The sequence below is a fragment of the Streptomyces sp. NPDC060184 genome, from assembly GCF_042728795.1.
Classification (GTDB): Bacteria; Actinomycetota; Actinomycetes; order Streptomycetales; family Streptomycetaceae; genus Streptomyces.
Genome location: NZ_JBHWYX010000008.1, coordinates 1 through 115,343, shown reverse-complemented (window position 1 = coordinate 115,343; position 115,343 = coordinate 1). Strand labels below are relative to the sequence as shown.

The 115,343-nt window shown below is 73.1% G+C and carries 74 protein-coding genes and 2 pseudogenes (1 of these 76 running past the window's edge); 36 read left to right on the top strand and 40 right to left on the bottom strand.

Annotation, left to right across the window (positions count from 1 at the left end):
- The 12 genes from ACFWEE_RS07925 to ACFWEE_RS07870 form a co-directional block, all read left to right on the top strand.
- Nucleotides 1-9,318: the final stretch of a hypothetical protein gene (locus ACFWEE_RS07925; protein ID WP_386887386.1), read on the top strand. The gene continues 24,390 nt to the left of window position 1, outside the view; the window shows 9,318 of its 33,708 coding nt (coding positions 24,391-33,708); its start codon lies beyond the left edge, outside the window; the stop codon is at nt 9,316-9,318.
- Nucleotides 9,319-9,455: 137 nt separating this feature from the next.
- A complete protein-coding gene (locus ACFWEE_RS07920) occupies nt 9,456-10,256 on the top strand; it encodes a hypothetical protein (protein WP_386887383.1) in 801 nt (266 codons plus the stop codon).
- A gap of 447 nt (nt 10,257-10,703) precedes the next feature.
- A complete protein-coding gene (gene eccCa / locus ACFWEE_RS07915) occupies nt 10,704-14,663 on the top strand; it encodes a type VII secretion protein EccCa (RefSeq protein WP_386887382.1) in 3,960 nt (1,319 codons plus the stop codon).
- 55 nt (nt 14,664-14,718) lie between these two features.
- Nucleotides 14,719-16,137, top strand: coding sequence for a type VII secretion integral membrane protein EccD (gene eccD / locus ACFWEE_RS07910; RefSeq protein WP_386887380.1), 1,419 nt, complete (start codon nt 14,719-14,721; stop codon nt 16,135-16,137).
- A gap of 9 nt (nt 16,138-16,146) precedes the next feature.
- The gene (gene eccB, locus ACFWEE_RS07905) at nt 16,147-17,547 is read left to right on the top strand and encodes a type VII secretion protein EccB (RefSeq protein WP_386887379.1); all 1,401 of its coding nucleotides are present in this window, start codon (nt 16,147-16,149) and stop codon (nt 17,545-17,547) included.
- A gap of 1 nt (nt 17,548) precedes the next feature.
- Nucleotides 17,549-20,488: a hypothetical protein gene (locus tag ACFWEE_RS07900; RefSeq protein WP_386887377.1), complete on the top strand. Its 2,940-nt coding sequence runs from the start codon at nt 17,549-17,551 to the stop codon at nt 20,486-20,488.
- Nucleotides 20,489-20,492: 4 nt separating this feature from the next.
- Nucleotides 20,493-23,882 carry a right-handed parallel beta-helix repeat-containing protein gene (locus ACFWEE_RS07895; protein ID WP_386887375.1) on the top strand — a complete coding sequence of 1,130 codons (3,390 nt, stop codon included), beginning with the start codon at nt 20,493-20,495 and terminating at the stop codon, nt 23,880-23,882.
- A 153-nt stretch (nt 23,883-24,035) separates the two neighbouring features.
- Nucleotides 24,036-24,380 carry a hypothetical protein gene (locus ACFWEE_RS07890; RefSeq protein WP_386887374.1) on the top strand — a complete coding sequence of 115 codons (345 nt, stop codon included), beginning with the start codon at nt 24,036-24,038 and terminating at the stop codon, nt 24,378-24,380.
- A gap of 226 nt (nt 24,381-24,606) precedes the next feature.
- Nucleotides 24,607-24,897, top strand: coding sequence for a hypothetical protein (locus ACFWEE_RS07885; protein WP_386887373.1), 291 nt, complete (start codon nt 24,607-24,609; stop codon nt 24,895-24,897).
- A gap of 2 nt (nt 24,898-24,899) precedes the next feature.
- Entirely contained in the window at nt 24,900-25,454 is a 555-nt protein-coding gene (locus tag ACFWEE_RS07880) for a hypothetical protein (RefSeq protein ID WP_386887372.1), read from the top strand.
- Nucleotides 25,455-25,653: 199 nt separating this feature from the next.
- A complete protein-coding gene (locus ACFWEE_RS07875) occupies nt 25,654-28,857 on the top strand; it encodes a hypothetical protein (protein WP_386887370.1) in 3,204 nt (1,067 codons plus the stop codon).
- Nucleotides 28,858-29,229: 372 nt separating this feature from the next.
- The gene (locus tag ACFWEE_RS07870; protein WP_386887368.1) at nt 29,230-30,120 is read left to right on the top strand and encodes an LPXTG cell wall anchor domain-containing protein; all 891 of its coding nucleotides are present in this window, start codon (nt 29,230-29,232) and stop codon (nt 30,118-30,120) included.
- 117 nt (nt 30,121-30,237) lie between these two features.
- On the opposite strand, the pseudogene ACFWEE_RS07865 reads toward ACFWEE_RS07870, so the two are convergent.
- Together ACFWEE_RS07865 and ACFWEE_RS07860 are read right to left on the bottom strand one after the other, a co-directional pair.
- A pseudogene (locus ACFWEE_RS07865) lies at nt 30,238-30,897 on the bottom strand (polysaccharide lyase family 7 protein); the annotation flags it as partial.
- 1,176 nt (nt 30,898-32,073) lie between these two features.
- A pseudogene (locus tag ACFWEE_RS07860) lies at nt 32,074-32,454 on the bottom strand (cysteine/serine endopeptidase inhibitor); the annotation flags it as partial.
- A gap of 536 nt (nt 32,455-32,990) precedes the next feature.
- Between ACFWEE_RS07860 and ACFWEE_RS07855 the strand changes: the two are divergent.
- The 4 genes from ACFWEE_RS07855 to ACFWEE_RS07840 all read left to right on the top strand — a co-directional run bounded on the left by ACFWEE_RS07855 (nt 32,991) and on the right by ACFWEE_RS07840 (nt 36,872).
- The gene (locus ACFWEE_RS07855) at nt 32,991-34,295 is read left to right on the top strand and encodes a Shedu anti-phage system protein SduA domain-containing protein (protein WP_386887367.1); all 1,305 of its coding nucleotides are present in this window, start codon (nt 32,991-32,993) and stop codon (nt 34,293-34,295) included.
- 317 nt (nt 34,296-34,612) lie between these two features.
- A complete protein-coding gene (locus ACFWEE_RS07850; protein WP_386887365.1) occupies nt 34,613-35,044 on the top strand; it encodes an RbsD/FucU domain-containing protein in 432 nt (143 codons plus the stop codon).
- Between the two features lie 438 nt (nt 35,045-35,482).
- Nucleotides 35,483-35,845, top strand: coding sequence for a DUF4232 domain-containing protein (locus ACFWEE_RS07845; RefSeq protein ID WP_386887436.1), 363 nt, complete (start codon nt 35,483-35,485; stop codon nt 35,843-35,845).
- A 361-nt stretch (nt 35,846-36,206) separates the two neighbouring features.
- The gene (locus ACFWEE_RS07840; protein ID WP_386887364.1) at nt 36,207-36,872 is read left to right on the top strand and encodes a M15 family metallopeptidase; all 666 of its coding nucleotides are present in this window, start codon (nt 36,207-36,209) and stop codon (nt 36,870-36,872) included.
- Nucleotides 36,873-37,020: 148 nt separating this feature from the next.
- Here the strand turns inward: ACFWEE_RS07840 and ACFWEE_RS07835 are convergent, their stop codons facing one another.
- Both ACFWEE_RS07835 and ACFWEE_RS07830 read right to left on the bottom strand, forming a co-directional pair.
- Nucleotides 37,021-38,310, bottom strand: a complete 1,290-nt coding sequence (locus tag ACFWEE_RS07835; protein ID WP_386887363.1) for an SLC13 family permease — start codon at nt 38,308-38,310, stop codon at nt 37,021-37,023.
- A gap of 17 nt (nt 38,311-38,327) precedes the next feature.
- Complete coding sequence (locus tag ACFWEE_RS07830; RefSeq protein ID WP_386887361.1) at nt 38,328-39,512, bottom strand: CaiB/BaiF CoA transferase family protein; 1,185 nt, start codon at nt 39,510-39,512, stop codon at nt 38,328-38,330.
- A 131-nt stretch (nt 39,513-39,643) separates the two neighbouring features.
- Here ACFWEE_RS07830 and ACFWEE_RS07825 point away from each other — a divergent pair, with 131 nt between their 5' ends.
- The gene (locus tag ACFWEE_RS07825) at nt 39,644-40,534 is read left to right on the top strand and encodes a LysR family transcriptional regulator (protein WP_386887359.1); all 891 of its coding nucleotides are present in this window, start codon (nt 39,644-39,646) and stop codon (nt 40,532-40,534) included.
- 57 nt (nt 40,535-40,591) lie between these two features.
- Here the strand turns inward: ACFWEE_RS07825 and ACFWEE_RS07820 are convergent, their stop codons facing one another.
- From ACFWEE_RS07820 to ACFWEE_RS07800, 5 genes are all read right to left on the bottom strand, one after another.
- Nucleotides 40,592-42,064, bottom strand: a complete 1,473-nt coding sequence (locus ACFWEE_RS07820; RefSeq protein ID WP_386887358.1) for a glycerophosphodiester phosphodiesterase family protein — start codon at nt 42,062-42,064, stop codon at nt 40,592-40,594.
- 157 nt (nt 42,065-42,221) lie between these two features.
- Entirely contained in the window at nt 42,222-42,983 is a 762-nt protein-coding gene (locus tag ACFWEE_RS07815) for a DUF4232 domain-containing protein (RefSeq protein WP_386887356.1), read from the bottom strand.
- Nucleotides 42,984-43,619: 636 nt separating this feature from the next.
- Nucleotides 43,620-44,582 carry a hypothetical protein gene (locus tag ACFWEE_RS07810; protein ID WP_386887355.1) on the bottom strand — a complete coding sequence of 321 codons (963 nt, stop codon included), beginning with the start codon at nt 44,580-44,582 and terminating at the stop codon, nt 43,620-43,622.
- The gene (locus ACFWEE_RS07805) at nt 44,579-45,592 is read right to left on the bottom strand and encodes an SPFH domain-containing protein (protein ID WP_386887353.1); all 1,014 of its coding nucleotides are present in this window, start codon (nt 45,590-45,592) and stop codon (nt 44,579-44,581) included. Before ACFWEE_RS07805 ends, ACFWEE_RS07810 begins: the two co-directional genes overlap by 4 nt.
- Nucleotides 45,593-45,828: 236 nt before the next feature.
- Complete coding sequence (locus ACFWEE_RS07800) at nt 45,829-46,404, bottom strand: TetR/AcrR family transcriptional regulator (protein WP_386887434.1); 576 nt, start codon at nt 46,402-46,404, stop codon at nt 45,829-45,831.
- Between the two features lie 257 nt (nt 46,405-46,661).
- Between ACFWEE_RS07800 and ACFWEE_RS07795 the strand changes: the two genes are divergently transcribed.
- The gene (locus tag ACFWEE_RS07795) at nt 46,662-47,579 is read left to right on the top strand and encodes a phosphatase PAP2 family protein (RefSeq protein WP_386887432.1); all 918 of its coding nucleotides are present in this window, start codon (nt 46,662-46,664) and stop codon (nt 47,577-47,579) included.
- Nucleotides 47,576-48,751, top strand: a complete 1,176-nt coding sequence (locus tag ACFWEE_RS07790; protein ID WP_386887352.1) for a DMT family transporter — start codon at nt 47,576-47,578, stop codon at nt 48,749-48,751. Before ACFWEE_RS07795 ends, ACFWEE_RS07790 begins: the two co-directional genes overlap by 4 nt.
- Nucleotides 48,752-48,829: 78 nt before the next feature.
- On the opposite strand, the gene ACFWEE_RS07785 is transcribed toward ACFWEE_RS07790, so the two are convergent.
- The 3 genes from ACFWEE_RS07785 to ACFWEE_RS07775 all read right to left on the bottom strand — a co-directional run bounded on the left by ACFWEE_RS07785 (nt 48,830) and on the right by ACFWEE_RS07775 (nt 52,412).
- Nucleotides 48,830-49,573, bottom strand: coding sequence for a LamG-like jellyroll fold domain-containing protein (locus tag ACFWEE_RS07785; RefSeq protein WP_386887351.1), 744 nt, complete (start codon nt 49,571-49,573; stop codon nt 48,830-48,832).
- 184 nt (nt 49,574-49,757) lie between these two features.
- Nucleotides 49,758-50,348 (bottom strand): PadR family transcriptional regulator, encoded by a 591-nt coding sequence (locus tag ACFWEE_RS07780; protein WP_386887349.1) that lies wholly within the window; start codon nt 50,346-50,348, stop codon nt 49,758-49,760.
- Nucleotides 50,349-50,396: 48 nt separating this feature from the next.
- Nucleotides 50,397-52,412, bottom strand: a complete 2,016-nt coding sequence (locus ACFWEE_RS07775; RefSeq protein ID WP_386887347.1) for an FAD-dependent oxidoreductase — start codon at nt 52,410-52,412, stop codon at nt 50,397-50,399.
- Between the two features lie 241 nt (nt 52,413-52,653).
- Here ACFWEE_RS07775 and ACFWEE_RS07770 point away from each other — a divergent pair, with 241 nt between their 5' ends.
- The gene (locus ACFWEE_RS07770; RefSeq protein ID WP_386887345.1) at nt 52,654-53,187 is read left to right on the top strand and encodes a DoxX family membrane protein; all 534 of its coding nucleotides are present in this window, start codon (nt 52,654-52,656) and stop codon (nt 53,185-53,187) included.
- A gap of 74 nt (nt 53,188-53,261) precedes the next feature.
- Complete coding sequence (locus ACFWEE_RS07765) at nt 53,262-54,104, top strand: DUF1206 domain-containing protein (protein ID WP_386887343.1); 843 nt, start codon at nt 53,262-53,264, stop codon at nt 54,102-54,104.
- 141 nt (nt 54,105-54,245) lie between these two features.
- On the opposite strand, the gene ACFWEE_RS07760 is transcribed toward ACFWEE_RS07765, so the two are convergent.
- Together ACFWEE_RS07760 and ACFWEE_RS07755 are read right to left on the bottom strand one after the other, a co-directional pair.
- Nucleotides 54,246-55,625 (bottom strand): cryptochrome/photolyase family protein, encoded by a 1,380-nt coding sequence (locus ACFWEE_RS07760; protein ID WP_386887341.1) that lies wholly within the window; start codon nt 55,623-55,625, stop codon nt 54,246-54,248.
- A 148-nt stretch (nt 55,626-55,773) separates the two neighbouring features.
- A complete protein-coding gene (locus ACFWEE_RS07755; protein ID WP_386887339.1) occupies nt 55,774-57,354 on the bottom strand; it encodes an SDR family oxidoreductase in 1,581 nt (526 codons plus the stop codon).
- Between the two features lie 892 nt (nt 57,355-58,246).
- Here ACFWEE_RS07755 and ACFWEE_RS07750 point away from each other — a divergent pair.
- From ACFWEE_RS07750 to ACFWEE_RS07735, 4 genes are read left to right on the top strand one after another with little or no spacing between them, the layout of a single operon-like run.
- Complete coding sequence (locus ACFWEE_RS07750; RefSeq protein WP_386887430.1) at nt 58,247-59,350, top strand: polyprenyl synthetase family protein; 1,104 nt, start codon at nt 58,247-58,249, stop codon at nt 59,348-59,350.
- Entirely contained in the window at nt 59,347-60,876 is a 1,530-nt protein-coding gene (locus ACFWEE_RS07745) for a phytoene desaturase (protein ID WP_386887337.1), read from the top strand. The genes ACFWEE_RS07750 and ACFWEE_RS07745 overlap by 4 nt, the downstream gene beginning before the upstream one ends.
- Nucleotides 60,873-61,907 carry a phytoene/squalene synthase family protein gene (locus ACFWEE_RS07740; RefSeq protein WP_386887335.1) on the top strand — a complete coding sequence of 345 codons (1,035 nt, stop codon included), beginning with the start codon at nt 60,873-60,875 and terminating at the stop codon, nt 61,905-61,907. The genes ACFWEE_RS07745 and ACFWEE_RS07740 overlap by 4 nt, the downstream gene beginning before the upstream one ends.
- Entirely contained in the window at nt 61,904-62,929 is a 1,026-nt protein-coding gene (locus ACFWEE_RS07735; protein WP_386887333.1) for a DUF5914 domain-containing protein, read from the top strand. The genes ACFWEE_RS07740 and ACFWEE_RS07735 overlap by 4 nt, the downstream gene beginning before the upstream one ends.
- 29 nt (nt 62,930-62,958) lie before the next feature.
- On the opposite strand, the gene fabI is transcribed toward ACFWEE_RS07735, so the two are convergent.
- The 5 genes from fabI to ACFWEE_RS07710 are packed head-to-tail and all read right to left on the bottom strand — an operon-like array spanning nt 62,959 to nt 67,065.
- Nucleotides 62,959-63,783, bottom strand: a complete 825-nt coding sequence (gene fabI / locus ACFWEE_RS07730) for an enoyl-ACP reductase FabI (RefSeq protein ID WP_386887331.1) — start codon at nt 63,781-63,783, stop codon at nt 62,959-62,961.
- On the bottom strand, nt 63,780-64,952 hold the full coding sequence (locus ACFWEE_RS07725; protein WP_386887329.1) for a beta-ketoacyl-[acyl-carrier-protein] synthase family protein: 1,173 nt from the start codon (nt 64,950-64,952) through the stop codon (nt 63,780-63,782). The genes fabI and ACFWEE_RS07725 overlap by 4 nt, the downstream gene beginning before the upstream one ends.
- Complete coding sequence (locus ACFWEE_RS07720) at nt 64,949-65,197, bottom strand: acyl carrier protein (RefSeq protein WP_386887327.1); 249 nt, start codon at nt 65,195-65,197, stop codon at nt 64,949-64,951. The genes ACFWEE_RS07725 and ACFWEE_RS07720 overlap by 4 nt, the downstream gene beginning before the upstream one ends.
- A 53-nt stretch (nt 65,198-65,250) precedes the next feature.
- A complete protein-coding gene (locus ACFWEE_RS07715) occupies nt 65,251-66,363 on the bottom strand; it encodes a 4Fe-4S cluster-binding domain-containing protein (RefSeq protein WP_386887326.1) in 1,113 nt (370 codons plus the stop codon).
- 15 nt (nt 66,364-66,378) lie between these two features.
- The gene (locus tag ACFWEE_RS07710; RefSeq protein WP_386887324.1) at nt 66,379-67,065 is read right to left on the bottom strand and encodes a Phenylacetic acid catabolic protein; all 687 of its coding nucleotides are present in this window, start codon (nt 67,063-67,065) and stop codon (nt 66,379-66,381) included.
- A gap of 414 nt (nt 67,066-67,479) precedes the next feature.
- On the opposite strand from ACFWEE_RS07710, the gene ACFWEE_RS07705 reads away from it, so the two are divergent.
- Nucleotides 67,480-69,144 (top strand): beta-ketoacyl synthase N-terminal-like domain-containing protein, encoded by a 1,665-nt coding sequence (locus ACFWEE_RS07705; protein ID WP_386887322.1) that lies wholly within the window; start codon nt 67,480-67,482, stop codon nt 69,142-69,144.
- Between the two features lie 125 nt (nt 69,145-69,269).
- Here the strand turns inward: ACFWEE_RS07705 and ACFWEE_RS07700 are convergent, their stop codons facing one another.
- From ACFWEE_RS07700 to ACFWEE_RS07660, 9 genes are all read right to left on the bottom strand, one after another.
- Entirely contained in the window at nt 69,270-69,740 is a 471-nt protein-coding gene (locus ACFWEE_RS07700; RefSeq protein WP_386887320.1) for a PaaI family thioesterase, read from the bottom strand.
- Nucleotides 69,733-75,705, bottom strand: a complete 5,973-nt coding sequence (locus ACFWEE_RS07695; protein WP_386887318.1) for an SDR family NAD(P)-dependent oxidoreductase — start codon at nt 75,703-75,705, stop codon at nt 69,733-69,735. Before ACFWEE_RS07695 ends, ACFWEE_RS07700 begins: the two co-directional genes overlap by 8 nt.
- A gap of 102 nt (nt 75,706-75,807) precedes the next feature.
- Nucleotides 75,808-76,503 (bottom strand): 4'-phosphopantetheinyl transferase family protein, encoded by a 696-nt coding sequence (locus tag ACFWEE_RS07690; RefSeq protein ID WP_386887317.1) that lies wholly within the window; start codon nt 76,501-76,503, stop codon nt 75,808-75,810.
- Nucleotides 76,504-76,733: 230 nt separating this feature from the next.
- Nucleotides 76,734-77,819: a branched-chain amino acid aminotransferase gene (locus ACFWEE_RS07685; protein ID WP_386887316.1), complete on the bottom strand. Its 1,086-nt coding sequence runs from the start codon at nt 77,817-77,819 to the stop codon at nt 76,734-76,736.
- 192 nt (nt 77,820-78,011) lie between these two features.
- Nucleotides 78,012-79,553: an FAD-dependent oxidoreductase gene (locus ACFWEE_RS07680; protein ID WP_386887315.1), complete on the bottom strand. Its 1,542-nt coding sequence runs from the start codon at nt 79,551-79,553 to the stop codon at nt 78,012-78,014.
- Nucleotides 79,554-79,585: 32 nt separating this feature from the next.
- Nucleotides 79,586-80,341, bottom strand: coding sequence for a methyltransferase (locus ACFWEE_RS07675; protein ID WP_386887314.1), 756 nt, complete (start codon nt 80,339-80,341; stop codon nt 79,586-79,588).
- Between the two features lie 7 nt (nt 80,342-80,348).
- The gene (locus ACFWEE_RS07670; protein ID WP_386887312.1) at nt 80,349-81,584 is read right to left on the bottom strand and encodes a lycopene cyclase family protein; all 1,236 of its coding nucleotides are present in this window, start codon (nt 81,582-81,584) and stop codon (nt 80,349-80,351) included.
- A 260-nt stretch (nt 81,585-81,844) separates the two neighbouring features.
- Nucleotides 81,845-82,072, bottom strand: coding sequence for a hypothetical protein (locus tag ACFWEE_RS07665; protein WP_386887311.1), 228 nt, complete (start codon nt 82,070-82,072; stop codon nt 81,845-81,847).
- A gap of 101 nt (nt 82,073-82,173) precedes the next feature.
- On the bottom strand, nt 82,174-82,812 hold the full coding sequence (locus ACFWEE_RS07660) for a sigma-70 family RNA polymerase sigma factor (protein WP_386887310.1): 639 nt from the start codon (nt 82,810-82,812) through the stop codon (nt 82,174-82,176).
- Nucleotides 82,813-83,022: 210 nt separating this feature from the next.
- On the opposite strand from ACFWEE_RS07660, the gene ACFWEE_RS07655 reads away from it, so the two are divergent.
- Nucleotides 83,023-84,135, top strand: a complete 1,113-nt coding sequence (locus ACFWEE_RS07655; protein WP_386887309.1) for a B12-binding domain-containing protein — start codon at nt 83,023-83,025, stop codon at nt 84,133-84,135.
- A 136-nt stretch (nt 84,136-84,271) separates the two neighbouring features.
- Entirely contained in the window at nt 84,272-84,718 is a 447-nt protein-coding gene (locus ACFWEE_RS07650) for a nitroreductase family deazaflavin-dependent oxidoreductase (RefSeq protein WP_386887308.1), read from the top strand.
- Nucleotides 84,719-84,841: 123 nt separating this feature from the next.
- Here ACFWEE_RS07650 and ACFWEE_RS07645 read toward each other — a convergent pair whose 3' ends face one another.
- Entirely contained in the window at nt 84,842-85,408 is a 567-nt protein-coding gene (locus tag ACFWEE_RS07645; RefSeq protein WP_386887306.1) for an NAD(P)H-dependent oxidoreductase, read from the bottom strand.
- A 125-nt stretch (nt 85,409-85,533) separates the two neighbouring features.
- Here ACFWEE_RS07645 and ACFWEE_RS07640 point away from each other — a divergent pair, with 125 nt between their 5' ends.
- Nucleotides 85,534-86,175, top strand: a complete 642-nt coding sequence (locus ACFWEE_RS07640) for a TetR/AcrR family transcriptional regulator (protein ID WP_386887304.1) — start codon at nt 85,534-85,536, stop codon at nt 86,173-86,175.
- Between the two features lie 109 nt (nt 86,176-86,284).
- On the opposite strand, the gene ACFWEE_RS07635 is transcribed toward ACFWEE_RS07640, so the two are convergent.
- From ACFWEE_RS07635 to ACFWEE_RS07625, 3 genes are all read right to left on the bottom strand, one after another.
- Nucleotides 86,285-86,716 (bottom strand): ATP-binding protein, encoded by a 432-nt coding sequence (locus tag ACFWEE_RS07635; protein ID WP_386887302.1) that lies wholly within the window; start codon nt 86,714-86,716, stop codon nt 86,285-86,287.
- 64 nt (nt 86,717-86,780) lie between these two features.
- Nucleotides 86,781-87,143 (bottom strand): STAS domain-containing protein, encoded by a 363-nt coding sequence (locus tag ACFWEE_RS07630; RefSeq protein WP_386887300.1) that lies wholly within the window; start codon nt 87,141-87,143, stop codon nt 86,781-86,783.
- A gap of 115 nt (nt 87,144-87,258) precedes the next feature.
- The gene (locus ACFWEE_RS07625; RefSeq protein ID WP_386887299.1) at nt 87,259-87,585 is read right to left on the bottom strand and encodes a PRC-barrel domain containing protein; all 327 of its coding nucleotides are present in this window, start codon (nt 87,583-87,585) and stop codon (nt 87,259-87,261) included.
- Nucleotides 87,586-87,862: 277 nt separating this feature from the next.
- Here ACFWEE_RS07625 and ACFWEE_RS07620 point away from each other — a divergent pair, with 277 nt between their 5' ends.
- From ACFWEE_RS07620 to ACFWEE_RS07610, 3 genes are read left to right on the top strand one after another with little or no spacing between them, the layout of a single operon-like run.
- Nucleotides 87,863-89,503 (top strand): PP2C family protein-serine/threonine phosphatase, encoded by a 1,641-nt coding sequence (locus tag ACFWEE_RS07620; RefSeq protein WP_386887297.1) that lies wholly within the window; start codon nt 87,863-87,865, stop codon nt 89,501-89,503.
- The gene (locus ACFWEE_RS07615) at nt 89,500-90,600 is read left to right on the top strand and encodes a B12-binding domain-containing protein (protein ID WP_386887296.1); all 1,101 of its coding nucleotides are present in this window, start codon (nt 89,500-89,502) and stop codon (nt 90,598-90,600) included. Before ACFWEE_RS07620 ends, ACFWEE_RS07615 begins: the two co-directional genes overlap by 4 nt.
- Nucleotides 90,597-91,064 (top strand): STAS domain-containing protein, encoded by a 468-nt coding sequence (locus ACFWEE_RS07610; RefSeq protein ID WP_386887295.1) that lies wholly within the window; start codon nt 90,597-90,599, stop codon nt 91,062-91,064. Before ACFWEE_RS07615 ends, ACFWEE_RS07610 begins: the two co-directional genes overlap by 4 nt.
- Before the next feature lie 111 nt (nt 91,065-91,175).
- Here ACFWEE_RS07610 and ACFWEE_RS07605 read toward each other — a convergent pair whose 3' ends face one another.
- On the bottom strand, nt 91,176-91,535 hold the full coding sequence (locus ACFWEE_RS07605; RefSeq protein ID WP_386887294.1) for an STAS domain-containing protein: 360 nt from the start codon (nt 91,533-91,535) through the stop codon (nt 91,176-91,178).
- Between the two features lie 120 nt (nt 91,536-91,655).
- Nucleotides 91,656-92,669, bottom strand: a complete 1,014-nt coding sequence (locus tag ACFWEE_RS07600; RefSeq protein ID WP_386887293.1) for a zinc-binding dehydrogenase — start codon at nt 92,667-92,669, stop codon at nt 91,656-91,658.
- A gap of 120 nt (nt 92,670-92,789) precedes the next feature.
- Between ACFWEE_RS07600 and ACFWEE_RS07595 the strand changes: the two genes are divergently transcribed.
- From ACFWEE_RS07595 to ACFWEE_RS07585, 3 genes are all read left to right on the top strand, one after another.
- On the top strand, nt 92,790-93,371 hold the full coding sequence (locus ACFWEE_RS07595; RefSeq protein ID WP_386887292.1) for a TetR/AcrR family transcriptional regulator: 582 nt from the start codon (nt 92,790-92,792) through the stop codon (nt 93,369-93,371).
- Nucleotides 93,372-93,901: 530 nt separating this feature from the next.
- Nucleotides 93,902-101,056: a hypothetical protein gene (locus ACFWEE_RS07590; RefSeq protein ID WP_386887290.1), complete on the top strand. Its 7,155-nt coding sequence runs from the start codon at nt 93,902-93,904 to the stop codon at nt 101,054-101,056.
- Entirely contained in the window at nt 101,056-101,481 is a 426-nt protein-coding gene (locus ACFWEE_RS07585; RefSeq protein WP_386887288.1) for a DUF6086 family protein, read from the top strand. Before ACFWEE_RS07590 ends, ACFWEE_RS07585 begins: the two co-directional genes overlap by 1 nt.
- A 137-nt stretch (nt 101,482-101,618) precedes the next feature.
- On the opposite strand, the gene ACFWEE_RS07580 is transcribed toward ACFWEE_RS07585, so the two are convergent.
- The 3 genes from ACFWEE_RS07580 to ACFWEE_RS07570 all read right to left on the bottom strand — a co-directional run bounded on the left by ACFWEE_RS07580 (nt 101,619) and on the right by ACFWEE_RS07570 (nt 107,473).
- Entirely contained in the window at nt 101,619-102,356 is a 738-nt protein-coding gene (locus ACFWEE_RS07580; protein WP_386887287.1) for a hypothetical protein, read from the bottom strand.
- 213 nt (nt 102,357-102,569) lie between these two features.
- Nucleotides 102,570-104,921 (bottom strand): AbfB domain-containing protein, encoded by a 2,352-nt coding sequence (locus tag ACFWEE_RS07575; protein ID WP_386887285.1) that lies wholly within the window; start codon nt 104,919-104,921, stop codon nt 102,570-102,572.
- A 95-nt stretch (nt 104,922-105,016) separates the two neighbouring features.
- A complete protein-coding gene (locus ACFWEE_RS07570) occupies nt 105,017-107,473 on the bottom strand; it encodes an RICIN domain-containing protein (RefSeq protein ID WP_386887283.1) in 2,457 nt (818 codons plus the stop codon).
- A 296-nt stretch (nt 107,474-107,769) separates the two neighbouring features.
- Between ACFWEE_RS07570 and ACFWEE_RS07565 the strand changes: the two genes are divergently transcribed.
- Nucleotides 107,770-108,777 carry a phosphotransferase gene (locus ACFWEE_RS07565; protein ID WP_386887281.1) on the top strand — a complete coding sequence of 336 codons (1,008 nt, stop codon included), beginning with the start codon at nt 107,770-107,772 and terminating at the stop codon, nt 108,775-108,777.
- Nucleotides 108,778-108,881: 104 nt separating this feature from the next.
- Here the strand turns inward: ACFWEE_RS07565 and ACFWEE_RS07560 are convergent, their stop codons facing one another.
- The 3 genes from ACFWEE_RS07560 to ACFWEE_RS07550 all read right to left on the bottom strand — a co-directional run bounded on the left by ACFWEE_RS07560 (nt 108,882) and on the right by ACFWEE_RS07550 (nt 114,803).
- Complete coding sequence (locus tag ACFWEE_RS07560) at nt 108,882-109,544, bottom strand: hypothetical protein (RefSeq protein ID WP_386887279.1); 663 nt, start codon at nt 109,542-109,544, stop codon at nt 108,882-108,884.
- Nucleotides 109,545-110,196: 652 nt separating this feature from the next.
- Nucleotides 110,197-110,661 (bottom strand): hypothetical protein, encoded by a 465-nt coding sequence (locus ACFWEE_RS07555; protein ID WP_386887277.1) that lies wholly within the window; start codon nt 110,659-110,661, stop codon nt 110,197-110,199.
- Between the two features lie 293 nt (nt 110,662-110,954).
- Nucleotides 110,955-114,803 carry a GH92 family glycosyl hydrolase gene (locus tag ACFWEE_RS07550; RefSeq protein WP_386887276.1) on the bottom strand — a complete coding sequence of 1,283 codons (3,849 nt, stop codon included), beginning with the start codon at nt 114,801-114,803 and terminating at the stop codon, nt 110,955-110,957.
- Nucleotides 114,804-115,343: the final 540 nt, after the last annotated feature.

Genomic DNA, 115,343 nt, shown 5'->3' with positions numbered 1-115,343 from the left:
TACCTGGCGCCCCGCGCCCCCTGGCAGGACGCATCGGCCTCCCGGGATCCGCAGGCCGCCGCGGCCACCGGCCGCCGTCCGCTCCACGTGGCGCAGCCGCACCACGTCGCCAACCACCTCGCCCTGGCCGAGGCGTTGAGCCCCGCCGCGCTGGCCGGGCGGGCGCACCCGCTGACCGGGCCCGGCCACACACTCCTCCTCACCAGCCCCGAACCGGGCCGCCCGGGCGCGGAACAGCACCTCCTGGTCACCGTCCGGGCGAGCCTGGAGCAGGCGGACTTCACCTACGCGCGGACCCGCCGGGGCCAGACCGAGGTCGCCCAGGGCACCTCCTTCGACCTGCTCACCTCCGCCCTGCGGAACTGGAAGGTCGCCGCGGGCCTCGGCATCAAGGTCGGTGGTACGTCGCAGGACTCCGCCGCCACGGAACCGAGCGGTCGCGTCACCCCCGGGGTGAGCTGGAGCGGATCGGTCGACGAGACCGGCGGATTCTCGGCGGCCGGCGCCTTCGGCGGGGGATCGGTGTGGCTCGCGGAATTCGACGGCCCGGTCGTCCTCCGCGTCTCCGCCACCCCGGTACCGGCCGCCGGAGAGACCACCGCCCCTGCGGAGGCCGCTCCGGTGACGGTCCGGGCGACTCTCGTCGTGCCCGAGGACCTGGCACTGGAACGGGACGGATCCGGCCGGCTGCGCCCCACCCTGGACTTCGCATCCCGGACGGACGGCAGCGGGGCGGTGGCGCGGGTGCCGCGCACCGCCGAACCCGCGCCGCCCCGCTCCTGGACACCGGCCGTGGGGGAGCGGCTGCCCCGGGACACCCTGCACCTGGTCCGCACCGACCACCTGTATCCGGAAGCGGCCACCCTCCTCAGGGAGATCGGTGTGCCGGCCCTGGAACCGGCGGACGAGGCCGCCCTGCGCGCCGCGCTGACGGGGCTGGCGCCCCGCGTCCAGGACCTCGGCGCGGCGCCCCGCCCGGTGTGGAGCCGCCCCGTCCCGGCGGGCACCTTCCGGATGGTGGGACGGGTGGAGGTCTCGGTCCGGGCCGCCACCGCCGGGCTGACCGCGATCGGGGAGAGCGCGCACGCCTTCCACTACGACCACTCCCTGGTCACCGCACAGGTCAGGGACGCCGAAACCAGTGACCGCATGGCCTGGGACGCGACCGCGGAGGGCTCCCTCGCCGCAAGCCGGCCGGCCGGCCCCGACCTGCCCGAGTCCGACGACGCCACCCGACTCGGCCTCGGCTACGGGCGCAGCGCCCCGGTCACCGGCGGACGCGCCGTCAGCGGGCGCGACGACCGGACGCACACCACCGTGGACGACCACGTGTGGGCCCAGGCGCCCACCGATTTCGTGGTCACCGTGCGCCGGTGGGAGGAATCGCGGGTGAGTTTCGGCGACTACGGCTCGCGCAGGTACGGCGAGCGCGAGGTCACCGGCCGCCCCGTGCGGGCTCCGGGCCTGGCGCTGCTGCCCTCCCGGGCCGCCCGCGCCCTCGGTCTGGTGGAGCGCCGCGAGGGACCGCCCGGCCGGGCCGCCGATCCCGCCGCTGCCACCGCCCCGGCGCCCGCCAATGTGCTGCGCGGCGACGGATTCGACCACGCCGTCCTGCTCGACACCCCCGATCTCGGCCCGTTCGTCCACCAGGTGATGCCACGCCTGCGCGCGCTGGGGCTGCTCTCCCGGGAGCACGCCGAGGCGGTGGAGACCGAGCTGTGGAAGGTGGCCGGACGGCAGGGCACCGCCGCCCTGCTGGAGACCATGCTCACGGGTCTGCCGATCCTGGTTCCCGAGCGCAACGCGTACAGCACCTCGATGGCGCGGCTCGTCCTCACCGCGGAACTGCTCGACCCCCGCGCGGTCGGCAGGGAGCCGGGTGAACACGTCCTGGAGAGCGTGCACGCCCGCGCGTGGGAGTACAGCCGCTCCGAGAGCACGGAGAGCAGCCGTCAGGGACGGGCCGCGCTCGCCGGAACCTCCGACCAGTACGACCTGCTCGCGTCCGGGGCGGTCGCCGACCGCCTCAGGCCGACCGTCACCCGGTCCGACAGCCTGCGCACCCGCACTTCGGACCAGCGGGACACCGCCGTGGTGACCGTCCTCCACCCGCACGTCACCGCCTTCGACGTGCGGCTCACCGCCGAACTGGAGGTGCACCGCGCGGTCGCCACCGCACCCACACCGCTCGGCGGGCTGACGCCCCTGATCGGACAGGGGGAGCGGCACGTGCTGGGAGCCCGGGTGTTCCCCGGCGCACTGCGGCTGGGCCACCCGGAACAGGTGACCCGGCACGACCCGGCACCGGTGCCCCGCCCCACCGCGGTGCACGAACCCGCGGACGTCGCGTGGCCGCGGCCGGAGCCGCTCCTTTCCGCGGAGGCGCTCGGGGAGGCGTTCGTCGGCACCGTCGCCGACCTGCCCGGCCTGCGGAGAGCGGCCGAGTCGCTGCTCACCGGCCGCGACCTGTGGACCAGCCCCTCGCGCGCCTCCCACTCCTGGCAGGGCGGCCTCTTCCTCGTGCGGTCCAAGATCGCGGCGGTCTTCAGCCCGCCCTACATGAACCAGTGGTTCCTCACCCTGGCTGCGGGAGGCACCCTCGACGAACCGGTGACGCTGCCGAGAACCGCCGGGACGGACCTGCCCGCCCGGCTGGAGATCCGTGCGGACGTCCGCGGGCTGCGGGTGGTGCCGTCGGGCCCGGACGGAGCACTCCCCGACACGGTCGCCAAGGACCCGAGGCGCTCCGTGCTGATCCGGGCCGGCCGCACCGGCACGCCCGCCGTGCGCCTCGGCGGTCCGCTGCGCGCCGACTCCACCGCGTCGGCGGTTCCCGCGCGGACCGACGCCGGGACCATCCGGCTCACCGGCCCGGACAGGCGGACCGGCCGGTCCTACGCGCGGGTGGAGGCCGACTCGGTCGCCTGGCACCTCGTCCTCCGGCCGGCCACGGGTGCCCCCCGCGCGGTGCGGGCGACCGTGACCGACCGGGCGGCCGTCTTCTACCTGCCCACCGGGAGCCTGCCCGAGCCGTCGGCCGGTACGGACGCCACCCCCGAGGCGAGGGCCGGCGACCCCGGTACGGCCCGTGGCGACCGCTTCCGGGACGCTCCGGTGGACTCCCCGGCGACGGACTCCCCGGCGACGGATGCTCCGGCAACGACGAAGGGCAAGGGCAAGGGCAGAGGCGACGCGACCTCCTCCGAACGGACCGACGCCGAGCGTGAACCCCTGTCGGAGGAACTGGCGACGCATCACATGATGAGCGCAGCACAGGAGTTCACCGACGCGTTGCTCGCCCTCGACCGTGCGCGAGAGGCGCTGGCGGTACTGGAGGAGCGGGAAGCGCACACCAGCGCGGGCAGGTCGGACCGGACCGTGCGGGAGATCGAGGCGGCGCGGCGGGCCGTGGCGGCGGCCGGACGGCGGGCCGTGGAGGCCGACCGCGTCATGGGCCTGGTGGAGAGCGTGGAACCGGCCACCTTCCCCACCCCCACCGAGGCGGAACTGCGCTCTCTGCCAAGGGCGTTGGGCGCCGGCCCGCTGGACCGTTTCCGCAGGTGGCTGGCCGAGTCCGCGCCCGCCCGCCAGGACGACACGGCGGGCGCGACGCCCCGTGCCGCCGCGCGGGAACCGGTCCCGGCCCGCCCCGAAGCCACCGGCGCGCACTTTCTGGAGCCCCTCCCGGAGTGGGCCGCCGCACCCGACGACGCGTCCGCGGCGGTGACGGGGAGCCGCCCGGCCGAGAACGAGCGGGCCGAGGACGCGCAGGCCGAGAACGAGCGGGCCGAGGACGCGCAGGCCCCCGACAGGCGGGCGGCGGACGCGCTGGCAGCGGTCGCCGTCGCCGAGGCACCGGCGCTGCCGGCCCCGCCCGCGCGCCTCACCGGGGGGATCCTCGGCGCCGGGGACGTGGTGCACAGCCTCGGTGCGGGGCCGCAGGACTTCACCCTCCGGATGGCGGACGCGCTCGCCGAGCCGCTGGGAACCGAGAACGCCGACCTCGCGCGGGACCAGATCGCCGAGCATCTGCAGACCGAGCACCTCGGGTCCTGGCTGTACGGACTCAGCAACGGCGAGACGCGGAACCTGACCATCGACACCCCCGGATGGCAGGGCCGTATCCCGCTGCGCGCGACACTGCTCAACGCCCGGACGACGGGCACCGTCGCCAAGTTCGAGTTCGAGCCCGGTGTCGAGTCCGGGTCGGGCGCGGCCGTGGCGTACGACGCCAACCGCGGCTGGAACGCCGGTGTCGCGGCGCGCGGTACGTTCCCGTTCGTCCGCCTGGACCTCGGTGCCACGTACGCGCGCGAGAGCGGCCAGGGCATGATCCACCAGGACATGAGCCGGCTGACCGCCCGCGGCAAGACGGTCTCCAAGGCTCTGACGGTCGCGGTGGACGTGCGCTTCGAGCTGGACCTGTCGCATCTGGTCCGGGGCGACGGCACGGCCCCGGACCGACCGCCGGCCGACCGAGCGGTCACGCTCCCGGCCACGCTCTCCACGCCGTACGCGGACTCGCCCTCCGTCCCGCAGGCCGGCGCCGCCCGTTCGGTGCCGTCGTACATGACCCGGATGCGGGCGCCGGGCCCCTTCGACCTGCTCGTGGACTCGTATCCCGTGGACGCGCAGGGCGGTCGCCGCGGCGGCGGGCTGGGCGCGATCCTGCGGCAGGCCCTGCCGCAGGCACCCGGCCACGCGCCCCGCGACGCGGCCATCGAGGTGTTCGGGAGCGCGCGGGAGGCCGACGAGGTGCTGGCCGCCCTCGAACAGCTGGTGCCGTTCACCGCGTTGCACCAGCAGCTGCGGACCCTGATGTGGGCCGGTCCGCTGATCGTCGACCTGCCGGACGGTCTCGGAAGGGTCGAGCTGGAGGCCGAACTGGGCGCCGCGAGGTTCGCCCACCACACGGAGAACGGCACCGAGTTCAACGTCGGCACGAGCACCGGCCAGTCCGTCCTGAACAGTTCCGTGCATGCCCGGTCGGCCAACCTCGCCGGAACCCTGCAGGGCAACCAGCTGGGCGACACCACGTCCTGGATCCTCCCGGGGATGGCGGAGCCGTCCGGGTTCAAGGCCCTCGTGGGCGCCAGCCGTACGGCCGCGAAGGAGGCCAACACACTCCAGGAGCAGTCCTCCACCACCGGCGCCACCGTCAAGGCGAAGGTGCCGAGTTCCGTGTTCGACACCACTGTGGTGCTGACCGCGCGGTTCCGGAACGCCGACGGCCGGACCGCCGAGGGACGCGCGCCGATGGGCGCCAGATTCGTCGTGCGGACGTCGGACACCGAAGCGGCCGTGGACGGCTCCCAGACATGGACCTCCTCGTGGCTGGAGAGCGGAACGGCACCGGACGAGCCCCGGAACTTCGTCCTGCCGACCTACCAGGTCGGTGAGGTCGTGCACCGTCCGGAACTCGAACTCTCCGACGACTCCGTGGTCCTCGCGCTGCTCGCCGGCGGCGGCGTCACCGTCCCGGAGCTGGCCCCGCTCCCGGACGCCTCCTCACCGCAGGCACAGGCGGCGGCGCCGCCGGGGGGAAACCTCGTCCGGGCCCGGTTGCAGGCTCTGGGCTCGGTGGTGGACGAGAGCTGGAGCCGCCACGAGGCGGCGATCCAGAACGCCTTCAGCTCCGAGCGGCTGGCGGCGAACCTCGCGTCGATGAGCCGGGGCGTGCTGCGGGGGCCTTCCTTCGACAGCGGCGCGGCCCACGGCAGGGCGCGCATCGTCTCGTCGGCGCGCGTGCGGAGCCTGGCCTACCTGAAGCTGGTCCCGGGCTCCGAGCTGAACGTGGTCAACGAGACCGGTTCCTCCTCCGCGGTCCGCAGCGGCTTCTCCACCCTCAACCAGGGCCAGGGTGCCGCGGGCGCGTCCTTCGGTTTCACGGCCGGCACGTCGTGGCAGCCGACGGCGGGCTGGGGACGGGGGAAGCGCGAGCGCGAATTCTTCCGTACGGCGCAGTCGGCCAAGGAGCTCGCCAACAGCAAGTTCAAGGAGGAGATGGCGCTCTACGCGGGCGAAGCGGTCTTCCGCTTCGGAGTGATCGGTGGCCAGGGGCGGCAGACGCGCGGCACGGCCACGAACGAGGGCGACGATGTCGTCGTGCCGTTCTTCGTGGCGATCCCGACCCGGCTGACCCGGCCCCACACGGTGGAGCGGGCCGGAGCACAGATCTTCCGCGCGCAGGTCGCCGCGCTCGCCGCGCCCGCCCGGATGGCCGCGCCCGCCCCGCCCGCCGGGGTGGCCGTGGCGGCCTCGGAGGGAGTTCCCGCGCGGGTTCCCGTCCCTGCGACGGAGCCCGCGCGGCAACCCGCGTCCGCGACGGACCCGGGACCCCCGCCGTCCGTGCGTGACCACTCCGTGCTGCCCGAGGACACGCAGATCCTCTCCCTGGGACGGAAGGGACAGAACATCACCACGACGGTGTTCCGCTCGCTCCGCGCCCAGTTGGGGGAGAGGGAGCTTGCCGAGGAGGAGGCGGCGTACGAGGTGCTGCTCAGCCCCGGCTTCCTGCGGCCCCGGCTCGTCTCCCTCTCCTCCGCCTCGGCACGCAATCTGCGCACGCCCGAGCCCGCGGACCCGCTTCCCGTGCATACCGCCACCGGCCGCCACTCACGGGTCGTGTTCACGAGCGTCGGGGCCCGGGATTTCGCCTTCGAGCGGACCGTGAAGTCGTTCGAGGCGGAGACAGGCACGGAGGAGAGCGCCGTCACCGGCCACGCCGAAGACACGATGCGGCGCACCACGCGCGTCCTCGACAGCGTGGTGACCGCGCCGTACACCACGGTCCAGAACACCGTCACCGCCAACCGGGACACCAGCCGCAGTACGGTCACGGACGCGGGCACCACCCTCGGGAGGAAGACCAAGGCCACGGAGTCCTACGGGGTGTTCAACGGCACCGTGCGCCTGCGGGGGCGCGTCGAGTACCGACGCGGTGACACCTGGGTGGCCCCGGCCGGCGTACGGCCGTTCACGGTGGACGTGCCCGTCCGCGCCGCCTTCCCCACCGCCCACCTGGTGAGGCCCACCGGGAGCCCGGCACCGGACACCGGAGGGGGAACCCGGAGGCCGTCGCGGAGCACGCTGTTCAGCCGCCGGCTCCGGGAGAGCGACGTCACCGGCCGGGTCCAGGTGCTGTTGCCCGAAGACGCCTCCGGCGGCCCGCTGGGCGGACTGGAGGCCCACGGCGTCGCGCTCTTCGGCCGCGCGCAGTGGGCCAGGAGCAGTGAGGTGCTGGCGCACAAGGTGCAGGCCACCGACCTGACCGCCGCCGCCCGGGGCGCCTTCGACGGCCAGCCGGTCATCATCACCTTCCCCGGCGGCCACGCGGAAGTGACGCTGATGCTGCGCGGGTCGACGGTGCCGGAACACGACCGCCAGGTCGACACCGTCGAGTTCAACATCGGCAACACGCGCGAGCACAACGAGGACAGCGTCGACGGCGACAACACGCAGTCCCGCGCCACCTCCACCTCCCAGCGCATGAGCGTGACCGGCAGGGCCGAGGCGGTGCCCGGCGTCGCCCCGCTCGGCACCCTCGCCTACCAGCGGACCAGGGGCCAGGAGAACGCGGAGTCCCGGCTGACCAACGTCGGCGCCGGGGGCGGTACCAAGAGCAAGACCAAGGGCTCCGTCTTCCGCGACGAGGTCGACCTCCTCCTCACGGTGCACCGCGACTTCGCCGGCTCCCAGGCCCGGTTCGCCGCGATGAAGCTGTTCGTCGCGGACACCTGGCGGTCCCGCGCCCTGCGGAAGAGGGTCGAGCGCCGGCAGGAACTGCTCGACGCCCTGACGACGGCCGCCACGGAGGAGCAGCAGGCGGTACCCGACCGTACGGAGGACGGCCGCACGACCAATGCCCGTACGGAGGATGCCCGTACGGAACCCGGCCGCACTGCCGCCGACGTGGTCACGGACGCCGCCGGGCCGGTCACGGACACCACCGGTTCGGCCACGTCCCCGTCGGCCGCCGTGCCGAAGCCCCCGGCCCCGTCGGCCGCCGTGCCGAAGCCCGCGCTGACCGACGCCGAGAAGTGGGCGATCCAGCGGGCCGGCCACTTCAAGGCGACGCTTCCGGGCCGGATGACCCACACCTCTCCCACCCGTACGACCGAACTCGTCGAATCCGCAGGGGCTCCCGCATCCGGGCAGGGGACGGAGCAGAACCCCCCGCCCCGGTGGATCAAGGCCCCGGCGCTCCGGGGGACCACGGTCCAGATGCGCTCACTGTCGTCCATCGAGAGTGTCCGTCGCCTGGTCGCCGGCCGGGGCGCGGAGCTCTACGACTCCTGGAACTCGCGCCACGGTGCCTCCTCCCGGACCCACGGCCAGTACGTGGTGGACAGGCTCAGCCGGCCCGCGCTGATGGCCTGGCTCAGCGACCGGCTGACGAACCCGGAGCGCACGGACGCGTTCGTCGTCTCCGTGGGGGGCGTGCCCGGCGGGGGCATCACCGTCCGCGTCGACACCCACTTCAAGGACGCGCTCACCTGCACCGGACTCGACAAGGAGGCGGAGACCGTCACCACGTCGGTCACGGGCAACCGCATCGATCTCTCGGGGAGCGCGTCCTCGGCGCACGCGGGCATGGCCGAGTTCGGTGCCGAGTTCGGATACCGGCCCGCTCTCGCGCGGGTGTCCGCCCGCGCCGGAGGAGGGTTTCGTACGCGCGGCACCGACCGCAGCAGGGAAGTCGGCCGCACCATCCTCAACAGCAAGACCCCGGTGCCCCACGCACTCTACGAGGGCCACGCCCTCCTGCAGTTCACCTTCCTGAGCGGCAACGAACCTCTGGAGAGGAGCAGTTACGGGGCGATCCCCTTCGAGCTGGCCGTGCCGCGCGACGAGCTGAATGCTCTGCCGGCCATCGGGGAGGAGGACGAGACGCTCCTTCAGGAACCGCCGGCTGCCCCGGGCGGGCGAGACGGCCAGGAGCGACCCGGCCGGCCCGAACCGTCCCTGTCCCCGGCGCCCGAACCGTCCCCGGCGCCGGTTCCTGAGCCGGCCCCGCGTCACGCGCCGAATCCCGCTCCTGTTCCTGCTTCCGCTTCCGCTCCTGTTCCTGCTCCTGCTCCTGCTCCTGCTCCTGTTCCTGTTCCTGCTCCTGCGGGGGACCGGGGCCCGACGGCTCCCGGTGACGCGCAGCCCCCGCCGCGCCCGCCCGGAGCCCGGCCCCGCCGCTCGTCCCTCCCGACCAGCGGGACCCGGGATCGCGGCCATCTCCGCCCCCGGCCCTCGCTGAGCGGTCTCCACCGCTTCGGTCAGGGCGACAGGGACAAGGGGGCGGACGGGACCCCGGAAAAGGGGAAGTGATCCCGTCCGCGCGGGCACGGTGCGGATGTACGGCGGTGCGCGCGGAGCCGTTCTCCTACGATCACGCCCGGGTCCCCGGTCACCCACGGCCGGTCGTCCACGGCCGTCCGCGCTCCCCGACCGAGAGAGGCTCGCACGTGGCACAGCAGGAGACGGACACCGGGCGCACCTCCCGGACCTTCCGGAATCCGGCGGGCGAGGAGGAGCGCGCCCGCGGCGTCCACCTCGCCCGGCATCTGCTGACGGGTGCCGTGGGGCTCTGCCTCCTGGTGCTGGTGACACCGTCGCTGTTGCTGGACGACTCCGACCGCCCGGGTCGCCCCGAAGCGGCCCGGACCGCCCCCACCGAGGACCGCGCGCCGATGGACCCCGGCCCTCCGGGCGACACCGGCGCGACACCCCCACCCCCCTCCCGGCCCGGACCGTCCCCCAGCACCCCGCCCGTCTCCGGCCCACCGGACGTCACCCCTCCCGCACCGAGCGCGCCCGAACCCGTCGCGGAGGCGTCCCCGGTGCGCCCGGCGGACGACCGGCCCGCCGCCGAGACCCCCGCCGCAGGATCCGGCCGGAGCGGCGCCCCCACCGCGACGCGGCGTGGGACGGATGGTGTGGTGCGTGGCACCAGCGTCCTGGAACCAGGACAGAACTGGTCCACCCCTCTGGTCGTCCTCGCCTTCCAGGGCGACGGGAACCTGGTGCTCTACGACCGGGTGGGCCGCCCGCTGTGGGCGTCCGGGACCGTGGGACAGGGCGCCAGGACGGTCTTCCAGGCCGACGGAAACCTGGTCGTCTACACGCGGGACATGCGGACCGCCTGGTCCTCGCGGACCGACGGCCACGAAGGCGCCGAACTGGTGCTGGGAGACGACGGCACCCTCCTCGTCCGCCAGGGCGGTACCCGGCTGTGGGCGGCGGACACCACCGCCCGGCATCCGTGACCGCGACCGCCGTACGCACCCCGACCGGAGGCCGTGCGCTCCCGCCCCGACCGCACGCCGCACCAAGCCACCCGAGCCGACCCCGTGGCGCACCGCACCACCCCACCCCACCCGAGCCGACCCCCGTGGCGCACCGCACCGCACCACCCGACCCGGCCGAGGGGCGGCACATCACGCCACCGGGCCGGGAGTTCGGGCAGTACCCGTGCCCGACCAGGCAGGACGCCCTTCGCCCGCTGGCCGCCCCGGTTCCGCCTTCCTATGTTGTCCCTACCTGGGGTCGTGCCCGCCGGACCCGCCGCGCGGACGGCACCCGGCACCGCACCCCACGGCGTCGCCGGACCACCCGGGCGCAACCACCGACCGCACCGGGTCCTCGCCCGCTGATTTGACGCGCATCGTTCAGACACGACACAGACGCCTGCCACCGGGCTGGAGATGGACCAGATGAACACCGTGGTTGTGAAACGCCCACCGCGCGTGTCGGGGCCCGAAGTGCCGGAGGACCGCATCGAACTGGCCGAGCCGCCCGTGCTCGGCGAACCCGCCGCGGCCGACCTCGGATCCGTCATGGTCGTCCTGCCGATGGGTATCGGCTTCGGTGCGATGGCGCTGATGTTCACCGTCGGCGGCTCCACTTCGACGTACATGATGTCCGGGATGATGGGCGTCGGCATGATCTCCATGGGCATGGGGCAGATCGGCCGCGCCGGGCTCGACCGCAAGCGGCGGATGCGCGCCGAACGCCGCGACTACCTGCGCTATCTCGCCCAGCTCCGGGTCCGGGCCCGAGCTGCCGCACGGGACCAACTGGGAGCGGCCGTCCGGGAGAACCCCCCGCCCGACCGGCTGTGGTCCTTCGTGCGCTCACCGCGGGTGTGGGAGCGCCGGGCGGCCCACGACGACTTCGCGAAGGTACGCATCGGGCTCGGCACCCGCCGCGCCGCCCTCGAACTCGTCCCTCCGGAGACCAAGCCGGTCGAGGACCTCGACCCGCTCGCCGCGATCTCGCTGCGCCGGTTCACCGCCGCCTTCCAGACCGTGCGGGGCATGCCGTTCCCGGTCGGCCTGCGCAGCTTCAGCAGTGTGGAGTGGGCCGGTGACGTCGAGGACGCGCTCGACTCGGTGCGCGCCGTGCTGGGGCAGCTCGTCGCCCTCCACTCGCCCGACGAGCTGCGAGTGGCCGTGCTGACCGACGAAGCGGGCCGGGAGGAGTGGGAGTGGGTGAAGTGGCTGCCCCACAACGCCCACCCGCGCGAGCGTGACGAGGCCGGCCCGTTGCGGCTCGTCGCCACCGACCACGCGGAGTTCACCGACCTCCTCGGCCCGGACGTCTTCGACCGGCCCGACCACGACCCGCAGGCCACCCCCAGCGCCGCCGAACCCTTCCTGGTCGTCGTCGCCCACCGCACCGCCATCCCCCCGGGCTCCCGGCTGCTCGGCGCCGGTCTGCGCAACACGGTCCTGCTCGACGTCACCGGCGCCATGCACGGCGGCAGCGGCGTCCTGCGGCTGACCACGGAGAACGGCCGGGTCTCCTTCCCCGTCGCGGACTCCACCGCCGAGGCCGACGCCGACGTGCTGAGCCGTACCGAGGCCGAGAACCTGGCCCGGCTGCTGGCCCCGATGCGTACCAGCGGCACCATCGACCTGACCGACAACCCCTTCGAGTCCGACTTCGGACTCACCACCCTGCTCGGCATCCGCGACCCGCGCACCTACGACGTGGCCGCCCACTGGCGCCGCCGCCTGGACCAGAGCACCCGGCTGCGGGTGCCCATCGGCGTCACCGAGGACGGAGAGGTCGTCGAACTCGACCTCAAGGAGTCCGCCCAGACCGGCATGGGACCGCACGGGCTGCTCATCGGCGCCACCGGCTCCGGCAAGAGCGAACTGCTGCGCACCCTCGTGATCGGGCTCGCCGTCACCCACTCCTCCGAGGTCCTCAACTTCGTGCTGGTGGACTTCAAGGGCGGTGCCACCTTCATGAACATGGAGCGGCTGCCCCACACCTCCGCGGTGATCACCAACCTCGCCGACGAACTGCCGCTGGTCGACCGCATGCAGGACTCCATCGACGGCGAACTCATCCGCCGTCAGGAGCTGTTGCGTGCGAGCGGCCACGCCTCCCTGTACGAGTACGAGAAGGCCCGGCTGGGCGGCGCCCCGCTTGCCCCGCTGCCCTCGCTGCTCGTCATCGTCGACGAGTTTTCCGAACTGCTCGCCGGAAAACCCGAGTTCACCGATCTCTTCGTGACCATCGGTCGGGTCGGCCGCAGTCTCGGCGTCCATCTCCTGCTCGCCTCCCAGCGGCTGGACGAAGGGCGCATCCACCGCGTCGAAGGACACCTCTCGTACCGGATCGCCCTGCGCACCTTCTCCTCCATGGAGTCGCGCAGCGTGATCGGGGTGGCCGGGGCCTACGAGCTGCCGTCCGTACCGGGCAACGGCTTCCTGCGGGTGGACACCACCAACCTGGTGCGGTTCAAGGCCGCCTACGTCTCCGGGCCCTGCCCCCAGAGCCCCACCGGCGAGGACACCGAACGGCCGGACCCGACGGCGGCCGGGGAGATCGTGCCGTTCGGCCTCGACCAGCGGCCCGCCGCCGCGCTGCCGCCCGACGAAGAGGAAGAGGCCGCCGTTCGGCCCCCCTCCGAACCCGACCGGCCGGCCGAGAGCGACGAGACCCTGCTGGACGTCCTCATCGAGCGGCTGGCGGAAGCCGGCCCCTCGGCCCGGCAGGTCTGGCTCCCGCCGCTCGCCGACCCGCCCAGCCTCGACCAACTCCTGCCCGGCATCGTCCCCGACCCCGTCCGCGGCATGACCGCCGCCGAGCCTTCGCTCCTGGGCCGCCTGCGCGTACCGCTCGGCATGGTCGACCGGCCCCACGAGCAGGTACGCGAACTGCTGGTGGCCGACCTCTCGGGCGCCGGCGGGCACGTCGGCGTGGCCGGCGCGCCGCAGACCGGCAAGTCCGCGCTGCTGCGCACCCTGATGATGGCGCTCGCCCTCACCCACACCCCGGAAGAGGTCCAGTTCTACTGCCTGGACTTCGGCGGCGGCGGCCTGGTCTCGATCGCCGGGCTCCCGCACGCCGGCTCCGTCGCCACCCGTCTGGAGCGCGACAAGGTACTGCGCACCGTCGAGGAGATCACCCAGCTCCTGGAGCGCCGCGAGCAGACCTTCACCACCCGCGGCGTGGAATCCATGGCCGCCTACCGGCACCTGCGCCGCACCGGCGAGATCGACGACCCCTACGGCGACGTCTTCCTCGTGGTCGACGGGTGGGGGACGCTGCGCCAGGACTACGACGAACTCGACGACCGCATCACGACGCTCGCGGCGCGCGGCCTGTCGTTCGGCATCCACCTGGTGGTCTCCGCCGTGCGCTGGTCGGAGATCCGGCCCCGGCTGCGCGACCTGCTCGGCACCCGGCTCGAACTGCGGCTCGGCGACCCGATGGAGTCCGAGCTCGGCGCCCGCCAGGCCGCGGGCGTCCCGCAGCACCCCGGTCGCGGGCTCACCAGCTCCGGGCACCACTTCCTGTCGGCCCTGCCCCGCCTGGACAGCTCCTGCGCCACGGACGACCTCACCGCGGCCACCAAGGTCGCCGCCGCGGAGATCGGAACCTTCTGGACCGGCCGCACCGCACCCGGCGTCCGGCTGCTGCCCAGCAGGCTGCCCGTCGGCAGGCTGCCCGCCGCCGAGGGAGACCTGCGGGTCAGCATCGGCTGGGACGAACAGCGCCTGCGGCCGGTGTGGCACGACTTCTCCGCCACCTCCCACCTGATGGTCTTCGGCGACGGCGAGACCGGCAAGACCAACCTGCTGCGCCTGATGGCCCGCGCCATCACCTCACGGTTCCGCCCGGAGGAGGCCCGTATCCTCCTCGGCGACCCCGACCGGGGACTCCTGTCGGCGGTCCCCGAGGAGTACCGCGTCGGTTACGCCGTCGACAGTCAGGGTCTGAAGGAACTCGCCGCCAGCACCGTGGTGTCGATGAGCAAACGGCTGCCCGGCAGCGACGTCACCCCGGAACAACTGGCCCGGCGGGACTGGTGGCAGGGGCCGCGGCTCTTCCTCCTCCTCGACGACTACGACATGTTCGTCAGCAGCTCCCTCGACAGCCCCACCGCACCCCTGGTGCCCCTGCTCGCCCAGGGCGCCAACATCGGGATGCACCTGGTCCTCGCCCGGTCCACCAGCGGCGCGATGCGCGCCATGATGGACCCGCTGCTGCGCAGGCTGTGGGAGCTGGGCAACCCGGCGCTGCTGCTCTCCTACCCGAAGGAGGAGGGCAAGTTCATCGGCGAGGCCAAGCCCCGCACCCTCGTCCCAGGCCGCGCCCAACTGGTCACCCGGCGCGGTGTCCGGCTCGTCCAGACCGGTCTGGTGGACCAGGAGTGACCGGGGCGGCGCCCCCTTCGACCCCCGCAGCCCGGCCGTCCCACACAGGAGCGCCATGAGCACCACCTCCGGCATCATGTCCGACCCCGACTCCACCACCGTCTGCCGGATCACTGTCGACGGACCCGGGCGCAGCGCCGACCTCGGCGTCCCGTTCACCGTCACGGTCGGCGCCCTGCTGCCCGTCCTGGTCGACCGGCTCCGCGCGGACGACGACCCCGACGACGCCGGATACGTGCTGCAACGCCTGGGCGGCGAGCCGCTCGACCCGGCCGCCACGGCCGGGTCGCTCGGTCTGCGCGACGGCGAGACCCTGTCCCTGCGCCGCGCCGACGACGTCCTCCCGCCGATGTTCTTCGACGACCTGGCGGACGGGGTGGCGGCGGTCGTCGGCGCGCGGCCCGACCGCTGGCGGCCCGAGCTGACGCGGCGTCTGTTCGTCGGACTCGGCTGTCTGACCCTGGCGGTGCTCGCCGCGTTCGTGCTCTCCGCGTCCGCGCTCCCCGCCGGCTCGGGCCGGGAGGTCACCGTCGAGTGCGGCGTGATCGCCGTGCTCCTGCTGGCGGGCTGCGCGGTCGTCAGCCGGTCCTCGGCGGCCGACCCCGCGACCGTCCTGGTCACCGGAGTGGCCGGCTGGGTCTTCGCCGCCCTCGCCGGATGCGCGCCCCGGGGAGACGGGCGGGTGCTGTCCTTGCCCGGCCGGCACGAACTGCTGCTCGGCGGGGCCTGCGCCGTCGCCGCGTCACTCGTCCTGTTCTTCGCCGGACGGGTGCCGGTCAAGGTCTTCGGAGCCCTGCTCGTCGCCGCGCTCGGCGCCGAGATCGGCTCCTGCCTCTCGATCAGCCTCGACTGGGACGCCACCACCTCCGCCACGGTGGTCGCGGTCACGATGTTCGTGCTCAGCGCGATCGCCCCGCGCGTCGTCCTCCGCCTGGCCGGACTGCGCGTACCCCAACTGCCGCGCAACGCGGACGAACTGCAGGAGGACGTCGAGCCGCGCTCCCGGCAGGACGTCGAACGACGGGTCGCCGCCGCCGACACCTGTCTCACCCTCTTCACCGTCGGAGCCTCGGTGGTCTACGCGGTGGACCTGGTCCTGCTGACCCGCCGCGACACCTGGTTCGAGTGGCTGCTCGCCCTCGCCCTGGCCGGCGCCGTGGCCCTGCGGTCCCGGGGCGTCACCGAGACCGGGCAGCGGGTGGCGCTCGCGCTGGCAGGCACACTGGGGCTGACCCTGGCCGTGATCCGGCTCCTCGACGACGGCGGCACCGCGGCGCGTGCGAGCCGCGGGGTCATCCTGCTGGCCGCCGCCGCGCTGCTGCTCCTGGCCGCCCGACGGCTGCCCTCCGTACGTCTGTTGCCGATCTGGGGCCACACCGCCGACATCCTGGAGATGGTCACCGCGATCGCCCTGGTGCCCCTGCTGCTGCAGCACCTCCACGTCTACTGGTACTTCCGGTCCCTGGCCGGCTGAGAGGAACCCGTGCAAAGCCGCCGCGACCACGTCCACGCGTACCAGTTCGCCACCGGCCGGCTGGCCGCCGCCCTGGTGACCGGAGAGCCGGCGACCGGCGAGCCACCGGCCCGGCGCAGCGTCGTCGGTACGGTCATCGGGACGGTCCTCGCCCTGCTCGCCTGCGCCGGGTTCGCCGTCTACGGGCTGATCGAACCGGGCGGGAACACCGCCTGGGCCCAGCCGAACGCCATCGTCGTGGAGAAGGAGACCGGCACCCGCTTCCTCTACCTGGACGGCGTCCTGCACCCGGTGGCGAACTACGCCTCCGCGCTGCTCGGCGCGTCCGGCTCCCGGGCCGGAACCGACGTGCGGACCGTCTCCCGCAACTCCCTGGGCGATACGCCGCGCGGGAACGAGGTCGGGATCCCCGGGGCGCCGGACTCCGTACCCTCCGGCCCGGCACTGCTCACGGGCGCCTGGTCCCGGTGCCTGACCCCCGGCCGGTCCGGCGGCGAGGCACTCGACTTCGCCCCCTCCGACGCCACCGCCCCCACCCGCGCCGCGACCGGCCACCGCATCCTGCTGAACGACGGGGACGGCACCGCGTACCTGCTCTGGAACGGCACCCGGTACGCGCTCGGCGGCCGTTCCGCGCTGGTGGCGATGGAGCTCGACGGCCAGGACCCGCTCACCGTCCCGGACTCCTGGCTGCCGGCCCTGCCCTCGGGCCCCGTGCTCGACGCCGCCCCGGTCCCCGACCGCGGCGAGCCGGGCCCCCGCATCGGTGGCCGGGCCACCACGGTCGGCCAGGTCTTCACCACCGGCGCCGACGGCACCGGCCCCGCCCAGTACTACGTCCTGCGCGGCGACGGACTGGCCCCGGTGAACCGCACCGAATACCAGCTGATGGCCACCGGATCGGGGCAGGGCTCGCCCCGCCGGGTGAGCCGCGCCGACGTCGCCGCCGCCCCCGGCTCCCTGGACCGCACGCTGCTGCACCGGCTGCCCGACTTCCTCTCCGGCCCCGTCGCCCGGCCCGGCGAGGAGACCGTCTGCCTGCGCCAACGGGCCGCGGGAGAAACGGTGCACACCACGGTGACCTGGGAGCGGACACTCCCCGCCGGGGCGGGACCGGTCCATGTACCGGTCGGAACAGGGCTGCTGGTGCGGGATCCGGCCGCCTCGGCCCGGACCGCCACGCCCCCGACCTACCTCGTGACCGACCTGGGCCTGAAGTACCCGACGGCGGACACGGCCACCCTGTCCGCCCTCGGGTACGGCACCGGCCAGGCACGCCCCGTCCCCCGAGCCGTACTCGACCTGCTGCCCACCGGTCCCACGCTCTCCCGCGCGGCTGCCCTCGCCGCCGTGACCACGCGCCCGGCGCCCACCGCTTCCCCTTCACCCGCCGCCTCGAAGGGCCCCTGAGATGGCGCTCGGCCTGAAGAACCGGCGGACCGGGGAGGCACCGGAACTGGACAGCCACCGGACCGGCCACGTCCTGCTGGTGCACGCCCGGGGCGCCCTGGACGAGCGGGCACTCGCCTTCGCCGGCGGACTGCCCGAAGACCCCGGACACCACCTCGTGGTCCTGGACCTGCCGGCCGGCTTCACCGACGCCGGCTGGCCCCGCCTCGCCCGCCTCCTCGCCCGGCGCGCCGGCGACTACCGGCTCGTCTTCGGCCGCCGCCCGACCGGCGGTGTGCTGCCCCTCGGGCAGTGGCTGGCCGACCGGCTCGACCGCACGGTGCTGGTCGCCGACGGCGCGGTGACCCCGGCGGCCGGAGGCGTCCTCTACGTCCCCGTCGACAGCGGCTCCGGCTGGGTACGGCTCCGACCGAACCGGCCCGGCCGACCGGAGTCCCGCCGCTTCCCCAAACCCGTCTGGGAGTTCTCCGTCGCCGACCAGCCCTGGCACACCAGCGACCACGCGGTGGCCGACCCGCTGGCGAGCGGAGTGTGGCTGCACCCGGTGGAACCGGAGACCCGGATCCCCGCCCACCGCGCCCGGCTCGAAGCCCGACTGGCGTGCGGGCGCGACCTGCTCACCGTCGTCCTGGGCTGCCCCGGAACACCTGCGCTGGGGCTCGACGACGTCTCCCGCTTCTGGGCGTCGGTGCTGCCCGGCGCCCGCCCCCAGGTGCGGTTCTTCCCGTACGGGCCGCTCGCCGCGCCGGGGGAGGGCCCGCCCGGCCAGGCACTGGCCGACCGCCTCGACTCCCCGGTGGTGCTCTACAACGGCATGCCGGTCGGGCGCGCCCTCTGGGAGACCCCGCAGGTCCACACCGTCGACACGGACGGCACACTCGGCTTCGCCGCCTTCGCGAAGGAACTGCGCTACCTCCCGGCACGGATGACCGGAGGACAGCCGGCCGCACCCGCCGTGCTCAGCCACCGCCCGGTGGTGGACGGCATCCCGCAGATCGCCCCCGGCGTCTACCGCTACGCCCCCGACGCGGTCCTGGAAGTGATACCCGGCGGTCTGTGGATGCGCCCCCCGGAGGAGCCGGCGGAGGCCACCGCCGTCCGCTCGGCCCCCGCCGACCCCCGGCACTTCCACCTCGTCCACGGCACGATGGCACGGGCTGGTACACGCATGCGGGAACTCGCGGAGAACCTGCTCGACCGGATGGACCCGGTGACCCGGGGGCTCGCCCGGCTGATGCCGGCGAACCGGATGGTCCAGGAGAGCAGCCCGCTCCGGCTGCCCACGGCACTCGCCGCCGCCCCACCCCCGGAGACCCGGGCGCAGCCGCTCGCGCCGTCGGCGCCCCCGGTCGTCTCCGAGTCGCCCGTGGCGTCGGATTCCCCGGTCGTCTTCGAGTCGCCGGTGACGTCGGAGTCCTACAGCGCGGCGGAGTTGTACGCGACCGCCGTGCCGACCGCCGTCCCGGGCCCCCGGACACGCGTGACAGGCGTGGTCGTCCCCGCCCCGGCAGCTCCGCCGGAGGGAGCCGCGCCCGCCCCGCCCGTGACCGGGGCCCCGGCCACGGCAGGTCCCGCCGCCCCTGTGCCGGAGACCGCCGCCGCCCCTGCGCCCGGGAGCGCCGCCGCCCCTCCGGCCGGGCTCCTCCCCGCTCCCGTTCCCGCTTCCGTACCGGCGCCGCAGGCAGCGGCGCCCGGCGCGCTGTGGGAGATGACGGCAGCCGCCGCCGAGGAGGCCCCGGCGCCGGAGACGCGTGCCCCGGACGCCTTTCCCCCGGCAGGCACGGCGGCCGAGCCGGCAGTTCGCCCCGCCACCCCGGACCCCTCGGACCCCTCGAACTCCTCGGTCCCTCCGGACGCCGCGCATGCGCCGGACACCCCGGCACCACCGTCCGGCGGTCCGCCTCCGGCCCCGTTCCTGCCGTCGCTGAGGCTGGTCTCCGCGCCCGGCGGCGCACCGGCCCCCGTACCGGCGAGCCCGCCCGGCGCCGCCGCCGAGCGCACCGCCGGACCCCCCGGCCCCCAGCCGCCCCCTCCCGCACCGGAGCCGGAAAGGACACCGCCGTCCCCCGCCCCCGCCGGTCGCGCGGTGGCGGACCCGACCGGCCGGCCGCGTCCGCAACCGGTGCCGGCGCCGGCCGCCTGCGCGCTGCCGCCCGCCAAGGGCATCGCCCGGGAACGCGCGTGGCTGCGCGGAGCCTTCCGGCAGCAGTACGACGACGTCGGCGGCGCGGTCGCCCGGGTCCTGTCCCAGTCGCCCGGCCTGCGGGGCACCGACCGGACCTCTACCGAGGACGTCCTCACCGACCTGGTGGCGGCCCGGCTCTACCTGCGCGGCGACGGAGCCCTGCTCGACGACGCCGTCCGCGGCGCCACCGTGGGGCCGCACGTGCCCCTGGCCCGCTGCGTCACCTCGGGCCTGCGCCGACTGCCCTCCTACCGGGGCGCCACCCTGATGCGCGCCGCCCTGAGCGAGGCCGAGTGGGCCTGGTACGCGGGGCGCCGGCTGGTCACCGAATGGGGCTTCGGCTGGGCCCTGACCTCCGCCGCCCCCGGACTGCCGGGCGACACCGACGTGCTGGTCTGGTCGACGACCGCGCGCCGCACCGCGCTGCTCGACCCGGAACCCGCGGACCGGGTGCTCTTCCTCCCCGGCACCGGTTTCAAAGTCCTGGCCACCCGGGACGGAGAGCGCCGCACCGTACTGCTGCGGGAACTCTCCGCCTCCGAGATCGACGCCGAGGGCAGGGTCGACGTCGGACGGACCCCCCTGGACGAGATCGCCCTGTCCGGACTCGACCTGGCCGGCCGGACCTGGCGGGCCGCCGAACCGGAAGCCGTGCCGGCCCTGCCCGACGCGGTCCGGGGCAGGTTCGGGGTCCCCCCGGGGCTGATCGTCGGCTCCGGTCCCGCCGCCCCGAAACCACTCCCGGAAAGAGGATGACGACATGAGCCGGCAGATCCTGCTGGTCTCCCAGGACGGGACCGCCCCCTACCGCACGATCGGCGCGGCCCTGGCCGCGGCCACCGACGGCGCGCTGATCACCATCGCGGCGGGCACCTATCAGGAAACCCTCGTCGTGAACCGGGTCGTCACCCTCGCCGCCGGAGCCACCGGCGTGCGGATCGACGGAGGCGGCGCCGGTGCCGTGGTGATCGACGCCGAAGCGGCCCGGCTGTCCGGCCTCGTCCTGGAAGGCGGCAGCGAGCAGACCCCGGTCGTGGAGGTGCGCCGCGGCGAGGCCGCACTGGAGGAGTGCACGGTCTCCGGCAACGCGTGGGCGGGGATCCTCGTCTGGCACCGGGGCACCCTCATCGCCCGTTCCTGCCGGGTCACGGGCCCCGCCGGGGCCGGGATCGTGGTCACCTCGACCGGCGCCAACGTCATCGAGGGCACCCTGGTCGGCCGGACGCTCTCGTCCGCGATCGTGGTCGCCGAACGCGGCCGGCTGACGGTCCGTGACTGCCGGATCGACGAGGCCGGAGGCAACGGCGTCTGCGTCAACGGCCAGGCCCACGGCATCGTCGAGGACACCCGTATCACCGGCAGCGGCCAGCCGGCCGCGGTGGCCGAGCAGAACGGCCGCCTCGAACTCACCAGGGTCACCGTCTCCGGCAGCGCCGGTCTCGACGCCTATCTGACGAGCGGCGCCGAAACCACCCTGACCGACTGCTCCTTCACCGGTTCCGGCGGCGAGTCCGTGCTCGTCGCCGGAGGCGCGGCTCCCACCCTGCGCGGCTGCTCCCTGTCCGGCGCCGCCCGCGACGGGCTGCGGATCACCGAGAAGTCGAGCCCGCTCCTCGAAGACTGCGAGATCTCCGGGACGCCGGTCGGCGTGCTGGTGGACGCGGGCGGCAGGCCGGTGCTGCGCGGTCTGACGGTACGCGGAACGGATCGCGGCCTGCTGGCCGTCGACGGGGCCGTCGTCCGGGGCGAGCGGCTGACGGTGGCCGCGGGCTTTGCCGGCGTCCTCGCCAAGGGCGGGGCGGAGATCCACCTGCGCGACGCGGAGGTGTCGACGGAAGGCCGGGGCGCCGCCGTCGAGCTGGCCGAGGGCGCCACCGGCCGCCTCCACGAAGTTCGGGTGCGTGCCGCGGACGGTCCCGGCCTCGCGCTCACCGGGGCGTCGGCCGTCGTCGAGTCCTGCGTGGTGGCGGACTCCGGGATGTCCGTCGGAGCCGACGCGCACCTCGAACTGAAGGACACCGAGGCGGGCGGATCGGACACGGACGGCATCCGGGTGGCCGGCGGAGGCAGCCTCACCGCCGTGGGCTGCCGGATGCACGGGGCCCGCGGGCACGGGGTGCACCTCCAGTCGACCTCCCGCGCCGAGCTGGACCACTGCGTGGTGTTCGACAACGCGGGGGACGGCGTCCGCGTCAACACCGAGGAACCGGTACGCGTCCAGAGCTGCGAGATCCGGGACAACGGGGGGCAGGCGCTGCACCGGATGCGGTCCGACGCGCGGCTCACCGTCGTCGACCTGACCGGTACGGAGGACCTCACCGGCCCCGGGGACGTCCCCGGGGCCGGGGACGCGGACGGGGAACACACCGGGGAGCTCCCCGCGCGGGCACCGGGGGCGCGGGAGCAGGACGGCTCCGGTGCGCGGTCGCGCGCCCGGCACACCGGCACGGGGCCGCTGGCCGAGATGGACGCGCTGGTCGGGCTGGAGAGCGTCAAACAGGAGGTCACCGGGCTCATCAACCTGAACAAGATGACCCGCCGCCGCGAGGAGATGGGCCTGCCCATGCCTCCGATGAGCCGCCACCTGGTGTTCGCCGGGCCGCCCGGCACCGGCAAGACGACCGTCGCCCGGCTGTACGGAGCGGTCCTCGCGGAGCTCGGCATCCTCAGCAAGGGCCATATCGTGGAGGTCTCGCGCGCCGACCTGGTCGCGCAGATCATCGGCGGCACCGCCATCAAGACCACCGAGGTCGTCAACCGGGCGCTCGGCGGCGTGCTGTTCATCGACGAGGCGTACACCCTGACCAACCAGTCCCGGGGCACCGGCCCGGACTTCGGGCAGGAGGCCGTCGAGACCCTGATGAAACTGATGGAGGACCACCGGGACGAGATCGTCGTCATCGTCGCGGGCTACTCCGCGCAGATGGACCAGTTCCTGGCCTCCAACCCGGGCATGGCGTCCCGTTTCTCCCGGACGGTGGAGTTCCCCAACTACACGGTGGACGAACTGGTCACCATCGTCCGCGGGTTGTGCGGCAAGCACTACTACGAGCTGACGGACGACGCGCTGGCGGCGGTGGCCGGCTATTTCGAACGCACCCCGAAGGGACCGACCTTCGGCAACGGCCGGGTCGCCCGCCAGCTCTTCGAGACGATGATCAGCAAGCAGGCGTCGCGTCTGGCCATGTCTCCGCCGGGCAGGGACTCCGAGCTGAGCCGGCTCACCGGGGCGGACGTGGAGACCGTGCCCGAACCGGACCCGCCGGTCCGGGCGGAGGCCCCCGCCGAGTCCGCCGTACAGTCCCCGGCGGACTCGGCGCCGACGAGCACCGCGCCGACGAGCACCGCGCTCGCCAGGATCTCCGCCCTCGTCGGGCTCGACGAGGTGCGCCGGGCGCTGGAGTCCGGTCTCTCCGCGCTGGCCACCGCGCACCGGGCCGGCACGGTGACGGCCGGGGCGGCCAACCTGGTCCTCGCGGGAGTCGAGGGCAGCGGACGCGACGCCGTCGCGGTGCTCTACGCGAAGGCCCTCGCCGAACTCGGCGTCCTCCCCGCCGGTGCCGTGCACCGGGCCCAGCTCTCCGCCATGCCCGCCCGCTGGCCCGGCCAGGCGCAGGCGTACGTCGCGGGGCTCTTCGACGAGGCGGCCGGGGGACTGCTGCTGCTGGAGATCGACCAGCACTACGTCGAGCGGCCGGCCGAGGAGCGGACCGCCCTCGTCACGGCGCTCGCCGCCCGTATCCCGGACCGTCCCGGCACGGCCGTCGCGCTGTCCGCCGATCCGGAACTGCTCGGCGGTCTGCTGGCCGGGCCGGAAGGGCGCCGGCTCGCGGCTTGTTTCGCGGGACGGCTGGATTTCGCGCCGTATACGGCCGAGGAGCTGGCGCGGCTCGCGGTGCGGCGGCTGACGGCTCTCGGCTTCGACGTGGCGGACGAGGTCGGAGGCCTCCTGGCGGAGCGGTTCTCCCGGACTCCGCCCGCGGGCGGGGCGTTCGGTGCCCACCTGAGCGCCGAACAGGTGGCCGACGCCGCCGTGTCCCGGACGATCGGCCCCCCGGACGTCCCCGGTACGCCCGAGAGCCTGCCGCCGTCCTCGGAGACGGACGGGGCGGACGGGGCGGACGGGACGGTCGCGGTGGCTGTGGCGTAACCGGGCGTTCGCCTCCGGGTCACAGGGGCAGGGGGCGTGTCACACCGGGCAGCGCGGGGCGGTTGAGCTGTCACCACCTCAAAGGTGCGGGCAGGATAACCACCACGGAGCGAAAGCTCCATCAATCACACCAAATCGTGCGGAGGTTCCGTAATGGCCACAGGTTCCGGACTTGAGGCTTTCGACAGCGAGGGCATGCAGAAGTCGGGCCAGGTTCACCTGTCGACTCTGGAGAGCCACCGCGCGTCGTCCGACAGGATGCAGGCCCTGACGGCGGAGGCGGAGGCCGGCTGGACGGGAGAGGCCGGCGCCAACTTCGCCAACGCGATGACCGCCTGGCTGGCGAACTACAAGATCGTGGGCAGCGTGCTCGACCAGATGCACGAACGCATCGTGGCGAACCACTCGGCCCTGGCGAGCACGCACGAGGCGACCACCCAGGCCACCGCGCGCGTCGGAGCGACCATGGCGGAGCCCATCGGGCTCACCGGCTTCTGAAGCGTGTCCTGAAAGTCCCACCCGTCCGCCGGCGTCGGGCGCGTACCCCCGCCGCGCCGCCGGGGTCGCCCCGCCCCCTGTGGTACCGGGACGACCCTCCGCCCATGCGATCGCACACACCCGACGCCACCGGGCCCGCCCTCCGGGTGGACGGCGCCGCTTCCGGAACGCGCTTCGGGCACAGGCCGCACCTCACCACGCACTCACTCGAAAGTGGAGGAAAACCATGTCGACTTACATGATCAACTGGGCTGCCGTCAACGAGGTGCTCGACCAGCTGACGACCGTTCAGACGGAGATCGAGACCCTGAACGAGCAGTTCGCCTCGGGCAACACCGCTGCCCTCGCCGGCTGGGACAGCACCGTCAAGGAGCTGTTCGACGCCAACAAGGCCCAGTGGAACCAGGCCACCGCCAACATGGGGGCGCTGGCCCAGCAGGCCCAGAGCGCCGCGGCCTCCTGCCGTGACGACTACGTCTCCGCCGTCCAGTACGGCACCCAGCTCTGGAGCAAGTGACCATGCCGCCCGAACCGGATACGGCGGATCCCCAGGCGTGGGACCCGACGAGCGTGCACAGCCCGGCCACCGTCTCCGGGCCGGTGACCGGCGGTACGCCGGACCCGCCGCACGTACCCAGGAGCGGCGGGAGCTCGGGCCCGGAGGTCGTCGACACCGCGTCCCTGGACCTGTTCGCGAAGAACATCGAGCTCCTCGTACCGATGGTCGTCGCGGCGCGTGACCGCATCCAGGCGATGGCCACGGTGCAGCCGGGCGCCTTCTTCGACGCCTACCAGCTACGGACCGCGACCTCGGGGGCCAACGGTGGCGAGGGCCTGCAGGGGCGCTACTACAAGGTCTTGTACGACCTGGCAGAGGGCCTCGCGGACATCGCCGACGGCGCGAAGCTGATGAGCAAGAAGTACGCCTCCACCGAGGAACTCAACAAGATGAAGACGAAAGAGCTCAACGAGCTCTTCTCCGACGCGTCGTCCGACTTCACGCAGCTGGCGAGCGACAGCGGGCTCACCGTCAACCAGCCCGCCACGACGAAGACCCCGACCACCACCACGTAGATCCGTCGGGCGGGCGGTCACCACCCCTGAACAACAGCGATCCACCGGAAGTCCGGGTCGTGGAACGCACGGCCGTCGGCTCCGCCGGACACCCCGGGGAGCCGGCGGCCGTGCGCGCTCCGCGGACCCGGCGTCCGGCACCCAGCAACCGTCGAAGCGGCGTCCCGGCGGTCGAGGCTTCGGACGAGAGCGCAGGCACATGCCCGACGACTACAACACCTCCGGATTCCAGCAGGACGACAGCGGGATCTACGGCGACACCAAGAACCAGGGCTCCAGGTCCGACTACGACAGCTGGGACTGGAAGCAGATCATGGCCGCCGTCACCGGTGGCTCGAACATGACCCCCGGCGCCGGCGGGGAAGCCCGGGCGTCCTCGGTGTCCAACCCGCAGACCCTGATGACGGCGGCCAACGAGTTCCAGTACGTGCAGGAGGTCATGGAGATGGTCGGCAAGAGCCTTGCCGACCAGGCCAAGGCGCTGGCGGGCGGGAAGGGCGCGCCGTGGCAGGGCGCCGCGGCGGACGCCTTCGCGGACACCATGACGACCTTCTCCAGGGAAGTCCTCGCCAACGCCGCCGCCCTCGGCGGTGGTTCCACCGGCACCCCGGTGGGCCCGAGCCTCGTCCACGGCGCCAACTCCCTCGCTTTCGCCCAGGCCCAGATCCACGCCATCGACACCTGGTACGCCAACGAAGCGATCAAGGTGGGCGTCGTCCCCATGGCGAACGGCCTCATCCCGGTCAGCCAGCGTCCGGACATCGTCGAGATGATGACCAACGACATGCGGTCCGTGCTGAAGTCCCTCGCGAACAACTACTCGACCGTCACGCAGTCCCTGAACAACGTGAAGCCCAAAGCCGTCACACCGGCCACCAGCGACCCGGCGAGCACGGGCGACGGCAAGAACGACGACCAGGACCTCGACCAGTACAAGGGCGGCGGCCAGAACGGCATCAAGTCGCCCGACCTGAACACCGGCACCGGCGGCGGTTCCGGGGGAGGCACCGGAGGAGGCGTCAACTCTCCTGAACTCTCGACCCTCGGCGGCGGTAGCGGCGGCACCGCGAGCCCGTACACGGGCGGCACCGCGAGCCCGTACACGGGCGGCACCGCCTCCCCGGACCCGGCCACCGGTTCGGGCGGCGGGATCACCGCGCCCGACCTGGCGACGCTGGGGACCGGAGACGGTACGGGCACGGGCGGTACGGCGAATCCGTACACCGGAGGCGTGGCCGCCCCGGACCTGGCCACGGGCGGGAGCGGAACCGGTTCGCCCGACCTGGCGACGCCGGGCACCGGGGACGGCACGGGCACCGGGGGCAGCGCGGACCCGTACACGGGCGGCACCGGACTGCCCGAGCCGGGTGCCGGCTCCACCGTCGACCCCTACACCGGAACGTCGAACCCCGGAGCGTTGAACCCCGCCCTGGACGGCGTACTCAATCCGTCGACCGGCACGGCGGGTACCGGCACCCCGGCCGCCTTCCCCCTCGGCGGGCTGGGCGGCATACCCTCGGCGTCCACCGGCACCCCGGGCTCCTCCGGCTCCGGCCAGAACCTGAGCGAGCTGCCGAACGCCTGGACGGGCGGTTCCACGACACCGGACCTGCCCGGAGTCACACCCGCGGGCCTCCCGGACACGGGCACGGGAGCGGCCGGACTGCCGGACGGCCTCGCTCCCTCCGCGATGCCCGTATCCGGCCTCGTCTCCGCGCCCGGCCTGTCGGCCGACGGCGCGGGGGCGTCCGGTATGCCGATGATGCCGATGTCCCCGGGTGCGGCGGCGGGTGCGGCCGGGGCGGGTTCGGGTGCGGAGCGTCCGGACGCGGCGGGTCTGCTGGGCGGCGAGGGCGTGGTGCCGTGGGCGTCGCCGGGCGGGCTGGACGATGTCGCGCCGGTGGCGGGTGCTGCCGCGGGTGGTGCGGAGTTGGGCGGTGTTCCTGCGGCGTTCGAGGGTGTCCCGGCGGCGGGTGTGCCGTTGGCCGGTTCCGAGGCGGCTGGTCTGCCGGGGGACGGGGTGGGGGCGTCCGGTATGCCGATGATGCCGATGTCCCCGGGTGCGGCGGCGGGTGCGGCCGGGGCGGGTTCGGGTGCGGAGCGTCCGGACGCGGCGGGTCTGCTGGGCGGCGAGGGCGTGGTGCCGTGGACGGAGGAAGGTGTTCCGGGGACGGCGGGCGAACTCCCCGCCGCCGGTGCGCCGTCCGGCGGCGCGGGCCTGACCGGGCCCGGTGTCGCCGCGCCCACGGCGGAGGGCCCGTCCACCGCGGCCGAAACCGGCACCCCCCTGATGCCGATGATGCCCGGCGCGCCCATCGCGGGCGCGGGGACGAGGGGCACCACGGAAGGCGAACGGCCGGACAGTGCAGGGCTGTTGGGCGGCCCGGGCGCCTCGTGGCTGCCCCACCCCCCGGAGCACACCGGCGAGGTGGCCTCCGGGGGCGCGGCGACCGGCGGTGCCGTCCTGCACGGGCTGACGGAGCAGGGCACCCCCGCGCCCCCTGCGGCGACGGCCGACGACGTCACCTCGGCCGGAGCGCCCGCCCCGGCCCCGGGGGCTCCCGCGCCTGCGGCCGGCGCGGACGGTGGCCCCGGGGAAGGGGGCGCGGCAGGCGGCACGCCCCTGATCCCCGGGGTTCCCCTGGGCGTCCCGGGGGCGGCGGGCGGACCCGGCGCGCCCTCCGCCGCGCCGGGTCCGGGACGCGGCGGCCAAGGCCGACCGGCCCCCGCCGGAACCGCGGCGGCGGAGGCCGGCGGCGCCGGAGAGGAGTCCGCGGCGCCCGCCCCCCTGCCGGGCGACCTCCTGGCGGTCACCCCCTTGCCGGAGGACCTCCTGAGCACCGCCCCCCTGCCGGGCGACCTCCTGGCACCCGCCCCGCCGCCGGAGGACCGGATCGCCGTCGTCGTACCCGAAGGGGACACCGACGACGTCTCGGCCTGGGACGTGGCCGCCGCAGGCTTCAGCCCGCTGCTGCTCGCGCTCGCGGGCCGGGGAGCGGCGGCGGACAGCGGCGACGACGTCGGCACCTCCCGTTACACCGTCGCCGATCCGGCGGTGTGGGACGCCGGGGGGAGCGCCGCACAGCTGGCCGAGCACACGGTCGCACCCGCCCCGGACGCTCCGGCGACCGGGTACGAGGGTCCGGAACTCACCACGTGGCGGCCCGCCCAGAGGCCCGCCCCCGCCGCGGGGACCGTCCCGTTCGCGGGGGCGGGGGAACCGCCGCGGTCCGGGGACGGCGGCGATCCGGGGGACCGGCCCGCCGAATCCGACAAGGGCCCCGAGGGGTCCGCCGAGGACCCGGAGGAGGAGAACGAGGAGTCGGGCGCCGTCCAACTGCTGCGCCAGGACGCCTCCACCTGGGGGACCCGCCCCCAGGTCATCCCGGACTCCCTCGGCTGACGAGGAGGAGACCCGGGACCCGGGTGGTGTCCGGCGGATCATGGCGGGGTCGCGACGCCCGGCCGGACACCACCCGTGCCCGGCTCCCAGCCCCCGTGGGGCGACCGGACCGTCCCGGGGCCGGCCACCCGGCCAGGGGCCCGGCGGCTCGGAGTCATCGCGGGGGCAGGGTCCCCGGACGGAGGGGCAGAGATCGGGCGGGAACGGTTTCCGGACGGTGCGGCGGATGTGGAATGGCCACGCACGCGGACGACGGCCACGCGGTTCACTGTGCGGGTTCACCTCCCGAGGCGTCACCCTCGGCGCTCGCAGGAACGACCGGCCGGTCCGTGGATGCCGAGTTCCCACTTCTCCGATGTACAGGAGCATCAGGTGCCTTCGCACTTCCTCAGACGTTCCCGCAGCGCAGCCGCCGTTCTCGGCCTGGCAGTCGCCCTGCCCCTGTGCGGCGCCGGGTCCGCACACGCGCACGACGCGCACTCCTGCGACCGTATCGGCGTCGAATACACCTCGGACCGTGGACAGCACTGGTTCAGCAGCGGTGTCATCGCGGGGGACGCCCCTGCGACCCGGGTCGACGTACGCCTCAAGGGCGAGCCGGCGGCGGGATGCCAGTACGTGCTCTCGCTCGCCTCGTACAGCACCGAGGGCCCGAACTGGGCGTCCTCGGGCACCCAGACGTTCCTCGGCCGGGACAGCGTGGTCCTCACCAAGGACCTGGCGCAGACGGTTCTGGACGTCTCCGCCTTCACCCCCGAGTGCTTCGGGCAGATCGACCTCTACAGCGGCGACCGCGCGTACGACGGCACGGACGCGCCGGTGCCGCACTACCCGGACTCGCAGATAGGTTCCCACCTCATCGCGCACTGGAACGGAGGCGCCGCCTGCACCCCCGCACCCCCCGTCACGCCGACCCCGGACGCTCCGACGACGCCGCCCGCGGCCACCCCCACGCCCGGCCCGACGACCCCCGTCGCCGACACCCCGTCGCCGAGCTCGACGCCCACGACCACCACCCCGGCCCCCGCCCCGAGTGAGACCCCCGCCGAGAGCACCCCGACGCCTGCCGCGTCCACGACGCCCCCGGCGGCGGCCACTCCGGACGAGCCCCCCACCGACTCGACGGTCCCCGGCACCCTGGCGAGCACCGGCAGCGACAGCACCACCACCCTCGTCACCACCCTCGCGGCGACCGTCCTCGTGGCCGTGGGCGTGGGTCTGTACGTGTTCACCCGTCGCCGTCGCCAGGGACTCGTCGACTGACTCTCCCGTCGTGAATCCGTTCCGTTCCGCCGACGGCGCGCGCGGAACGGACCGAGGGCCCGACGCCTGGAACCCCTGTGGGTGGCGTCGGGCCCTCGGGCCTTTCGTGGCGGTCGGTCAGCCGTGCGAGACGTCCAGCGCGTAGAACGCGACCTTGGCGCCCTCCGTGCTGCTGCCGGACGCCGACTGGTTGTAGGCCCCCGCCTTGAAGTACTGCCGGTAGGACGTGAAGGAGTCGGCGACGGGGTAGTGGGTGGTGCTTCCGTCGACCGTGAGATCGATGGTGTCGCCGCCCGAGATGCCGATGGTGTAGCTCCACTTCTCGCCGACCGCCACATGCCCCACCGTGTGGGTGGTCTGGCCGCCCGAGGGGGAGTTCTCGGTGCCCAGGACGATGTCGCCGTTGGCGTGGTAGTACAGCTCCAGCAGCGGCTTGGTGGAGGAGCCCCCCTCACCGAGGTGGATCTGCCCCACGCACACGTTGGACGTCACCGACACGACGCGCAGGGTCGCGCTCATCCGGTGAGTGCCTTCGAGCGACCAGTCGGCACTGCCCCCGTCCGCATTCATCTCCCGCAACTCAGACCGGGGCGACTTGGAGTTGGGCGTGGTGACGCCCTTCTCCGGCGACCAGAAGGTCATGGCGCCGTCGTCGGCGGTGAAGAAGTACGCGTCCTGGTAACCGTTCTGGAGCTGCGACGACGAGATGGTGGTCGGAGATCCGGGGGAGCCCACCGGTTCCTGGAGCTGCCAGATCGACAAGTCGATGCCGCCCCCGGTGCCGCCGCGGGCGCCGGCCTCCGGGGCGGCGTTGGTGCCGCCCTCGTCGAGTCGGCTGTCGCTGTCCGGGAGTTGAGCCGTGGCGGACGCGGAGGAGGAGGGCGTCGGCGTGCCGCCGACCGTCCCCCGGCCGGTGACCGCCTGCGCGCCGGGGCTGGTGGTGGTGACGGTTTCGAACGTCTTCAGGAACTGGTGGTCGCTCTGCTCGGTGCCGCTGCACGCATCGGAGAGCGTCCCGGCTTCGGGACAGGCCTGGTCACGGCCCACCGCCCAGAACGCCAGCTGCCCGATGCCCTTCTCCACGGCGAAGGCCGCCAGCCGCTCGGCGTCGTCCGTGGTGAACACCTCACCAGGCGTGTCATTCACCCCGATCATCGGTGTGTTGCCCTCCATCGCCCACAGTTCCTCGGACGACTTCGACGGCCAGATGCCGCCGAGCTGGCCGTGCAGTGCCGTGGCGGCGTCGATGGCGGTCTGCCCCATGTCGTCCACCGCGGACCCGTAGTCCATCGTCATGATGTTGACGAGCGACACCCGCAGTCCCGCGCTCTCGGCGTCCTGCAGCATGGCGACACCGTCCGCCTCCAGGCCCTGCAGCCCCGAAGGCAGCGTGAACTGGACGTCCAGCGGGTGACCCGCGGCCTCGGACTGCTTCTGCAACGCGGCCAGTGCCTGGTTACGGCGGTGGTTCGCGGCGCTGTCGGCCAGCGCGGCGCCTTCGATGTCGAAGTCGAGCCGCGACAGGTCGAGCGCGTCCACGACCGTGCGGTACTGCTCCTGCAGAGCCGTCACGGAGTCGCACGCCTGACCGAGCTCGGTCCCCGACGCCCCGCCGAAGGACGCGATCACGTCCCCGCCCGCACCACGCAGCCTCTGCACGGCCGACAGCCAGCCCGCGTCCGTGACCGGTGTGTTCCCGTTGAAGGTGGCCCGGCAGCCCCCACCGTCCAGCACGAAGGCGAGCGTGGCGTGCCGGAGACCCGCCTGCCGCGCCCTGTCCAGGTCGGAGGGCGATCCCCACGTCTCCACGTACGGGGCCGCGTACCGGGAGGGCCACCCCGCCCCGCCGGACGCCGGCGCGGGGCTCGCTTCCGGTCCGCCGGACGGGGACGGGAGCGCGATGGCCTCACCGCCGTCGGTGACGAACTTCCAGGAGATGCCTTTGACGAGGCCCTTCTCCAGCGGAGCCAGCTTCTCGAACGCGGTCTGGCTGAGGTCGAGATGGCCGGCGTCGCAGGAGGGGCACATGTCCTTGACCGGCACCGTGATCGTCTTGCCGTCGTAGGTCACCTCGACGTCCACGCCGTCGCAGAGCCGGTCCTCGTTGGGATTGGCGGACGTCCACCACGCGTGGGACACGGCGACGAGATCCTCGGTCGCGGCGTCGACCTGACTCCCGCACGCCCCGTACCCGCTGTCGTTGTAGTACGTCATCTGCCCGGAGACGGTCCGAGTACTGAGCGGATCGTCGGCCAGCGCCAACGACACGCTTCCCAAGGCGACCGTCACCAGGGCGACAGCACCGCCCGCGATGATCCGATTCCGGATGGACACGCAATCTCCTGGTCAGTCCGATGGGGTGCGGATCGGCCTTCGGCCGAGCGCGCGGGCCGCCCCGGTACACCCCTGGTCCGGGCAGCACCGGGCCCGAACGGTCCGAGAAGGCTGCCGCGTCGACCGATCATCAAAGACGCGTCCAGGTATGACAGCGGTCCGCCGGGCCGTCTGCCCGGCCAGCCACTCACTCCGCCTCTTCGGCCACTCGCAGGCGGCGCCACCGGAGCCGGTGCGCGGCCGGCCGGGGGCCGTCGCCCCCCATCCGAGGCTGCCCGTCTTGTGAGGCGGCATCAGGCGGCGTGAGGCGGTGGCGTGAGGCGGCATCATGCCGCGAGGCGGCGCGCGCCGCGTGGACACACTGCGCGGTGGCGGACTACGAGGGCGGGGCAGCGAGCACTCCCGCACGATCTGCGGGCTGAAGGCGTGGAAGGCGGCGGACGCGGCTCCGGCGTTGGCCGCCGTTCCCGTGTTGGCCGACGCGCGCTTTCGCAGCTCGGACGGGACTGTCGTACCCCTGGCCCATACTCTCCCGCATGGCAGTCCGAAGTGACATGACGCTGGAATGGCAGCTGCGCGAGGTAGAGAAGGAGACCGGCGACGAGACGGTGCGTTCGTCGCTCACCGCCGTCTTCACCTATCTGCACAGCCTCGGCAGTGGCAGACGGCGGCAGGGCAAGGAGCTCGTGCGTCTCCTTGAGGCGGCCCGGGGATCGGCCGCGGACGCGGGGGAGTGGCAGGTCGTACGGCTCCTGCAGGACTCGCTGGACTACGCGGAGGGCCGGATCCTCAGGAGCGATTTCGAGGAGCGGTACCGCCTTTTCCAGGACGGGGCACGCAAGGAAAGATCCCGTGATTTCGTCGCGAGCTCTCTGCGCGGGATGCACGAATGGCTCGTCGCGGAGTGCGAGGCGTTTCTGAGGGATCACCCCGGTGCCGGTGCGGAGGAAGTGGTGGAGCACTTCCGGGCCCAGGGCCGTGACAGCGTCTTTCTGCGCGCTCCGGAGGACCGGCCCGGCCGTTACGTCATTCCGCGCGGGACGTCCGAGACGGCGCTGTGGCTGGAGCGGCTGCTGCGCAGCGATCGGATCGAGGTGGGGGACCCCGCCGAGGCCGTGCGGAAGATCGTCGGCTCACCCGGGGCCCTCGCCCTGCTCGCGGCCGATCATGAGGGGCAGCTCGTCCTGAGGGCGGCCGAACTGCGGCGCCGGTCGGCGGGGCTCGACGCGTTGCGTGCCGTCGTGGAGGACCCGCAGGCGCGAGAGAACGATCTCCAGCGGGCGCTGGAGGGGCAGCACTGGATTTTCGGTGGACGGTTCGTCGGCGAGGCAGCCCACCGTCGGCTGGTGCCGGGCGACGAGGTGGACATCCCGCTGATACGGGGCGACGGAGCGCTGCACATCGTCGAGCTGAAGCGGGCCATGAGCCTCAGGGGACCCTTGGTCAAGGAGCACCGCAACGCCTGGGTGCCCGCGGCAGCGGTCCATGAGGCCGTCGGACAGGCCATCAACTACCTCACGGGGCTGGACGAACACCGCGACCGCATCCGCGAGGAGTTCGGCATCGAGGTCCGACGGGCCAGTGCGCTGGTCCTGGTCGGACACCCCGGCCTGCACCCCGGCATACCGGAGCCGGAGATCAACGAGGCGCTGCGGACGTTCAACGCGCATCTCGCGCGCGTGGAGGTGCTCACCTACAAGGAACTGCTGGACAACGCGGAACGCTCCCTGGCCGGTGAACTCGTGTCGCGCGGCGGAGCACAGGCCCGGTCCGGGTGGGGGCGCGCGCCGTTCGCCGGGGAGACCGCAGAAGGCTCCCTCCGCGCGGAACGTCTCCCGTAGCTCGCCCCTGGCTTGCTGACTGATCATTGATGGGATGGGTTTCACATCCATGCATGGAAGGTGCGATGACTTGCTGTCTGAAACCGTCGAATCGATGGCATGTTGCGCATGGGTTGGACAAATGATCTCCCATCGTCTTACATACATCCCATCTCTGGCGGTGGTTTCACCCGGCTGCGGATCCCGAGAAACCTCTTCCGCCCGCTCCGGGACAAGCGCGAGGACACACCCATGACGCTCCGAACCGCTTGGCCCGCCGCCAGGCCCGTGTCCGACCCGTGTCGGCGCACGCCTGTCCCTGCTTCGGAGGAATTCTCGTGCTCCTGACCGATCTGCTGCACCCCGGCATGCTGGAAGCCCTGGCCGGAGCCGGACACGGTGCCAGCGTGCTGTTGACCGACGGGCATTACCCCGCGAGCACGGCCGTCGGACCGCGCGCCCGGGTCGTCCACCTCAACGTCGCCCCCGGCCTGCTCGACGTCCCTTCCGTGCTGGACGTCCTGCTCCGTGCCGTCCCCGTCGAATCGGCCCAGGTGATGGTGCCGCCGGAGGGCGAGCCGGAGCCTGTGGCCATCGCCGACTACCGTGCCCGGCTCGGCACGGTGCCGGTGGAGTCGCTCGACCGGTTCGCCTTCTACGACGCGGCCCGCTCCCCGGATCTGGCCCTGGCGATCGTCACCGCCGACACCCGTACGTACGCCAACCTGCTGCTGACCATCGGCGTCCGCGCCGACACGGCCCCTCACTGATCCGGTCCGGCCGTCCAGCTCTTGCGTGGGCGGACCAGGGCCCGCCGGGTCCGGTCCGCTCCAGGACGCAGGCGTCGAACGCGTGGCGCCGGAGGTCACTGTGTCAGTTCTGGGACATGGACCGCGAGGGGAAGCGGGCAGGAATGGCGTCGACCATGGCTCTGACGGGGAACAGCCGCAGGCCAACGAACGACGGGCTGTCCCGTAACCGCCGGCTGCCGAACGGCGACGACGCCGCGCGTCGCGCAAGGCTCCGGGCGACGTAGTCGCCGTCGCGCAGCCGCCACGGGTGCCGGGCCGGCCCCAGGGCAAGGAGCGTGTCCGTATGCGTATCGACCAGAGGATCACCGTCGTACTCGCCGCCACCGTGCTGGCGGGCGCGGCCGGTGCGGTGGCCGTGCTCCCTCGGCCTGCCGGCCGGCCAATCACACGGCGAAGATCACCCGGGCGGACAACACCGCCGGGCACAGCCACTACCGCGTCACACTGACCGCGCCGCGTGGATACGAGCCCTGCGAGCTGGCGGGTTCGCCCACCGGAGCGCGGTTCCTGAACCACGGCGCGGACAGCGGGATCACCGCCGGCCGCTACGGCGACCAGGAGACCGCGGTCACCTTCGGCCCGGGGCACCCGGTGCACTTCGACATCCAGGTTCCGAGCGGCGGCCGGGGCGCGCCCGTCGACGAGGCCGCGTTCACGCTCCAGGCTCCGGGCGGCGAGATCCCCGGCACCTCCTTCGCCGAGGGGACGTTCACGGTGGCCGACGGCACCCTCGTCGGCCCGGTCCAGCAGGGCGCCTGACCCCTTTCCGTACTCCGGTGGCGTTCCGACGGCGTTCCGCCGCGGGGCGCCACCGGCCGTCGGGTGCCGGACCCTCCGCCCCGGGGTGACGTGCGTACGCGCACGGTCGGGCCGACCGGACACCCGCGCCGACCGGCCCCGTCGGCCAGGCGCCGCCAGGGCCGCGGGGCGGCCGGACACCGCCAGGGCCACCAGGGCGCGCGCAATCCAACGGACAATGCCTGCCCCCTCGTTGTGGAAGTTTCCAGGAGCGCGTGGGCGCGGCCTACGTAGCGCGTCGAACGCAATGACGTTCGCGCGGCGTTCCGCCCACGGTCCACGGAGTTGACCGAGGCGGGACACGGCACGAGATGATCACCGTATGAACGAGATCGTCCTCATGTCCGACCCCGCCGTGGCCGCCGTACCCGTCGCGGAGTGCGGGGAACCCCTCGTGGACGTCCGCGTGGACGGCCGGTTGCTGGTCGACACCCGCAAGCAGGATCCGGCGGACGCCTTCGCGCACCTACGGATGGGCGTGCTGGAGCGGCTGGTGGAGGCCCAGGCGCTGCTGCTCCCGCAAGGCCTGCGCCTGCTGTTCGTCGAGGGCTACCGGCCCCCCGCGCTCCAGCGCGCGTACTTCGAGGAGTACGCCGACCAGCTGCGGGCCGCGAACCCCGACTGGACCGCCGGGCGGATCCAAGCGGCGGCCAGCCGGTACGTGTCCCCGCCCGGCATCGCCCCGCACAGCGCCGGCGCCGCCGTCGACCTCACCCTGGCGGACGGCGAGGGCCGCGAGCTGGACCTGGGCACCCGGATGAACGCGGACCCCGAGGAGAGCGACGGCGCCTGCTACACCCACGCCGCCAACATCGGCGCGGAGGCCCGCGCCAACCGGGAGCTCCTGGGCTCCGTGCTCACCTCCGCGGGGCTGGTGAACTACGCCACCGAGTGGTGGCACTGGTCCTTCGGCGACCGTTACTGGGCTCTGATGACGGGTGAGGCCGCGGCGCTCTACGGGCCAAAGGAACTGGCCGGGCCGGTCTGACGGCACCCTCCCGCGGCCCGAGCGCTGGAGCCCCCGGGCGAACGCCGGGAGCCCGCCGCGCCCCCACCACCGACCCGGTCGTCGGTGGTGGGGGCGCGGCGGGACGTGCCCGAGGGCCTCGACGCGGCTGCGTCAGGGCGTTACCCCGTCACCACCATCCGAAGGCGAAGCACGCCAGCGCGGGGCCGACGACCACGGACACCAGCCCGCACCGCAGCAGTTGGCGGAAGAGCGGCGTACGGTCCTCGGGCCGCGCGGCACCGAGGATCAGGCCGCCGGTGATGCCCAGCGGGTTGATGTCGACCAGGATCGAGGCGAGCGCGACCGCGAGGACGGCGCCGACCGGCGAAGCGCCCTCGGCGACCACGGCGGGGACCAGCGGGATCGTGGTCGCGAAGACCGCGATGGAACTCGCGGCGAAGGACGTGACACCGGCGATGTAGCAGAGCACGAGCAGGCTCAGCATCGGGGAGCCGTCCACCCGCAGCAGATCGCTGATCCGGGTGAAGGCGCCCAGGTCCTGCATCAGACCGACATAGGTGAGCAGTCCACCGATGAGCAGCACGATGTTCCACGGGATCCGGGAGATGATCTCGTTCGGCTCCAGCCGGAGCGCCAGCTGCTGGACGACCGCGGCGGTGAGCCCCAGGTAGCCGATGTTGATGTCGAAGCCGACCGACAGCACCACCACGGCGAGCAGGCACCCGAGCGTGAGGTAGCGGCCCCAGGCCGGCTGCGGGGTGCGCCCGGTGCCTCCGTCGCCGGCGGACTCCCCGGCGGCGGGCCCCCCGGTGTCCGGTTCGCCGACCGGCGTGAGCCGGCCGCGCGGCATGGTGCCCGTGCGGAACCCGGCCACGAGACAGACGGCGCAGATGACGAGGCCCGCCAGCAGCCCGCCCAGGAAGAAGCTGACCGGCGCGGTACCGGGCAGGTCGAGCCCCATCTTGTCGCCCAGCCGGTTGGCGCTGGTGCCGAACACGGCCAGGGGTGAGAGGAGTCCGCTGATGATGCCGGTGATGCCGAGGACGGCGGCTGTGAACGGGGGTATCCCGTACCGCGCGGCGAGCCCCAGAGCGATGGGCGCGACGATGGCGGTGGCGGCGGCCGGGAGGGTGCCGACCGCCGTCAGCACGGCTCCGATCAGGAACGGCACCAGGGCGACCAGCAGCGCCCGCCCGCCGACCAGCCGGAGCACGCCGTCGAGGAGCCAGTCGAGCGTGCCGTTGATCTGGGCGACGGCGAACAGCGCCGTGATCCCGACCAGCAGGACGAAGAAGTCGCCGGGGAAGAACGCCGTCACCTCGTCCGCGGTGCGGTCGGCGGCGAGACCGACGAGGAAGGCGGCCGGCAGGGCCGCGAGCCCGATGTTGAACCTCGGGACGAGCGTCGCCAGGAAGAGGGCGACGAGAACGACGATGGAAACGTCGGCCATGGACATCTGCGAGTCCCCCTGGATCAGATGACGCCGCGGACGGCGAGGTCGTCGATGGCGGCGGCCCCCAGGCCGAGTTCGCCCAGCACCGCACGGGTGTGCTCGCCCAGATGCGGCGCGCTGCGGTCCACGGTCTGGCCGAATCCGGAGAACCGTCCGGCGGAGCCCTGCACGAGGCGGGTGCGCCCGTCGTGCTCGTCGGTCACCTCGACCACCGATCCGCGCGCCCGCACGTGGGGGTCGGCACAGATGTCGGCGGCGGAGTTCACCGGCCCGCAGGCTACGCCCGCCTCCTCCAGCAGCTTGCTCAGGGGGGCCAGGTCGTGGTCGGCCACCCACGCGGCCACCCGGCCCTCGATCTCCGCGCGGTGCTCGATCCGGGCCGACATCGTCTCGTACACCGCGAGGTCCGGCGCGTCCATCGCGACGACCAGCCGGCGCCACATCTGCTCCGTCGACGCGGGCAGGGCCAGCCAGCGCCCGTCGCGGGTCCGGTACAGGTTGTTGGGACTGATGTGCGGATTCTCGTTGCCCTGGCGTTCACGGACCTCACCGGTCGCGCCGTAGTCGACGATGAAGTCCTCCATCATCCGCAGCAGCGGTTCGTACAGACCGATGTCGGCCAGCTGCGGCTCGCCCGTCAGGTCCCGCTGGCGCAGCGCGAGCATCGCCGCGAAAGCCGCGTAGATCCCGGTGACGCCGTCGGCGACCGGATAACCCGCGAACACCGGCGGACCGTCGGGGAACCCCGTGCGGTGGGTCAGCCCGGCGAAGGCCTCCGCGACACGGGCGAAGCCGGGGCGCTCCGCGTACGGACCGGTGCGCCCGAACGCGGACACGTGCACCATGACGAGGTCGGGCCGGTGGACGACGAGGTCGTCGAAGTCGATGGAGAACCGGCGCAGGGTCGCCGGCCGGAAGTTGGTCACCACCACGTCGGCCGTCGCGGCGAGCCGTCCGACGAGAGCGGCGGCCTCCGGATGGTGCAGGTCGATCGTCACGCTGGACTTGTTGCGGCCGACGACCGCCCAGCCCGCGGAGACTCCGTCGTCGTCGAGCGGCGGATAGCCGCGCGCGGGGTCACCGGTGCCGGGCTGTTCGACCTTGATCACCTCGGCGCCGAACTCGGCGAGGAGGGAGGAGGCCAGGGGGCCGGCGAGGACGGTCGAGATGTCCAGGACACGCACGCCATTGAGGGGTCCGGGCACGGAAAATCCTTTCACGAGCAATCAGCACGTCACGACGGTGCGTGACCCGCGTCACGATGTCGTGGTGCGAACGCTGCGGGAAGATGCCGTCCCCTGGATGGGGTGAAAGCCAATGGCAATACCCTGGGTTGATGCGAGTCGAACGCGCCCGGTACTTCCTCGCCGCGCTGCGCACCGGGTCCCTCCGGTCGGCGGCGGCGGCCTGCGGTGTCAGCCAGCCCACCATCGGACAGCAACTCACCGTGCTGGAAGAGGAGTTGGATGTCGTCCTGCTGACCCGGAGTTCGGGTGGCGTGCGCGCGACACCGGCCGGTGAGGCGCTGATCGGTCCGTTCACCCGCCTCGTGGCGGCCGAGGACGCGGTGCGCGAGGCGGCGCTGGCCTCCAACGGGACCTATCAGGGCCGGGTTTCCATCGGCGGCGGTTCGGTGACCGTCGAGACGATCGTCGCCCCGGTCGTCGGGCGGCTGCTCGCGGACCACCCCGGACTGCGCTTCTCCGTACGCGAAGGCCCCTCGGGCGACATCGAGAGCGCGGTGCTCAGCGGCGACCTGGACCTCGGCGTGGTCACCACGCCCGACGAACCCGCGCCCGGCGGACTCGTCCGCCGCAGGCTGATGTCGGCGCCGCTCGGCGTCCACACCCTGCCCGACCACCCGCTGGCCCGGCGCCGCGAGGTCACCTGGGCGGACCTGGAACACTGGCCGGTCGTCACCATGAGACCCGGCACCGTCCTGCACCAGCGGCTGCGCAAACACCTTCCGAAGGCCCAAGTGATGGTCGAGGCGATGTCGGCGCGCACGGTGCAGACCATGGTCACCCGGGGCGCGGGGATAGGCCTCCTCGCCCGCTTCGACACCCGGCAGCCGGTGGGCGGCCTGACCTGGCTGCCGCTCGCCGACGCCGAGCCAGTCCAGGTCAGCCTGGTGCAGCGCGCCGACAGCCAGCCGTCCCGCTCCTCCATCGTCGTACGGCGTCTGATCACCGCCCGCGCCGACGAACTGTCGGGACGCCCGGCCTGAGGGGCCCCGAGCCGTACCCCCGGCCGGAGCCCGTGGCGGGCCCCGGCCGGGGGCACGTCAGCGCCGGACCGGGGAGAGCTGGACGTAGTCGAGGTTCCAGTTCTGGTACGCGTCGGCGGGGAGGCTGACCCGCAGGACGTGGTGCCCGGCGGTGAGCCGCTGCTCGACCCCGCTGGGCTGAAGGACCTCCTTGTTGTGGCTGGTGGTGTTGCGCACGGCGACCCGTGCGCTCATAGGGCCGCCGTCGAAGGAGACGGTGTACGTACCCGCCGGGGAGTACGGCGAGGACACCCGCGCCGCCAGCGCGTACGTCCCGGTGCGCGGAACGTCCACGCCGTACGTCAGCCACTCGCCACCGCGCATCCAGCTGACCCGCACATCGCCGTCGGCGTCGCTGACGTCGACGCCCTCGCCGGGCCGCATGCCCAGCCCGCCCGCGTTCGCGTTGTCGTTGTCGTGGTAGCCGGTGCCCTCACCGGGAAGGAAGTCCTCCGCCTGCACGCGTACGTCTCCGCGCGGCAGCGGGTCGCCCTCTCCCGTACGCAGCCAGGACTCGACCTTCGCCACGTCGTCCGTCTGGAAGACCGAAGTGTGGAAGCCGCGCACCAGCGCCTCCCATCCGCGCAGCGGGTCGGTCAGCGAGGCCTCGTCGGTTATGTGGTCGGACAGGCCGTTCCACATGGTGTTGCTCCAGACCCGGCTGTGCTTCGCCAGGGCGTCGAGGAACGGCCCGCGGGCCACGGCGTCCTGGGCGCTGTCGAAGTTGACCTCGTACGCCACCGGCTGGTCGTCGCCGAACCGGCCGACGTCGCCCAGATTCGCATCGGTGATCATGTGCATGTAGACGGCGTCCGGATGGGCCGCGCGGAAGTCCTGGACCTCGGACACCGGGGCGTCGCTCTTGAAGAGACCGTTGCGGACCGTGCCGGTACGGGTGAGGACGTCCCAGACCACCTCCCGGCTCGACCAGCCCTTGTCCAGGTTGACCAGCCCGCGGTCCTTGGCGAGGAGCATCGCCTCCTCCAGCGTCGGCACCCGCTCGTCGGTGACGGCCGCCTGCGCGCCGCCCAACCCCTCCTTGAGGCGCAGCTGTTCGAGCTGATCGAGTGTCAGGTCGGCCACCGCGCCGACCCCGTTGGTGGTGCGGTCGACCGTGGTGTCGTGCATCAGCACGGGCACCTTGTCCTTGGTCAACTGGATGTCGGTCTCGACGAGTTCGGCACCGCGGCCGAAGGCGGCCCGGAAGGCCGGCAGCGAGTTCTCGGGGGCGTCGCGCCACTGGCCCCGGTGCGCGGCGGTGAGGATCTTCGCGCCGGACCCGTGGTCCAGCAGATCGCGGTACGCGCGCGTCGCCGCGTTCCCGCCGGAGCTGCCGGGACCTCCGAAGGCGTACGCCGAGGAGTTCCCGCCCCGGTGGGCGGCGGGCACGGCGTCGCCCGGCAGGCGGTCGGCGGCGAGCGCGGCACCGGTCGCGACCAGTACGAGGGAGACGGCGAGGGCGGCGGAGCGGTTCACGAGCGATCTCTTCATGACGCGGACAGTAGGAAGGCCGCGAACAGAACCGGCGGACACCGTCTGACCCGTTGATGTCCGAAGGCTGAACGGTACGCGAGGCCTCGTCGGCGAGTTCCACCCAGGTGGAGCGGCGGTCGGAGGCGGGTGCGTGCTGCGGGGCGCCCTGCCGGTGTCAGCCGCCCGCCACCGCGGTCGTCGTGAACCGGTCGCCGCAGACGAGGGGTTCAGTGGTCCGCAGGGTGAGCGCCCGGGTGGACCCCGGCGGGTACACCTTGAGGTAGTCGGGACGGGTCCAGCACGGAGCGTCGGAGATCCCCCGGTTGTTGGTGTGCAGGGTGACCTCGGCCGTCCTGCCGGGGCCGAGTGCCGTACTCGTACCGGCCGTTCCCTCGTGCGTGGCGGGCACGCCGACCGCGCTGCCGTCGCGCCGGATCAGCGAGACACCGGGGTAACCCTTCAGCACGCACGTCTCCTTGGCCGTGTTGGTGAACGTGAGCCGGTAGTAGACCTGACCCGCTCCGGCGTCCGCGGGAGCCAGGCTCATGGTCAGCGTCTCGGCGGCGCACCGCTGAGCGGCACTCGCTCCACCGGCTCCGGCAGAGGCGGAAGGTTCGGCGGGCTCGGACGGCCCGGACGGCCCGGACGGAACGGGGTCGGCGGCCGGTGCCGAGGGGCTGTCCGCCGCGGGTCCGCCCGTGGTGCCGGGCGCTTCGGGTGTGGCCGCTCCGGACGGCACCGAGTGGCTCGCGCCGACCGGATCGGTCGACGTGGAGTCTCCGGAACCGCAGCCGGCCGCCGCGAGCGTGAGCGAAGCGGCCAGGACGGGGACGACGCCGAACCTGCGGAACCCGCCGGAACGCGGCGCACGCGCGCGGGGCCCCGGGGCCGGCGAGCGGAGGGCGGACGCTGTGGTGGTACGCGGAAGAGAGTCCATGTCTCCCGCCTGCTCGGTCCTGCGCCGTCCGAACCTCTTCGTCGCCGAACAGGTCCGGAATCGGGACCGGAACGGGAAGGAACGACGGAAACGCACGTCCCCCGTACGAGGAAGTACGTCCGGTCCGGTATGGGCTCCGGCGGGTCCGGTGGAGGGCTCCGGCGGCTCCGAATCGCGCCGCGCCCCCGGCCCTGGGACCATGGAGCGGTCGGAACAGCAGCTTCCCGACGGTCCCGATTCCTGCTGGAGGTGACCATGTCCTCGAAGCGTCGACGGAAGAAGAAGGCCCGTCGCAAGCATCCCGCCAACCACGGCAAGAAGCCTCAGACCTGACGACCCGTCCTGCGCCTCTCCCACGTCCCCCGCGCCCCGCCCTGCTCGTGCGGGACGCACGCACCACCCACCACGGACGTGGGACCGCCTCTTGACGTGCCTGACCTGCCACGACCCGGGTTCGGCCCCGCCGCACGACGCGACGGGGCCGAACCCGTCGGCGGGCGCGACGCGCCGGTGGGACGCGTCAGGCACGATCCGGGTCCCGCTCCGCCGGGAAGTCGCGATCCGGGTCCCGCTCCGCCGGGAAGTATCGACGGCATGCTGCTCCACCAGACTCCGAGGAGGCCCCCACCGCCGCCCTCATCCGACCAGCCGCAGCGAGGCCGGGGAGATGCCGAGCCGTACCGCCTGGCCCCAGGCCAACTCCAGCGCGTCGGACTCCATCCCGTCGCCGAACACCACCATCCGGTCCGACTCCACCGTCAGCCGCAGCCCCTGGCCGCGGCCCAACTCCCCGGCGACCAGCGACGTTCCCGTGACCGGCGACGGCCACGCCTCCCGGACGAACCAGAGCAGCCGGGGATCCGTGGGCGCGGGCAGCCGCAGGGCACTGCCGCGCTCCTGCCAGAGGGAGCGGAGCCAGCCCGTGGCGCCCGTGCCCGTGCCGACCAGCACGCCCGAGGAAGCCTGCGCCTCACCCGCACCGGAGGGGGTGTCCCCGGCACCGGAAGCGGCACCGGCACCGGCACCGGAAGGATCGGCGGCCCCGGTGTCCGGGCCGATCCGGTAGCGGGCGGTCTGGTGGCCCGGGGGGCCCAGGTAGATCTCGTTGAGGGCCACCAGCCGTTCGCCGTCGTCCGCCACCGCCTCCACCATCGTCAGCTCGTCCGCCCGGCCGCCGGCCCCGGGGGCGGTCGCCGCGCGGAGCAGGGCTCCGGTGTCCCGTACGCGGTGACGCACGAGGACGCCGGGATTGCGTCCGGGCTCGGTGTCGATACCGATCACCGGCTGACCGGCGAGGTACTTCGCCGCGTTGGCCACCAGCCCGTCCTGGCCGACCACGATCACCACGTCCTCCGGCCCGAAGAGGAAGCGGTCCAGGTCGGCCCGCTCCACCCGGGAGCGCCGCCAGGTGAGCGGCACGGCGGACGCCACGTCGGCGAGCGCCCGCCGCGTCCGGTGGTGGCGGGCCGCCACCTCGTCCAGGGAGCGCCCGCGGGTGGAGAGGAAGAACGCCGCCTGGCCGTGCGTACCGTGCCGGGCGAGCAGTTCCTCGTACTCCGTGGTCCGGTGCACGAGGACGGCACGGGGGGCGAGGCTCACGCCGGGGTCCCGCCGCCGGGGCGGCCGAGACGGGCGAGGAGTCCGGTCAGCAGGTCGGGGGAGAGGGTGAGGCTGTCGATGCGCGGCAGGTTCTCGGCCAGCCTGGTCGCCGCGAGGGCGTGCAGGGTGGCCGCGTCGACCTCGGCGTGGACGCGCAGCCAGGCCGCCTGCGCGTCGGCCCGGGCCGCGCCCGTCTCCCGTACGGCCTCCGCCTCGGCCTTGGCCAGCCGCACCGCGCGGGACGCCTCGGCGCGGGCCCGGACGTCGTCCGCCGCCGCCCTCTCCTCGGCCTCCCGGCGGGCGTTGGTGCCGCGCTGGTCGACCAGGTGCTCCTCGCGGCGGGCGAGTTCGATCTGGCTGGCGAGCTCGTTCTCGGCGATGGCGCGTTCCCGCTCGACCGCCACCGCGCGGCGCTCGTAGGTGGCCCGGTCGGCCTCCTGCTGGATCTGTTCGCGGGCGGGGGTGCGCAGGGCGCGTTCCACCTCCGCCTCGGGGCGGATGGCCACGACCCGGGTCGCCACCACGTCGAGACCCGTCGCGGGCAGCCGGGGCTCGGTGGCGAGACCGGCCGAGACGCGCTCGCGCACCAGGGTCACCCCGTCGACGAGGGCGGTGGCGAGCGGGGTGCGGGCCAGCGCGTCCAGGGTGTGCTGCTGCGCGGTCTCGGTCAGGAGGGTCGCGATCTGGTCGAGCGGGGAGCCGCGCCACACCCCGGTGTCCGGGTCCACCGAGAAGTCCAGGCGGGCCGCCGCCAGCGCGGGGTCGCTGACCCGGTAGGTGACGGTGGCTTGCACGGTGACGTCCTGGAAGTCGGCGGTGCGGGCGTGGAACGCCATCGCCAGCTCCCGGTCGTCCACCGGCACCTCGGAGAGCGCGGCGCTCAGCGAGCGGTACCAGAAGCTCAGCCCGGGGCCGTCGTGGGTGAGCGTGCCGCGCTTGTGGTGGCGGATGTGGGCGGTCGGCGCGGAGCGCAGATGACGCCAGCCGAAGCGCCGGGTGATGTCGGCCATGAGAACGACCCCTTCCGTTTCTCGTCAGGGTGACGACAACGGAGACGATAGGGGTCGGCGGGGATATCGTCAAGAGGACGAAAAGCGGGGAAGGGGGATTGCCGGGGTGTTCCGGGTACGCGAACGGCCGGCGTCTTCGGTGGAAGTCGCCGGCCGTTCGGGGTGCGCCGCCCCCGTCCCCACGGTGCGGCGCGAGCGAGCCGTTCCCTCCGCTGGGATGGACGGCCCACGTTTCGTCAGGGCTCGTCCGGAGGTGTCTCCAGTCCGAGCCCGGGCAGGATGGCCTTCTCCGTGAACCGCACCAGGTACTCCGCGTCCGCGTGCCGGCTGTCGAGCAGCGGCCGTACGCGCACCATGCCGAACAGCTGGGCCGCGACGTACTCCGCGGTCGCGCAGTCGGGGGCGATCTCGCCGCGCTCGCGGCCCCGGCGGACCATGGCCTCGATCGCCGCGATCTCCGGCAGTACGAGGGATTCCCGCATCGCGCAGAGCAGCTCCGGGCTCTGCAGGGCGGCGTGGCTCAGAGCGTGCACCAGGGTGGTGTCCAGGCCGGAGCGCGCCCCGATCGCCCGCGCCGCGGCCAGCAGATCGCCTGCCAGGGAGCCGGTGTCGATGTGGGCGAGCGATCCGCGCCGGGTGCTGTGGAGCGCCGCGACGACCAGCTCGGGCTTCGACCCCCACTGTCGGTAGAGCGTCGACTTGCCGCAGCGGGTCCGTGCGGCGACCCCCTCCATGGTGAGGGATTCGTACCCGCTCTCGCGGAGCAGTTCCAGCACCGCCCCGTACAGCTCCTGGGCCCGCTCCGGTGTGATTTTCGACCTAGGTGACCGGGGTGAGGGTGCCGCCGTCTCCGGTGTCCCGGAGTCCGGACTTTCCTGTTTTTCCTGCTTGTCATGCGTTTCCTGCACGGAGTCCCGGGTTGGCACGGTTCGTTCCTCCTGGGCTCGGCAGTACAACGCTTCGATACGCCAGTGTACCGATACGTTTGCGTATCGGTACACTGGCGTATCGATCGGGTGTGGACCGGACCACGCCCAGGCACCACCGCATCGTCAGTAAAGGGGCACGGGTGATGTACGCCCGCAGAACGCCTGTGGAACGGGAGCCGGACGCGTCGGCCCGCCCGCCCCTCGTACGCGAATTCCTGCTCGTCGTCGGGCTCTTCCTCGTCTACAAGCTCGGCCGCCAAGCGGCCAACGGCCATGTCGACGAGGCCTTCCACAACGCCGGACACGTCTGGAACGTCGAACGGGCGCTCGGCCTGCCCGGAGAGGGCGACGTCCAGGGGCTCCTGCTGCACAGCGAGACCCTGATCCACCTGGCGAACACCTACTACGCGGTGGTCCACTTCCCGGCCACCGTGCTGTTCCTGGTCTGGCTGTACTGGCGCCACCCCCACCACTACGTCTGGTCCCGCCGAATACTCGCGGCGCTCACCGGCGCCGCCCTCGCGCTCCACCTCCTCTTCCCGCTGGCCCCGCCGCGCATGCTGGCCGCCGCGGGACTGGTCGACACCGGCCAGGTCTACGGACCCACGGTCTACGGCGCGACGCCCACCACCGACACCATGGCCAACCAGTTCGCCGCGATGCCGTCGCTGCACTTCGGCTGGGCCCTCATGGTCGCCGTCGGACTCGTCGCCGCCGGCCGTTCCCGGTGGCGCTGGCTGTGGCTGGCCCATCCGCTCGTCACCCTGCTGGTGATCGTCGGCACCGCCAACCACTACTGGCTCGACTCCCTCGTCGTCTCGGCCCTCCTCGCCCTCGCGCTGGCCGCGATCCCGCTGCACCTGCCGTCCCGGGCGGTACGGCTCCGAGGCCCCTGGCCCTCCGCAGCCGCGGCCGGATTCGCCGCTGAGACCCCCGCGGCCTACGCCGCCGGTCTCCCCGCCCCCGCCGGAAGCCCCGATTACGGCGGGAGCCCGGCCTACGCCGGGGGCGCCCAGGCCCCGCAGCGGACCCTCACCTCGCCCGGAGCCGGACGGTGAACGCCACGCTCGTCGCCATCCTCTTCTGCCTCGTCTCCGCCGTGGCCTACGCCGCCGCGGCCGTGGCCCAGTCCCGGCTCGCCGGGCGCACCGAACCGGGCACCGGCGGACTCCGGCTGCTCGGACGCGGCGCCTGGTGGGCGTCGGTCGGGCTCAACGCCACCGGGGCCCTGTTGCACGTGGCCGCCCTGAAGTACGGGCCGCTCACCCTGGTCCAGCCGCTCGGCGCGCTCACCCTGGTGGCTGCCGTACCCCTCGGCGCCCGCACCGCCGGACGCAAGGTCAGCGGCACCGAGTGGCGGGGCACCGCCCTCACCCTCGTCGGACTGGCCGCCCTGCTGACGGCGGCGGGCGGCGCCGCCCCGCACGAGACCCTCGGCCTCGGCGAAGCCCTCGGCGTCGGGGCGGTCACACTCGCCGTGGTGTCCGGCCTCGGCAGGCCCGGAGCCCGCCCCGGACTGCGGCACGCCGCAGCCTCCGGGATCACCTCCGGGGTCGCCTCCGCGCTGACCCAGACCCTGACGGTCGCGCTCACCGCGCACACCTCGGACGCCCTGCTGACCCCGCGCACCGTGGTCGTGGCCCTGCTGGTCGCCGCCTTCTCCATGGGCGGGCTGCTGTTCTCCCAGACCGCCTACCGCGACGGCCTGGGCGCACCGCTCGCCGTACTGACCCTGGCCAACCCGGTGGCCGCCGCCGTGATCGGCATGGTGCTGCTCGGCGAGCGCCTCCAGGGCGGCCCCCTCAGTCTGATCCCGGCGGGCGTGGGCATCGCGCTCTCGGCGTGCGGAGTGATCCTGCTCAGCAAGGCGCAGTCCGAGATGCAGGCCGAGACGCAGTCCGGGACGCGGTCCGAGACGCAGTCCGGGTCGCGGTCCGGGACCGAGTCCGCCGGGCAGACCGCCGCGCAGTCCGGGGAGGGGCGCCCGGCCGGGCAGCCGGAGCCCGCGCCGGTACCCGAGGCGGACGGCCCGGCGGGGCCCCTGCCCGCAGCCGCGTCCGTGCCCGCCCCCGTCTCCGTACGGGGCCGCCATCCGGCCTCTCCCGTGCCCGCCGTCCCGGGCGTCCGCCGGAGGGCGGGAGTCTGGCGGCGCACGGTCATCGGGAGCCCCAGGTCCCTGGAGCGGCCGGTGGCCGACAGCCCCGAACCCGCTGCCGCCGCCGGAAGCTGACCGGGCACCGGAGGCGTGCGCCCGCGCTCTCCGGCCGGCCGGGCCGGAGAGCCGCACCCTCAGCTGTCGTGGAGCGCCTCAGACGCCGGTCATGACGGCGTGGTGGACCAGAAGCCGCTCGGCGGTCAGCTCGCGCGGGTAGACGGCGACCTTGCCGACGGCGCCCAGGAAGAAGGAGCGCAGGCTCGCCGTACCGATGCGCACGGGGGACGGGGTGTCGCCCGGCACGATCGAGTAGTCGGCGAGCGCGTCCTGGTCGCGCAGCCTCCCGTCGCGGTAGATCTTCGTGAAGCCGGTCGGGTAGGAGGGTCCGGCGGGACTGGTGTTGATCACCAGGGCGTAGTGGATCCACTCCCCGGGATACAGGGTGTCCTGGAAGTAGGAACCGGCGCCCAGCCCGCCGGTGGGGTTGAAGGCGTATCCGGAGACGCGGTTGGCGCGGCCCTCGGTGTTGTCGGCGCTGTAGATCCGCGCCGTCCATTCGGCCTGGTTGACCGTCGCGTAGCTGAGCTTTCCCAGCCAGTGGACGTATCCGGTGCCTTCGCTCGCCGGGAAGACGAGGGTGTCGGGACGGAACCAGGCCTCCACCGTCAGCGCCCCGGTCGTCGACACCGAGAGGGAGCGGTCGTCGGGGACTTCGACGTACTGGTCGGGGGTGCCGTCGAAGAGGGTGGCGCTGTCGCCGTTGGGCAGATGGCTGTGGGACGGCGACCCGTGGAACACGGCGCGCGGCCCGCCCGGGGACAGCTCCGTACCGGCGCCGCCCAGCCGGAGGTAGAGGACGGGATTTTCGGCTTCGATCAGTTCGTCGTACGCGCTCACACGCGCCTCCCCTGGGACTGGGCCGGTCCGTCGGCCGCGTCGGCCCAGGTTAGGACGGCCCGCGGCGCGTGCGGGAGGGCGCGAAGGCCGTACCGGGCGGAGCCGCCGGGACCCCGCACGCGGGCGCGCGGGACGGGGAAGCGCACGTCGGCCCGGTCGGCCGGGCCCCGCCCGCCGGGGACGGTCACCGGCTGTCGCGGGGCGCGGCTTTGTCCCGCACGGTGTCACCCACGGCTCCCTCCGGGCCGGCGAGCCCTTCGATCGCCCCGGTCAGCCAGGTGATCCAGAAGCTCTCCAGGTCGATGCCGCCGCGCAGCACGAGGTGGCGGAGCCGGTCGTCCTGGCCCGCCCTCCGCTCCGGCGGGAAGTCCCGCTCCTCGATCTCCCGGTACTCCGCCAGCTGCCGCCGGTGCAGCTCCAGGTGGCGGCGGAGCTCCGCGCCGAGCCCGGGCGCCCCGACGACCGCCGCCGCCCGCATCCGCAGCAGCAGCGGATCGCGGACCGGCTTCGGGTCCTCGGGGAGCGCCACCCAGGCCGCCAGCTCCTCGCGGCCCGCCGGCAGCACCTCGTACTCCTTCTTGCTGCCCCTCGCGGGCCGGCCGGGCCGCAGGGCCCTGATCCGCCCGGCCTGCTCCAGCCTGCCCAGCTCGCGGTAGATCTGCTGGTGCGTCGACGACCAGAAGTAGCCGATCGACCGGTCGAACCGGCGGGTGAGTTCGAGCCCGGACGACGGCTTCTCCAGCAGAGCGGTGAGGATCGCGTGCGGCAGTGACATGGGGTGCATCCTACGAACGCGGGCCCGGGGACCGGGCCCGGAGCGTGCTCAGAGCGAGGCGGCCAGCTCCGTGCCCTGCCGGACGGCCCGCTTGGCGTCGAGTTCGGCCGCCACGTCGGCGCCGCCGATCAGATGCACCGGCCGGCCCGCCGCGACGAGCTCCTCGTACAGCTCCCGGCGCGGTTCCTGGCCCGCGCAGAGCACGACCGTGTCGACCGGCAGCACATGCTGCTCGCCGTCCACGGTCAGGTGCAGTCCCGCGTCGTCGATCCGGTCGTAGGTGGCGCCCGCGATCATGGTGACGCCCCGGTGGCGGAGCTCGGTGCGGTGGATCCACCCCGTGGTCTTGCCCAGCCCCGCGCCGACCTTGGTCGCCTTGCGCTGGATCAGGTGGACCGTGCGCGGCGGCCTCGGGCGCTCCGGCAGACGGAGCCCGCCCCGGTGGGCGTAGGCGGTGTCCACGCCCCAGCTGCGCAGGAAGGCCTCGGGGTCCTGGCTCGTGCCCTCCCCGGAGTCGGTGAGGAACGCGGCGACGTCGAAGCCGATGCCGCCCGCCCCGACGACCGCGACCCGGTCGCCGACCGGCGCCTTGTCGCGCAGCACGTCCAGGTAGCCGACCACGCTGGGGTGGCCGGCCCCCTCGATGGGCGGGGTGCGCGGCTCGACCCCGGTGGCGAGCACCACCTCGTCGTAGCCGTCGAGCGTGTCCGCCCCGGCGCGGGTGGAGAGCCGTACGTCGACCTCCAGCTCGCGCAGCCGGGTGCGGAAGTAGCGCAGCGTCTCGTCGAACTCCTCCTTGCCGGGCACCTGGCGCGCCACGTCGAGCTGGCCGCCGATCTCGTCGGCCGCCTCGAAGAGGGTGACCGCGTGGCCGCGTTCGGCCGCCGTGACCGCGCAGGCCAGTCCGGCCGGTCCCGCGCCGACGACCGCGACGCTCCGGCGGGTCCGGGTGGGGGAGAGGACCAGCTCGGTCTCGTGGCAGGCCCGGGGGTTGACCAGGCAGGACGTGATCTTGAGGCTGAACACGTGGTCCAGGCACGCCTGGTTGCAGCCGATGCAGGTGTTGATGGCGTCGGAGCGGCCGGCCGCCGCCTTCGCCACGAACTCGGGGTCGGCGAGGAAGGGCCGGGCCATCGACACCATGTCCGCGCGGCCCGAGGCGAGGATCTCCTCGGCGACCTCGGGGGTGTTGACCCGGTTGCTCGTCACCAGCGGTACGGAGACCGCGCCGCGCACCTTCTCGGTCACCCAGGTGAACGCACCGCGCGGCACCGACGTCGCGATGGTGGGGATGCGGGCCTCGTGCCAGCCGATACCGGTGTTGATGAGGGTCGCCCCGGCCGCCTCGACCGCGCGGGCGAGGTGCACGACCTCCTCCAGGGTCGAGCCGTCCGGCACCAGGTCGAGCATGGAGAGCCGGTAGATCAGGATGAAGTCGTCGCCGACGGCCTCGCGCACCCGGCGCACGATCTCGACCGGGAAGCGCACACGGTTCTCGTACGAGCCGCCCCAGCGGTCGGTGCGGTGGTTGGTCTCCGCCACGACGAACTCGTTGATGAGGTAGCCCTCGGAGCCCATGATCTCGACGCCGTCGTACCCGGCCCGTCGGGCGAGGACGGCGGCGCGGACGAACTCCTCGATCGTCTCCTCGACCTCCTCGTCCGTCAGCGCGTGCGGGGTGAAGCCGCTGATCGGCGCCTTGAGGGCGCTCGGCGCCACCAGGTCCGGGTGGTGCGCGTACCGGCCGAAGTGCAGGATCTGCAGCGCGATCCGGCCGCCCGCCTCGTGCACCGCCGAGGTGATCCGGGTGTGCTCCTCGGCCTCCGCCCCGGTGGTCAGCTTGGCGCCGCCGGGCGCGGAACAGCCGCGCTCGCTGGGCGCGATGCCGCCCGTGACGATGAGGCCCACACCGCCGCGGGCGCGCTCGGCGTAGAACGCGGCCATCCGCTCGAAGCCGTTCTCGGCCTCTTCGAGACCGGTGTGCATCGACCCCATGACCACCCGGTTGGGGAGGGTGGTGAATCCGAGGTCCAGGGGGCTCAGCAGCGTGGGGTAGGGGCTCATGGGGGTCTCCTCGCGCGATGTCGTCCCGCCAGTTGTAGAGGACCGGGACGTCATTGTGCAACTAGTTGCACAATGACGTACGTCGCATCCGGGCGCCCGCCCGGGATGCCCGGGGACGCCCCTCGGCGTCTCTCGCGCGACCGCGCGGGCATCCCCCGTACGGAGTAACCGGCCGCGCCCCCGCAACGGCGCCGCGCGACAGTGGAGCGGTACCCCGTCCGCCTCGTTCCCGGGAGCTTCCATGGCCTGTCTCAACCGGCGTGACCTCGGCCTGCTCGTCCTGCGCGCCGGCACCGGCGCCGTCCTCGCCGCCCACGGCTCCCAGAAGCTCCTGGGCTGGTTCGGCGGCGGAGGGGTCGAGGGCACCACGGCCGCCATGGAGGCCATGGGCTTCCATCCCCCCAAGCACAGCGCCGTCGCCGCCGGGCTCGGCGAAGCGGGCGGCGGCGTGCTGCTCGCGCTCGGCCTCGCCACCCCGGCGGCCGGAGCCGCCGCCGCCGGAGCGATGGCCGGCGCGGTCGCCGTGCACGCCCCCGCCGGATTCTTCGCGCAGGGCGGCGGATACGAGTACCCGGCGTTCCTCGGCTTCACCGCCGCCGCGATCGGCATCGCCGGCGCCGGACGCTACTCCCTGGACCACGCCACCGGCCACGCGCTCGACAAGCCGTGGGTGGTCGCGCTGGCCTTCCTCGGCACCGCCGCGGCAGCCGCCGCCGTCGTCGGCAAGCGCGCGAAGGCGCAGAGCGCCCCGCCCGAGGAGCCCGAAGCGGTCTGAAGCCCGGTTCCTCCGCCGCCCCGGATTCCGCGGGCCCTGGCATTGATCCGCCGTTCAGGGGCACCCGTCGCTCCATGACGAGTGCGACAGCGGAACGCGGACGAGAACGGGCCCGGAGCGCGGCCGACGGGAAAGCGGTCGAGACGGCGGCGCGCGCCGGGTTCGTCGCGCGTGGGGTGATCTACCTGCTGATCGGGGTGCTCGCCCTGCGCGTCGCCTTCTCCGGCGGCGGTGGGGGAGAGCAGGCCGACCGGGGCGGCGCGCTCAAGGAAGTGGCCGAGCAGCCCCTGGGAGTCGCCCTTCTGTGGCTGCTCGGCATCGGCGTCGTCGGCATGGCGCTCTGGCGGCTCTCCGAGGCACTGTTCGGCCAGGCCGGCCCCGACGGCCACAAGCCGGTCAAGCGGATCGTCGCCGCGGGACGCTGCGTCTTCTACGCCTTCGTCGCCTACTCCGTGCTCTCCTACGCGGCCGGGGACAAGGGCAGCGGCAGCGGATCGAGCGACAAGAAGACCGACGACGTCACCGCCAAGGCTCTGGACTGGCCCGGCGGCCAGTGGATCGTGGGCGCGGCCGGAGCCGTCGTCGTGGGCGTCGGACTCTGGATGGCCTTCCGGGCGGTGACCCTGAAGTTCCGCAAGCACCTCGACATGTCCGGCAGCGGAGAGAAGACCCGCCGGGCCGTCGACGTGGTCGGTGTGTTCGGAGGCGCGGCCCGGGGCGTCGTCTTCGGCACGGCGGGCGGGTTCGCGATCGCCGCGGCCGTCCAGCACGAGCCCGGACAGGCCAAGGGCATGGACGACACCCTGCGCTCCTTCACCGACACCCCCGCCGGACCCTGGCTGCTCGCGCTCATCGCCCTCGGACTGGCCGCCTTCGGGCTCTTCTCCTGGGCCAACGCCCGCTGGCGCAAGGTCTGACACCCCACCCACCCCTGCCTCACAGACACGGCCCCGCCGGGCACCCCCACCCACCGGCGGGGCCGTCCCGCGTCCGGGCACCCGGGCGGTGTCCGGCCACGCGGGCCGGACACCGCCCCCGCGACGGGAAGGGCCGAGCCCTCAGCGCAGGTCCCGCGCCTGCTTGAACCGGGCCAGTGAGTCCGCCAGACCGACCAGCGGATCGGGGTAGTCCAGCGCGGCGCGCTCCGCCTCCGGAAGCTTCCACGGCTCGTGCACCGCTCCGCCCGCGACGCCCGCCAACTCCGGTACCCAGCGGCGTACGTACGCCCCGTCGGGGTCGTAACGGTGGCCCTGGCGCACCGGGTTGAGCACCCGGTTGGGGCGGCTGTCCGTCCCGGTGCCCGCCACCCACTGCCAGTTGAGCTGGTTGTTGGCGATATCGCCGTCCACCAGCAGGTCCAGGAAGTGCCGCGCGCCGATCCGCCAGTCCACGTACAGCGTCTTCGCCAGGAAGCTCGCCGCGAGCAGCCGGCCGCGGTTGTGCATCCAGCCCTCGTGGCGCAGCTGACGCATCGCGGCGTCCACGACGGGATAACCGGTGCGCCCCTGCCGCCACGCCTCGATCTCGTCCCCCGCCTCCTCCTCGTCCCGCCACGTGTCGTGCTGCGTACGGTAGTTCTCGTGGGCGGCGGCCGTGCGGGCGGCGAGGACCTGGTGGTGGAAGTCGCGCCAGCACACCTGCCGCACGAACGCCTCCGCACCCGCGCCGCCCGCGCTGCGGGCCCTCCCCACCAGCTCCACCGGTGAGACGGTGCCGAAGTGCAGATGCGGCGAGAGCCGCGAGGTCGCGTCGCCCGCGAGGTCGTCGTGCGTGTCCTCGTAGGACTGGAGCCCGGATCGGCGCCACGCGGTGACCAGGGCCCGGCCCGCCTTCTCGCCGCCCTCCGCCAGGGCGGGCGAGACCCCAGACACACGTGTGCGGGACGGAAGTTCGCCGGAGCGCGCGCTGTCCGGCACCCGGACCTCGCGCGGCGGGCCGAGGGGGTCCCGCAACCGCTCCTGGGACCAGCGCCGGAAGTACGGGGTGAACACGGCGAAGTGGTCCGCCCCCGAGCCCGTCGGCCGTACCGTCCCCGGTGCGACGGCCGTCACCACCGCGTCGTGCACGTGCAACTTCGCACCGCGCGAATCCAGTTCCTCGCGCAGCCGCTCCTCACGGGCGTGGGCGTACGCGCTGACCCCGCCGGACATGTGGACGTCCCGGGCACCGGTCTCGGCGGCGACCCGGCAGACCTCCTCGGACACGTCCCCGGTACGGATCACCAGCCGCCCGCCCCGCTCGCGCAGCCCCGCGTCCAGGTCCCGCAGGCAGTCGGCGAGGAAGGCCCGCCGGTTGGGCACCGCGAAACCGGCCTCCTCCACGCGCCGGTCGAGGACGAAGAGCGGCACGATCTCGTCGCTCGCGGCCGACGCGGCCCGCAGCGGCGGATGGTCGTGCAGCCGCAGATCGGAGGTGAACAGGACGACCGAGACGGTCATGGCGCTACTCCTGGGCGGGTCGGAACAGGAACGAGGACTGGGGACTGGGAACTGAGGGAGTTTCAGGTGTGTCCGGTTCTTCCGTGCGGCGGGGCGGTCCGGATGCGCCGCCACCGGACGGCGGTGCCGTGCCGGCCGTCCGTGTCGTTCAGTTCTGCTCCCGGGGGCGGGGACGCACCGACGCGGTCTCAGCCCGGGACCGGGCCGAGCCGGGGGTCCGGGACGCGGCGCGGGCGATGTTGCGGGCCATTCCGCCGAAGACGACCGCGTGGAAGGGCGAGACGCTCCACCAGTAGGCGTGGCCCAGCAGCCCGCGCGGGTGGAAGAGCGCGCGCTGACGGTAGTGGGAGCGCCCGTCGTCCCGCTCCTCCACGTACATCTCCAGCCAGGCCAGCCCCGGCAGCCGCATCTCGGCCCGCAGCCGCAGCAGCCTGCCCGGCTCGATCTCCTCCACGCGCCAGAAGTCCAGCGAGTCCCCGACCCGGAGCCGGTCGGCGTCGCGGCGGCCCCGCCGCAGCCCGACCCCGCCCATCGCCCGGTCCAGCCACCCCCGCACCGCCCAGGCCAGCGGGAACGAGTACCAGCCGTTGTCGCCCCCGATCCCCTCCACCACCCGCCACAGCGCCGCCGGGGAGGCGTCCACGTCCCGCCCCCGGACGTCCTCGTACAGACTGCCGCCCGCCCAGTCCGGGTCCGTGGGCAGCGGGTCGCTGGGCGCGCCCGCGAGCGAGGCGGAGGACCACCGGGTGGTCACCTTCGCCTCCCGGACCCGCTGGAGGGCCAGGCCGAGTGCCTTGTCGAAGGGGAAGGGCTGACCTGGCCCGTCCGGGACGTACCGCGCGATGTCGTGCTCGCGGCAGACCACCTCGTACCTCAGCGACTCCGCGAGCGGCCGGGCGAGGGCCCGGGGCACCGGTGTGACCAGTCCGATCCAGTGGCTGGACAGCCGGGGGGTGAGCATCGGGACGGGCAGGATCAGCCGTTTCGGCAGGCGCCCGACCTCGGCGTACCGCTCCATCATCACCCGGTACGTCAGGACGTCGGGGCCGCCGATGTCGAAGGTGCGGTGCACGTCCCGCGGCATCCGGGCACAGCCGACGAGGTAGCGCAGCACGTCCCGGACGCCGATCGGCTGGATCCGGGTGGACACCCAGCTCGGGGTGACCATGACCGGCAGCCGTTCGGTGAGGTAGCGGAGCATCTCGAAGGACGCCGAACCCGACCCGATGATGACGGCGGCCCGCAGCACGGCCGTCGGCACCCCCGAATCCAGCAGGATGCGTCCGACCTCCGCGCGGGACCGCAGATGCGGGGAGAGCTCCTCCTCCGGTACGTCGCCGGGCGTCAGGCCCCCCAGGTAGACGATGCGGTCCACTCCCGCCGCGCGGGCCTGTTCTCCGAAGGTCCGGGCCGCCCTGCGGTCGGTCTCCTCGAAGCCGGACCCGGTGCCCAGCGCGTGCACCAGGTAGTACGCGACGTCGATGCCCCGCATGGCTTCCGCCAGCGACGTGGGATCGGTGACGTCCCCGCGCACCACCTCCGCCTCGGCGGCCCAGGGGAAGTCGCGCAGCTTCTCGGGGGTCCTCGCCAGACAGCGCACCCGGTGGCCGGCCGCCAGCAGCTCCGGCACCAGGCGGCCCCCGATGTAACCGGTGGCCCCCGTGACCAGGCAGTGCAGGCCCTCGCCGCCTTCCGCGGTCTGCTCGGCCGTCTCCTTGGCCCTCTCCATGGTGCCTCCGCCTCGGGATCGATTCCGGTCTTCTGCTTCCACCGTCCTCGCCCGTACGGCATTCCGCCCGGTGGGGCCCGGCCGGACGACGCTCCGACACGTCCGGGACGGCCGAATGGGTCGCGGGGCCGCTCCGGGGCCCCCGCCACCGGCCCCGGCAGCCACCGTCCGGCCGGTCGGCGTGATCCCCTCGGGAGTCAGTGCCTCGCGCCCCGGCCGGTACGGATCGGGGCCCGCCCGCATCCGCCGGACGGGGGACGCCGGAAGAGACGCGACGGGCCCGGAGGACAGGGGGTCCGTGACGAGCCCCGTACCGCCGGCGCGCCGGCCCGGCGGTGCGGGGCCCGCCCGAGCGGTACAAAGACCGATGCGACCAGAAGGACCTGCGATGCGCCTCACCCGGGCAGTGGTGTCCGCCTCTGCCGACCACCGGCGGTCGGAGCGGTCCTACGGGGGCGCGCAGCCGCCCGACCGGTCCGCCCGCCCCGCGGCGGGGACCCCGGCCGGTCCGGCCGCGCGGGAGCCGCACACCGCGGCGGCCCACGCGCACGACGTCCCGGCGGAGGGCGTCCCCGTCGAGGGGCGACACGACCGGGCGCACGACGGGCCCCCGCAGGAGCCGGACGCGGACCGCACGCGCGGGGACCGCGACGGCCGTGCCCCGGGCCGCCCGGCCGGGGCGGCCCCGCCCCGCCCCGAGGCGCCCGCCGCCGAAGGCCCCGAAGCCGCCGGATCCGCCGGACCCCTGGGTCCCGTGCGTCCTGTGGATCTTGTCGGGACCGTCGACAGCGTCGAGAACGTGGATGCCCAAGACGCCCAAGACGCCCAAGACGCCCAAGACGCCCAAGATGCCCGGGAGCCCGTCGGGTCCGTCGAGTCCGTCGACGCGGACGTGGCGGGAGCCGTCCTGCGGACCGCCCGTACGGTGCTCCGGGAGCACCTCGCCGAGGCCGCCGCCATCGACGCCGTCTTCGCCCGGGACGTGGCCCGCCGGGTCGCGGACTTCACCCTCGGCGGCGGGAAGCGCGCCCGGCCCCGCTTCCTCTGGTGGGCGATGCGGGCCTGCGGCGGCGGCGCCGGCGCGGTGGACGCGGCGCTGCGCCTCGGCGTCGCCCTCGAACTCATCCAGACCTGCGCGCTGGTCCACGACGACGTGATGGACGGCTCCGCGCTCCGCCGGGGCCGCCCCGCCGTCCACGTGGAGCTGGCGGATCTGACCGGCGGACCTCCGGACACCGCGTTCGGCACCTCGGCGGCCGTCCTCGTCGGCGACCTCGCCCTCGCCTGGGCGGACGACACCGTCGCCGCCGTCACCATGGACCCCGCCACCCGTAGCCGGGTCCTGGCGATCTGGCGGGCGATGCGCACCGAGATGGTGGCCGGCCAGTACCTCGACCTCCACGGCCAGGCAGCCGCGACCCGTACCGCCGCGCACGCCCTGCGAACCGCCTGCCTCAAGAGCGCCCTCTACTCCGTGGAGCGCCCCCTTGCCCTCGGCGCCGCGCTGGCGGGCGCCGACGACCGTACGACCGCCGCCCTCCGCGCGGCGGGCCGCAGTGCGGGCACCGCCTTCCAGCTCCGCGACGACCTGCTCGGCGCGTTCGGCGACCCGGCCGTCACGGGGAAGCCCTCCGGCGGCGACCTCCGCGACGGCAAGCCCACCTACCTGGTGGCCGTCGCACGGGAGCGCGCCGAGGCGGCGGGCGACACCGCGGTGCTCGCGGTCCTGGACGAGGGAGTGGGCGACCCCGGCCTCACCGAGGAAGGGCTCGCCCGGGTACGGGAAGCGCTCACCCTCGGCGGGGCGCGCGCCGCTGTCGAACACCGGGCCAACCGGCTCGCCGCCGAGGCCGAGGCCCGCCTCGACCTCGCCGGACTCGCCCCGGCGGGCGCCCGGCAGCTGCGCCTGCTGCTGCGGGAGACCGCGGTCGGGCGCACCCCGTCACCACCCGCGACCGCATCCGGCATCGCCCCCGAAGGAGACACCACCCGATGAGGACCGTCACCGGGCGCACCGACCACGTCGTGGTGATCGGAGCGGGCCTCGCCGGCCTGTCCGCCACGCTCCACCTGCTCGGCGCCGGCCGCCGGGTCACCGTCGTCGAACGCGACCTCACGCCGGGCGGACGCGCCGGACTGCTGGAGCGCGGCGGCTACCGCATCGACACCGGCCCCACCGTGCTGACCATGCCCGACCTCGTCGAGGAGGCCTTCGCGGCCGTCGGGCACCGGCTCGCCGACCGGCTCGACCTGGTCCCGCTCCACCCCGCCTACCGCGCCTGGTTCGCCGACGGCTCCACCCTCGACGTGCACACCGAACCGGCGGCGATGGAGGCCGCCGTCGAGGAGTTCGCCGGTGGCCACGAGGCGCTCGGCTACCGCCGGCTGCGGTCGTGGCTGGAACGCCTCTACGCCGTCCAGATGCGCCGCTTCATCGACGCCAACTTCGACTCCCCGCTGCAACTCCTCCACCCCGACCTGGCCCGGCTCGCCGCGCTCGGCGGCTTCGGCCGGCTCGACGCCCGGATCGGCCGCTACCTGAGCGACGAACGGCTGCGCCGCGTCTTCTCCTTCCAGGCCCTGTACGCCGGAGTGCCCCCGGCCCGGGCGCTCGCCGCGTACGCCGTCATCGCCTACATGGACACGGTCGCCGGGGTGTACTTCCCGCGCGGCGGGATGCACGCCCTGCCGCGGGCCCTCGCGGACTCGGCCGCCGAGGCCGGTGCCGCGTTCCGCTACGGCGAGTCCGTCAGCAGCCTGGAGCGCTCCGGGGAGCGGGTCACCGCCGTCGTCACCGACCGGGGCCGCATCCCCTGCGACGCGGTCGTCCTCACCCCGGACCTGCCCGTCAGCTACCGGCTGCTCGGCCGCGCCCCCCGCCGCCCGGGCGGCATCCGGCACGCGCCGTCCGCCGTCGTCCTGCACGCCGGAACGGACCGCACCTGGCCCGGACTCGCCCACCACACCCTCTCGTTCGGCCGGGCCTGGAAGGGCACCTTCCACGAACTCACCCGCACCGGCTCCCTGATGACCGACCCCTCGCTGCTCATCACCCGCCCCACCGCCCAGGACCCCGCACTCGCCCCGCCCGGCAAGCACCTCCACTACGTGCTCGCCCCCTGCCCCAACACCGACATCGGCCCCTCCGCCCGCACCTGGGACGAGCTCGCCCCCCGCTACCGGGACCGCCTGCTCACCGAACTCGAACGCCGGGGACTCGCCGGACTGGGCGCCGCCATCGAGGAGGAGTGCCTGGTCACCCCGGTCGACTGGACCGCCCAGGGACACGCCGCGGGCACCCCCTTCTCGGCCGCCCACACCTTCCCGCAGACCGGCCCCTTCCGCCCCCGCAACCTCGTGAGGGGCACCACCAACGCCGTCCTCGCCGGGTGCGGCACCACCCCCGGCGTCGGCGTGCCGACCGTGATCGTCTCCGGAAAGCTCGCCGCCGCCCGGATCACCGGTGCGCCGCGCCCCCGCCGCGCCACCCCGCGCCCCGTACCGAAAGGCACCTGGGTATGACCGCCCGTGAACTCGACGCGGCAGCCATCCACGACCCCGCCCTGCGCGCCGCGTACGCCACCTGCCGGAGCCTCAACGCACGCCACGGCAGGACGTACTTCCTCGCCACCCGCCTGCTCCCCGCCGACCGCCGCCCCGCCGTGCACGCCCTCTACGGCTTCGCCCGCCGGGCCGACGACATCGTGGACGACCTGACCGCCGACGCGGGCCCCGACGAACGCGCGCGGGCGCTGCTCGCCTTCGAACTGCGGCTCGCCGAGGGCCTCACGCACGGCACCGCCGACGAACCGGTGATCCGGGCCCTGGTCCACACCGCGTCCGTGTACGGCATCGACCACCGCCACTTCACCGACTTCATGGCCTCCATGCGCAGCGACCTCACGGTGACCGGGTACGCCTCCTGGAAGGAACTCGGCGGCTACACCCACGGATCGGCCGCCGTGATCGGCCTCCAGATGCTGCCCGTCCTCGGCACGGTCGTCCCCCGCGAGGAGGCCGCCTCGTACGCCGCCGACCTCGGCGTCGCCTTCCAGCTCACCAACTTCCTCCGGGACGTGGGCGAGGACCTCGACCGGGGCCGCGTCTACCTCCCGGCCGACCTGCTCGCCGCGCACGGAGTGGACCGCGAACTCCTGCTGCACAGCCGGGCGTCGGGCCGCAACGACCCGCGCGTCACCGCCGCGCTCAAGGCCGCCGCCGCGCACACCCGGGAGATCTACCGGCGGGCCCTGCCCGGCATCGCCCTGCTCGCCCCCGAGTCACGCCCCTGCATCCGCACCGCGTTCGTGCTGTACGGAGGCATCCTCGACGCCATCGAGGCGGACGGCTACGCCGTGCTCCACCGGCGCGCGGTCGTCTCCCGCGCCCGCCGCGCCACTGTCGCCCTGGACGGCCTGGTACGCGCCCTCGCCGCCCGCCCGGCCCGCCCCACCGGCGCACCCCGGCCGACGGCCCCGCGCCGCCCCCTCCCGGCGGGCCCGCCGCACCGCACCCGGGCCACCGCCGACACCGCACACGAGGACGTGGCATGACGCACCCCGGAACCGGCCGGCCCGCCCGCCGCGGCCGTATCCCGCTGCGGCTGCGCCGCGCCCCCGTGCCGTGGGAGCGCCAGCGCCCCACCTGGCGCGACGCCCGTCCCGCCCTCATCGCGAGCGCCCTCGAACACGCGCTGAGCCGCCCCTCCGGCAACTGGTACGTCATCGGCGCCTCCCGCCGCATCACCCCCGGCCGTTCCTTCGGCCGCACCGTCCGGGGCACCGAGGTCGTCGCCTGGCGCGACGCCTCCGGCCGCCTGCGGGCAGGACCCGGCGCCTGCCCGCACCTGGGCGCACCGCTGAAGGACAGCCCGGTCCGCTGCGGCACCCTCGTCTGTCACTGGCACGGACTCGCCCTGAACGGCGAGCCGTTCGCCGGGTGGGAACCGTACCCGGCCTTCGACGACGGAGTCCTCGCCTGGGTGCGGCTGGACGCGGTGGGCGGCGAGACGCCGCTGGACCGGCCCGTCCTCCCCGAGCGGCCGGTCCCCGCGACGGCCGTCGACGCGGTGTACGAGGGCTTCGGCACCTGTGAACCCGAGGACGTCGTCGCCAACCGCCTCGACCCCTGGCACGGCGCCTGGTTCCACCCGTACTCCTTCGTCGACCTGACCGTGCTCGACGTCCCCGGCGGCGACGCGGGGGACGGCCGGGACGGGTTCGCGGTCGACGTCTCCTTCAAGGTGGCGGGCCGCGTCGTGGTGCCCGTACGCGCCGTGTTCACCGCGCCCGAACCCCGCACCGTCGTCATGCACATCACCGAAGGCGAGGGCCGGGGCTCCGTGGTCGAGAGCCACGCCACCCCGCTCGGCACCGACCCCGCCGGCCGGCCGCGCACCGCCGTGGTCGAGGCCGTCGTCGCCGCCTCCGACCGGCGCGGCTTCGCGCTCGCCCGCGCGGCGGCCCCGCTGCTGCGCCCGCTGATGCGGGCCTCCGCCGGGCGGCTCTGGCGCGACGACCTCGCGTATGCCGAACGCCGCTGGGCGCTGCGCGACAGCGGGCGGTTCCCGGGCTGAGCGGGCCCTTCGCACGGAGAGCAAGGGGCCTACCCGGGACCGGGCCCGGGGCGGTGCGGGGGGTCTCCGATCCCGGCGGAGACGGCGTGCAGACCGCCGTCGGCGTGGAGCACCTGTCCGGTCGTGCGCCCGGCGAGATCGGAGAGCAGGAACAGCACCGCGCCGACCACCTGCCCGGGGTCCGACCGGTCCCAGCCGAGCGGCGCCCAGCTCTCGTAATGGTCGGCCAGCGCGTCGAAACTCCCCACACCCTTCGCGGACAGGGTCTCCAGAGGTCCGGAGGCGACCAGGTTGACCCGCACGCCCTCGGGCCCCAGATGCAGCGCGAGGTAGCGGGCGACCGCCTCCAGCGAGGCCTTGAACACCCCCATCCAGTCGTAACCGGGCAGCGCGCGGGCGCTGTCCACGGTGATCCCCACCACGCTGCCGCCCCGGTCACCCGCCGTCAGCAGGGGAGCGAGGGCGGCGGTGAGCCGTTGCAGCGAGTACGCGGACACCTGGAAACCGGACAGGGCGCTGGCCGGCGGCGTACCGAGGAAGGCGCCGCTGACCGCGTCGGCGGGCGCGTAGGCGATGCTGTGCAGCACCCCGTCCAACCCGCCCCACCGGCCGGCCAGTTCCTTCGCCACGGCGGCGAAGGCCGACTCGTCGGTGACGTCGAGTTCGAGTACGTCCGGCGGGGAGGGCAGCCGCAGCGCGGCCTTGCGGGTGATCCGGGCGGCCCGTCCGAAGGAGCTGAGCACGATCTCGGCCCCCTGCCGCTGGAGCGCCGCCGCGACGTGCCAGGCGATCGACTCCTGATTGGTCACCCCGGTGATCAGATAGCGGCGGCCGGTGAAGTCGAACACGCTCATGGCGCTCCCAGTACGAGGACGGCGTTGTGCCCGCCGAAGCCCAGCGAGTCCGACAGCCCGACCGCGCGGTTCGGGCCCGGACTCAGCGAACGGGCGGACGTGATGTGGTCCACCGCCCCCAGCCGGGCGTCCGGCTCGCTGAGCCCGTAGGTCGCGGGTGCGAGCCCGGCGCGCAGCGCACCGAGGGTGGCGATGGCCTCCACCGCCCCGCCGGCACCGAAGAGGTGCCCGGTGGCGGCCTTCGTGGAGGAGAGGGGGACGGACGCGAGCGCTTCGCCGAGCGCCAGGCGCAACGCGCGGATCTCCGCCTCGTCGTTCAGCTGCGTGCCCGTGCCGTGGGCGTTGATGTAGCAGAGGTCGGCGGGGGTGACGCCCGCGTCGCTCAGCGCACGCCGGATCGCCCGGGCCGCGGGAACCCCGTCGGGTGCCGGCGCGGTGAGGTGGTGGGCGTCGGAGCTGGCGCCGTAGCCCAGCACCAGCCCGTGGATCGTGGCACCCCTGGCCCGGGCCCCCTCGACGCTCTCCAGCACGAGGATTCCGGCGCCCTCGCCCATGACGAATCCGTCGCGTCCCGCGTCGAACGGCAGGCAGCGGCCCGTCGGGGACAGCGCCCCGGCCTCGGCGAAGGAGTCCCGCACGAGCGGCAGCAGCACCGCCTCCGCCCCGCCGACGACCGCCGCCGCGGCCTCACCGCGACGGATCGCCCCCAGCGCGACCCCGATGGCCTGCGCCCCGGCCGCACAGGCGCCCGAGGTGGCGAAGGACTCGCCGCCCAGACCGTAGCGCGTGCTCAGAGCCGCCGCCGCGCTGTTGGACATCATCAGCGGGACCGTCAACGGGGACGCGGCACCGCCCTGGCTTCCCTCCGGAACACCGCCGAGGCCGGTGCCGACGACACAGCGGACACGTTCGGCCGGATACGGCAGCCCCGCGAGCCAGCCCGCCTGCTCCAGGGCCTCCTCGGCGGCGACGAGCGCGAGCTGGGAGAACCGGGCGTTCCGCCTGCGCTCACGGCGGGTCAGGAAATCGCCCGCGTCGAACTCGGCGCAGTGGCCCTCGCCCGCCCCCAGACCGGTCTCGCCGGCGGCGAGACGGTCGGTCAGTACGGCGGCACCGACGCCGAGCGGAGTGACCGCGCCGACGCCGGTGACCGCGACCGCAGATGTCAACTGGCGGCCTGTTCGGTGATCTTGGCCGCGAGCTGACCCACGGTCACGTCGGCGAGCTCCGCACGCGGAATGCTGACCCCGTACGTGCGCTTCACGGTTGCCATCAGCTCGCCCACGTCCAGGGAGTCGATGTCCAGGTCGTCGAACTTGGCGTCGGGGGAGATGGTCTCCTCCTCGACGCCCGACTCGATGAGCTCGGTGCGGATGAGGTCGAGTACGGACTCGGCGGTTGCAGGTGCGGACATGATCGCTCCCTCTCTGAGGCTCGGTGATGCGCGGCGGTGCCGCTCGGTGGTGCTCAGCGGTTGAAATTCGGGGACTGCCCCTGGGACCAGGCCCACTGACGCCAGTAGCTCTCGGCCAGGTCCAGCCAGGTCTCCAGCCGCTGAGGGCTGTCGAGGAAGTGGTTGAGACTGACCATCAGCCAGCTGTAGACGGCCTGGCTGTCGCGGCAGCCGCCGCAGTCTCCCGAGGTGCAGCAGAACTGCAGCGTCTCGTAGTCCGCGCCGTAGACCGCGAACCCGTCGAGCACCGGGTTGCCGTTGCTCACCCGCAGCTCGTGCTCGGGCATGTCGACGCTGATGCTCGGGCAGACGTCGTAGCCGAACCGCGCGCCCCAGTGGCCGCGTCCGGTGATCAGCGCCTCGATGAAGTACGGATGGCTGACGACCGTGTCGGGGTACAGCTCCTTGACCCGCAGCGCCTCGCCCAGCGTGCGCTGCTCGTTCTCGATCCGCAGCGGGTGGTCGGAGCCGTGTGCGCTGTAGAAGTTGAACGTCACCACGTTGCCGTTGTCGCGGATCGCCCGCACCGTGGGCTCCACGTACGGCAGTCCCTCTTCGGACAGTGCGAAGACGAACGTCACCCGGGGATCGTCCTTGTAGTGCTTGAGCCCCTTCTCGAACAGGCCGGTGAACGACGAGCCGTTCGGCCGGTGCGCGCGCAGCGCGTCGTCGAGCGGGCCGCCGCCGAACAGGCTGATGCCGACCGCTACGTTCTCGAACCCCTCCCGGGGCAGCGGGCGCAGACCGTTGGAGGAGATGGTGATGTAGGGAAGTTCCTCCACGAACGGCTGCACCCGGTCGAGCACGATGGTCGGCTCTCCGCCGATCAGGGTGGCCTGGGTGACGCCGTCCGCGGCCAGCTTCCGCGCGAACTCCCGGATGACGCCCGGGTCCGAGGTCTCCCTGACGGCGGTGTCGAAACCGCCTTCGAAGTACCAACAGCCCTTGCACCGGATGTTGCAGGCGGTGGTGAGGTGCACCTCGCATCCGCGCACCCGGATGCCCATGGTGCGCAGAGCCTTCAGCCGATCGGCGAAGTCCGGTCGACCGGCGAGCAGTTCACGCAGGCGGGCCTTGGACTCCGCGCGCGACGGCGGGCGGGGGGTGATGGCTACAGGTATGGCCATGGCAGTCTCCGCAACCTACTCGGGTACGCGCAGGCCGAGATTGGCTATGCGCGGCAGAACCTTCTCGCGCCACAGCTCGATGGCCTCGGCGTTGGTGGTCTTTCGCAGGCCGTAGCGCACGACCGCCTGCGAGCGCTTGGTGTTGGGGCTGCCGAGGATTCCGACGAACATCGGCCACAGGCGGTCGAGTGCCGCCTGAAGCTGCTCCCGTCCCTCCTCGGTCTCCGCGAGATTGCGGCAGACCCTGGCTCCGTGAGCGATGTGGATCCTCTCGTCCTGGATGATCGTACGGACCGCTTCGGCCCAGGGCTTGTAGCTGCTCTCTGCGAACTCGCGCAGCATCACCATCGCGGTCTCCTCCCCGATGTAGGAGTAGACGCCGCGTTCCGCCCAGGTCGAGCAGGTGTGCATCCGGTCGTCGGCGAACAGCATCCGCTCGGAGATGCTCTGGGACTCCATGTAGGAGGTGTCGACGCCGAGATCGGCGAGAATACGCTTACCGATCTTGTAGTGGTCGTATTCCTCGGCGGCGCGCTCGGCGCAGACCTGGCGTTCCTCCGAAGTGGGCGCGAGCGGCAGGAACATCAGCGCGTAGTCGTCGCCGCCCGAAAGTTCACCCTCGGTGTTGATGGTGATCTGGCTGATCAGCATCTTCTGGTACTCGCGGGGCATCCGGTGGAATTCCTCCGGCGTGCGCACCACGACTTCCTCGTCATCCAGAATCGCAGTCGTCGTCAAGCGTCCTCACCCCTTCGCGGGTCGATGGCGGGGGGTGTGGACGGGAAGTGACGATATGTCATACACCCTCGGCACACAGAGGATTACCCCCCGAGCTCGCTCAAGCACCCTGCCACACCGAGAGCTGTCGGGGCCAGAGTCCGTAGACGATCAGCGCCGGGATTCCCCTGGCGTCCGACGTCAGTTGTTCCCACTTCATTCTTTCTCGCCGGTGAGGTCCCTTTTCCCTCTTTCTCGACGGGAGTGGAAAGGTGCGGTACATGCATGTGGAAAGGTGCGGTACATGCATGTAGCACGCTGCTGTGCCAGCTGCTACTGTCGCGGTCGATGTCCTCAACTCCTGATCCCGGTAACGCTTCCGGCCCTCTGCGCCGGGCCATGGAAACCATCCGCACCCTGCGGGAACAACTCGACGGGCGGCGCGAGGAACGGCGTATCGCCATCGTCGGCACGGGACTGCGCGCACCCGGTGGAATCGCCGATCGGGGAACGTACTGGCGCGCCCTGGCCGCCGGCCGGGACCTGACCGGCGCATTGCCGGAACAGCGGCGCCGCGCATTTCCGGGAGAGTGGGACGGCCTCCTCTCCCGCGGCGGATATCTGGACGACGTGCTCGGGTTCGACGCGAAGTTTTTCGGCATATCCCCCCGGGACGCGCGAAATCTCGACCCGCAGCACCGTCTGCTCCTCGAAGTGGTCTGGGAAGCGTTCGAGGACGCGGCGATCCTGCCCGCGCGCGCCGCCGCATCGACCGGCGTGTTCGTCGGCATCACCGGTCAGGACTACCGGCAGTGGGCCGAGGACGAGCCCAGCTCCTCCTGGCTGATCGGCAACGGCCACTGCTTCGCCGCAGGCCGGCTCGCCTACACCCTCGGCTTCCAGGGTCCGGCCATGGCGATCGACACGGCCTGCTCGTCCTCCCTGGTCGCCGTGCACACCGCGGCCCGTGCCCTGGTCGCGGGGGACTGCGACGTGGCGGTGGCCGGCGGCGTCAACCTGGTGCTCGCGCCGCGCTCCACGGCCGAGATCGCGCGCACCGGGGCACTGTCGCCGGACGGACGGTGCCGTCCCTTCGACGCCCGCGCCAACGGGTTCGTCCGCGGTGAGGGGTGCGGGGCGGTGGTGCTCAAGCGCCTCTCGGACGCGCGGCAGGACGGCGACCGGATCCTCGCCGTGATCGAGGCCACCGGCGTCAACCAGGACGGCCGCTCCTCCGGCTTCACCGCGCCCAACGTACTGGCGCAGAGCCGGCTGATCGAGTCGGTGCTGGCCTCCGCCGGGCTGACCGCCGCCGACATCGGATATCTGGAGGCGCACGGCACCGGTACCCCGCTGGGCGACCCGATCGAGCTGGAGGCGGCCCGGATGGCGCTCGGCCGCACCGGGCAGCGGTGGCACGTGGGATCGGTGAAGGCGAACTTCGGGCACACCGAGGCCGCCGCAGGGGTGCTGGGACTGATCAAAGCCGTCCTGTGCCTGGAACGGCGGCAGATTCCGCGGCAGGCACAGTTCACGACGCTCAACCCGCGGATCGACCTCGGGGACAGCGGCATGACCGTGCCGGCCGAGACGGTCCCCTGGGAAGCGGCGTCGGGCCGCGGCGCGGCCGTCAGCTCCTTCGGCATGAGCGGCACCAACGCCCACGCCGTCCTCTCCGCCGGGGCCGACGCCGCCTCCGACGGCGGACAACTCCCGGACGGCGCCGGGGCGAACGGCTTCCTGGTGAGCGCGCACACGGTCCCGGCGCTGCGCGGCCTGGCGGCCCGCTGGGCGGAGGAGGTGGCGGACCACCCGTATCCCGCGTTCGCCCGCACCGCCACGTACGGCAGGACCCGGCTCCGCCACGCGGTCTGGATCGGCGCGGACAGCACGGACGACGCCCGCGCGGCACTCACCGCACTGGCGAAGGGCGACGACGACCCCCGCGTACGGACCCTGGACGCGGGCGAGACACCGCCCGAGGAGCAGGGGGCCGGGCGCGCGGTCGTCTCCCTGCCAGCCTACCCGTGGGAGCGGACCACGTACTCCGTGCGTCCGGTGTGACGCCGGGACGCCCGGGACACCCGATACGTCCGGCGTGACGCCCGGGACGCCCCGTACGCCTGGTACGCCCGGGACGTCCGGCGTGACGCCCGGGACGTCCCGACCCGCTCCCACGCGCCGCGCCGTCAGCCGACCGTGCCGCCTGCCCCGCCCGCCCCGCCTGCCCCGCCACCCGCGGCGCGGCGGCCGGGGAAGGAGAAGTGCAGCGTCGCCATGGCCACCCGGCGCGCCTGCTCGTCCTCGACCCACGCGGTGAAGACCCCGGTCCGCCTGCCGATGCGCACCGCCTCGATCCTGGCGCGCAGCGGACCCGGCTCGACGGCCTCCAGGAAACTGATGCTGCCCGAACTCAGCACCGCCGACGGTGTCCTGCCCAGGTAGGCGCTCACGGCCAGGTACGCCGACACGTCCGCGAAGGCGAAGATCGCCGGACCCGAGACCGTGCCGCCGGGCCGGACCGACAGGCTCTCCGCGTCGGAGGTGAACAGCACCCCGTCCGGTGTCACCTCGGCGACATCGATGCCCTGCCGGTCCGGCATGAACTCCCTCAGCAGCGTGCGGACTTCCCCCGCGCTGAGGATCGGACGGTCATCCATGCGTCCCCGCCTCCGTCGTGTCGAAGAGCTCCGACAGGGCCACACCCAGACGGGCCGCCGTGCCGTATTTGAACAGCAGGGTCGGGCTGAGTCGCAGCCCGAGCGAGGTCTCCAGCCTGTTGCGGAGCTCCAGGGACATCAGCGAGTCCAGGCCGAGCGCCTTCAACGGCACGTCCCGGTCCAGCCGGCCGGGGTCGACGCGCAGCACCTGCGCGGCCTCCCGGCGCACCGTCTCCTCCAGCAGGGGCCGCCGCAGCTCGGGCGGCACCTCGCGCAGTCCGCCCTCCACCTCGGTCCGCTCGGCCGTCGCGAGGGACTGCCAACTGGTCAGCGCGGCGGACGCGGGGTACGTCTCCAGCCAGCGCCGCGCGTCGAGCGCGACATGGGCGACCACGGCCTCGTCGCTCTCGATGAACGACCGGAGCGCCCGCCAGCAGGCGTCGACGGTGAGGCTGCCCATACCGCGGTCGGCGAGACGGTCACCACGACCGGCCGCCCGGGCCGCGAGACCCACGTCGGCCACCGGCCCCCACTGCACGCTCAGACCGGGCAGGCCCACCGCCCGGCGTTCGACGGCCAGCGCGTCCAGGCCGCTGTTGGCCGCGGCGTAGGCGGCCTGGCCGACGGTGCCGACGAAGGCGGCGGCCGACGAGAAGAGCACGAAGAGGTCCAGCCCGTCGGCGGCGGTGAGCTCGTGCAGCACCCGGGCGCCGTCGGTCTTCGGGCGCAGCACCCGTTCGATCCGCGCGGCGTCGAGACCGCCCAGGGTGGCGTCGTCGAGGATGCCCGCGGCGTGGAAGACCCCGCGCAGCGGCGGCAGGGTGTCCCGGATGTCGTCCAGCACCGTACGCACGCGCTCCCGGTCGGCCACGTCGCCCGACCACACGCCGACGCGGACGCCACGGGCGCGCAGGGCCTCGATCCGGTCCGGGTCGCCGGGTGCGGACCGGCCCAGCAGGGCGATCGCGCCCGCCCCGTTCTCGGCCAGGTACTCCGCCAGGGAGAGCCCGAGCGCGCCGAGGCCGCCCGTGATCAGGTAGCTTCCGCGGGCCCGGAAGCGGCCGTCCGGCAGCGGCGTCGGCACCACGGTGGAGCACTCGCCCGGAGCGGTGAGCACGAGCTTGCCGATGTGTTCGCCCCGCGACATGGTCCGGAAGGCCGCCGGAGCGTCGGCGAAGCTCCACTCCCGTACCCGGATCGGCTCCAGCGCCCCGCTCTCCACCCGGTCCCACACGGCGCGCAGCACCCGCGCGAACCGCTCGGGGCGGCGGCGCAGCATACCGGCGACGTCCACGGCGGTGAACGACAGCGACTTGGCGAACGCACCCAGATCGACGGAGGTGTCCGCGTAGATGTCGCGCTTGCCGACCTCCACGAACCTGCCGTCCTCCGCCAGGGCTTCCAGACCGACCGCGAGGGCGGCCCCCGTCAGCGAGTTGAGGACGACGTCGACGCCCCGGCCGCCCGTCGCGGCGCGCACCCCCTCGGCCCAGTCGAGCCCGCGCGAGTCGAAGACGTGCTCGACGCCCAGCCCACGCAAGTGGGCACGCTTCTCCTCGGTGCCCGCCGTGGCGATCACGGTGGCTCCGGCCGACCGCGCGACCTGGAGGGCGGCGAGGCCGAGTCCGCCGGTGGCCGAGTGGATCAGCACGGTCTCCCCGGCCTCGATCCGTGCCACATCGATCAGCGCGTGCCAGGCCGTCACCATCACCATCGGCAGCGCCGCCGCCTGCGCGGGGCTCAGCCGCGACGGCAGCGGCACCACGTGCCGCGCGTCCACCGTGGCGTGGGTGGCCAACGCACCGAAGCCACCCGCGACGACCCGGTCACCCACCACGACCCCGGTCACCCCCGGGCCCACGGCCGTGACCGTGCCCGCGCAGTCGAGCCCCAGCACGTCGCGGCCGGCGGACTCGTCGGGGTAGACACCCATCGCCTTCATCACGTCGATGAAGTTGACCGACGCCGCCTCCACCGCGATCTCCACCTGCCCGGAGGCCGGGACCGAGCGGTCCAGGGGCCGCCGCTGGACCGCATCGGGACTGCCCGGCCCGGCCACCTCCAGACGGAACGCCTGGACACCCGTACCGGTGCGCCAGGGCGCGGGGGTCCGCGGCGGGCCGCCCCGCGAGCGCCGTCCCACCAGCCGCTCGCCCTTGCGCAGGCGCACCCGGTCCTCGGTGGCCGCCAGCTCCTTCGTCAGCTGGTCCGCCGCGTCCGGCGACAACCGGTCCACCTCGATCAACCGGGCCGCCAACTGCGGGTGTTCGGCCTGGACGACCGCGAGGAAACCCGGGTACAGACCGGCTCCGGGGTCGCCCTCGCGCACCACGGCGACCAGCCGGACCGACGGGTTCTCGTCGAGGCACCTCCGGATCAGCGCGGTCAGCTCGACGAGCCCCGCCGGCCCGTCCTCCGGAGCGACGAACACCACGGTGTCCGCCTCGGCCAGCGCGTCGAGCCCCACCGCGCCGGGCAGCAGATCCGTCCGCCGGCAGGCGACCGTCCCGACGGGTACGTCCTTCTCCGGGCGCTCGCACGGCTCGAAGACCATCCGGTAGACGTCGGACGCGATGTCGTCCTGCCCGGCGTCGACCGGCAGTCCGGCGAGCACCAGCCCGTCGACGCGGCCGACCGGAGCACGGTCCGTGTCGAACACGTCGAGGTCGAAGCCGTCCTCCCGGCGGCGGGCGTACACCCACAACCGGCTCGCACCGGTGGCGGACACCAGCGCCGAGCCGATCGCCACCGGGACCGACGGACCGTCACCCGCCGCCAGTGCCGCCTGGAGGACACCGTCCCACAGCACCGGGTGCAGGGCCGCCGCGAGATCCCCGGAACGGCTTCCCGACGGCAGTTCCAGCGCGACGAGCGCCTCGCTGTCCCCGGCGTACGCCCGCGTCACCGAACGGAAAGCCGGTCCGTAGCCGAGACCCCGCCCGGCGCACCGCCGGTAGAACGTGTCGGCGTCCTCGGCCTCGCCGTCGAGCAGGTGCTCCGGGAAGGCGCGGAACTCCGTCGGCGCCCCCCAGGACGCCCGGGTCCGGCAGTGCCGGGTCCACCCCGTCTCGTGGGCGGAGGCCACCGTCAGCACGCCCGCGTCGCCCGCTCCGCGCCGCCAGGTGACGGCGAGCCGGACCGGCTCGTCACCCAGTACCAGCGCCGAGGGCAGCTCGACGTCCCGCAGCAGCACCGGCCCGTCCGCATGGCCGGCCAGCGCGTGCTGGAGCAGCGCCAGACAGCCCCCGGCCGGGAAGAGGACCAGGTCGTGCACCCGGTGGTCGGCCAGCCAGGGGTGCGCCTCCACCGTGACCGGGACGGTGCTCTCCCACACCCCGTGCGCCGTCGACGGCGCCAGCGACAGCGCCAGCCGCCCGTTCGCCGCGCCCCGGCCCCCGACCGGCTTCACCCAGTGCCGCACGCTCTGGAACGGGTACGGCGGTGCGCCCTCCCGGGGACGGTGCGCGGGCCGCGGGCCGAGGGCGTCCAGCCCCGAGACGTACGCCTCGCCGAAGGCGCGGAGCAGGTCCCGGTGGCCGCCCTCGCCGCGACGCAGGGTGCCGAGCACGACCGGCGGCTCGGCCCGGGTCTCGCCGATCCCGCGCAGCGCCGCCCCGAGGCCGGGGTGAGGGCTGACCTCGACGAAGTGCGTCACGCCCCGGTCGAGCAGCTGCTCCACCGCCTCGGCCAGCCGGACCCGGCTCCGCAGGTTCCTCGCCCAGTACCCGGCGTCCACCTCGGTGCCGTCGAGGCTGTCGAGATCCACGGTCGACATCATCGGCAGGTGCCCGCGGCGGGGGCGTACGGGTGCCAGGGCCGCCCGGATCACCTCGGTCAGCGAGTCGATCTGCGGGCTGTGCGAGCCGTAGTCGACATCCACCAGGCGGCAGAACACGTCGTCGGCCTCAAGGATCTCCTTGAGCAGCAGGACGGAGTCCGCGTCCCCGGACAGCACGCAGGAGCGCGGGCCGTTGTGCACGGCCAGTTCGACCAGGCCCTCGAAGCCCTCCAGCGCGGCCGACGCTTCGGCGGCGCTCAGGTCCACCGCCAGCATCCGGCCCCGCCCGGCGACTTGCCGCAGGAGTGCGCTGCGCCGGCTGACGACCAGCGCGCCGTCCTCCAGGGAAAGCGCCCCGGCCACCGTGGCCGCGGCGATCTCCCCCTGACTGTGGCCCAGCACGAGGTCGGGCCGCACGCCGGTGTCGGCCCACGCGGCGGCGAGGGAGACCGACATGGCCCACAGCGCCGGCTGTACCCGGTCCACGGCTGCCGAGGGGTCGGCGTCGGTCACCAGCGCGCGCACGTCCCAGTCGACGTGCCGGGCGAGCGCCTCGGCGCAGCGGTCCATGGCGCGCGTGAACGCGGTGTTGTGCCCGTAGAGGCCCGCGCCCATCCCGGCCCACTGGGCGCCCTGCCCCGGGAAGACGAAAGCGACCTTGCCCGCATCCCGTGCTCGGCCCGCGGCGGCCTCGACCAGCTCGGGGCCGATCAGGGCGCGTCGCTCGGCGAAGTGGTCGCGGTGCCACGCCAGCGTCCCGGCCAGCTCCCGTGCGGACCCGCCCGCGTCGATCCGCTCGCGCACGTCCTCGGCCCGTCGGTCCAGAGCGGACGCGGTGCGGGCGCTGAGGGGCAGCAGGAACGGCTCGTCCGACGGGGCCGGTTCGGACCCGGGGGCCGGTTCGGTCCGTGCCTCGGGCGGCGGACCGGTCAGGACCGCGTGGGCGTTGGTGCCGCCCCAGCCGAAGGAGTTGACACCGATGTGGCTGTCCGGGGCGAGCGGCAGCGGCTCCCTGGCGACGGCGAGGTTCAGCCCCTCGAAGTCGATGGCCGGGTTCAGCTCCTCGGCGTGCAGACTGGCGGGTACGACACCGTGCTCCAGCGCCAGCACCGACTTGATCACCCCGGCCAGCCCCGCCGCCGGTTCGAGGTGGCCGATGTTGGTCTTGACCGATCCGATGTGCAGGGGGCCGGCGTCCCGGGCCCTGCCCAGCACCTCGCCGAGCGCGGCGGCCTCGGCGGTGTCGCCCCGCACCGTGCCGGTGCCGTGCGCCTCGACGTACGCGAGCCTGTCGAGGGGCACCGAGCCGGAGCCGTAGGCCCGCCGCAGCAGATCGCGCTGGGCCGCGGGGTTCGGCGTCACCAGGCTGTCTCCGCCGCCGTCGTTGTTCACCGCACTGGCGACGATCACGGCGCGCACCCGGTCGCCGTCGCGCAGCGCCCGCTCCAGCGTCTTCAGATACACCGCGGCGACGCCCTCGCCCCGCACGAATCCGTCCGCCCCCGCACCGAAGGCATGGCAGCGACCGGTCGGTGACAGTCCGCCGAAGTGCGTCAGTCCGACGGTCACTTCAGGCGTCAGCATCAGGTTGGATCCGCCGACGAACGCCGCGTCGACCTCGCCGTGCCGGAGCGCCTGGCACGCCTGGTGCAGGGCCACCAGCGAGGACGAGCAACTGCTCTCGACGGTGAGGCTGGGGCCGGTCAGGCCGAGTACGTAGGACACCCGGGAGGAGAGGATGTCGAGCGAGTTGCCGACGATGCTGTGCTGGGTCGCACCCGATCCGGCGTCCTTGCGGAGCAGTTCGTAGTCGTGCCACAGGCCGCCCATGTAGACCCCGGTGCGCGAGCCGCGCAGCCCGGAGGCCGGTTGGCCCGCGTCCTCCAGCGCCCGCCACACCGTTTCGAGCATCAACCGCTGCTGTGGGTCGAGGACTTCGGCCTCACGCGGTGAGATCCCGAAGAACTCGGCGTCGAACAGGTCCACTCCGTCGAGGAAGCCGCCGACGCTCTGGATCTCGCGGGTCGGATCCACCACGTCCGCCGGGTCCCAGCGGTTCGCCGGTACCTGCCCCACCGCGTCGCGTCCGTTGATCAGCAGTTCCCAGAACCCGTGCAGATCCGGCGCCTGCGGGAACCTGCCCGCCATGCCGACGATCGCGACGGGAACAGTACGGATGTCGCTCAACGTCCCTCCCAGGAAAGCACATCGCCACCTGGAGCCCCATCCTGAGGTGCCCGCCCGATCTTGTACAGCATGTGCGAGCGGTTGAGTTCGCGGATGAGGGGATCAGAGCCTCACGGCAACCGCAGCCGCGTAGCCGGGTTTTGACGCAATGTCATGGAGTAGCCAGCCATAGGGGGAAACGGCCCTGTCACCCGCTCCGACGTGGTCCGACGACGCCTCGCGGCCGAAGCCGGTGCCCAGTCCCTTGAGATAGGCCTCCTTGCGCGCCCACACCCGGGCGAAGGCCGCCGGACGGGTGGTCGCGTCGTACGCGGCCAGCTCCCGCCGCTCGCCCGGAGTGAGCAGATCGGCCGTCCGGTCGGCCGTCCTGAGGCCGGGCACCTTCTGCAGGTCCACCCCCACCGGAACGGCGGCGAACGCCAGCAGCACCTCTCCGCCGCTGTGGCTCAGCGAGAAGTGCACCGCGTCCCCCGGCACGGCGGGTCTGCCGTGCGGCCCGGCGCAGCACGGACAGCTGTGCCGGACGAACCGGACGTCCGCCGGCTCCTTGGACAAGTACCCGCCCAGCAGGAGGCGGAGCGCCGTGTGCGCCGCGAGGTACTCCCGCCGACGCGTTCCCCGCAGGCGGGCGGCCCGCGCCGACTCCGCGTCGTCCAGGACGCTCTCGTCGATCAGGGCGTCGTCGGCGCCCAGGGACCAGAGATGGGGCCGGCCGGCCGCCGACGGGTGACCGAGATCCCCGGGCACCCGTCCCGTGAACCTCTCGGCGGTCCAGTTGCCTTGAGCGGCCGAGGTCAACGACGCCCTCTCCTTCGTTTCCGGGGCGCCGGTCCGGCACCCGGGCGGTGTCCGGCGGATCATGGCCGGGGCCGCGACACCCGGCACGGCGCCTCGCGGCGTCGCCGGAACGTCCGCGTCGCTCCGTCACGAGGGGGTTACGGCGCCGTGCGGCGCACCACACCGAACGCCGCGCACGGTCCGGCCTCGACACGCCGGACACGACCTCGGCCGCCACCCGCGCCAGGGGCTCAGAGCACGCGCCGCATCCAGCCGTGCTTGTCCTCGGCGCGGCCGTACTGGATGTCCAGGACGTGGTCGCGCAGCGCCATGGTGTGCTTGCCGGGCGTGCCGTCTCCGACGGTGAACGCGTAACCCTCGCCCTTGAATCCGACCATCGGCGTGATCACCGCGGCCGTGCCCGCCGCGAACACCTCGGTGATGCTCCCGTCCGCGGCCCCCGACCGCAGTTCGCCCAGGCTGATCGACCGCTCCTCGGGGGTCAGTCCGAAGTCCGCGGCCAGGCTCAGGACGGTGTCACGGGTGACGCCCTCCAGGATCGTGCCGAGAGCGGGGGTGACGAGCCGGCCGTCCGCGGTGATCAGGCACACGTTCATGGTGCCGGACTCCTCCAGGGTGTTCTCGCCCGCGCTGTCCAGGTACATCACCTGGTCGCAGCCGTGCTCCTGCGCCTCGATCTGCGCGGCCAGGCTCGCGGCGTAGTTGCCGCCGCACTTGGCCGTTCCGGTACCGCCCTTGGCCGCACGGGTGTACTCGCTGCTGATCCACAGCGTGACGCCGGTGACACCCGAAGGGAAGTAGGGGCCGGCGGGGCTGGCGATGACACAGTAGGTCGCCCGGGCGGCGGGCCGCACGCCCAGGAACGCCTCCGAGGCGAACATGAACGGCCGGAGGTAGAGGCTCTCCTCGTCGGTGGGCGTCGGAACCCAGACCTCGTCCGCACGCACCAACTCCGCGACGCTGGTGAGGAAGTCCTCCTCGGGCAGCTGAGGCAGCGCCAGCCGCGCGGCGGAACGGGCGAAACGCCGCGCGTTGGCGTCCGGGCGGAACAGCCACACGCTGCCGTCCGCGTGGCGGTAGGCCTTCATGCCCTCGAAGATCTCCTGCGCGTAGTGCAGAACCGCCGTGCTGGGATGCATCGAGAACGGCTCCAGCGGTCCGATCTTGTGATCGTGCCAGCCACTCGCGGGCGTCCACGTCGCCGTGGCCATGTGGTCGGTGAAGTATCGGCCGAATCCCGGATCGGCGAGGATGGCCGCGCGCTCGGCCCCAGGGGTGGGATGTGTCGTCCGGGAAAGGGGAAAGTCGGTAGTCATTGCCGAATCCTAACGACAAAGTGGTGTTTCCCCAGAGGGAGATGACGGCGCCTTCGGGGAAGTGGCGGACGGATCCCGCGATCCGGGACGTGCCGTTCGCGAAGCGGTGCGCAAGGACCCGCTCCCCGCGTGTCCGGAGGGCGAACGCGCGTGCCGGGCGTCGCCCGACCTGCGGGACTTTCCCCGAACGGCCTACGCCGTTCCCAGCCGGGCGAGTTGCCGCAGCACCGCGGAGCGCCCGGCGCGCGGCACCGTCCACAGGGTCTGGCCCCGCACCCCCCAGTCGGCCAACAGGGCGTTCGCGGCCATGAATCCGCTGGTCGCGGCCCTTTCCATCAGGGCGACCGGCAGTTCGGTACGGACCAGGTCGCCGGCGACCACCACGGCCGGGTGGGGTGTGCGCACGGCGGGACGGTCGCGGTAGCCGCCCACCGGGAAGTGCGGGCAGTCCGCCCGCCATTCGTGCCGGGAGTCCACCACCCGGACTCCCGAGGTCTCCGGGTAGATCCGGTGCAACTGGCGTACCGACTCGGCCTGTACGGCCTCCCGGTCCGCGTCCGGCGCGACCGCGTACGCGTGCAGCTCCACCACCGAGCCGCCGGTCCGGCGGGACCAGCGCAGGGCCTCGCCCTCCCAGCGCTCCAGGACGCTCACGTTGTCCAGCGGGCCGTACCCGCTGGTGCCGAGGAAGCCCGGGCGGTCCGCCGCCACGGGCCGCTCCAGCCAGAGCCGCGACACCAGGAACGGCGGGGCGCTGCGCAGCCGTGCGAGCCTGCCGCGCCACCGGCCGTCGCCGAGCCCGGGTGAGGCCGCCACCAGCCGCCGCAGCCCGCCCGAGTCGAGCGCCAGCACCACCGCGTCCCGGTGGGCCGTACGGCCGTCCGCCGTGACGTCGAGCCCGCCGTCGGAGGCGGGGACCACGCTCTCCACCGCGGACCCGGTCCGCACCCGCACTCCGTGCTTCTCCAGGTACCCGTGGAGCGGGTCCCAGAGCGCCTGCGGGAACGGTTCGGCCGGTACGTCGAAGAGCAGCCCCTCACTGGAGCCGAGGAAGTAGATGTGGAACATCAGCACGAGTTCGGCGGCGGAAAGGTCGCCCGGATCGGCGAAGAAGCTCCGGGAGAACACCTCGAAGGCCAGGTGGTGCGCCGCCTCGGGGAAGCGGACGCGGGCCAGGAAGTCGCGGGCGCTGACGGCGTCGAGCCGTTCGTACACCTGCGGTACGCGCACGTCGAGCAGGGGCAGCGCGGCGCGCGGGTTCATCCGCAGCAGATCGCGCGCCCCGAAGGAGGGGCTGAGGGCGACGAACCCCATCGCGCTGAGCGGAGGGGTGCGCGGCACCCGCGCGAAGCTGTCGTACATCCCGCCGCTGTGCCGCAGCGGATAGTCCGGCACCGCCGTGAGCGACTCCAGCCCGGGATCGACCCGGCGGAGCAGCCCGCGCAGGTTGTAGTACTGCCGGAAGAAGGCGTGGAAGCCCCGGCTCATGGTGACCGAGGAGCCGTCCGCCAGTTCCGTGGACCACCCGGCGAGCCGCCCGCCCAGCGTCGCCTCCCGTTCGTGCAGCGTGACCCGCGCGCCGCGCTCGGCCAGCAGGGTGGCCGCCGCGAGCCCGGCGATGCCGCCGCCGACCACCGCCACCGACGGGGCCCCGCCGTCGAACCGCGCCCGGCCCTCCGGGGCCCGGAGCACCTCGGCCCGCCGGTCACGGCCGTGCCGTCGGCCGCCCGGCACCCGGTCTCCCGGCCCGTCGGCTCCCGGCCGCCTCACGCGGCGTCCCGCGGCCGGCGCGGCGCCCGCGCGACGAAGGTGTGGGTGATGCCGGTCTGCCAGCCGGGCAACGGCAGCACCCGCACCTCCTCGAAACCGGCGCGGCCGATCCGCTCGGTGAAGGCGGGCGCCGTGTCGAAGGCGAGCACACTGCGCCACAGATGGCGGTAGAGCTCCCCGTCCCCGGCGGCCCGGCCCAGCGGCATCACCACAGAGCGGCAGACCGCGCTCCACAGCGCCCGGTGTGCCCGCCCCTCCGCCAGGGCGTACTCGTGCACCGCCAGCCTTCCTCCCGGGGCGAGGAGTGCGCGGGCCGAGAGAAGCGTGGCGTCAGGATCGGTGACGTTGCGGAAGAGATAGGCGGCGAACACCGCGTCGAAACGGCGGTCGCCGACCGTGCCGCCGTCCCGGCCCGCCCCCGCGCCGTCCGCCAGTGCCTCCACCGGGGAGTGCACGAACCTTACGTGGGCGGGCCACTCCTTCGCGGCGGCCTGCGCGAGCATGCCCGCCGAGGCGTCGACGGCCACGATCTCCGCGTACGGGGCGACCGCCAGCAGGGCCGCGGTGGAGGCACCCGTACCGCACCCCAGGTCGAGTACCCGGAGCCCCGCTCCGCCGTGCGGAAGCCCGAGCCGGCGGGCCGAGCGGCGCAGATGGGAGTGGTAGCCGGGGTTGGCCGCCACCAGGCGGTCGTAGGCGAGGGAGGCGTGGTCGAACGCGGAGGACAGCTCGGCGTCGTGCAGCAGGGTCATGGTGTGGTCATTCCTCATCGGGCAGGTGGGGGACGGAGGAGACGGGGACAGCGGATGCGGGGGAGAGCCGGCGTGCGAGGAAGGGGAGTTCGGCGACCGTCCGGAGCATCGGAACGACGGGTGTACGGAGCCCGACGAGCAACTCCTCGCGCAGCGGCGCCGATCCGTCCAGGAAGCGGAGCAGCCGTGCGGGCGGAACCGAGCGGAAGAGACCGGTGAAGAAGGCGGCGCCGTCCACCCGCCCGGCGTCCAGGGCCCGCAGCATGACCGCGTCCATCGCGAGCGACCGGGCGCGGTAGGGGGAGGGCGTACGCGGTGGCTCGCCCGCGCGCAGCGCCGCCGCCAGCGACCGGGTCTGGCGCTGCACGGCGCTGAAGGTGTAGCCGGTGGAGGGCCGGGTGGCGCCGCCCGCCGTACCGATCCGGAACACCGACCGTCCCGCGCGCGGCGGGAAGCGCCCGTCCGTCATGGGGATGACGCCGTGCTCGGTGGCGGACACCCGGTACGGTGACGCGCCGATGACCTCGCGGAGATGGTGGTCCAACGCCCCCGCGTAGGCGGCCGGTCCGAGTGGAGAGCGGGAGAACTCCGTGTACTCCACCAGGGCCGAGCACGCGTCCAGCGGGAGCACGTAGGCGAAGGAGAGACCGTGGCGCGGCTGCGGGGTCCGGAAGTCCATGAGATCGGCGGTGTCCGGCTCGAAGACCGGTCGTGCGGTGTGCACGAACCAGCCGGTGAAGTGCTGGAGGAGCGTGGTCCGGGCGGCCGGCAGACGGCCGGGCGGGCGCGAGTCGAAGACGTGACCCCCGGTCACCACGGTACGGCGGCCCCGGGCGTCCTCGCCGACCACCTCGCCGCCGCCCCCGGCCGCGTCGCGCACCGCCCGCACGGTCAGTTCCACGCGCCCGAAGCCCCCGGCCGCGTCCAGCCTCCGGCCCACCAGCCCCGTGAAGGCGTCGGACCGGAGCATCTTGTACCGGAGCGGGGACGCCACCGCCACCGTGGCCGAGCCGTCGGCGGCACGCACCCGGAGCCGCTGCCACGACGCGGACAGCACCGCGTCGAACTCGCCGCCCGGAGGCTCCCAGAAGCACCAGGTGCGGGGCGCCGGCCTGAGCGGCCCCGGCGGGGCGTCGACCAGGAGGACGGAGAGCCCCACCCGCGCACCCGGTGCGCACAGGCGGTACGCGAGCGACAGACCGGCCGCTCCCGCGCCCACGATGACCACATCGGCGTACGGCATGGGGGGACGCTCTCCTCCTCCGGCAGGGGCGGACGGGCGGGTGTTCTCCGGCCGTCCACGGACGGGCGCGGGCGCGGCGCGCCGGTCACGGCGGTGCGGGCCGTCGTCCGCGGCCGTGCCGGTGCTGCCGCCGATACTTCCGCAGCCGACGGCCCCCCGGACGCATCCGACGCGCGGGTGTCGCGCGTCGGGACCCCGGCCACGGTCCGCCGGCCGCACGCCCTGCGGGCCGCGGTGCCGCGGAACGCCGATGCCGGCCGTCAGCCGCCGATCTCGGCGGTGATCGCCTCCCACACCCCGCGCGGTGGCGGAAGGGGAAGGTCGGCCGCGGTCACCGCGCGGGCCGCGGCCACCACGGCACCGAGCGCCTCGAACTCCGCGCGGCACTCCGCGCACCGGCGAAGGTGCTCCACCGCGGGGCCGTCGTGGGCGGACCGGTGGCCGAGAGCCAGCTCCGTCAGGTCGTCCTCGTGGACATGGTGCGCCATGTGCACCTCCCTCGGGATCTGCTTCCGCCCGGGGCCGTCGGCCGGACGCACCCGGGGCCGTTCCGGAACGGCGGAAGCGACCCCGTGCGGGTGACGTCTTGTCAGCGCGCCTCTGGCGCGGCGGCCGTGAGCGACCGGCGCATCCGCACCAGGGCGCGGCGGGCGTGGCTCTTGACGGTCCCCAGGGGCAGGCCGGTCCGCTCCGCGATCTGCACCTGGGTGAGGTCGTCGAAGAAGGCCATGCAGAGGATGTGCCGCTGCACCGCCGGGAGTTTGCACAACTCCTGGACGACCAGCACCCGGTCGAGCACCGTGGTCTCCGGCCCGGCCCCCTCGGTGCCGCGCACCTGTTCCCGTGCGGCGGAGGCCGCGGCCAGCTCGCCGCGCCGGGTGCGCGCGGCCAGGGCGTCGGCGACCTTGCGCCGGGTGATGCCGACCAGCCACCCGGGCAGCGGGCCGCGCTCCGGGCGGTACCCGGCGCGCCCCCGCCACGCCGCCAGGAACACCTGCTGGGTGACGTCCTCGGCCTCGCGGGGGTCGCCGAGGGAACGTGCGGCCAGCGTGTGGACCAAGGTGCCCCACCGCTGGAAGATCCGGGCGAAGGACTCCGCGTCACCCCTGAGGAGTCCGTCCGCCAGTTCTGCTGCGGCGCGGTCCTCGTCCTCGCTACGCTCCTGCGCGGGCGTGCGGACCGGCGCCTGCGGCGCGCGATGCACCGCTGGTACGTCGACTGCGGTCATCGGTGTCCCTCCTCGTCGGGAAGCCCAGGACCGGGAGGCCCGAGCCCGGTAGGCCCGGAGCCCGGGCGGCAGTGGGTCCCGAAGGCCCGACCGCCACCCGGTGCGGAACGCCAACGGCCCGCCGGAGCCGGGGTGTTCCGTCGGTGCCAGACAATCCAACTCCCCACCGGTGCGGCAACATGCGTCGTTTCTGCGTCGTATCGTGGGTGCATGGACGCAACGAGTCGTGGGCGTACGGAAACACCGGGCCCCGGAAACGCGGACGGGCCGGGGGCCGGGGAGACGGGCGTGCCGGACCCCGGCAGCGGGGGCGTACCGGCCCCCGGGACGACAGAGGCCCGGCCCGGCGGCGCCTCCCGCCCGGCCGGGCACGACGGAGGACTGACCACCGGAGCCGTCGCGCGGCTGCTGGGCGTGGCCCCCACCACCCTCCGCTCCTGGGAGCGCCGGTACGGCATCGGGCCCGCCGAACGCGAAGGCGGCCGTCACCGCCGCTGGACCTCCGGCGACGTCGAACTCCTCATGCGCATGTGCGACTTCACCAGCTCCGGCCTTCCGCCGGCCGAGGCCGCGCGGGCCGCGCTCGCCGTCGCGCCCGGCGCCGCGGGCGCGCCCCCGGGATCCGCCGGGCGGACACGGCCCGCCCCGGCCCGCCCCTCCACCGCCCCCGGAGCCCTCCCGGTCGGCCGCGGGCGCACCGAAGCCCGGGGGCTCGCCCGGGCGGCCGTCCGCCTGGACGCGCGCGCCGTGGAGGATCTGCTCGCCCGCGCCCTGGACCGGCACGGGCTCGTGGCCGCCTGGGACGAGGTCATCATGCCGACCCTGAACGCCGTGGGCCGCAGATGGGAGAGCTCCGGCGAGCGGTACGTCGAGGTGGAGCACCTGCTCTCCTGGCACGTCTCCACCGCGCTCCGGCGCGCCGCCGCGGGCCCGCCGCCCGCGCGCGGCACCGCCGTCACGCTGCTCGCCTGCGCGCCGGACGAGAACCACACGCTGCCGCTGGAAGCACTCACCGTCGGACTGATGCAACGCGGCCTGCCGGTAAGGATGTTCGGGGCGGCCCTGCCCGTCGAGGCGCTGGAGGAGGCCGCCCGGCGCACCGGTCCGGTCAGTGTCGTCCTCTGGTCGCAGGGCCGTGCGACGGCGAGCCGCGCGCTGGCCCAGCGGATCGCTTCCATCGAGTGGGGGGTTCGCGGAGCCCGCACCGCCCCGGCCGTGCTGCTCGCCGGACCCGGCTGGGCGGGCCACCAGCCGGACGGCGTGCTGCGCCCCACCAGCCTGGCGGAGGCGCTCGCCCTGCTGTCGGCGCTCGCCTCGCGGTGAACCGGGCCGGGCGTGCGGCCCGCCGCGCCGGACACCCGCCCCGGACGGGTGGCCCGGGTCCCGGCGCTGCATGATGGGTCCGGCCGTGCACGGTGAAGGTTCGGCACGGCCGGACCGAACGACGACGGGACACACCATGCCGCTCAAGGGCGAGTACGAGCCCAGCCCCACCCAGTGGGTGCGTGACCAGGTCGAGTTGTACGAGAGCTCAGGCGGGACGCAGGGCACCACGATGCGCGACATGCCGGTCGTGGTGCTCACCACCAAGGGCGCCCGCAGCGGGAAGATCCGCAAGTCCGCGCTGATGCGCGTCGAGCACGACGGCACCTACGCGGTGGTCGCCTCGCTCGGCGGGGCTCCGAAGCACCCGGTCTGGTACCACAACGTCACCGCCGACCCCCGCGTCGAGCTCCAGGACGGGCCGGTCCGGCAGGACATGGTCGCCCGCGAGGTGACGGGGGACGAGAAGGCTTTGTGGTGGGAGCGCGCGGTCGAGGCGTTCCCCGACTACGCGGACTACCAGAAGAAGACGGACCGGGTGATCCCCGTCTTCGTCCTGGAGTCCGCGCCGACGCCGCACTGATCCCCGGCGCGGCCCTCGCGCGGAAGCGGTCACCTCCGGCGGCAGCGGCCCCCGCAGGGACATGACGGCGTGAGGCGCCGTCCCGCCGGAGCGGGACGGCGCCTCACGGGCACATCAGTGTGCTCAGACGGCCTGCGGCTCGGCGGTGGCCGCCTTCGCCAGCTCGGCCAGGACGGCGGTCAGCTGCTGCGCGACCTCTTCGTCGTCCGCCGGGTGCGTCTCGGCGAAACGGACGACCGAGCCGGGCACGGAGAGCTTGACCTCTTCCAGCACGGAACCACCGGCGATGCCGACGGCCTTGCGGGCGTCGTCCTGGGCCCACACGCCACCGAACTGGCCGTACGCGGTGCCGACGACGGCGACCGGCTTGCCGGTGAAGGCGCCGCCGCCGTACGGACGGGAGTACCAGTCGATCGCGTTCTTCAGGACGGCCGGGATGGTGCCGTTGTACTCGGGGGAGAAGAGGAGGAAGGCGTCGGCGCCGGCGGCGACCTCGCGGAGCTTCGCGGCGACGGCCGGAACGCTGCCCTCGACGTCGATGTCCTCGTTGTAGAAGGGCAGGTCGGCGATCTCGTCCTGGATCACGACCTCCACGCCCTCGGGGGCGAGCTTCACGGCGGCCTCGGCCAGCTGACGGTTGTGGGAACCGGAGCGGAGGCTTCCGACGAGAGCGACGATGCGAGTGGACATGGGGGACTCCTGTGAAAAGCGCCGGGCTCGGCGGCGGAAAGGTAACCGGACCGTGGTCCGGTCATGGGTATAGCACGTGAAGCGGACCGGGGTCCACTTCACGTGGAGGGGGTTACCCTGGTGCGATGACCGCGCAGATCGGAGCCGACGAGGCTTCTTCCGCCCGCCCTGTCACGCTGTTGCCCCTGGCCGGTCATGAGCCCCAGGAGCGCGCCGACGCCGCCCGCAACCGTATCCGCCTGCTGGAAGCCGCATCGCGGCTGGTCCGCGAGGTGGGGGCCGAGCACGTCACGATGGAAGCGGTCGCCACCGCGGCCCAGGTGGGCAAGGGCACCGTCTTCCGGCGCTTCGGCGACCGGGTCGGCCTGATGAACGCGCTCATCGACCACGCCGAGAAGGAATTCCAGAACGCGGTCATCTGCGGACCGCCGCCGCTGGGCCCCGGCGCACCCCCGCTGGAGCGGCTGGAAGCCTTCGGCGTCCACACCATCCGCCACATGATGAAGTACGTCGACCTGTACGTGCAGGCGGACAACTGCCCGACCCGCCGCTACAGCGCGCCCGCGCGTACGGTGCGTGCCAGCCACGTCACCGACCTGCTCCGGCGGACCGGCGTGCGGGGCGACCTGGAGATGCTGACCCAGGTGCTGCTCGCCTACCTGGACCCCTCGTTCCTCAACCACCACCGCAACGGCCGATGTTTTTCGGCCGAGCGCGTCGAGGACGGCTGGAAGGACCTGGTGGCCCGGATCACGCACCGCTGCTGAACCGCCGGAGCCGGACCGGGGCGCGGAGATCCGGAACGGCGCGGAGACCGGCACGGCGAGGCGCTGGGGCGCCCCCCGGAGACGATGCGGGCCGACGCGGGCCGACGCCTCAGAACAGGGTGATCAGCACGCTGATCCGCTTGCCGCGCGCCTGCCGGGTGATGGTGACCCGCTTCGAGAGCCGCCGCACCAGCGGCCACCCGTAGCCCCCGATCCGTACGGTGCCGGAGACCGCGACCGTGGTCCGCGGCTCCGCCGGACTGGCGTCCGCCACGTCCAGCAGCAGCCCCTCACCGCTGAGCCGCGCACTGAACCCGGTGAGCCCGCCCCCGTGCCGGATGGCGTTCGTGACGAGCTCCGACGTCACCAGCATCGCGTCCGAGATGACCACGTCGTCCGGGTCCATGCCCGCCAGGGTGCAGAACTGCTCGTCCAGCAACTCGCGCACGATGGCGCGCGCGGCGGCGGCGTCGCCGGGCAGGGTGAGCCCCGTACCGAAGGGTCCGCCCTCGTCGCGGCCCACCGGATGTTCCCCGCTCACGTACTCCTCCGCCCCCTGGAACACGGCCCCGTCGCGGCGACGGGCCGTGCGTGTCGTGCCGGCTTCAGCATGTGGCCGCCTCTTCCACGCTCGTGGCCATGGTGAAGGCGCCCGCCGTACCGGTGACCTCGAACAAGCGACGCACGGCGGTACGGAAAGGGCCCGCGAGCACCAGTCCCACGCCGGCGCGCTCATGGCGCGCGCGTGCGTCGAGCAGGGTGTGCAGCACCGCGGAGTCCGCGAATTCCGTCTCCGACAGGTCCACCACAGTACGTTCTTTTCCCATCCGCAAAGCCGCCCCGAGCGCCTCGGCCAACTCGGGCGCTCCGGAATTCTCGTCGGCGTCGCCCCGTACACGGACAAGTGTGAACCCGTCCGCCCGGACCAGGAACGCCGTCCCCCTGGCCGGTCTCTTCCGTCCGGTCATTTCACGCGTCCGACGCCGCACACCGGACCACCGGGAACCACCGGACAGCCTTGAGGAATGCCGTGCCGGGCCGACGACGGTCCTCCGCACGCGGCCCGGACGGACCTGCCCGGCGTCACGGCGTCAGGATTCCGGCGTAATAGGCGCCCAGGCGCGTCAAATAGGCCGGATCATGGGTGTCCTGGTCGCGGTCGAACCGCGGAGCCCCCTTCACCTGCTCCTTCGTGCAGAGGAGGGTGATCACCCGGTGCTCGGCATCCACCCGCGCGACCATACCCATGGGAATGGCGGCACTGCGACCGAATTTCCACAGACCGGTGTCGACGACCAGGTGGTCGAATTCGGGTACGAGAGAACGCCGGTCCACCGTTCCCAAGGTGTCGTCGGATGCCTCCACCGAGAACTCGGTCGGGTCCGTCCCGGCCAGGGCATCGATCGCCACGGGGCCGCACCAGACATTTCTCATGTTCTCGCCTTTCCTCTTTCCTCCGGCACGCGCATGCGCGTGGGTCTCCACGACCGCTTTCCCCGAGTGCCGGAACTCACACGGGAAGACATCGCGCGCGCGTGCGGCGCCCCGTCGCGCCGCCGCTCCGGGGCGCGCCCGGCCATGACGGCTTGCCAGGAGTGCCTCCGGTGGAGGAGTGTTGCCGGGGGGCAATGATTCTGTCGTCGAGTTGATGAGGTGAGGGGTTCGCGCAGCGGGCCTTCTTCGTTTGGTGACTTCCGCACACCGGGTGCCTGCCGCCCGTGCGAGCACTCCGGCCGAACCGGTCTGGGACACCGCTCCCTGCCCCGCCCTGGTGGTGGGGCCGAAGGGAGCCGTCGAGCGGGCCAATGACGCCGCGGCGGCCCTCTTCCCCGAGGCCCGCCCCGGCACGCCCCTGACGGACGCCGTCCCCTCCTGGCTGGCGGACGCGCACCGGGTGCGCCGGGCCGGACAGGGCCCGGCCACGGCCGCCGGCCCCGTCGGCGACCGCAGCTTCGAGGCACACCCGGCCGGTCAGGAGGACGGCGGTGTGGTCTGGTGGCTGGTGGACGACACCGACCGGCGGCGCGCCACCGAGGCGCTGCGCGGGGAACGCGAACGCACCGCCTTCCTGACCGAGGCGTCCAACCGGCTGCTGTCCTCGCTCAATCTCGACAAGTGCGCCGAGGCGACGGCCCAGCTGGCCGCCGCGCACCTCGCGGACGCCGCCCTGGTGGTCGCCCCGTCCACCGGCGGCACGCTGATCGCCCGGTGCAGCGGGAACGGCACCCCGACCCTCACCCGGGAACGCGTCGACGCCGACGCGGTGCCCGGCCTCGCCGAGGCGCTGCAGGGGTTCCCGCCCGTGCCGTCGCGGTGGATGGACCCGCGCCTCGCCCCGTCGTGGGTGGTGCCGCGGGACATGGACGACGTGGGCTCCATCGTGGTCACCCCGCTGCCCGGCCACGGCGTCCCGGCGGGCGCGCTCATCCTGCTCCGCCGGGGCGAGCACCACGCGTTCAGCCGGAACGAGGAGGCCTTCGCCCGGCTCTTCGCCGCCCGGGCGGGCGCGGCGATGTCCGCAGCGCGCATGTACGCCGAGCAGGCGTCGATCACCGAGACGCTGATGCGCGAACTCCTGCCGCCCGTCCTCCACCAGGTCTCCGGAGTGGAGTTCGCCGGCGGGTACCGCGCCTCGCGCGACACCGAACGGGTCGGCGGCGACTTCTACGACGTGCACCCCGCGGCGGTCGAGGGAGAGCCCTCGCTCGCCGTGCTCGGGGACGTGTGCGGCAAGGGCCTGAACGCCGCCGTGCTCACCGGGAAGATCCGCAACACCCTGCACGCGCTGCTGCCGATGGCCGACGACCACCAGCGCGTGATCGACCTCCTCAACGGCGCGCTCCTCAACTCCCACCACGCCCGGTTCGCCACCCTCGTCCTCGCCTCCGCGGTACGCGAGTCCGCCTCGGTGCGGCTGCGGCTGACCAGCGCCGGGCACGCCGCACCGCTGATCGTCCGCGCGGACGGGACGGTGGAGGAGGCCGCCACCCGGGGCACCCTGGTGGGCGCCCTCCCGGAGGCCAGGGCCGAGACGGTGGAGGCCGTCCTCGCCCCGGGGGAGAGCTGCGTGATGTTCACCGACGGGATCACCGAGGCCCGGGGCGGCCCCCTCGGGGACTCCCTCTTCGGCGAGGAGCGGCTGCGGAACGCGCTGTCGCGCTGCGGAGGGATGCCGGCCGAGGCCGTCGTCGAGCACATCCAGATGCTCGCGGCCCAGTGGGTCGGTGCGGGACGCCACGACGACATGGCCGTCGTGGTCATCGCCGCCCCGCGCACCCACCACCTCAGCGCGGTGGACGGCCACACCCGGGGCAGGTTCACCGCATGAGCACGCACACCCTGACCTCCGGCCACCCGCTGTCGCCGCTCCGGGACGCGCTGTGGGACGCCGTCCTGGAGGGGGACGAGCACACGGCGACCGGCCTCGCGCTGGACGCCCTCCACGGCGGGGCGGACGCCGAGAGCCTGCTGCTGGACGTCATCGCGCCCGTACAGGGCCGGATCGGCGTCGAGTGGGCCGCCAACCGCATCACCGTCGCCCAGGAGCACGCGGCCACCGCGGTCAACGACCGGGTCGTCGGTGCCCTCTCCCGGAGCCGTGCGGCGCACCGGGACCGTACCGCCGGGGCGTCCGGGCGGGTGACCGTCGCCTGCGTCGACGGCGAGTGGCACGCCCTGCCGGCCCGCATCCTCGCCGAGGTGCTGACCCTGCGCGGGCTGCGGGTCGACTTCCTCGGCGCCCAGGTCCCCACCGCGCACCTGATCACCCATCTGCACCGCACCGGCGCCGACGCGGTGGCCCTGTCCGCCTCCCTCGCCACCCGGCTGCCCGCCGCCCACGCCGCGATCACCGCCTGCCAGGCGACCGGCACCCCGGTCCTCGCCGGAGGCGCAGCGTTCGGCGCGGACGGCCGGTACGCCCGCCTGCTCGGGGCGGACGCCTGGGCCCCGGACGCCCGCGCCGCAGCCGCTCTCCTGGCGGCGGGCGTCACGCCCCGTACGCCGCGCGTCCACCAGCCCATCGACGATCTGCCCCACCTCGGCGACCAGGAGTACACCCTGGTGGTGCGCAGCAAGGCGCAGCTGGTGAAGGCAGTCCTCGTCGGGCTCGACGAGCGCTTCCCCGCGGTGCGCGACTACTCCGAGGCGCAGCGCGAGCGGACTGCCGAGGACGTGGCGCACATCGTCGACTTCCTCGCCGTCGCCCTCTACACCGACGCCCCGGAGCTCTTCACCGGATTCCTCGACTGGACCGGGGACATCCTGGCGGCACGTCAGGTGCCCGCCCTCTCCCTCGTACCGGCGCTGGAGGTGCTGGGCGAGGAGCTCAGGGACTTCCCCCGGGCCACCCGCCACCTCCGCCTGGCGGCCGGCCGGCCCGGCGCCCGCCCCCTTCCGAACATCCCCACCGGGAAGGACGCATGACGACCACACCCTCCGACGGGTTCCGGCTCGGCACCCGGTACGACGCGCTGGGCACGGTCCGGGTGGAGCTGCGCGGTGACCTCGACCACACCCACGCCGACACACTGCTCGACACCGTCGTCGAGCAGCTGTCCCGGCACCCGGGCGCATGCGAAATCCTGCTCGACTGCGCCCCGTTGGGAACCATCGACTCCTCCGGGCTCGCCGCGCTGATCATGGTCCGCAGAAGAGCCGACGAAGCGGGAGTCCGCCTCACGCTGGACGGGCGCGGTGCCGCCCTCGACCGGCTGCTGGAGGTCACCGGTACGCTGGACTACCTCACCACGGCTCCCATGGACGCGGAGCGGACCCCGCAACGCGCCGCGCGGACCACCTCGGAGTCCGCGCACGAGGCCCCGTCGGCCATCGACGGTGTACGACACCGCTCGGCCCGGCCCACCGGCCCGGACGGCGGCACAGCCTGACGCACACCGTGCGCCCGGCCCCCGGGACACCCGGGGCGCCCGGGGAGCGGAGGGGGAGCGCCACGTCGAGCGGCGGCCCGGCCCGGACAGCGGGCGCACGGTGACGGAGCGTCAGCCGGTGCGGTGCTCCGGGGCGTCCCCGGCGGTGCCCACGACGACGAAGTGGTCCAGCGTCCCGGTGACGGTGAACAGCCGCCGCACCTGCGGGCGGAGCGGTCCGGCGATGATGAACGCCCTTCCCCGGAGCCGGTGTCCGCGCTCCGCCATCAGCAATTCGTTGAGCAGCCCGCTGTCCCCGAAGGTGACACCGGACAGGTCGACCACCGTGGCGGGCAGGTTCGCCTCCGCGGCCTCCTCCCAGGCGGCGGAGAGGAGATCGCGCTCCGCCTGGTCGACCGCGCCGGTGACGCCGATCACGAACACGTCCGGCTGTCTCGCCACCCGCACGGTGGCACTTTCGTCCCAGCTCATGGCCCCTATTTTCACAGCACCGGAGCGCCGCCCGGACGACACCCCCCGGATGTGCGGGCGGCACGATTCCAGCCGCGCGTCCGGGGGGTGTCGTCCGGGCGGCGCCCGCCCGAGAGGCCGTCAGGGGCGCAGGATCAGACGGATGGGGTCGCCCTGCTTGCGCTCCAGCCGGGCCACGGCCTCGGCCGCCTCCGCCAGCGGAAGGGTCCCGCTGATCGAGCCGGAGAAGTCCAGCCGCCCGCCTTCGACCAGCCCGAGCAGCTGGGGGAGCGCGACCGGCATGTCGGAGCCGTAGTGGCCGAGGATCCGCTGCTGGAGGTAGCTGAACCGGGTGCCCTGCGTGACCGTCAGCGGCTTGTCGGTGAGGCCGACCAGCACGAGCCGTCCCCCCTTCGCGAGGGCGGTCAGCGCCTGCTCGCGCACGGCGGGTACCCCGGCGAAGTCGAAGGCGGCGGCCAGACCGGCGCCGGCGGTGACCGCGCGCACCCGCTCCGTGAGGTCCGGGGCGGCCGGGTCGAGCGCCAGATCGGCGCCGGCGGCGAGAGCGCGCCGGCGGGCGGTCGGGTTCGGGTCGACGGCGACGATCGGGTACGCGCCCACGGCGCGCAGCAGCTGCACCGCGTGCACTCCGAGCCCGCCCACGCCCCACACGCCCACCGCCTCGGCGGGCCGGACCGCGGCGGTGGCCGTGATCGCACCCCACGGGGTGGACACCGCGTCCGGGATGATCGCGCCCTGGTCGAACGGGATGGCGTCGGGCAGCAGCGTCAGCGCGTCCTCGGCCGACAGCGCGTACTCGGCCCAGCCGCCGTCGTAGTCGACGCCGCGGGTGTACGTGACACCGTCACGGGTCTCGCCCGCGTACAGCACCACCCGCTGACCGGGCGACCAGGACGTGACGCCCTCGCCCGTCGCGGCGATCGTGCCGGACACCTCGTGACCGAGGGTGACGGTGTCGCCCCGGAGCAGCTGGGGGGTGAGGCTGCCGCCGATCAGGTGCACGTCGGAGAGGCACACCCCGGCCGCCTCCACCTTGACGAGCACCTGCCCGGGGCCGGGCTGCGGCCGGGGCACCTCCTCGACCCGCAGGGTGCGGCTCGGGACGTGCAGGCGTGCGGCGAGCATCTGCTCCATGACATGACCTCCAAAGACGGTGCCCCCTCGACGGCCGCCGATCCAACGCAGGTCGTCTTGCGTTAGACGGTACGACGCTTCGGAGACGCTGTGCAAGTGGGGTTGCTTTAGGCTGGCCGCATGACCACGCCCCGCCCCGCCGCCCCGCCGCTGCGCCGACGCGGCGAGAACATGCGCCGAGCCGTACTGACCGCCGTTGTCGACATCCTCTCGGCCGAAGGGCTGTCGGGCGCGACCGTCTCCGCCGTCGCCCGGTCCGCCGGAGTGCACGAGACGTCGATCTACCGGCGGTGGAAGACCCGGGAGAACCTCATCGCGGAGGCGCTCGTCGCCGAACTCGACGCCGCCGTACCCGTCCCCGACACGGGAGACGTCCGCGAGGACCTCACGACGTTCTTCGTCTCCCTGGTCCGGCTGCTGCGCACCGCCCACGGCCAGGCGCTGCTCCGGCTGAGCGTCGAGCGGGACGACACCCTGGAGGACCGCCGGGGCCCGTACTGGAAGGACCGGCTGGAGCGCGGGACCGTGATGGTCCGGCGCGGCATCGAGCGTGGAGAGCTCGCCGGCGACACCGATCCGGGCCTGCTGGTGGAAGCGGTCAGCGGCCCCCTCTTCGCCCGCGTCCTGGTGAGCGACGCACCCCTCGACGAGGAACTGGCCCGGCGGCTGGTCGCCCTGGTACTCGACGGCGCGCGGGCCTGAGGGCTCGGGGAGAGGCGTTCCCGGCTCCGCGGCCCGGGGCTCGTGCGTGCGGAGCCTTCCCGCCGGCCGGCGGCTGTCACCCCCCCGGAGCGGAGAGCGGGGTCCCACCCGCATGACCTGCCGTCATACGGGCGAGAGCGCAAGCCGGTTGGCGGCCCGGTGACGTCCGACGGAGGGGTGCAACGATCGGGAAACATCGGCGATCCCTTTGTCGCCCACTGGGTGCTTCTTGGGTGATACGTGAAGATCATTTGACCTTCCCATGATCGGCCCGATCGTGAGACCGTCTGCTGGGCGTGTTCGCAGGCGGGCGCTACCGTGTCCACCGCCGCGCGCCCTCACAGAACGGCAGTCGCCCGTTCCTGGGGGAGGGAGCGCCGGAGCGATGCCGTTCCTGACGTGGTGACGGCAGCGCGACCGGCTGATCTTGCCGTGCCCACGAGCGGGCTCTGCCTCCCTCCGGAAGTTGGGCAGAACTCATGTCATGGGCCCGGGACGTCGGCAGACGACGACGTCGCAGAAGACAGACTTTGAAGAGAGCCACGGCCGGGACGGCCCTGATCTCCGCGGTGGCCGTACTCGCCGGACTCATCACCGCGGTACCGGCCTCCGCCGCCGGCGCGGAGCAGGAGGAGGACACCGGCCTCTTCCGCAACACCATCGGCGACACCGTGCGGCAGGACCGCTGTCTCGCCGGAGTGGCACTGCACGCCGGCGGGCCGCAGATGAAGGCCAAGGCGGTCGAGGGCCTCTCGGGCAGCGCCGAGCAACTGCGCACCACCGTCGGTGACGTCGGCTGGATCGGCTTCTACCCGCTCGGTCTCGCCGGCGGCGAGGACCAGGAGGCCGGATTCGCCTACCGCGACGACCTCCGCGCCCGGTCGACCGCGTTGGAGGACGGCAACAAGCCGTTCGCCTCCAACGCCTTCTACAGCGACGAGATGGACTGGCACATACCGGAGTTCGACTCCGAGGTGCTCCAGTTCACCCTCTTCACCCAGGAACAGCTCTCCTGGCAGCTCGGCTGGGACGGCCACACCAACGCCAGTCCCGAAGCGGTCGCCCGCGTCCGCGAGATCATGGAGGAGAACCGCGGGCAGGACGTCGACAACGACTGGATCGCCGACTGGTCGTTCCGTGACGAGGACGTCTACGAGACGCGCTACTCGCGGGGCACCACCGCCAGCGACGTCGCGTCCTACCTGAAGTTCGGTGGCCTGCCGACGAAGGCCCCGGCCGAGGGCTCGGCCGAGTACCGGGTCGTGGTCGAGGACCTGAAGCAGGCGTGGGCAGGCTGCAACTGGCAGAACCCGCTCGACTTCCACCGTGTGCTCAACGGTCCGGTCATGACCGCCATGACCGAATGGGAGCTGGAGTACGCCGGGCAGGCGGCCCAGCGCAACACGATCATCCAGGCGGAGACCGACGCGGCGAACGAGACCCGCGAAGCCACCGACGACATGATCCAGGCCATCCAGCAGGCCTGGCGCGCCGACCAGATCCTCACCTGGCAGAAGGTCGTGGCGAAAGAACTCGCCAACGACCCCGACTCCCTCTTCAAGCCCGAACCCGAGCTGTACGAGCAGGCCGAGGCCGACCTCGCCGACGCCCGGTCGAAGGCCGACGCGCTGGCCACCTCGGCCAACAGCCACGCCGCAGCGGCCAAGGCGGCGGCGACGAGCGCCACGACCGCGCAGCAGGAGGCGTGGGCGATCGCCGACACGGCGAACGTGCCGCGCGGCCGGGGTCTGATGTACGCCCAGCAGTCCGTGCAGGTCGCCCGTGCTTCGGCGGCTGCGGCCGAGGCGGCTGCCAAGGCCACCGGGACGGCCCGGGACGCCACCGACGCCACGGTCGGCACCAGTCGCACTCTGACGGCGAAGGCGCAGACCGAGACGCACGCGCTCAACACCGAGTTCCGCCGGATCGCCGCGCAGGAGGCGGCTGCTCAGGCCAAGGCCGCCGCCGACAGCGCGGAGTCCAACGCCGAGGCCGCGGCCGACAGCGCGAAGGACGCCGGTACGGCCGAGGCCGCCGCGAAGGGGAAGGAGGAGACGGCCCGTCAGAAGGCCGCCGCCGCGCAGACCCAGCGGGCCTCCGCCGAACTCGAGTACGCCGGCGCCGTGGCCTCCCGCGCCGAGGCCGCCCGGCAGCGGACCACCGCTGCCGAGGCCGAGACCCGGGCAGCGACCCAGCAGACGGCGGCCGGTACGGCGAAGGCGAACGCCAAGACGGCCGCGAGCGACGCCGCGACCAAGCGCGAGGCCGCCGACGCGAAGGCGAAGGCCGCCCAGGCAGCCCGGGAGAAGGCTGCGGCGGCCCAGCAGAAGCAGCAGGCCACCGCGGCACGCGCCGCCGCCCTGGAGGCAGCCGCCTCGGCAGCCGCCGGTACGGCAGCGGCCGGGGAGACCCGCACGGCCGCCGACCAGGCGCGGGAAGCTGCTGCGGCAGCGGTCACCGCCGCCACCGCCGCCCACACCGCGGCGGACGACGCGACGGCCGCTGCGGTCTCCGCACGGTCCGCCGCGACGAAGGCCGAGGGAGCCGCCGGACGGGCCCAAGCGGACGCGGATGCCGCGTGGTCGGCGTACCTCGCGTCGACCGGTGCCGCGGCGACCGCGCGAGCTGAAGCTGCCAAGGCACTTGACGCAGCCGGGGACGCCGCCTTGCGTGCCCAGAACGCCGCCACCGCGTCGGACCAGGCATCGGCCCTGGCGAAGCGGGCCGGTGACGAGGCGGCCTCGGCAGGGATCGAGGCCGCGCAGGCCGTCGACTCCGCCGCCGTCACCGCGGGCCGGGCCTACGCCGCAGGGCAGGCGGCACTCGCCGCCCGCGACAGCGCGACCAAAGCGGTGGCCGCGTCGGACGACGCCATCGCGCTCGGCATGCCCTACCAGGAGACCGACAGCGCCGCCGCGTTCGCCGTGCTGACCGGCCAGAAGTCCAAGACGGTGGCCGAGCAGCAGGCCGCCGCCGCCGAGGCCAAGGCCGCCGAGGCGGAGCAGGCCGCCGAGGACGCACAGCAACTCGCAGATCAGGCGCAGGGCGACGTCAAGGTCGCGGCCGAGGCCGCGGCACAGGCGGCCGGCGACTCGGTGCGCGCCATCACCGCCGCGGCAGCGGCCCAGGAGTCGGCCCAGGACGCGGCGGCCTCCCGGGAGAGCGCCAAGAAGGCGGCCGACACGGCCTCCGGCTACGCGCAGCAGGCGGGCGACGACGCGCTCAGCGCCCAGCAGACGGCCAACGCGACCGACACCGTCGCCGGTGACGCGGACCGGGAGGCCACCGACGCCGAACGCGACGCGCTGAAGGCCGCCGAGGCCGACGACCGCGCGGCCCAGGCCGCCGCGGAGGCCAAGGCCCAGGCCGACAAGGCGGACAACGACGCCAAGGCGGCGGAGGACCGCGCCTCGGACGCCGATGGCGACAGCGCTGCCGCCGAGGAGGCCGCCGACCAGGCGGAGAAGGAGCAGCGGGAGCAGAACGAGCAGCAGCACCAGCAGGCCATGGAGGAAGGCGACTACCCGATTCCGGGCGGCCCCTCCTCGTGGGCCGAGCTGGGCGAGCAGCAGGAGGCCATCCTGCTGGAGAAGTGCGGCCAGAGCTGTGTCGACGACTACCGCGACGCGTACGCCGCTGTCTCCGTCCACGTGCTCGACTGGGTCGCCGCCCACGGCGGGCAGATCCTCCTGGACGACCTCGGCGTGGCCGACGTCAAGGAATGCCTGAGCTACAGCGGCGTCGAGAGCTGCTTGTGGGACCTGGTGGACATCGCCTCGTCCGCCGTCGTCGTCGGCCGGATCCCCGCGCTCGCGGCGGCGATCGACCAGGTGAGCACCGGCATCCAGCAGGTCTTCGTCGACGCCGACGACGCCCTGCGCAAGTTGACCGAACTCACCCAGCTGATCGGTACGACCCGCAGCACCCCGCGTCTGGACCGGTGCATCGCCGGAGTGGCGCTGCACGCGGGCGGACCCGAGATGAAGGCCGAAGCCGTCTCCGCGCTCGCCGGTGACAACGCCGAACTGCGCGCGGCCGTCGGTGACATCGGCTGGATCGGCTTCGGACCGCTGGGCCAGGCGCGCGATCGCGACGTCCAGGCGGCGTTCGACTACCGGGACGCGCTGGCGGCCCGGTCGAACGCGCTGGAGAAGGCCAACAAGCCGTACGCCCAGTCGGCGTTCTTCAGCGACGACATGGAATGGCACGTACCGGCCTTCGACGAAGAGGTCCTGCAGTTCACCCTCTTCACCCAGGAGAAGATCTCCGGGCGTCTCGGCTGGGACGGGCACAGCAACGCCGGCGCGGAGTCCCTGGCACGCGCCAAGGAGATCACCGAGGACAACCGCGGCAAGGACTCCTGGTACGACTTCACCGCCGATGTCATGCTGCGCGACAGCGAGGTGACCAACACCCGGTACGCGGGCGGCACCACCGGCAGCGACATCGCGTCCTACCTTCGGCACGGCGGCTTCCTGACCGAGGCCCCGGCCAAGGACAGCCCGGAGTTCCGAGAAGAGGTGGAGAACCTCAAGCAGTCCTGGGCCACCTGTGACAGCGCGGAACCCACCGACCCGCGGAACAAGCTCTCCGCGGTGGCCGCCCAGGCGTACACCGAGTGGGAGGCGGAGTACGCCGCCCAGGCCGCGCCCCGCACCCTGATCACGCAGGCGGAGGCCGACGCGTCGGCCGCCACCCGCCGGGCCACCGACAACATGGTCGAGGCCGTCGGCCAGGCGTGGCGCGCCGAGCAGATCCTCACCTGGCAGCGCGTCTGGCACGACACGCTGGAGAACGACCCGGACGACCTGTTCAAGCCCAAGCAGGCGATGTTCGACCAGGCCAACGCCGATCTCGCCACCGCCCGTGGCAAGGTCGCCGCCCTGGTCACCTCCGCCAAGGCGAACGCCGCCACCGCGAAGACCGCCGCTCAGCGGGCCGTCGACGCGCAGGAGGACGCCTGGGCGATAGCCGACGCGGCCGAAGTCCCGCGCGGCCGGGGCCTGATGTACGCCCAGCAGTCGGTCCAGGTCGCCCGCGCCTCCAGCGCGGCTGCCGACGCCGCCGCCAAGGCGACGCAGACCACCCTCCAGGCCGTCAACGCGACCGCGGAAACCTCCGCCACGCTGCTCGCGCTGGCGCAGACCGAAGCCCATGCCCTGAACACGGAGTTCCGGCGAGTGGCGGCTGAAGAAGCCGCCGAGCAGGCCAAGGTTGCAGCGGACTCCGCCGAGTCCTACGCCGCCGCGGCAGCGGCCAACGCCAAGACGGCGAAGGACGCGCAGGCCGTCGCCGCCGAACAGAAGGAGATCGCGAAGAAGGAAGCCGAGAACGCCGCGGCCAAGGCGGTCATCGCCGAGGCCGAGCGCGCCAACGCCGCCGCCTACCACGCCGTCGCCGCCTCCGAGCGGGAGAAGGCGGGTGCCGCCGAGGCACGTGCGCAGGGCTTCAAGAGCGACGCGAGCGCGGCTCGCGGCGACGCCGACGCCGGCGCGGCTACGGCCGCGGCCCGCCGTCAGACCGCCGAACAGGCCGAATCGGACGCGGAGTACGCGCGGGACAAGGCGTACGAGGCGGAGAAGGCCCAGAAGGCGTACGAGGCCAGGGCCGCCGCCTTGGAGTCCGCCGCCGCGGCGGCCGTGGGCACGGAGGCCGCCGGGGAGGCCCAGCAGGCCGCCGACGAGGCCCGCGGCGCCGCCGACCAGGCGGCCTCCGCCGCCGCGAGCGCCCGCGAGGCCGCGGGCCAAGCCACCACGGCGGCGACGAACGCTCGTGCTGCGGCAACCAATGCGCAGTCCAGCGCGGCCAAGTCGCGCCAGGCGTCCGACGACGCCTGGAGCTCCTACTGGACGGCGGCGGGTGCGGCGGCCACCGCTCACTCGGCGGCTGCCGAGGCGATCGACGCTTCCGAAGAGGCGGCGGTCAACGCCCAGAAGGCCGGCGAGCAAGCCGCAGAGGCGAAGAAGCAGGCCAAGGTGGCGCAGGACAACGCCGCCGTCGCCCACACCGAGGCGGTGGCGACGGCGAAGTCCGCCGCCGAGACATCGGGTCACGCCTATGCCGCGACCCAGGCGGCACTCGCCGCCAGGGATACCGCTGACCAGACGGCCACCAGCGCGAATTCGGCGATCTCCATCGGCAGCCCCTATCAGGAGACCGACGCAGCCGCCGCTTTCGCGGTGCTGACCGGTCAGCAGGCCCTGACTACCGCGGAGCAGCAGGCGCTGGCAGCCAAGGCCAAGTCGGACGAGGCCCAGCGGATGGCCCAGGAGGCGAGTGAACTCGCCGCCCAGGCCGACGAGGACGACAAGGCGGCGGCCACCGCCGCGGCCGAGGCCGCGGCCGACGCTGCCCGTGCGGCCACCGCGTACGAGAACGCGCAGAAGTCCGCAGCGGAGGCGAAGGCGTCGGCGGTGTCCGCGCAGAGGCTGGCCGACGAAGCTTCGGGCTACGCGGTCCAGGCCGGTACCAGCGCTGTGCACGCGGATCTCTCGGCGAGCAGCGCGGAGAGTGAGGCGGCAGCCGCCGACAACGAGGCCACCGAGGCCGAGAAGGACGCGGCGAGCGCACGTCAGGCAGCGTCCGACGCGACCGACGAGGCCACCGCGGCGGACTTCTCCGCGCGCATGGCTCAGACTCACGCGAGTGCCGCGCAGGACGCGGCCGACAACGCCCAGTCGGCGGCTTCGGACGCCCAGTCCGCAGCCGACAGGGCAGAGGAGGAGGAACGCCAGCGGCTCGCCGAACAACGCCGTCAGGCCATGGAGAGCGGGGACACCGGCGCGCTCGGAAGCCCCGACACGCTCTCAGCCGACGACCGGGCCCTGCTGCTGAAGACCTGTGGTCAGAGCTGCGTGGACGACTGGGACGCCGCCAACGCGGCGATCGCCAAGACGGTCGTGGACTGGCTCAAGGAGAACGGCGCCGACATCATCCTGGAGTTCATCGGCGTCAACGACGTCAAGCGCTGCTTCAGCGACGGCGACATCGAGAGTTGCCTGTGGACCCTGATCGACGTAGGCAGCCTGGTGCTCGTGGTGGGCAAACTGCCGAAGGTCGCCAAAGCGGTCGCGACGGTCACCTCAGGCATCGTGAAGTTCTTCGAGCGGGCCGAGTGGGCCAAGCGCACCCTGGCCAACCTGCGCAAGGTCGTGGAGGAGATCCGGCTGAACCCCGACCGGGGTTCCGTGAAGCTCCCCGGCGGTTCCGCCACCTGCACCCACCCGGGCGCGGCGTCCGAGTGCAAGAACATCACGTTCCCGTACAAGGAAGCCAACGGCACATTCAAGAAGGGCCGTGAATACCTCGGCTCGGACCAGAAGTACCACGTGCCGGACGGTGCCGAGGAGGTCGATGTCTTCGACGTCGTCAACGACCCGAAATTCAGTCAGCGGATCACGGACATCGACTACGTCAAGGACGGTGTCCTCTGGGAGGACAAGTCGGCGGCGAACATGATGAACGCGGCCGGACAGCAGGAGTGGGTCGCCAAGCACCTGCCCAAGAAGGTCAAGAAGTACATCGACGCCCGCCGATTCATCAAGGGCTACGAGAACGCCCCGATCGGAATGCGATTCCCTCCCGAGGCGCTGATTCAGAACCCCGGGCTGAAGCAGCTCGTGGAGGATTACGCACAGCGTCTGCGCATCGAGTACGGCGCAGACATCAGGATATGGTGGCAGTGATGAGCTACATCTTCACCGTCACCGCGACAGACGAGGACGTCTGGGAACCCTCCCTGGCCATCGGCCAGTTGTTCATGGGAGGGGCCGACGCCCTGGGCAACCGCGTCCTTCGGGTGCCGACCGGGCTGGAAGACGTTTCCGGCGACTGGGTCAAGGTCGACCCCTCGGCGTACCAGGAGTTCGTCACCCTGGCGCTCCAGCGGCGGGGCAGGTCGACCAACTGGGAGTTGATCCAGCTCATGGACGGGGTGCTCCCGCTCATGATCGCTCTCGCCGACCGGCTCGGCGTGGACCTCCCGGCCGGCTCGCTCGCCGAGCGGGTCTACCTGGAGTGGGCCCGTGACGAGGACCGCGTCATGCTGGGCCACGTCTGGGACAACCGCGACGGCACGGTCTCCGTGTGGGGGGCCGGCGCCGTGAGCTGAATCGCCGCCCGGGGCGGTCGGTCCGGACCGACCGCCCCGGCAATGCACGGCGTGTGGGATCAAACCTGAAGTGCCCGGACCGTGACACGGTCCGGGCACTTCGTCGTTCCGCCGCCGCGAATCCCGCGCAGGCGGCCTCAGCCGAGCATCTTCAATTGCTCCTCGACCAGATCCTCCGGGACGGCGGCCTTCTTCGTGTCCAGCATGTTGACGCCGTAAAAGGCGGCGATCACACCACCGTGCCGCACGACCGTGTAGGTGGTGGGAATGGTCTGGTCGGAAACGGCGGTGGTGATGTCGTAGCCGACCGCCTCGTCCCCGAGATCCGGGTCGTGGAGGCGCTTGACGGACTTGTAGGTCAGACCGAGCGTCTTGAAACCCTTCGGGCACTCCTTCAGCGCGGTGCGCAGATCGGCCATGACCTGCTTCGCGTTCTTCTCGGAGTGCGAGGCCAGCCACATGGAGCCGACCGTCGCGTTCTTGGCGTCCGAGGGCTCCAGAGAACGGTGCACGAGGCTCACCGGCGCGATACTGGTGGTCCCGCCCGCCAGACTGGCCAGGGGCTGGCACTCCTTCTTGTCGGCCTTCATGTCCAGGCCGGCCGAGACCTCCGCCTCGGAGACCTTCTTCATCTCGTACCCGGCGGCCTTTCCGGAAAGAGCCGCCTTCTCCAATTCGGCGGGCGGGACGGCGCCCATCTCCTTGGCGTTCTGGGTGGCCTTTTCAGCGGCCACGTCTTCCTTGCTCGGGGACTTCGTGGCGGTGGCCGCAGGCTTCTTCTCCGCAGCCTTGTCGTGCGTGTCCGAGCTGCAGGCCGAAGCCAGCGCGAGGACGGGCAGGACGATGACGGCCGGAAGAATTCTACCGATGAACACCAATGTCTCCTGGAAATCGGGCAGTTCCTGAGCAAGGACGAAGAACGATCCTACCGACGGATGATCTTGCGTCGGGTAACAATTCGGGGTCGGAGCCGTCTGCCCCCCGCGCCGCCCGGCCACGACCGCCGGGCCCCGGACACGCCGGTGGCCGGCCCGCCGGAAGTTCTCCGACGGACCGGCCACCGCACGGGTGGACCCGACGCTGTCAGCTCACGGCGCCCAGGGGGCGTCCACCGACCACGTGGTGTCCTGGGTGAAGGAGGCCGCGTTGTCCCACGCGTTGGTGCCGCCGGGAGTGGCCAGCCACACCTCGGAGTTGATGTGGCGCATGAAGCTGCCGGGCAGGTTGGCGCTGGTCAGACGCACCCCGCCGCTCCCCGCGACCGCGCACCAGGTGGCGTCCGCCTTGAAGAGCGCCGAGCCGTCGCTCGCGTCCCGGCGGACCCGGAAGTTCTGGTGCCGGAGGTACTCGCCGGGGTAGTTGCGGGACTCGAAGGAGTAGCAGTTGCCGTTCGCCAGACCGGCGACCACCTTCCAGGTGGCGTCGCTCTTCAGCAGCGCGGAGCTGTTGGCGTCGACGACCTCCGTGTACGCCAGCGCCTCGGAGTGGCGCAGGTACTTGTTGGTGTAACCGGGGGTGGTGACCCGCAGCGACTTGTACTGCCCCGTCGGCAGCGTCACCGCCGTCGTCGCCGCCTTCGAGGCCGCGATGAGGGCCTGGTTGGCCGCCTTCACCCGCGCGGTGTCCACCTTGACCACCTGGCGGTCGTAGGTGAGGAGGCCGTTCGCCTCGTTCTCCACGTCGGTGATCTCCGTGTAGACCGAGGCCGAAAGACCCGCCGGCATCTGACCGACCCGGATGCTGTCGATCAGCCCCACGAACCGGTTGTTGAGGGCCGACAGGCTCGCCTGGTCCTCGTAGCTGAAGCCGCCGCCCGGGTACCACTCGTGCCCCGCGACCTTGTACCCCAGCCCGCCGAACTCGCCGAGGACGGCGGCCCGTGTGGAGGTGGCCGCGGTGTTGCCCGGCCCGACGTAGTTGTGGTTGTCGACGACGTCACCGTTGCCGCCGTCCACCGCGCCGCAGCAGTTGACCCCGCTCATGTTGTCGACCAGCCGGGACGGGTCGTACGCCTTGACGTCGTTGGCGATCCTGGCCTGGTCGTACTGGCCCCAGCCCTCGTTCTCGTTCACCCACATCACCAGCGACGGCGAACTGCGGTGCTGGTCGATGATCGCGTGGTACTCCGCCTCCCACTGGGTGCGCGCCGCGCTGTCCGGCGACTTGCCGGTGTCCATCGCGGGCATGTCCTGCCAGACGAGGAGCCCGAGCTTGTCCGCCCAGTAGAACCAGCGCTGCGGCTCGACCTTGATGTGCTTGCGGACCATGTTGAACCCGAGGTCCTTGTGCGCCTGGAGGTCGGACTTGAGCGCCGCGTCGGTCGGCGCGGTGTAGATGCCGTCCGGCCAGTAGCCCTGGTCCAGCGTGCCGGTCTGGAAGACGAACTTCCCGTTGAGGACCGGGCGCAGGACGTTGTCCACCTTGGCGACGGCGATGGACCGCATCCCGGTGTAGCCGCCCACCGTGTCGGTGACCGCCGTACCGTCGAGCAGCTCCGTCTTCACGTCGTACAGGAACGGGTCCTCGGGGGTCCACAGGTGCGCGTTCGGCACCGGCACGGAGAGCTCCGCGCCCACCGTGCCCGTCGCCGTGCCCACCGTCGTACCGCCGGTGGAGACGGTCACCCGGGCGCTGCGGCCCGAGGCACCGGCCGCCTGCACCTTGACCCGCAGGGTGCTGTCACCCAGGTTCGGGGTCATGTCCAGCCGGGTGACGTGCGCGGCGGCCACCGGCTCCAGCCAGACGGTCTGCCAGATGCCCGAGGCGGCGGTGTAGAAGATCCCGCCGCCCGAGTGCGGGGCCACGTCGTTGATCCGCTGCTTGCCGACGGCCTGGCCGCCGGTCTGCGTCGGGTCGTAGACCGACACCACCACGGTGTTCGTCCCGCCGTTCAGCTGCGGGGTGATGTCGTACGAGAACCCGTCGTACCCGCCCTTGTGCGCCCCGACCTGGGTGCCGTTGACCCAGACCGTGGTCTGCCAGTCGGAGGCGCCGAAGTTGAGCTGCACCCGCCGGCCGCTCCAGTTCGACGGGACGGTGAACGTCCGCTTGTACCAGAGCTTGTCGTTCTCGGTGATCTTGCGCTGGATGCCGGAGAGCGCGGACTCCGCCACGAACGGCACCCGGATCTGCTCGGTGAACGACGCGGGCTGACCCGCGTCCTTACCGGTGACCGCGAAATCCCAGATGCCGTTGAGGTTCGCCCAGTCCGGGCGGGTGAGCTGCGGGCGCGGGTATTCGGGCAGCGGCTGGTCGACCGGGACCTGGCTGGTCCACGGTGTCGTCATCGGCGCCGTCTTCGGCGACCAGGCGGTGGCCGCCGCCGAGGCCGGAGCCGTACCGGCGCCGACCAGGGCCCCGGCCGCCAGAGCCAGCAGACCGGTGCCTGCGGTCAGCCGTCTCCACCAGGTTCGGTGGCGCTGTGCGGGTGCGGACTTCATCCTGAGACCTCCTTCACGTGGGGGCTCCGCGCGCCGGGACCGGCGCGCGGAGTGGTGCGCGGAGTGGTGCAGGGGAGATCCGGCGGTGCTGCTCGTCAGAGCAGCTGCCAGAGGTGGTCGTCGGTGCCGTTGTCGTCGTACTGCACGACATGGGCGCTGTCGGCGAGGGACATCAGATCCACACCGAGCACCTTGTCCGAGTGCCGGTTGCGGATGCGGTACCAGCCGTCGCCGTTCGGCACGAGCTGCCAGAGGTGGTCGTCGGTGTCGTTGTCGTCGAACTGGACGACGTGCGCGCTGTTGGCCGTGGACATCAGGTCGACGCCGAGCACCTTGCCGGAGTGCTGGTTGCGGATGCGGTACCAGCCGTCGCCGTTGGCGACCAGCCGCCACAGGTGGTCGTCGGTGCCGGTGTCGCCGAACTGCACGACATGGGCGCTGTTCGCGGTCGACATCAGGTCGACGCCGAGCACCTTGCCGGAGTTCTTGTTCGCGATCCGGTACCAGCGGTCCGCGATCCAGGGCGCCGCGTCCGGTGCCGCCGTCGGGAAGGACGTGATCCGCAGCCGCGCCGCCCCCATCGGGACCAGGGTGACCTGCTCGACGGGCTCGGAGCTGCGCGCCGGGCTCTGCTGGAGCGGCGCCACCACGTGCTCGTCGTCCGCGCTCCACTCGGGGATGCGGCGGGCCCGCGCGGTCAGCGTGAGCGGGGTGCCCGCCAGGGTGAAGGGGTTGGTGCCGGCCGCCAGCCGGGCGGGACGTGAACCGGGCTTTGCGGCCACGGTGGCCTGGGGCAGCGCGCCGTCCAGCACGAGGCCGTAGTTCCACGGGGTGGTCGCGTGCACCGCGTACTCCGGGAACTGGTCGGTGCCGCCGATGCGTTCGTAGCTCTCGCCGATCCGGAGCGAGTACGTCAGCGGTCCGCGGTCGATGCTCACCGAACCGTGGTTGTCCGCCCAGGTGCGCACGGTGGTCTGCTGCGGGAAGCGCAGCGTCACCTTGTCGCCGTTCTTCCAGGTGCGGTCGACGCGGGTGAAGGCCGGACCGGCGGGGGCGGTGACGCGCTGCCCGTTGACCCGGATCTCCGGCGCGGTGCACCACGCCGGGACGCGCAGCACCAGCGGGAACTTCACCTGCTTCGGGGTCTTGAGGGTGAGGGTGACCGTGTCCGTGAAGGGGTAGTCGGTCTCCTCGGTGATGGTGACCCGGGTGCCGTCCGCGACGGTCGCCGTCACCTCGCTGGCCGCGTACATCGCCGCCGCGAGACCGCCGTCGGGAGTGGCGAGCCACAGCTCTTCGAGGAAGTAGGGCCAGCCCATACCGTAGTTGTGCGGGCAGCAGCGGTACTGGTCCACGCCCGGCAGGTACGCCTGCATCGCGAAACCGTTCTGGAACTGCCGGTCCCGCTTGGGCTCGTTGTCCAGATCGACGCTGTTGGCGCTGGTGATGTAGTGGATCGCCTTGCCCGAGGGATCGAGCGAGGCGGGCAGCGAGTTGAACGCCAGGTCCTCGCAACGGTCGGCCCACAGGGGGTCGCCCGTGATCCGGGTGAGCAGCTGGTGGCTCGCCATGAACTCCACGATGCCGCAGGTCTCGAATCCCTGTCGCGGATCGCCGTGTCCCGCACGGGCGTTCTCGTCACCGGCGATCCCGCCACCGGCGAACTGCCCGTACTGGCCCATCGCCTTGGCGTACGTCCCGTACGTGTCCTTGGTGTCCTGCGCCGAGCCGCTGCGCAGCGCGTACTGGGCCGGCTCGCGGAAGCCCTGCGCGATGTTGACGTTGTGCGGGTTGACCAGGTTGTCGCCCCAGTCGGCGCCGTTCTGGTGGATCTTGTCGGCGAGGTCGAGCAGGAAGGTGTCGCCGGTCCGGTTGAAAAGCCAGAAGACGCTGTCCAGTCCGTCGCCCCAACGCAGAGCGATCCAGCTGGTGTTGAAGGCGCCGGGCCCCTGGGTGTTCATGTACCGGAAGAACCGGCTGAGGAAGGGGATCACCCGGGTGTCGCCGCTGTACTCCTGCCAGGAACGCAGCGCCTGGATCAGCGGGAGGAAGGGCCAGAAGTCCGGGCCGCCGTTGAGCGAGGTGCGCAGCGCCTTGGGACCGAAGAACCCGTCCGACTGCTGCGTGGTGAGGATCGCGTCGATCCAGCGCCGGGTGGCGGCGAGCGCCTTCGCGTCGCCGGTGACGATCGCCAGGTCGGTGTATCCCCGCAGCCAGTAAGGGACTTCCTCCCAGCCGCCCTGGTCGGTGTGCACCCAGCCGGAAGTGTCGAAGTCGAGGAAGTGCGAGAACTCCTCGTACCGCCCGCAGAGGCCGTCCAGCTGGAGCTGGAGCTGGCCGGCGAGCCAGCCCCGCGCCTTGACCTGGCCGGGCGGCAGCTTCAGGAACGCGGTCGGGTGCAGCGGGGCGGCGTTCGGGGCGTAGTGGCCGCCGCGCGCCACCGGCGCCACGTGACCCGCCGCGGTCGCGGTGGTGGCCCAGCGGCCCATGGCGGCGGTCGATGCGGCGGTGACCAGGGCGCTGGTCATGAAGTGCCGACGGTTCAGGGGCATGTGGAAGCTCCACTTCTGCTCTGCGGCAGCCTCATCCCGCGCCCTGGTGCGACGACTTGGGCGCATGGCGAAGGAGGCTGTCGCGTTCCGGTGCGGTGGTGCGACAACTTGTGTTCAACGTTGGAAAAATGATGTCGGCGGTATGACAGCACGCCGTCAAGCCGGTGTCCAGAGATCGCGCAGGGGTTGGTGCGGTGCCGGGGGCGCGGGGTGGGACGCGGCGTCCGGGACGCTGTCCGACCGGTCCGGAGGAAAACGGATGGAAGCGGTGGCGGGCGCGGTGATGGGATGGGGCGATGACGCGTGACGAGTCGGTGACGGTGGACCGGGGACCGTATCCGGACGCGGTGACGCCCTGGGAGACCACTGCCTGGCGGGAGGCCGCCCTCGGATGGGCCGAGCGCGAACTGGCGGCCCACGGGCTGCGCGCGGCGGGCAGGCGAACAATGCGGCTGCGGCCGTGGTCCGTCCTGGTGCGGATTCCCGTCGAGGGGCACGGGGCCGTCTTCTTCAAGGCCGCCCCGCCCGCCGGCGCCTTCGAAGCGGGGCTCACAAAGGCCCTGGCGCGCTGGATTCCCGGGCGAGTGCTGGAGCCGCTCGCCGTCGACGCCGAGCGGGGATGGTCGCTCCTGCCGGACGGCGGACCGCTCTTCCGCGAGGAACTGGACCGCGGCGCCGCAGATCTGGCGGCATGGGAGCGGATGCTGCGTCAATACGCAGAAATACAGCGAGAACTGACCGCGTACGTCGGAAGAATGGACTCACTGGGTGTCCCGGACGGACGTGTGGCGGCACTTCCGGAGGCCTTCGACCGATTGGTCGAGGAGAATTCCGTGCTGGATCAGGCGGACCGCGCGGTGTTGCGGGACATCCGTCCCCGTCTCGCCGAGTGGTGCGCGGAACTCGCGGGCCCGGAAATCCCCGAAACGCTCGACCACTCCGATCTGCACGAAGGCCAGTCGTTCGTGCCGGAACCGGGCCGCTTCGTCTTCTTCGACTGGGGCGACGCGGCGATTTCGCACCCCTTCTGCAGCCTCCTGATTCCGGGGCGCGCAGCACGCGGGCGCTACGGCCCCGAGGTGCTGCCCCGCCTTCGTGACGCCTACCTGGAGCCGTGGACGGGAAGCGGCCACACCACCGCTGAGCTGCGACGCGCTGTCAGTCTGGCGTGGCGGGTCGGAGCGATCGGCCGGGCCTGCTCCTGGGGGCGGCTCTTCCCGGGAGCGTCGGGCGGTACGGGCGACCTCGGGGCCGTGGACAGCGCCCGCTGGCTGCGGGAATTGCTTACCGAGCCGCCTCTCTGAACGGAGGGGAATGCTGTCGGGGCGTCCGCGTACATTCCGTATGCGGACGCCTCTCCGCCCTGAGATGGGCCGCATCCGACGCCGCGCACTGATCTACCACGGATTCAGGGCCAGCTGGAAACCGCGAAGTCGTCGGGCGCGCCGTTCCTGCCGATTTTCACGACTTTGGCCATCGCCACTCGTCCCTCATCCGTAATCACGCAGAGCGCCGCGCCCGCGATGATTTGCTGCTCTCTGAGAGCATCCGTGTCCCACTGAATCTCTTCGAGGCCACCGCCTTGGGCTGCCGCTTCGCAGGCGCCCTCGGTCGCCGGGGATCCCTTGGCCAGGATTCCTCCCGCCTGATCATCCCCCAGGCGCATAGTGGGGGCACCGCAACCGCTGTAGATGAGGTCGAGCTTGGCCGCCTCATCAGGGGGCAAGTCGTCCACGACGACCTGCTTCACGAGGCGATCCGAATCAAAATCGATGACCAGAGCCTTGTCGCAGGAGGGACTGACAAGTCGCATGGGGCGCGAGCCCTGTTGGTCGGATGCGCCGGATTCACCGGAAGGGGTGGAGGGCTTGTCCTCGGTCGCCGTGGGCAGCACCTTCGAAGGAACGGAGTCGCCGCCACTCGGTGAAGAGACGGAAGTCCTGGGGGAATCCGTGGAGCCGGCGTGCTGCTGTTCATCACCGCCTTTTCCGACCAAGGCGACCGTCAGCGCGAATACCCCCGCGATCGCGGCAGCGCCCAGCGTCCCGAGGAGGCCGTACTTGGCCGCCATACGAGCTGTTGTGTGCGGGTCGGCCGGCGGCTGAGGCGGGACAGAAGGCGGTGATGCTGTCTGCGAGGACTGAGACGGCGATGGCTGTGTCCCGCCACCCGAGGACGCTGGCTGTGTCCCGCCACCCGAGGACGCTGGCTGTGTCCCGTCACCCGAGGACGCTGGTTGTGTCCCGTCACCCGAGGACGAGGGCTGTGCCCCGCCACCCGAGGTTGGTGGCTGTGTCCCGTCACCCGAAGGCGACGGCTGCGCCCCGCCACCCGAACCAGTAGTCATGCGATTCCCTGCGAGGCCAGTGGGGTCGCGCCGACCCTGTGGGCGCCTCCCGTGCGCCACCCGCGGCGCCACTGCGTACGCGGGGCCGGGGCGATCAGCTCCCCCTGATTCTTCGGGCAGTTTGCCACAACTCACCTGCACATCAGGCTACTTGGACGCTCTCCCATGGCACATCGTCATATCGACACGCCATCAGAGCTAACAAAAAGGACCGCCGCGCGGATCAGTGAGCGCATCCAGAGTCACTACTGCTCGAATGATGGGGCGGTGTGGGCTCCGCAAGCGTGTTGCGGAAGCCCCGCCTGTCCGGCGACGCCCGGCACGCACGCTCGCCGCGTTGTCGGGATCACCGACGAGTGGCTGTGACCTGACGGCGTCAGGTCAGACTGCGGCCTGCCAGGGCGAGGAACTCCGCCTTGAACGGCTCCAGGCGCTCGGCCAGGTTCCCCTCGTCACGCTCCTGCCAGACCGCTTGATTCAGAGCGCGGGCGTAGGCGGTCGTCGGTGAGTGAAGGCCAGGGGCACACAGCAACTCGATGCTCTTCTCAGCTATTCGAAGACCGTCCATCGTCGGCCTGGCCGTCACGTACCAGTCATCACCGACCTCCCATCGGGGCGGCCTCGCATGCGCCACGCCCTCAGCCTCCAGCGCGCACCGGATGAACTCCAGCACGGTCCTGATCTGCTCAGCACGTCGCTCCTCCGCCCGCGCCGCAGCCTGCCTTTGTTCGTCGGCCCGGTCAGCCGCCCGCTGTGTCGTGCGTTGGGTGAGATACGTCAACGCACCACCCACCGCCACACCGGCCATCGAAATCACTGGGGTCCACAGGTCTCCTGCCACAGCCGACTACTACCAGTACCTGCCCGTCGACCGCTGCCGATCTTGCGAGACAACCCCCTCTGTGTCCGGGTACGAACCCGCTCCAAGACCCACTTCCGATACACGCCCCGGTGCGCAACGGACAGGGCTCCCGCGCGGGCGGAGCCGGAACGTATGCGAGGCCGGCGCGACGAGCCTTCGCGGGGACGCGAAAACCGGTGGCCGGCACCCCGTACACGGGATGCCGGCCACCGGCGTGCGCTCAAGGCTGCCGTGTGCGGGTCCGTGGGCGGTTGCTCACGGACCCGCCCGGCTCAGGAGATCAGTTCGATCTCGGAGAGGGTCGACGTGCCGTCCAGCACCAGACGGTAGTGCTGGTAGTCGCCCGTCCGGGACACCGAGAACACCCGGGTCTGCTGCCCGTAGGCGAAGGTCTGGCCGGACCGCTTGTCGAGGTCCTTCCACTTCTTGCCGTCCGAGGAGCCCTGGAGCACCCAGCCCGTCGGGGCCGCGCCGGTCTTCGCCGACGTCAGGGTGTACTGGGCGGCCTTCGTCGCCTCGGCGACCGGCAGCTCGACCGTTCCGGTGGCCTCGGCCGACGTGGCGGAGGTGTCGTCGAACAGCGCGCCGGCACCCTTCAGCACGTCCTGCTTCGGCGCGGGCACCTTGTCGTCCTTGGTGAGGGAGACAGGACCGGCCTTTTTGCCGGTGCCCCACGAGGAGGGCTTGGAGCCCATGTCGAAGTCGAGCACGCCACCCTTGGCGAGGAGGTCGCTCGGCAGGCTCGTGGAGTTCCACGTCTTGCCGTTGACCTTCAGGCCCTGGACGTAGATGTTCTTCGTGCTGTTCTTCGGGGCCTTCACCGTGAGGGTGCGGCCGTTCTCCAGGTGCACGGTGGCCTTGGTGAAGAGCGGCGAACCGATCGCGTACTCGCCACTGCCCATGACCAGCGGGTAGAAGCCGAGGGAGGAGAAGAGGAACCAGCCGGACTGCTCGCCGTTGTCCTCGTCGCCGTGGTAACCCTGGCCGATCTCGCTGCCCCCGTACAGGCGGCCCAGAACCTCGCGGACCTTCTCCTGCGTCTTGGACGGCTGACCCGCGGCGTCGTACATGTAGGTCACGTGGTGCGCGACCTGGTTGCTGTGGCCGTACTGGCCCATGCGCACGTCACGCGCCTCGGTCATCTCGTGGATGACGCCACCGTACGAGCCGGTGAACTCCTGGGACGCGGTCTCCGGGGTGGAGAAGTACGTGTCGAGCTTCTGGGCGAGACCGTCCTGACCGCCGTACAGGTTGGCGAGGCCGCGGGTGTCCTGGACCGCCGTGAAGGCGTAGCCCCAGCCGTCGGTCTCCGTGTAGTCGTTGCCCCAGATGCGCGGGTCGTAGTCCGCGGACGGGACGCGCCAGCTGCCGTCGGCGTTCTTGCCCTGGAAGAAGCCGGCGTCCTTGTCGAAGAGCTTCACGTAGTTCTGCGCGCGGTTGAGGAAGTACTCGGACTCCTCCTTGTAGCGCTTGTTCTTCGTCTTCGCGTAGAGCGCCTTGCCCATCTGGCCGATGCCGTAGTCGTTGAGGTAGCCCTCCAGCGACCAGGACAGACCCTCGTGCGTCGACGTGTTGGCGTAACCGGTGAAGACCGAGGTCTCCATGCCCTTGCGGCCGACGCCCGAGGACGGCGGGGCGACGGTGGCGTTCTTCACGGCCGCGTCGTACGCCGCTTCCGCGTCGAAGTCCACGCCCTTGACGTACGCGTCCGCGAACGCCACGTCGGAGCTGGTGCCGGTCATCAGGTCCGAGTAACCCGGGGACGACCAGCGGGAGATCCAGCCGCCGTCCTTGTACTGCTGCACGAACCCGTCGACCATCTCGCCGGCCTTCTTCGGCGTCAGGAAGGAGTACGCGGGCCACGTGGTGCGGTAGGTGTCCCAGAAGCCGTTGTTGACGTACACCTTGCCCTTGACGAGCTTCGCGCCGGTGTTCGTCGCGGTGTCCGTACCCGTCTTGGAGACGAACGGGCTGGCGTAGGTGCTCACGCCCTTGACCTGCTCGAAGCCGGAGTTCGGGTACAGGTACAGCCGGTACATGCTGGAGTACAGCGTGGTCAGCTGGTCCTCGGTGGCACCCTCGACCTCGACCTTGCCCAGGATGTCGTCCCAGGCGCGCTGGGCCTTCTTCTGGACCTGCTCGAAGGAGGTCGACGCCGGGATCTCCTGGGCGAGGTTGTCCTTCGCCTGGTCGACGCTGATCAGCGAGGTGGCCAGACGGAGCCCGACCTGCTTGTCCTTGCCCGCGTCGAACCGGAAGTACCCGGTCACGTTGTCACCGCCGCCACCGCTGAGCTTGCCGCTCGCGGTGACCTTGGAGTCGAAGACGCCGTACACGAACAGCCGGGTGGCGCCCGTGGAGCCGCCGCTCTTCACGTCGGAGTAGCCGGTGAAGGAGCTGGTGGCCGGGTCCAGCGTCAGCCCGCCCAGGTTGTTGACGTTGTCGAACACGATGCTCGCGTCCGCACCGGGGTAGGTGAACCGCATGCGGGCCGCGTGGTCGGTCGGCGTCATCTCGGCCTTGAGGCCGTTCTCGAACTTCACGCCGTAGTACTGCGGTGTCGCCGTCTCGTTCTCGTGACGGAACGGCAGCGCACGGGCGGTCCGCGACGCGTCCGGGGTACCGGAGGCGACGGACGGCATCAGCTGGAACGTCTGCCGGTCACCCATCCACGGGCTCGGCTCGTGGCTGGCGCTGAACGCCTGGAGTGTGGGCAGGTTGTCCGCGTTGTTGCCCCGCGCGTAGTCGTAGATCCAGTCCGTGGAACCGGCGTTGGTGACCGGGGTCCAGAAGTTGAAGCCCTCCGGCACGGCGGTCGCGGGAATGTTGTTGCCGCGCGAGAAGCTGCCGCTGGAGTTGGTGCCACGGGTCGTCAGCGCGTAGTCCGACAGATGCGCCTTGGGCTTCGCGGGAGCCTTCGGAGCGATCGATATGTCGTCCAGCCAGCCCTGGAACTGCGAGGGGCCGCTGTTCGAGTCGTACGCGACCAGGATCCGGTCGATGGTCTTGCCCGCGGCGACCGTGCCGATGTCCGAGGCGACCTTGTTCCACTGGTTGACGTACAGCCGCTTGGCGTCCGCCTGGCCCTGCGGGGTCAGCGCGCCGCCGTTGGTGTCGGTCGCACCCAGCTTGCTCAGGTAGGTGCCGTCGGTGAAGGCGAGGTCCACCGAGACGTGCGTGGCCGGGTAGGCCAGGTCCGTCTTCGTCATCTGCGGGTAGACCAGGTACGACAGCTGGGTCGTCCGCGTCACCGGCGTGTTGACGTCGAAGATCTTGTTGTACGAGTACGCGCGGCCCTTGTCCTTGTGGGTACCCGCGTAACGCAGCGCCTTGGTGCCGGTGAAGCCCGCACCCGACTTGGCCGTCGGCGAGCCGGACGGGCCCTTGTCCACGATGGTGCGCATCTCGTCGGGCACCGGGGCGGAGGTGTTGCCGTCCGAGAACTGGACGTCGGCGAGCTGGGTCGCGTCCGGGGCGCCGTTGTTCTTGGTGAACTCCAGGCGGAAGTGCTGGTACGCGGCCGGCTCGGCGATGTCGAACGAGCGGGTCTGGAAGCGCTCGTCGAACTTCTCACCCGTGCGCGTGTCGAGCGTCGTCCACGTCTCGCCGTCGGCCGACCCCTTGAGGACCCAGTCCTGCGGGTCGCGCTCGTCGTGGTCGTTGGCGGACGTCAGCGCGTACGTCGTCACCTTCGTGGCTTCGCTGAGGTCGAACTCGACCCAGCCGGTGGGCTGGAAGGCCAGCCACTTGGTGGCGGTGGAGACGTCGACCAGGTTCTCCTTGACCTCGCCGCCGCCCGAGTTCTCGTTACTGGCGCGAACCTCCGTCACCCGGTCGGTGACGTTGCCCGCGATGCCGCCGGAGAATCCGCCGTCGACACCCTGCGAGAGCTCCTTGCCGTCCGGGCCGGTCTCCACGGTGCTGCGCCAGTCGGGCTGCTGCTGGTCGGCCTCGAAGGACGAGCTGAACGTCTGGTTGCCCGAGGAGCCGTGGGAGCCGTTCTGCGGCACGGCGGCGAGTGAGGGGCTCGCTCCGGCCAGTACGAGCGCCGCCGCGAGCGCCGCGACGCTGTGTCTCCGACGCGAACCCGCGTGGAAACGAAGATCAAGTGGTGGCTGCATACCGAGCCATTCCTCCCCGGACGATGGTTGGACAACGTTGTCAAAGTGGGATGCGGAGACCAGTAGGGAGGTAAATGGTGCTGTGTGTCAAGGGTGTTACAGAAGAGTCGTGTGGCGAATCGGCGGCATTCGGGACAACTCGGCGTGCGATGCGGAGTCCTCGGTGCCGCATCGTCGCGCGACGCGCGGCCGAGGCGGCCGGCGGGCGGTCCGGCCGGGGGTGCTCGGGCGGGGCTGCTCGGGCGGGCCCGGGGTGTCGCCAGGTGAGAGGTGCGGCGCTCGCCGCGCTCGGGGCGGCGGCTGCTGACGCCCCGTCGGCCCGGTGGCTTCGAGGGGCGACCGGGCCGGGCCGGAGGCGGCGCCGGCCGGGCGCAGGCGGCGCTCGGTGCATTGCTCGCGCGAAGTGTGAAGGGTGGCCGCGCCGGTGGACGGGGGAGCCTCGCGCGCGTGCGCGCGCAGGTAGCGGGACGGGCCGGCGCTGTCGTCGCCGACGCGGCCGAGGAGCCCCGCGCGCGCGGAAGCGGGGGCCCGGTCCACCGG

Excerpts from the sequence above, each read along its gene's own strand:
- ACFWEE_RS07575 (WP_386887285.1), bottom strand. The coding sequence starts at position 104,921 with ATGAAGTCCGCACCCGCACAGCGCCACCGAACCTGGTGGAGACGGCTG.
- ACFWEE_RS07900 (WP_386887377.1), top strand. The coding sequence starts at position 17,549 with ATGGCGCTCGGCCTGAAGAACCGGCGGACCGGGGAGGCACCGGAACTG.
- ACFWEE_RS07550 (WP_386887276.1), bottom strand. The coding sequence starts at position 114,803 with ATGCAGCCACCACTTGATCTTCGTTTCCACGCGGGTTCGCGTCGGAGA.
- ACFWEE_RS07600 (WP_386887293.1), bottom strand. The coding sequence starts at position 92,669 with ATGGAGCAGATGCTCGCCGCACGCCTGCACGTCCCGAGCCGCACCCTG.
- ACFWEE_RS07585 (WP_386887288.1), top strand. The coding sequence starts at position 101,056 with ATGAGCTACATCTTCACCGTCACCGCGACAGACGAGGACGTCTGGGAA.
- fabI (WP_386887331.1), bottom strand. The coding sequence starts at position 63,783 with ATGAGCGTGTTCGACTTCACCGGCCGCCGCTATCTGATCACCGGGGTG.
- ACFWEE_RS07685 (WP_386887316.1), bottom strand. The coding sequence starts at position 77,819 with ATGACTACCGACTTTCCCCTTTCCCGGACGACACATCCCACCCCTGGG.
- eccCa (WP_386887382.1), top strand. The coding sequence starts at position 10,704 with ATGAACACCGTGGTTGTGAAACGCCCACCGCGCGTGTCGGGGCCCGAA.
- ACFWEE_RS07735 (WP_386887333.1), top strand. The coding sequence starts at position 61,904 with ATGACGCACCCCGGAACCGGCCGGCCCGCCCGCCGCGGCCGTATCCCG.
- eccD (WP_386887380.1), top strand. The coding sequence starts at position 14,719 with ATGAGCACCACCTCCGGCATCATGTCCGACCCCGACTCCACCACCGTC.
- ACFWEE_RS07700 (WP_386887320.1), bottom strand. The coding sequence starts at position 69,740 with ATGGATGACCGTCCGATCCTCAGCGCGGGGGAAGTCCGCACGCTGCTG.
- ACFWEE_RS07825 (WP_386887359.1), top strand. The coding sequence starts at position 39,644 with ATGCGAGTCGAACGCGCCCGGTACTTCCTCGCCGCGCTGCGCACCGGG.
- ACFWEE_RS07765 (WP_386887343.1), top strand. The coding sequence starts at position 53,262 with ATGACGAGTGCGACAGCGGAACGCGGACGAGAACGGGCCCGGAGCGCG.
- ACFWEE_RS07760 (WP_386887341.1), bottom strand. The coding sequence starts at position 55,625 with ATGACCGTCTCGGTCGTCCTGTTCACCTCCGATCTGCGGCTGCACGAC.
- ACFWEE_RS07815 (WP_386887356.1), bottom strand. The coding sequence starts at position 42,983 with ATGGACTCTCTTCCGCGTACCACCACAGCGTCCGCCCTCCGCTCGCCG.
- ACFWEE_RS07755 (WP_386887339.1), bottom strand. The coding sequence starts at position 57,354 with ATGGAGAGGGCCAAGGAGACGGCCGAGCAGACCGCGGAAGGCGGCGAG.
- ACFWEE_RS07740 (WP_386887335.1), top strand. The coding sequence starts at position 60,873 with ATGACCGCCCGTGAACTCGACGCGGCAGCCATCCACGACCCCGCCCTG.
- ACFWEE_RS07630 (WP_386887300.1), bottom strand. The coding sequence starts at position 87,143 with ATGACCGGACGGAAGAGACCGGCCAGGGGGACGGCGTTCCTGGTCCGG.
- ACFWEE_RS07895 (WP_386887375.1), top strand. The coding sequence starts at position 20,493 with ATGAGCCGGCAGATCCTGCTGGTCTCCCAGGACGGGACCGCCCCCTAC.
- ACFWEE_RS07875 (WP_386887370.1), top strand. The coding sequence starts at position 25,654 with ATGCCCGACGACTACAACACCTCCGGATTCCAGCAGGACGACAGCGGG.
- ACFWEE_RS07835 (WP_386887363.1), bottom strand. The coding sequence starts at position 38,310 with ATGTCCATGGCCGACGTTTCCATCGTCGTTCTCGTCGCCCTCTTCCTG.
- ACFWEE_RS07775 (WP_386887347.1), bottom strand. The coding sequence starts at position 52,412 with ATGAGCCCCTACCCCACGCTGCTGAGCCCCCTGGACCTCGGATTCACC.
- ACFWEE_RS07885 (WP_386887373.1), top strand. The coding sequence starts at position 24,607 with ATGTCGACTTACATGATCAACTGGGCTGCCGTCAACGAGGTGCTCGAC.
- ACFWEE_RS07840 (WP_386887364.1), top strand. The coding sequence starts at position 36,207 with ATGAACGAGATCGTCCTCATGTCCGACCCCGCCGTGGCCGCCGTACCC.
- ACFWEE_RS07670 (WP_386887312.1), bottom strand. The coding sequence starts at position 81,584 with ATGCCGTACGCCGATGTGGTCATCGTGGGCGCGGGAGCGGCCGGTCTG.
- ACFWEE_RS07665 (WP_386887311.1), bottom strand. The coding sequence starts at position 82,072 with ATGGCGCACCATGTCCACGAGGACGACCTGACGGAGCTGGCTCTCGGC.
- ACFWEE_RS07770 (WP_386887345.1), top strand. The coding sequence starts at position 52,654 with ATGGCCTGTCTCAACCGGCGTGACCTCGGCCTGCTCGTCCTGCGCGCC.
- ACFWEE_RS07660 (WP_386887310.1), bottom strand. The coding sequence starts at position 82,812 with ATGACCGCAGTCGACGTACCAGCGGTGCATCGCGCGCCGCAGGCGCCG.
- ACFWEE_RS07715 (WP_386887326.1), bottom strand. The coding sequence starts at position 66,363 with ATGGCCATACCTGTAGCCATCACCCCCCGCCCGCCGTCGCGCGCGGAG.
- ACFWEE_RS07820 (WP_386887358.1), bottom strand. The coding sequence starts at position 42,064 with ATGAAGAGATCGCTCGTGAACCGCTCCGCCGCCCTCGCCGTCTCCCTC.
- ACFWEE_RS07640 (WP_386887304.1), top strand. The coding sequence starts at position 85,534 with ATGACCGCGCAGATCGGAGCCGACGAGGCTTCTTCCGCCCGCCCTGTC.
- ACFWEE_RS07610 (WP_386887295.1), top strand. The coding sequence starts at position 90,597 with ATGACGACCACACCCTCCGACGGGTTCCGGCTCGGCACCCGGTACGAC.
- ACFWEE_RS07595 (WP_386887292.1), top strand. The coding sequence starts at position 92,790 with ATGACCACGCCCCGCCCCGCCGCCCCGCCGCTGCGCCGACGCGGCGAG.
- ACFWEE_RS07745 (WP_386887337.1), top strand. The coding sequence starts at position 59,347 with ATGAGGACCGTCACCGGGCGCACCGACCACGTCGTGGTGATCGGAGCG.
- ACFWEE_RS07645 (WP_386887306.1), bottom strand. The coding sequence starts at position 85,408 with ATGTCCACTCGCATCGTCGCTCTCGTCGGAAGCCTCCGCTCCGGTTCC.
- ACFWEE_RS07675 (WP_386887314.1), bottom strand. The coding sequence starts at position 80,341 with ATGACCCTGCTGCACGACGCCGAGCTGTCCTCCGCGTTCGACCACGCC.
- ACFWEE_RS07650 (WP_386887308.1), top strand. The coding sequence starts at position 84,272 with ATGCCGCTCAAGGGCGAGTACGAGCCCAGCCCCACCCAGTGGGTGCGT.
- ACFWEE_RS07655 (WP_386887309.1), top strand. The coding sequence starts at position 83,023 with ATGGACGCAACGAGTCGTGGGCGTACGGAAACACCGGGCCCCGGAAAC.
- ACFWEE_RS07565 (WP_386887281.1), top strand. The coding sequence starts at position 107,770 with ATGACGCGTGACGAGTCGGTGACGGTGGACCGGGGACCGTATCCGGAC.
- ACFWEE_RS07570 (WP_386887283.1), bottom strand. The coding sequence starts at position 107,473 with ATGCCCCTGAACCGTCGGCACTTCATGACCAGCGCCCTGGTCACCGCC.
- ACFWEE_RS07805 (WP_386887353.1), bottom strand. The coding sequence starts at position 45,592 with ATGGCCGACATCACCCGGCGCTTCGGCTGGCGTCATCTGCGCTCCGCG.
- ACFWEE_RS07780 (WP_386887349.1), bottom strand. The coding sequence starts at position 50,348 with ATGTCACTGCCGCACGCGATCCTCACCGCTCTGCTGGAGAAGCCGTCG.
- ACFWEE_RS07890 (WP_386887374.1), top strand. The coding sequence starts at position 24,036 with ATGGCCACAGGTTCCGGACTTGAGGCTTTCGACAGCGAGGGCATGCAG.
- ACFWEE_RS07705 (WP_386887322.1), top strand. The coding sequence starts at position 67,480 with ATGGAAACCATCCGCACCCTGCGGGAACAACTCGACGGGCGGCGCGAG.
- ACFWEE_RS07880 (WP_386887372.1), top strand. The coding sequence starts at position 24,900 with ATGCCGCCCGAACCGGATACGGCGGATCCCCAGGCGTGGGACCCGACG.
- ACFWEE_RS07855 (WP_386887367.1), top strand. The coding sequence starts at position 32,991 with ATGGCAGTCCGAAGTGACATGACGCTGGAATGGCAGCTGCGCGAGGTA.
- ACFWEE_RS07560 (WP_386887279.1), bottom strand. The coding sequence starts at position 109,544 with ATGGCGGCCAAGTACGGCCTCCTCGGGACGCTGGGCGCTGCCGCGATC.
- ACFWEE_RS07615 (WP_386887296.1), top strand. The coding sequence starts at position 89,500 with ATGAGCACGCACACCCTGACCTCCGGCCACCCGCTGTCGCCGCTCCGG.
- ACFWEE_RS07605 (WP_386887294.1), bottom strand. The coding sequence starts at position 91,535 with ATGAGCTGGGACGAAAGTGCCACCGTGCGGGTGGCGAGACAGCCGGAC.
- ACFWEE_RS07720 (WP_386887327.1), bottom strand. The coding sequence starts at position 65,197 with ATGTCCGCACCTGCAACCGCCGAGTCCGTACTCGACCTCATCCGCACC.